The sequence below is a fragment of the Thioalkalivibrio sp. ALJ21 genome (assembly GCF_000378605.1).
Lineage (GTDB): Bacteria > Pseudomonadota > Gammaproteobacteria > Ectothiorhodospirales > Ectothiorhodospiraceae > Thioalkalivibrio.
In genome coordinates this window covers 342336-457678 of sequence record NZ_KB905155.1, presented here as the reverse complement: position 1 = coordinate 457678, position 115343 = coordinate 342336, and the positions used below count along the sequence as shown (strand labels likewise).

The window sequence follows — 115343 nt, the reverse complement described above, 5'->3', positions numbered from 1 at the left end:
AGTGGCTCTCCTCCGCAATAGTGCGAAAGCGCGTCCAAGTCGCCCGGCGCATGGCCCAGCATCGCGAGGGCTTCGTCCGTTTCAAGGCCCCAGTGATCGAACGCCTGCATCACCATTCGCGCCAGGGCGCTTCGGTCATGGGCCGATACCTCTGAGTATGCTGAATCCGTCATGCAGCCTCCGACTCCTTCTGCAGCCCATCTCGCCTGTTACGAAAACACCCCGTACTCGATCCGGTGGAGAACCGTTTCGACCATCTCTGCCCCCTCATCCGAGTCCAGCAGATCGATTGGCGCCGACTCAAGAACCCGGTTCCTTGCCCGCATCCAGCGTTGCGCTTTTTCCGGATTCTCAAAGATCGCCGCTGCCTTCTCCCGGATGCGGGCGACGCGTGCCTCAAACTCGCTTTTCTCTGCCACGGCTCCGTTCCTATGCTCGTGATGACTCGGGTTTCCTTGAAGGTAGCACCAACCAGTAGGCATACGCTCCCAACGATCCGCCCACCGGAGCCACCTGGCGCCTCCGCCGCGGCTTGGCTCCGATGCCTCCACGTGCACCTTCTCCTTTACGAATACACGCCATGCTCGATCCGGCCCAGGATGGCCTCGACCCTGTCGGCGCCCTCCTCCGTCTCCAGAAGATTGATCGGTGCATCGCCGAGCACAAGGTTCTCTGTGCACATCCAGTCATCGACGATTTCCTGGGTGTCGAAAACCGATGCGGCTTTCTCGCGGATCCGGGTGATGCGCGCTTCAACTTCGCTCTGCTTGGCCATCGCTACCACCTGCCTGAGTACCCGTTCCGGGCTTATTCACCAAGGTAGCACTACCCCACGGCCTGAAGCCCTTCAGGCGATCGCTTCGATCAATCCGGGGTCGTCTTCGGTTGGGCGGTTCACGCGCGTTGAAACGGGGTGATAGACCAAGGCATCCGGGTTCAGACGGACGGTCCCGGCTCGGATCGCCTCACGCTCCGTCTGTTCGGGATCGAGCCAGTCCCAGCGACACTCGGCATCCAGTACCAGCGGCTTGCGGTCGTGAATGTGTGCCAGACGCTCTGACGCGGGTTCGGTGATGATCGCGCAGCAGGCGCCACCGTCGCTTGTTGGCTCCCAGATGCCCGCCATCATCAGGATGTCCTGCGGTGCGTCCTCGGCAAGGGTGATGTAGTACGGCTGCTTGCCGTCATTGGTCTTGCGCCACTCGTACCAACCATCGGCCAGCACGATGCAGCGCCGGCGGGCGAATGCGGACCGAAAGTAAGGACTCGTGGCGATCTTTTCGGCGCGGGCGTTGATCGGGCGAGGGCCAGCCTCCACCCATTTCGGCCGAAAGCCCCAGAACATCGGCTGGAAGGCAGCGGGTGTTTCGTCGCCGGCGCGGAATGCTGCTTCGAGGTCCGTGCCGGGTGCAACGTTGTACCGAGGCGCATCGAAAGCTTTGTCGACCGGAACCTGGAAGTACCGCCTACCGAGTTCACTCGTCGCGCTGTAGCGCGTCATACGTCCGCACATCAAGTCGCTTCCTATCGAAAGGGCATGCCCTTTGGCATTGCCTCTTTGCATCCGACCGTCTTCCTTAATGCCGCTATTCGTTCAAACTGACTGGCACTAGGAACAGTTTTCCGTGAAGCGGAGAACATTCACCTATGGCATTTGATCTCGTACGCAAGCGTAACCCTCACCGGCCGAGGGACTTCGCAGCTTTGGGCATCCCAAGCGTTTCCTTGACCAGACTCGCCCTTGACGGCAAGCCGTGTCGCTCGCCTCAAGCATGACCGCGAGGAGGCAGCCCCATTGTCATTACTACATCAGGATGTTTGATGTCCCCCTCAACTACGAGTTCGGCTAACGCTGCCCGAGGAAGAGCGGCTCGACGACATCGTTTGGGGGGCACTGCGGCAAAACGGCAGCACAGCACTGGTGCCCGCGAAGCACGTCAGTAACGTTCGGTATCCCGCACTGTACGAACCGTATCAACGGCGGTTTCCCGCATGGCCGGCAAGCTCTGTCGCAAGTCGGCACGTGAACGAAATCTCGGGGGATCCCCGGCAGGTTGAACCACGCGCGCGACGGGCCGACCTCGACGCAGGATGCATACCTCCTCGCCCCGCTCCACTTCTTTCAGAATGCTGGACAGCTGTTCTCGCGCGTCGCGGACGTCAATCTCTTTCATGTGGCTCCAGACCCTAGGTGTTAGATAACGGATGATTCTATATCGCACGAGCAGGTTCCCCTGTTTCGTGCCCGGGAGTAGCTGAATACCGTGTACGGTGGGCCCACGCAGGACGAATAGCATGGCGAGTACGATCCATTCGAACGCGTGCACCACACCCGAGATCCAGCGAGCGCTGCAGAAGCGCGGCCGAGCGTGAACGAGCCCGAACTGGCCCGGCGCTACGGGATTACCCGCGTAACCGAGCGTAAGCGGCGCTACCGCCGGGACGTGGAAGCCGGTCCCATTGCCCGAAGCGACTGCATACCACTCTGATGATCCGGCCCAAACAGCCCCAGACCAACGGTATGGCCGAACGCTCCAACGGGCGCATCGCCGACCTGCTGCGCACCCGCCACTTCGACTCCGGTCTGCACCTGGACGACGCCCTCTGCGGCACTACCAGAGGCTGTACAACCATCACATCCGGTAGAAGGCGCTTGGGCATCGGACACCGGTGGAAACCCTCAAGGCCTGCCAGCATGAACGTCCCGATTTATTTCCAATAACGTGTATATGACCACGCGAGACCTGACACTTACTCCTCCCCAACAGCAAATTGCACTCCGAAAATGCCGAGGGGATGATCGAAGCACCGAGGCATGAACCGATGGTCGTTCCGCTTGCGCACGAAGCGCTCCAGCCTTCGAAATCTCATTCCACTCCCGCGCCTAAAACGACCTGTGACATCCAAGTCCCGATCCGCTAACGTCCGCCAGTGAGCAATGCATGGAATCCCGAAGGCTCGATATCATCGTGCCCCAAGCCATCCCGTAACAGAGAGGACGCATGGACGCGCCTTTTCCTAGCAGCGACTTTAGACCACCAACTCATCAAGCCTATCTTGGGGCGTACCTACCCGGCACAGGAGGCGATCACACCATCCCGGGAGGGTCCCGTTGATTTCGTCTCCAGACCCGTGGGCTCAGTACCGAGCCATCGAATCGCCCCCCGAGCACATCGACGGCAGGGCCCAGTTGGCCGGGTATGTACTCTTCCCAATCCCAGCCACCGCCACCGGGCAAGTCGCTCACGGGGCGGTCGTGGCGCAAGCCATCGAGCGCATACTTCATCGCTTCGGGGATCGCCTCACACTGACGTACCACGACCTTCTGCGCAGCTTGTGCGACGACATCCGGGAGCTCCACGAACGGTATGTGTCCCATGACCCACGCTGCCCCTATCACGGCTTTGGGCCGTCAGGCACCGTATTCGCGGCCCTACACGATCGTGTCGATCAACCGCCGGGCGTGGATGCGCTAAGGCTCTGGCTCTTCGCTGCGCTCTACACCTATGGCGCATCTCCCGAAGTACGCGGTGTCCAGCGGTATATTGAGCGCTTATCAAACTACATCAGTTCGATCAATGAACCGATTCCGGCGGTTGACCAATTTGAAGAAGCGCTAGCGGGCGACAGCAAGATTACCCGAGAAACCGCCAACCTCCTGGCGGATACGGCAGGTTTTACGAGAAACCCTGCCCGCTCGCTCGCCATCCGATCACTTGAGGCGATCTCGCCTCGAAACCGGGCGACGCGCCCCGATCAAAAGCCCTCGCAAGCCAACCGAGCGCCGGATCGCCCCACGAACACACTGCAGCAAGACGACTTTCAGCCAGCGGATCACCAGCCCGACGCTCTCGTTACGAGAGAATTGGCTGCACCCGACAGCCGCTTACGGTTCGGTGCTTATCTGGTACCTGATACCGAGGCTAGTCTCTCCGCAGACGAGGCGCGGCTGCTGTTTGCGGAGCTCACCAACAACCTCAGTCGCAGAGTCATAGATCAGGATGGCCTCATCGACCTCGTCCTCGCGCTAATGTTGACCACGGCGCGAAGTGCGTCGACGGTGATACGCGCACTGCAGAACTTCCGGGTGGATCAAGACGGCCAACAGTATGATGACAGCATCCACCTCCAACTCACCGGCTACTATTGGATATCCTTAAGGGACCGTGAGATCGAGTACTCACAAGCAGACTGCGAGGGGGACTGGCAAGCGGCTCATCAGGATCAACTATTTTTGCCTTACCCTGCAGCCCTACAGACGAGCATACCGGCCTTCCTGCACTCGCCCGCCATTCCCTCGGCCATCAAGAAAACGGACTTCGAGAAGCGGCTCAGGCACCACGCTCAAGTCGTTCCGCGATTAAGTCAGGTTCGCCTACAACGCGTACTTCCGGTACTGCTCTACCAGGTCACCGGGCACCCCAGGACGGCCCAAATCGTTGTCGGTACAAATGGTTTTGCGTCCGCCGCGCCCCTGAGCTATTACGCACCTCGACTCAGCACAGTGGCGTCGCAATACAAGGACGCGCTGGACCTTGCGGATATCACGGTCCACGTCGATCATCAGTATGACGGGACCCGTGTGGGCGCCCCACGGGGCGCGCTGAACATCGAATCACTCCGAGACCTCATGTCGCAGGCCCAGCGCCGGGTCGTGAATGGCCGCCCAAAGCGCTGGTCCCTGCAGGGTGCGCTTAAATGGCACGGCGACCTCATGCGTCACACCGCGCTAATGTTCGCGGCCGCAACCGCCCACCGCATGGGATTCAGCCTTTCCCTGTTCTCCCTCGCTCATCTCGTCGAGTTTTCGGATTCCGGCCCGGGCATCGCGTACCTGTCGGATAAACGACGTCGGGGCGACGACCGGATAGTCGTTCTTCCACAATCGGTCCTCGCTCAGATCCAGTCCATGGCAGCGTTAATGAGACGGATTAGGGATGAGCTACGGGTACATCTATCTGAGCAGGCACGTTCAGCTATCCAGCATCTTGAACGGGCCCTTTCCGGCGATGCGCCGCTATTTTTCTCGCTCGATCCAATCGATTTCAGTCCCCGGACGCTACGCCCGGAGGACTTGGTCGCACACACGCAGATCCCTGTCGATATTCACCGCCTACGCCACTGGTTCGCCACTCGAATCGAGGAACTCGGCGCACCGGGCTGTGACATCCAGCAGCACATGGGGCACCGTCATCTCGGCGAGCCCTATGACGTGACTGATCCCGATTCTCCATACTCGCTGGCCCAGCGGCTCGCGCCTTTTATCGAGAGTTATTTAGAGGACCTGAACCTCTGCCCAGTAGCCGGCTACGATGAAGAACGCCCGTCGGACCGCGATAACCCATATTCCACGGTCGCGCAGCTCGCTCGCGAGTGCGCCTCCAAGGAGCACGCCCCGGACCCTCGCACCTCCGACACGAATGACGAGGATCCCGACAACAACGTCCCGGTATCGGTCATCCAGCCCACGCACCTGGAGGCATATCGCCTCACACGATCGCTCGAAACGGTGCTCCTGCGACTGGTCGAGGATCTCGGGCCGCTTTCGGGGCTGGATGATGCGGCAGCAAGCCAGATCCATCAGGCCGCGCTCGTGCTCAGTGTGATATGGGGTGTGAGCACAGACCCCGTACGGATCAAGAAACTCCTCTCGGAGGGTGAATTGCGCCGTGTACCGAATGCCACCCATGTGGCGGCTCTTTTCCTACCCCGGTCGGACCATATCCATGGCATCCAACTCTTGTCTGCGGCCCAAGCCACTGCGTTCCGCGTTGCTCACGAAGGGGGCGTCCTACATCCATCCGGCGAAGTCGCGTTAAAGGCTCTCCTTACTCACCCCCCAGCCCGGAAAGTCCTTGGGCGAGGAATCACACTGAAAGGTGTATGCCGCACCGTGAGCATGGCACGCAGACTCACGACACCAGCCACACGGGCCGCGTGGGAGCGCGGAGACCTCGAAGCGACCGGCCCACGCTGCGACCGACTACTCGCCTTGGTGACGGGGCGTCGCGTGGCTCCTCAGGCCGCATCTGGGCCGACAGAAGCCGCATCCACTACCGAGACAAGGATGCAGACCCAGTCTGTTGCGTTGAGCCACTATGAGGCGATGCGAAAAGCCATCGGTCGCTGGCGCTCGGATTGCGTGCCCCACCGCGCAACAGCCGTCATCAACGCAGCAGACCGCCTCGCTTCCGAATCCCTTGCAGGGTCGGTGCCTTTACTTCTCGCCCGCGCAATCCGTCATCACATGACGGCCCCCAAGCACAGGAAAAAGATTCGCCCATCCACAACGTACCAATACGTGACACAGCTGACCCACGCGGTGGAACTCGCTCTCTCCGGCCACGCGGGCGAAGACCCGCGGGAGGCCGCCGAGCTGATCCTCAGCGAAATCTGTGCCGACCCAAAGAAGCAAAAGCCCGTCGCATGGGTTTTGAGGCACAACCGCGACCACCCGGAAGACATACCGCGGGAAGTTCACGCTCAGTTGACCGAAGCAGACGAGTTAGGGGTTGCGTTTCCTCGTGCGGGCGACCCCATCACAGGCGGCGAGTCAGAATGGCTCCTGCGATTCCTCGCCCCCAATCCATCCCCACAGCTACCCGCTCGACCTAGCCCGCCTGATCGGGTTATCCATTACGCCCTCCTCCTCCAATTTTTGTACAAACTGCGAACCGGGGAACTGCCGACCCTGACCGCCGACGCCCATCTCATCGGCCACCATCGCTCCGCTCTCTGGATACATCCTCGACGTCAAGCACGGCTAAAGTCCTTGGCCTCTAAACGACTCGTTACCACAATCCAAGAGCGCGAAGCGCGCAGAGAAATAACCCGGACGCACGAGTGCATCCACGTCACCAAGAAAACACAATCGCTTGCTGCACAGGACCTCTTACCGGTTCCCCCTCATGGGAACTCCTTGGACTGGCAACGGAACTATCACGCGCATTTCGCTGAAGCCGTCCAACAATTATTCCAATCCGACTGTTTAGCCCCATTCCGACTGCACAGTTATCGGCATGCCTACGCGACGCAGGCAGGCTACGACGTCCATTGCGACCATTTTCCTAGCTTAACGCTGGATCTACCTTACAAAACATCACCGACCGCTACAGTGACCCGTCTGTCACTTCGCGCACGCTACCGATACATTTCCCGTCAACTGGGGCATGGACACCCCTCCACCACCCTCATGCACTACGACCATTCCATCCCCCTGATGACCGACGTGTCCCATGGGTGGACCGGGCCAACCCGCCGCTGTCTCGCCGCCTTGGTCAAACGAAGCCCGGGTGCGCTCTCACAAGCCGCCTTGCGCAAGCGCCGTGCTCATCAGCCTGAGGATGCCGCGATCATCGATACCCTTGCCTTGGCACCCTTAGATGCTGATCACCGCGTGAGTGACTACCCGGCCCCAACCGATGGAGACCCTTCACACATAGGCCTATCTACTACCCCATCGCCAGATCCAAACCAGGCCGACGAACGCCTCGTCCAGTATCTCACTACAGCGATAAGCATCCGAGAAGGCTGGTCAATCGAAGAGATCGCGCGCGCGCAAGATCGTACCATCGGCCAGATATCGCATGACCGGAGCTACCTTCAATGGCTCGAACAGCTGTTGACACTCCAATTTCTTAGAGGCGCCCCACAGAAGCGGAGGAGTCGAACCGAACCACTCATCGACCTCGCCCGCCCCATCGCACAACTACCACGCAAAGACCTACATGCGCTGGGACTCGAGCTGATCGCCATTTCATCCCATGCGCAGGCCGCCGATATCGTCCGAAAATACCTTCCCACCGCTCAGACAATACCGCCTATTGGACGCACCAGACATCATCTCCTAATTCTTGCCATACAGGCTTATTTGACCGATGGCTAACTAAGAGTCTGGCGAAAGAGAGATCTCGTATTCGAACTCCCGGTGATACCAGACAAGGCAAGATATTCAGCGGGTAGTGGTTTGGCACGCAAGTGGGTGATTCAGGACAGGGGATTGTCGAGCATCCGTCTCACAACCAATCGACATCGGAGAGCCGTCCATTGTCGTTTCTCCCTGGCGCTTCGACTGCTTTCCCAGAAAGCATCCACCGAAACCTCGCGCCCTATTCGCACGCAAAAACGACCCAAGCACGAGGGTGTATATTGGTACTGTCATTCCAAGGCTTAAAGGAGCGCATACATGGATGTATCTTCCAGACACACGATCGAAGTCCTACTCGAGGCAGTCGAGAAACGAACCGCCGATTCGCTAGGCGCACAGTTCCTACACGATCTCCAGCCGATACAGGTCCCTGTTGGCGAGGAGCCCGCTGAAATAAGGATCAAGCGCGATGGCGATCATATCGCGATTATCTTTCATTTCCGCGATCGCTCCCATGTTGATAATTTTAAAAAGCAGCTCTCCCTGCAAAGCGCATTGCTGCGAAACCAACTGGCGTCTGCAAGTTCGTCAAAAAAGAAACAGATCAGGAGATCTCTGAAAAACATGACCATTGATGGTCTTTCGCCCGGCAAGGATTACATAATGGACCAACCCTTTTCCCCAAAGCCCCAAAACGCACGAAAAAGCGTAAATGTCGAAGACCCCAAGATTCGCTTCAGCATCAAGGCAAATCTGATACCCAGCAGCCGAATGCTGCCACTTGCCAGTGCGCGCAATATTCGTACGACTGTGACAGGCCTGCAGGCGGAACTGCCCTTCGGCATCGCGCCAAATGGCCGTAGGACGCTGGAATGGCTCATGCCGGCGGAAGAGATACAGGTACTTGAGTCCGTCAGGGATGCGCTAAACGATGTACTGATTGACCTGCGTAAGGAGCAGACCCAGCCACCGGACCACTAGTAGTGGCGTTGAACGGACGGGTTCTACCCCATTTAAACCGAAGCCTGAGGGAGGACCCGCCACTCTAAAGGTTGAGGATCCGAAAGTACGATTCAAGATCAGTGCTAGTCTTTTCCCCAGACGATCGCTTCCCCTTCCCCACGCTCGAAGCATCGATACAGAGGTAGAAGGATGCGCGGCCGAACTGCCTTTCGGTGTTTCACAAGGTGGAGGAAAGAAACTGGATTGGCTACAGCCGAGAGATGAGGTGCAGGTGCTAGAGGCTCTCCTGGCGGCGCTTGATCTGCGTCTGCAGGAACTTAGGCGTGATCTCGCAACAGCTGGTTTTGAAGACGACGGATAACCATGTAGGGATCGGCGATTACGTCATTCTTGCGGGAGACGGGTGGACCTTCATCAAAATGGTTTACCGCGATGACGTGGTTGGTAGCGATCAGCATTGCTTGACAGCTCGGCGCCCTGATCGGGGTCATGCAAGCGTTTCTGGCAAAGAGTAACTCGTGCTGCGTCCACCGCCCGGGTTCTTCTTCAACGCGCCCCGACCCACCAGGTCCGCAATATCCCGCTGCGCCGTGTCCTGCGAACACTTGGCCATCCGGGCCCAACGTGAAGAGGTCATCCCACCTTCGAATCCGTCCAGCAGGCGATTGAGAACCTTGATCTGTCGGGCATTCAGCGGCTCCGTGGCGAAGCGCTCCCAGAATTGGGCCTTGAACAGCACGTGCTCGAGTGCATCCTGAGCGCTGTCCAGCGAACGCTGCAGGCAGCCCAGGAACCATTCCAGCCACAGGGTGATGTCCAGGTCCCCCTGTTTCTGAGTCCGCTCCAGAATCGCGTAATAGTCACTGCGTTCCCGAAGGATCTGCCCGGACATGCTGTAGAAACGTTCCGCAGAACCATCCGCTCGTGCCAGCACCATATCGGCGATCGCCCGCGCGATACGCCCGTTCCCATCCGCGAACGGGTGAATCGTCACGAACCAGAGGTGGGCCAGCCCCGCCACCAATAGCGGATCCAACGGGCCGGGCGCCTTGAACCAGCCGAGGAAGGCGTCGACCTCCCCCGGGATGCGTTCGGCCGGTGGCGCGGAGAAGTGCACCGTCTCCCGGCCAACGGGGCCCGACACCACATCCATCGGCCCTTGATCGTCATCCCGCCAGCGCGCGACGGGAATCCGCGTCATTCCGCTGCGCCCCGTCGGAAACAGGGCCGCATGCCAGTCGAACAGCCGATCCACTGTCAGTTCACGGTCAAAGGCCTTCGTCGCATCCAGCATCAGTTCGACCATGCCGTCGACATCCCGCCCTGAAGCGACCAGTCCCCCGGCCTCCAGCCCGAGGCGACGTGCCAGGGAAGAGCGCACCTGATCGAGGGGGAGCCGTTCGCCCTCGATCGCGCCGGAATCCACGATATCCTCCGACAGCATCCGAAGCGACGCTTCCTCGCGCAGCGCGAAACCCAACCCTTGCATCCGCCCGAGCAACCGACCCTGCTCGCGCGCGGCCGCGGCCACCATCGGCGCGATATGTTCCGCGTCCCACTGCCAGTGGGGCCAACCGGTCAACTCCCAGATATATAGCACGCCAATCTCCGCATAATATGCGGAGATTATGCGGATCTTTCTCCGCATTTCCAAGCGTATGCGGAGTGCGGCGGATGCCGAGCGCATCTGACGCTGTAGGTCTTCTCGGACGGCCAGAGTAATTGTCGCTAGATGGATGCCCGCGCCCAATGGGCACCGCACGGCGAGTGATCAGGGCACAACGAGTGCCATGCGCCTTTGCAGCTCGAGGGCGTTTTCGGATGCAATCCTGCGAAACGTGGAACGGATGCGGGTGTCATCCGACACGGTTTGCCAGTACCCGATCGCGGCGTGACAAGTGGTGACCCACGCACCATGTTCACGGGGTAATGGCAGGGCGGGCTCGAACGTCACGCGCGGCAGTTCACCACCCGGGAGCGGCGCGTAGGCCATCGGGAGCATGTCGTAGACCGGGCACAGGACAAGCCGGCCGCCCTCCGGTCGAAAGGCGAGATTGCCCAGGTGCATGTCGTTATTGGCAATCAGTCTTCCGAACCAGGTGATGTGACGGATGGCTGCAACCGCCTCCGGCGCCAGCAGACGCTTGTCGGCGAGACCCTTGGCAAGGGTGTCCCATGCCGAAGGCGCATGGCCAAGCAAGGCCGCGTTCACGGTCTCCAGCGTCACCACCGGGCTGCGGCCGAACAGTCCGTTACGATCGAAGCGCTCGACCTCCAGGAACGTGCGGCCCTGTTGCTGGAGGATTCGGCTGGGCGGACTCTGCACGCCGGGGAGCGCCGCGACCGCCTCCAGAGCCAGATGCTCCGCCACCAGCAGATCGGACCAGCGCTGCACGGTTGCGGACTCGTCCGCACCCGAAAACTTCACGATGACGTGGGGACTACGACTGCCCTGCAGGTCCCGAAGGGCGGTGAACTTCGGGAACTCACCCGCAGCACTGGAACCCGCAAGGCCCAGCGAGATGGCCTCCTCCGCCGCTTTCACATACATCCCTTCGATCTCGTCCAGCCCGAGAATCGGAGGGGGATCCAGGCGGGCCTTCTGCCAGCCCTTGAATGCGGCATCACCAACGACCAGGTTGCCGGGGAGATCGGACCCCACACGACTCAGAACCCAGAGGATATCGTCGTCACTCCAGGTATCCGGATTGGGTGACACCTCGAGCGTGTCTTGCAAGCGATGCGCCAGCTGGCGCCCGAGGTAGCCCTGGGGGCGCATATCGTACAAAGGGTATGGCAGACCGGCCCACCATCCTTCGGGGGTCTCGTCGTCATCTTCCAAAGGCCAATCCGAGCCACCGAAGTCGGCATGGCAGCCCTGCGGCTGGATGGGCGAGAGCTCCGTGAGCTCGTGCGGCTGGCCGGCTTCATCAATCACACGGATGGGAGTGGGCGCGAAGTCGCCTCGCAGCGCTCTGCGCAGAGCGTAGCGAGTACGCCGGGCCCGCCCGGCCGCAAGCACGGGCTCGGGCGTCTCCTGCAGCAGTCGGTGAAGGGTGGGGACCGACAGCCCCAGCTCGCGGGCAAGATCGGCTGCACGCACCGGGGCGAGTCTGGCAAGCGCCAAGCCGAGCTGCTGATGCGCTGCCTCTCGCTTGCTCCTCATCCGAACCTTCCAATTGAAATGATTATTGAGAAGATACTACATCATTAAAGGTCTGATATATAACCCTTCGATTTCTATCCCAAGCATTTGGTGAAACGATTCTATGGACGAACCAGATCCTGGACGGGACAGGTCTCGGCTCGCCCAGTTTGTGACCGGATTTGTGACAAAAACGGGGCGATACAATCTCGGGACTCAAGACTCGATCCCGGGAACGCACCATGACCGACTCCCCCACCCTGTCGATGTACTCCGCCCTGCAGCGGGCCTTCGATCATTTCAACGAACGGCTGTTCGACAACGAATTGCCGCCCTGCCTAATCACGCTGCGCAGCTCCCGTCGGCAGCGAGGCTACCACCACGCCGAGCGCTTCATCTCCGGCGACGGCACGATCATCCACGAGTTGGGTGTTCATCCGGGGTACTTCACCCTGAATCCGCTGGAGGTCGCGCTGTCCACGCTGGTACACGAAATGGTGCATCACTGGCAGGAGTGCTTCGGCCGCCCGAGCCGTTCGAACCACCACAATCGGGAGTGGGCCGGCAAGATGGAAGCGATCGGTCTGGTGCCGAGCGATACCGGCCTGCCGGATGGCAAACAGACCGGCCGCCGGGTCACGCACTACATCCAGCCGGACGGGCCCTTCGCCCGAGCCTGTGCGGACCTGCTGGCCACCGGGTTCGAACTGCCCTGGTTCGACCGGCATGCCCCCACCGATCCCGAATCGGTTGCCCAGGTGCAGGAGGCCCTGGCCGAACAGGGTCTGGCCGTGGCCAGCGCTCCCGCGCCGGCCGAGACGATCGCGATGCCCGACGATGCCGAAAAACCGGCAGTGTTTACGCCACCCGCACCGCGCCCGGATCCCCGTGTGCGCATGAACTGCCCGACCTGCGAGGCGCGGGTCTGGGCGCGACCGGAAACCGAGGTTATCTGTGGATCGTGCATGGAGCCGATGAGCCATCTCTCCGACGAAGCAGGCTGACCCGGCTGGCGCCGGATCAACGAACGGGCATGCCGAGAATGGCCGCGACTACCCGCTCCTCCGCCGAGCTGTGAAGCGGGAGGGTGGCAAACGCTTCCAGCACCTCGGGTCCCAGTTCGGCCTCCGCCTCAATGAGCTCCTTGCGCAGGTCCCGCAGGCGCAGAAAACCCCTGCGCTGCTGGGTCAGGCGGCGATACCAGTAAGGACGGATGAACTCCAGCCAGCGATTGGCCAGTGCCTCCCAATCCGGCTCGCCGCCCGTCAGCGTCTCCGGCTTTCGCGCCAGCAGATTGCGCAGATCGAGGTAGGCGTCGAGTCGTGTCTGCTCCCTCTGGCGAGCCGCCTCCAAGCAAAAGCCCTTGAGCACCTCGGCCATCTCCTGCAGGGCCCGTTGCTTGCGCAGCGGCAACTGCGCCCGCTCGGCCTCCGGGAGGCGCTCGGAAAAGTGCGCAAGCCGTCTCGCGGCCGGCTCGTCGATTTCACCGTTGGGTGGATCGGGCGCCAGTCGCTCGCGAAGCGCGGCGGCCACCTTGTCCAGTGAGGTCGTGGCTTCGGAATCCGGGCCGGAGAAGAAAAACCAGCGCGGTGCGCGGTCCGCGCTGCCGGCCAGACAAAAGAAGGCCCAGACGGTGTCGCTGGCCACCACACTGACTCTTGAGAGCACTCGCACGGACCGCTGACGGTAATACTCATAGATGTCGGGCTCGACCAGCGCACCCGCGCCTTCCACCAGTCCGCGCACTGCGGCAAAGGCATCATGCGGTTCGGCTTCCTCGATAGAGCGAGCGGTACGCTCGTATTCGCGGATCAGGGTGTCAGCGTCAACGCTATCCCGTGACCGTTGCTGCAGGTCTTCCGGCAACGGGAGATTGGTCCCGAGAAGTTCCGTCACCGCATCGGCCCGGTCCAGGAAGCGAGCATCGGCACTGAGAGCGAACTCCTCGGCATCCCGAGGCCACCAGACTTCGACCTCGGCATGGGGGCTGTCGAGACGATCGACGCGGCCCGTTCGCTGTTCGGCTACGCGTATCACCGAGGGCATATCGAGATGGACCAGCGCCGAGGCCGCCTGCAGGTTCACCCCCTCGGACAGACTATCCGAACACAGCGCCACGCCGGCCTGCTCGTCGTCACCCGGCCGAAATGCACGGAGCACCGCCTGGCGGCTTCGCTCGTCGCTGCCCGTGGCCTGCCAGATCTCGACGCCCGGCAGCCGCTCTTCGAGCTGGGCGCTCAGGGCCGCGATGGTAATCAGACGGCTGTCGAAAGCCAGCACCCGTTCGTGGCGCGCCGCCAGTCTGGCCAGATGGGCGACCTTGGCGTGCTCCCGCGCCGGACTCATGGCGCGCACCTCGTCCAAGACCTGCGAGAGGATCCGGTGATCGTGCGCGTGGGCTGATGCCCAGGCGTCCGCATCGGTAAGCCAAGCAGGCAAGGGCACGCCCAGCCGGTTCTCGGGCACACGCCCGGGTTGCTTGAGCTTGCCCAGGACATCTCCTGTATCGGCGGACTTGGCGTAATGCTCCAACCCGAACTCGGCCCGAGCCACCGTCGTTCCGCACAGGTGCTCGACCAATGCCGCACGCGAAGACCGCAGGGCCGCCATGACCCGGTAGCGGACCAGCTTGTGCGCCCCGAGCAGCAGGTTGTCACGATACTGATCCTCGGTGAGCCCCTGCTGCCGTTGTACGGCGCTCAGCTCCAGGACCACCGGAATCTGGACCACGCCAAAGAGCTGATCGAGAAGCCCCCGGATCCGACTGGCGCGTTCACGGTCGGTAGCCGGTTCCCCCAGGGAATAGCTGTACGAGCGGTGCTCCGGATACCGGCAGGGCCGTCCCGAGTGATCCCGATAGGCCTCGGGCTCGCGATCAATCAGCGCATTGAACATGCGCTTGGTACGGCGAATGGTGAATGTACGGATCTCGTCCCGCAGCCGGGCGGCCTCATCGTCGCCCAGTCCGTGCCAGCGACCGGGACGATTGACCCTTTCCAGGGCTTTCAGCGTGCTCGGCTGCAGGTTGTCGGCGCCGAGGAGATCCGCGATCCGGACCAGGTCATCGACATTCCGGTTGATCGGCGTAGCGGTAAACAGCAGCACGTCATCGGCAAGATGGTTGGTAAACAGCCGCCGTGTCCGGCGCGAGCGGCGATTGTGGAAGTTGTGGCACTCGTCCACGGCCAGCAGGCGCGCCCGCCTCAGGGCATCATCCAGCTGCCATGCCTTGCGGCTGCCGTGACTGAGCAGGCCAACCGAAAAGACATCCAGCGCGGTGTCGGCCCGGGAGGCCTCCCGCTCCCACTCCTCCACGACCGTCGAGGGTGCAATCATGACCGAGCGGGGCATCCCGCCCGCCCCCTGGATCCGCGCCTGCTGCGCCCGCAGGAGATGCGCACCCATGCGCGTCTTGCCGGAACCCGTCGCATCCGCAATCAGCACCGCACCCTGACGATCCAGCAGATACAGCGCCTGTGCGATCCCCTGACGCTGGGCCGGCCACAGCGCACGGAAGGCCTCGCGGTCGACCTGCTGCAGAAAACCCTTCGCCCAGTCACCCTCCAGCAGCTCCCCGCAGGCGCGGGCTAGCGCATCACGCCACCCGACGACATGCAGCAGACGCTCGAGCAGCACCAGAAGCGCATCGGTGTAGTCATGCCCAAGCGACCAGAACTGCTCGGCCAGCGCCGCCGCCTCGCGGTAACGTCTCGGTTCACCCGTTGCAGTGAACCGCGCATTCGCCTCGTGCTGACGCTCCAGCCCGTTCTTGCTGAAGTTGCTCGAGCCCAGCGTTACCGCCCTCGCCCCGAGATAGATCTTGGCGTGCAGCGGCCGCTGCGTGTCGGGCCAGTACCGCGCCTCGACGGCGCCCTCCCGGAGCCGCTCCCGAAAATGAATCAGCCGGGCTGACAGGCGCAGGGAGATCCCTCGATCCAGCCAGTACTGCTCGACCTCTTCGGGAAAACTCGACGCCTTAAGACTGCGGTGACCACCCTCCCCTGCACTCGGCTCGTTACCAAAAAGAACGCGAAGCGGCCGAACCTCCCCCAGATCCGCCTCCAGACGGATGAGCTCTTCCAGTGCCCCGTAGCCCGCCACCACCAATGGCGAATCCGCAGACACCAGGTCCGCAATCACCCGCTCGCGCACCGTCCGCCCGTCGACATTGAGCGGGAAACGATCCGGCGGTGGCCAAAGGACCTCCACATCCACCTCTCGCGACTGATCCGGGAAGTCGCTGAAGAGGTCAGCGGTGCTACTGGCAACGGGGAAGGGATCTTTTGCGCTCATGACCACCTCGGGGACAACTCCAAGACTAGCGCACGTGACACGCATCAGGCATGCGCTAGAAGGTCACTCAGACGCGCCAAGCCTGTGCCAGCTTCCGTGACAGTAAAAGCCCTTGCCCCCTCGTCTGTGACACTCCCATTCGCGACAAAAGCGGGGCGATACAATCCCGGAACTCAGCGCTCGATCCGAGAACACGCAATGACCGACTCCCCCACCCTGTCGATGTATTCCGTCCTGCAGCGGCCTTCGATCATTTCAACGAACAGCTGTTCGACAACGAACGGCTGCCTGTCTGATCACGCTGCGCGGCCCCCGCCGGCAGCGGGGCTACTGTCCACATCCCCGGATTAGATCCACGCCACAGACCCGCGCCGTGGCCCGAACAGTCTGGCCATGGTCGACCACCAAACGGATCCTCCGCTCTCGACCACGGGGGCCCATTAAGGCATTTTGATGAAGGTTCACGGGGCGTCCTCCTTGGAATCGCTCAGTCGGCAAACTCAGCATCCTTCGGAGTCGTCCCGTAGACCTATTGGGAGATCACATCTAGTTCCAGCCGCTAGCGGGCACTCGTACCCCCCTGTCGGCTCCCCAGCAGGGGACTTATTTTTGGTGCCTCGCGGCCTCCCAGACCCGCTTATCCACCACGAACGTCCGCCACATCCGAAACTCGAGTTGACAGTTCTACGCCCGAGCCTCACGCAAAATGTCGCGCGCAGTCGCGATGAAGTCGAGATTGTGAGGACGCTCCCGGTCTGCACGGCGCATCGTGATGGCAAGGTTGCTCCACAGACCGTCGTGACCAAGCCGGACACGACGGGTCGCGACACGCTCACTCTCTCCCCCGTTGAGCCCCGCCTCCAGCTCGGGCAGGGCCCAATCCGGCAAAACCGCCACACCACGGCGGCTCGCTACCAGTTGCAGCAGCATCGCACTAACCTCGGTCGTCCGGCGCGGGACCGTCACCCCGGCCGGGTGCAGAAAGCGCCGATAGATATCCAGACGCTCCTCGCTGACCGGGTAGGTGATCAGCGTCTCCCCGCGCAGATCCTCAGGCAACACGCAGGGCCGCTCGGCCAACCGGTGGCCGGCCGGCACCACGAGCAGGTTCTCGTACTCCATCAGGTGTACCGACTCGAGTTCGGGATCATCCACAGGGTCGACCGCAACGGCGACATCCACGTCACCGTTGCGCAGGGCGTCCAGTGCCGTGAATCCATGGCTAAGGGTAAGATCCAGCTCCACCTCCGGCCAGTGCCGTCGAAAGGCACCTACCGCCGGCATCAGCCACTGAAAGCAGCTGTGGCACTCCAGCACCAGAAACAGTCGGCCACGTCCGCCGTCGCGGATCTGCACGACATCACGCTGCGCGGCGGTGATCTCGGGCAACACCCGGTCAGCCGCCTGCAGTAGCCGTTCTCCGGCAGCCGATAACCGCACCGGACGCGTTCGGCGTTCGAAGAGGGTCACACCCAGTCGGTCTTCAAGCTGGCGCAACTGATGCGACAGTGCCGACTGAGTTACGCAAAGGCTATCAGCCGCGGCAGTCACACTCCCCAACCGCACGATCTCGCAAACCGCCCGCAGATGCCGGAGCTCGAGTACTCCCGACAGATCATGAGCGGAATTCATGGTGTCCGTGAAGAAATATCGTTTTACTCATGTATCAAGCATGACGAGACTGGACGCCGTGTTCAACCCGGAGTCTATAGATCCATGATCACCACCCATAATCTTGGCTTTCCCCGCATTGGCGCCCGTCGCGAGCTGAAGACGGCTCTTGAGCGTTACTGGAGCGGCAACATCAGCCGCGATCAACTGGAAACCTCGGGCCGCGAGTTACGGCAGCGTCATTGGGCCTGGCAACGCGAAGCTGGCATCCAACAGGTCCCGGTCGGCGACTTCAGTTTCTACGACCACGTGCTGGACATGATGCTGACGCTGGGCGTTCTGCCGGAGCGCTTCCATGCCGCAGCGACCGAGCACCCGCTGGACCTTGCTTTCTACATGGCTCGCGGTCGTTCCCACAACGATGCGTTGCCCGATGTGCCGGCGCTGGAGATGACCAAGTGGTTCGACACCAACTACCACTACCTGGTCCCGGAGCTGACCCTCGAACAAACCTTTGCGGCCATTCCGGACAGACTACGAACGGAGATCCGGGAGGCGCGCGAGATGGGTCTGCAGCCCAAGCCTGTCCTGCTGGGGCCGGTCAGCTTTCTGTACCTGGCGAAGATGAAGGATGACGGGGAGCCACTGGAACTGCTTGACCGGCTCCTCCCAGCCTATCAGGAACTCCTGGAGTGGATCAGCGCAGAGGGAGCTTCTTGGGTTCAGATCGACGAGCCCATCCTCACACTGGATCTGCCCGTCGAGTGGCAGTCGGCGCTAAGGGCGGCTTACGACCGTCTCCACCGCGGCGGGCCACGCCTCTTGCTCACGACCTATTTCGGTGGCCTTGGCAGCCAGCGCGACCTGGCACTGGAACTACCGGTAGCGGGGCTCCACGTGGATGCCGTGCGCGGCGCGATGGAGGTCTCGACCCTCGTGGCCCGGCTGCCGCAGGACAAGATTCTGTCGTTGGGAATCATCGACGGACGCAACATATGGGCCACCAATCTGGAGGCCGGCCTGGACACTCTGGAGCCCGCCGTCAGCAGCCTCGGCATTTCTCGCCTGTGGCTCGCGCCCTCCTGCTCGATGCTGCACGTGCCCGTTGACGTGGAACAGGAAACCGGCATGGACACGGAGGTACGCAGCTGGCTGGCCTTCGCGCGCCAGAAACTGGCGGAGCTGGCGATCCTCCAGCGCGGCTTGACCGAGGGACGCGCGGCCGTCGCCAAAGAGCTGGAACACAGTCGGCGCGTGCACAGCAACCGCCAGAACGCCGTTCGTACTTGCATTCCGCAGGTTCGGGAACGGGTGGCGGGACTGTCCCCGGATGACGCCCGCCGTGCCCTGGCCTATGAACAGCGTGCACCGTTGCAACAACGCTCACTCGACCTCCCATTATTCCCGACCACCAGCATCGGTTCGTTCCCACAAACGCAGACCATTCGCCGGGTGCGCCGTGACTACCGCCGGGGTGAGCTAACCCGGGATGATTACCTGCGCACCATGCGCCAGGAGATCGCTCGCGTAATCCGCTTCCAGGAAGACATCGGCATGGACGTGCTGGTGCACGGTGAGCCCGAACGCAACGACATGGTGGAGTATTTCGGCGAGCAACTCGACGGGTATGCCTTTACCCGGCACGGCTGGGTTCAGAGCTACGGATCGCGCTGCGTGAAACCCCCCATCATCTACGGCGATGTGCAGCGGCCCAGTCCGATGACCGTCGACTGGACACGTTACGCCCAGTCCCTCACAAGCAAGCCGGTCAAGGCCATGCTCACGGGGCCGGTGACCATGCTGCAATGGGCCTTCGAGCGCGATGACCAGTCACGCGAGGCCACTGCCCTGCAGATCGCCCTGGCGCTGCGCGACGAGATCACCGACCTCGAGGCCGCCGGAATTGGCGTGATCCAGGTCGACGAGCCGGCGCTTCGGGAAGGGCTTCCCCTTCGACGAGGCGAATGGAATCGCTACCTGGAATGGGCTGCGCGCGCCTTTCGCGTCGCCACCTCCGGTGTGGCCGACGTGACCCAGATCCATACCCACATGTGCTACTCGGAGTTCAACGACATCATCGAGGCCATCGCATCCCTGGATGCCGATGTCATCACCATCGAGACTGCCCGCTCGGACATGGAACTGCTGGATGCCTTCGAGCGATCCACCTACCCCAACGAGATCGGGCCGGGTGTCTATGACATCCACTCTCCACGCCTCCCCAGGGTACAGGAGATGGTGACCCTTCTGGAAAAGGCGGCACGCGGGATCCCGGTCGAGCGGCTGTGGGTCAATCCCGACTGCGGACTCAAGACCCGCAGCTGGGACGAGGTCCGTCCAGCGCTGGAGGCAATGGTTGAGGCCGCGCGCGCCATGCGTGACCAGCACCCCGCAACCGAGAAGAAGTCACAGGCCAAAGCTTGACATGCAAATGCCCTTGCGTATGGTTCGCATTTAGCTACACAGCCCGGACAGCTGTGTGTCGCCAAGACGAAAGGTGGGCTTTCAGCCTTTGGTCTCTCCAACCTCCGTTAAGCATTACCGCCGGATGGGTCATCCGGCGGTTTTTTTATGCCACTCGGGCACGAATGCATCCCAAATTCGCTCGACGATCGTCCCGACTATGCGTCGCACGGCGTGCATTCCCTAGGTGTGATCTCTCAATAGGTTGTCGCGCACGGTGTTGGTCCACTGGAACTCGGGCATTTGCCGGGGCTTTCGGCCACCGATGACCGTGGCTACGTGGTGGCACCGAAGCAACCCAAGCCGTCGAATTGCACAGTGCTGCCTGGCGTCCGCTAGGTGCGGTCCCACTTGCCCATGACCTCCGCGCTGAAGGTGACTACCGGGGTCACAGCTTGACCCGTAGTGGATGCCCAGCGACCTTTAGCAATACCGCCGCTACGAGTGCACCTTCTTCTCAGAACCCGCGTGCCGCCCTGCCAGCGCTGCGTTCACCACACAGATAGCCATCATCCACCTGTGCGATCCGGTCGAACATATTGCGTCCCCCCTCGCGACATGTGACGCACCCTGACCTGGGATCGCAGCAGCGAGATGGCCAGACATAAGATCTTCATCGCCGAAACGGATGTGAAGGTGTACTTCTATGACCCGCAGAGTCCTTGGCAACGCGGTACCAACGAGAATTCCAACCGCCTGCAGCGCGAGTACTTCCCCAAGGAGACGGAACTGGCCGGCTTCTCACAGACCGGCCTGGATGAACTCGCCCTCCGTCTGAATCGGCGACCGCGGAAAACCTTGGTCTCCCCGGCGGATAAACTCACGGTCACTGTTGCGTCGGCCGGCTGAGCGCACCTCCGCCTTGTTGGCCCGGGAACTGAAGTGATGCATCCCTCCATCAGGGCCTTGATGGAGAAGGCTTCGGTGCAGCGGGTCTGCGATCTGCTGGAGGAAAACCGGGCCGGCTATTACGCGGCGCGGGCGCGGGCCGAACGCCCAAGCGTGCCCTGCGCCGCTGGCGCTCACCTCGAGCGGGTGTTCGCGGCTTCCGGGCGAACCTACGGCAGCCGGCGTCTGGCAAAAGCCTTACAGGCGGATGGCACAGCCGTGGGCCGTTACCGGGTGCGGACGCTGATGCGCGAGCGCGGCCTGCGGCCCGTCTGGCGGCGGCGCTTCGTGGCCACTACGCAACGCGACGACCGGGTCCCGGTCGCCGAGAACCATCTCAACCGCAAGTTCACCCCGGCCGGACCGAACCAGGCGTGGGCGTCCGACATTACCTATATCCCGACCGCCACCGGCTGGAGCTACCTGGCGGTCATCCTCGACCTGTACTCGCGCAAGGTCATCGGTTGGGCCCTCGATCGGCAGATGCCGGCGAGCCAGACCTGCGAGGCCCTGCGCATGGCGCTGGAGCAGCGCCAACCGGAGCCGGGACTGCTGCTGCACTCCGACCAGGGCTGCCAATACACCAGCGCCGCCTGGCGGCGGCTACTGGCCCAGCACCAGATCCAGGCGAGCATGAGCCGCCGGGGTAACTGCTGGGACAATGCCGTCATCGAGTGCTTCTTCCTGGGCCTCAAGACGGAACGCGTCTGGCAGCGCCGATACGCGAACCACGGCGAGGCGCGGCGGGATTTCGCGGACGACATCGCTCGGTTCTACAACACCGTTCGCATCCACTCGACGCTGGGCTACCTGCCTTCCAGCGACTATGAGCATCCAACGGCAGCCAATCCACCTAACGCGGTATCCGGAATGACTTAACCACCAAATCCAACACCGGGGCTGCCCCTGATGCGACTCGCAACGCTCATCGAGATCCTACCTACGTCCCCCCGATTGTTTCCCAAGGTCGCCTCTTCTTCCTTGATTCCTCCGATATACGTCTATGGTTTCAAGAAAGTCTATGGTTTCAAGAAAGTCTATGGTTTCAAGAAAGTGTATCCTTTTCGTTGCAGATACGAAATATGAGCATTACCGCTGACTACGACGTCCTCTTCCGACGCGTCGTACAGGTCGTCATGCAGGCTAATTTGTCTACCTTCCAAGGTATTATTGCAAACCAAGAACCGGACATTCTGCATCTTTAGATTGTCGATGTTCGCTCGAAGATCATCGTCATCTTTCGCCTTGTTAAGGAGGCTTAGTCCGTCTCCACTCAGAACGACTTTTACCTGAATATTGTCGACACCTAATGCATTGACGTGGTTCTGTATGTTCCGCAGGACCATCGTATGCCGGTCACTGTCATCATAGTTCACGTCGTAGACCGCCTTATCTTCTCCATAGTCGTAAGTAACGGCAGACGCATTCCCCGAAAATATCAACGCCGTAGTAATCAACAGCAATGGAATAAAGAATATTGTTCTCATGCCTGTCTCCTAACTTATTTAGGTGTAAACGGAACTGGAGGTTCCCATTGTCGCCACTAAAGGGCCACTCCTCACTAGCTGGAGGACCGTTAGAAGAATAGACTGGAACTGGAGGATGTTTATTCCGGCTTATGAGTACCGACATCATTCGATAAGCGTAGGCTTTGTGGCCGCACCCCTGCTCCCGCATCAGGCGCCAGACCCGGCAGCGGCCCACGGTCACGCCTTCCGGGCGCAGCGAAAGACCCCATGCCAACGCCGGGGCAACCCTGATGCGATTCGCTGCGCTCACCCGCATCCTACGATGGGACCTGGCGCCCGCTGGCGGGCGCGGCACGCCAGGGCCGAGGCCGCGCGCGCCAAGTGTAGTGGTCAAGTGATTTCTGACACCTCGATGGGTGTTTCGGCTGTCCCTTTTTTCGCTCGTAGGCGTTGGGCGACAGGTATCCCAAAGTCGAGTACCTTCGGCGCTCGTTGTACCGGTCTCCGGTCGGCGTTCGGAAGACGTAGAGGTCCAGCACGCCGCGGCGGTAGCCGCCGTTGAACCGTTCGATGAAGCCGTTCTGCATGGGCTGGCCTGGCTGGATGAAGCTCAGTTCCACGCTCCTCTGCTCGGCCCAGTCGGCGATCGCGGCCGAAACGAACTCGGGACCATTGTCGAGGCGGAGTTGCTGGGGATAGCCCCGCCAGGCCGCAATACGCTCTAGCACCCGGATCACACGGGGTGCGGGCAGATTCAGATCGGTCTCCACCGCCAGCGCTTCCCGGTTGAAGTCATCCACGACGCTGAAGGTGCGAAAGCGCCGTCCGTCCCACAGCGCATCCGACATAAAGTCCGCTGACCAGCGCGCGTTCGGAGCTTCGGTCGATGCCAGAGGTCGTGGCTCCCGTGGTGGCAAGCGGCGCTTGCCCTTACGCCGCAGGTTCAGCTTCAGGGCGCAGTACACGCGCCAGACCCGCTTGTGGTTCCAGGGCATGCCCCAACGTCGGATCAGCTTGAACAGCTTGCCAAAGCCCCGCTCCGGATCGCGTTCCACCCGCTCCTGCAGTAGCGCGACCACCGCATCGTCCCGGTCCGGTTGCTTGCGATACCACACCACCGACCGCGCAACCCCGGCCACCTGACAGGCCCTGCGCTGACTCTGCCCATGCTCCCGCGTCAACGCAGTGACCACACAGCGCTTCTCGTCCGGGCTCGGAGCTTTTTTGGGCAATCACGTCCTTCAGGGCCGTGTTCTCCAGGGCCAGCTCGGCGTACATCCGCTTGAGCCGGTTGTTCTCGTCCTCCAGCTCCTTCAGCCGTCGAACGTCGGCCGCTTCCATGCCCCCGTATTTCGACTTCCACTGGTAGTAGCTCGCTTCCGAGACCCCGATCTCCCGACAGACGTCCTTCACCTTCCGGCCGCCTTCGACCTGCTTCAGCGTCTGGACAATATGGCTTTCCGTAAACCGACTCTCGCGCATCTCGGCCTCCTTGGGCTCTAGTGTGCCCGGAGACCTCCAGTTTTCAATGGGCCAAATTTACGGGAGGGCGACAATCAGCGGGCCGTGTCCTGCCCCATCAGATACTCGGCCAAGACCCGGTAGGCCGGCAGCGAGGTTGCATCGTTAGCCGCGTTGGTCGCCAACGGGTGGGAGGCCAAGCGCACAATTACCATCTCTGCGGACGGGTCGATCCAGATCGTCTGGCCGTGTACGCCGCGAGCGGCAAAGACGCCATGGTCGTCGTGACTTATCCACCACATGCTACGATAACTCCAACCATCAAGGCCTCCGAAGCCGGCCTTAGAGAAGGCTGCCTTGTCACCGCCCTCGCGGATGCGTTTTATGGCCTCCTCGGGCAGCACCTGCTCGTCTCCGAGGCGCCCCCCATCGAGAATCAGCTGGCCCAAACGGCCCAAGTCTCGCAGGGTGGCGTTGAAGCCACCGCCTGCGAACGGCGTACCGATCGAATCTACGGTGAAAAAGGCCTCTCGCTCCGCCCCTATCCGCGACCAAACCCGCTCAGCCAGCCAATCGGCGACACTCTTTCCGGTGGCCCGAGAGATGATCCATCCCAAAGCATCGGAGTTGATGGTGCGATAGCCGAAGGCCTCTCCGTGCTCACCAGCCTTCTCTACAGTCTCAAGGAACGCGAAGTAACCGCGAGGCCCATCGTAATCTGCTGGCGGCGGCAGCGGGCTGCCAGCTTGAGCATAAGCCCATACGTCGGCCTCGGGGTCAGAGTAATCCTCTGAAAAGTCGAGCGCGGTGGTCATATCAAGCACCTGGCGCAGAGTGGCGTCGCCAAAGGCGCTGTCAGCGAGCTCCGGCACCAGTTCACCAACGCGAGCCTGTTCATCCAGTGTGCCCTCAGCCACTAGCGTCTCGCCAATCAACCCTGTGAGCGACTTGGTAACCGACATCACCCCATGCAGGGTGTGTTCATCCAGACAGCCGGCGTAGCGCTCGTACACCACCCGACCTTGGTGAAGCACTAGCAGACCGTCGGCGTGATTCACGTCGAAGGCTTCACTCCACGTCATCAACTCTGAACCGTCGGAGGGCTGGAATGTCAGGTCATCAATCGCGGGGTCGGATGCATAGGGCAAGGCCCGAGCACCCTCGGGCCCAGACCGCACACCGACGGTGGGCATCAACTCACGGAAGTGGCAGACCGTCCACTTGAGCTTATCGCCGACGAAGTAATCGTCATCGGTGAAACGGATAGTGCGATCCTCCGGTGGCGGGAAGCCCTGCATCCAATCCATTGGTGCTACCGTTTCGACACCGGCGGCTGAAGTCGGTGGCGCCAACGCTGCCCCGATCACGAGCAGGGTCGGGATAAGTGCTGCGTTCGTGGTTCTGATCATGATGTGCTCCGATTGGCGTTGGATGGCCACGGCGCACCGGCAATCGCCCGTCCGATCAGTTGCCAGGTAGGCGCGCGGAAGGGACACCGTGCAGTATGATGGCTTCGCAACGCAGATTGTGACGGATACCACGCCAATTTCATCGGGTTAATCCAGTTCCTGTACCCCTCCACCCGAAACGGTAAGGATCTGACCGCTGATCCAGCTGGAAGCCCGAGAGCACAGGAATAGTGCCGCATTGGCAATATCCTCAGGCTCGCCGAGTCGTTTTAGGGGAGTACGGGCAAGCATGCGCTGCTCAATCTCGTCGTTGAGCACCGACATCAGCGCCCTGGTGCGAGTGGCTCCCGGCGCGATGCCGTTGATGCGGATGTTTTTTGGGCCAAGATCAAAGGCGATGTTACGCACCAAGTGGCTGGCGGCGGCCTTCGAGGAGCCATACGCTGCCATGTGTTGGTTCCTATTCTCGGCCGACATCGAGGTAATGGCGAGAATCGCGCCACCGCCGACCCTCTCCATCTCAGGCGCGGCCAGCTGGGCAAGGCGAAACAGCGGAAACACGTTCAGGTCATAGGCGCGACGAAAGTCCTCCATAGGCATGTCGAAGGGCTTGGGTCCACCGCCGCCGGCGTTGCTGACCAAGAGCGTTAGCTTGCCGAAGGCCTCTACCGGTTTGGCCACCGCTGCGGCAAGATCCTCTTCTCTGGTAACGTCACATGCCATGCTGGTCGCACGACCACCTTCGGCCTCGATACCTTCGGCTACCGCAGCGGCCGCAGCGGCATCCAGATCGCTGACGACTACTGCAGCTCCGGCCCGGGCGAAACTTTCGGCTATGGCTCGGCCGATTCCGGCGCCGGCCCCTGTAACAAGGGCGGCTTGACCGCTCAACGCGAAAAGCTGGGGATCGTACATAAAAACCTCCGATATAGCGATGAGGGGGAAGTTACCAAGTCAAGCTTGCTTGGCTCTGGCTCATCATCTACCCCTCTCTACGAGTCGAATCTGAGAGCAGATTAACTTCTTGTAGTGGTCGGGTGATTTCCTGCTCTCAAGAATTGTTGGGGCTGCCCACTTACGCTCGCATGCGTTGAGCGACAGTTAGCTCAGGTTCGCGCGCCTTCGGCGCTCGTTGTAGTAGCCAACGGTGTAAACCGTGATGCTTCGGTGAGGCTCTCCCTGGTTAGCCTGATACTTCCTTCAAGCCCGCGCGGGTCCGTATGTAGGTGATGTCCGCCACACAGGCCGCGTTCGGGCACGCGGCTGGAACTGCTTGTCCAGGTATTTCGCCACCACATCCTCCGGCTCGTCCCGCTGCGCCGTGACCCCGAACCCCCGCTTTCAGACCCGGCACAGCCCATCCTCCCCCATCAGATGGCGGACCCGATAGCAGCCGACCTCAACATCGTCCATCCGCAGCTCCGACTGCACACGGCTTCTGCCAACGGGCCACCCACACTGTTCGCACGTCTTTTTGCCCCAGTGCAAGGCCGGCGCGGTCGCCGGCCGCACGTCTGCAATGCCCAGTAGCCCGACCGGTTCATCTCCAGCAAACCGCAGAACCGCTGCTCCGAGGCCTTTTTTGGAATGACCTTGCCCTCACAGCCGGCGGTTCTCTTCCTCCAACTCCCAGATCCGGCGCTGCACCGGCGTCAGGGGCCGGCCATCGCCGGCCTCCGCGGGCCTTCCAAGTCCGATGGTAGGACTCAACTGCCCTAGGGCCCAGCCTCAACGACCCGTTCCGCCTTACGACCCTCCGTGTGGATGACGACCACCGGACGGACAGGCAAGTCGGCTAATAAACGGTAAAGCCGGATACGCAACCGCTCGGCTCTCCGCATGTCCCTTGCGGGCAACCGAATCTCCAGAAGGAGGTACGGCCCAACCTTCGTATAGCGTGCCTGCCGGGCCGGCACTGCCGCCTCATTCAGAGCCGTGATCACCCGGGCTCTCAGCTCAGCCGGCGGGGCAGCCAGAACCAGCTCGCGTACAGCTTCCAAGGTCATCTTCAGCGGTACACCAATGAAGTATCCAGCCACCAGGAGCACCATGACCGGATCCGCATAGACGGCATACTCCGAAAATGCGGTGCGCTCCAGCAACACCGCCAGGCCGAAGCCCGCAAGGACGGCCGCACTCAAAAGCGTATCCATCAGCCACTGGCGGCGCTCGGCAGAGACCAACCCGCCGGGGGTACGAACCTGCACCCAGCGCAGATAACCCCACACGACCACACAGGCCACTGCGCTAATGGCCGCGAATAACATGGCCATGCCCGTCTCCACTACGCGACCGCCGGTCAACAGCGCGTGCAAGGCCAATGCAATCGACAACAGGGAAACCAGCGCAATAGTCAGCCCCTTCACGGTAATAACCAGTGGTTCAATCGCGGCACGACCGAAGGGGAAACGCTGGTTTGCTGGCCGCCGCACAACCCGTGCGGCGTACACCGAGAGCAGCGACAGCACCAGACTTACAAGGGAGTACGCCCCGTCGAACAGGATCACCAGGGAGTTAACCCACAAGCCCCAAACGATACCCCCAAGGGCAAACATGCCGGCCATGGTGGCAGACAGATACAGCGCCGTTTTTTCCCGCGCCCAGAACGAACTCATGATGACCTCCCATTGAATTGCTGGCTATTCTAGGGAGCCCAATTCAATAATGTGAGTCGCTGAGCGACGGGTTTTCCGTCACCATGAGGCTATGAAAGACAGCCAGATCGAAACGTTTCTCGCCGTGGTAGAACAGGGCAGCGTCGCGGCCGCCGCACGCACCCTCGACCGCAGCCGCACCACGGTGAGCACCGCCTTAAGCGCGTTAGAAGACGAACTGGGGGTGGTGCTGTTCGAGCGCAGCGGCAATCAACTCCACCTCACCCCGGTGGGCGGCAGCATCGTGACCGACTGCCAGCGCCTGCAGCAAGTGGCCGGGCAGATCCACGCCCGTTGCCGGCACCACATGAGCGGTGCCGAATCGGCGCTGCGCATCGCCCGCGACGACGCCATCCCTGAGGCTACGTGGCGGGACCTGCTGCGTCGCCTGAAGAACGCATTTCCGCATACCAGCGTATCCGTTTATCTGGCTCCACCCCGGGAGCTGCCGGAGCTTGTGGAACGCCAGGCCGTGGATGTGGCCTACGGCTTAATGCCCCAGTTGCTCACCGTGGGCTACCAGTGGTTTCGAGAGCTCGCAGACGTGCGCATGCTTACGGTCACCGCCACCGACCATCCACTGGCAGCCCTCCCCCGGGTCACGCAGGACGACCTCGTCGGACATACGGAGATTGTCATGGCCTATTTGGACAGGGACGGCCTGATCCCAGAGTCTCCCGACACTGACAACTACCTCGCCTTCACGCAGTACGAACTGATCCGCGACGCAGTGATCGAGGGTTCCGGCTGGGCCGATTTACCCTTTCCGCTCATCAGCAGCGCCCTGCGCCAGGAACAACTTCGCACAATCCCTCATCCGGCCGCTAAGTGGTGGAAGACCTTCTGCGTACTGGAATCCGAACAGGCCCACGGAGGTCCCGTGGTGACCTGGCTGGCCAATGAGCTGGAAACCTACCTGACCCGAATCAACTGAGAGCACGAATTCAACGGTGTCGTATTGCCCTGATCTTCTCCTGCGCCCCTGTGGCTCCGGTACCTGTTCGATCAACTCCGTTCTCACGTTGAAGAAGAGGCGGTCGGCCACCGCATAGCCCCAGCACTAAATTCGCCGGCTCGAAATGCAGCGGACGCCATACTGCGACAGAAGATGCCGCCAGACGTCACTGGTACACTGACCGGGTCGGTCGGCTTGAACCAGAGCCCCGGCTCGTGTTCCTGACTGTGCAGCCCCATCCCACAACAGCGCCGCCTGGACGCGGCGGCTGCCGTACGACTACCCCCGACTGATCGAGCGCCACCATGACCCGCTGTGCTAGCACACAAGGCCGGCGCGGCCGCCAACCGCACGTCGGTGCCACGTCGCAGCCCGACCGGCTCACCTCCGGTAGATCGCAGACCCACTTCAGTTAAGTTTTCTCGCTCAGAGCACTGATGCAGCGCTGCATTACTTCAGTTCCCTGGAGTGGAAGGGGATTGCGCGTCTTCTAGGGTCTACCTGCCCCCCTAGCCGGCGGTTCTCTGACTCCAGCCCCGGGGCCACCGCTGATCCGGCGTCAGGGGCCGACCATCGACGGCGCCCCGGATGGATCTACCTTGGGTTGCTCGACCCAGCGACGAGCCGTCGTTTCGCCGACCCCGGGCCCCCTGACGTCTCCCCGATCAGTTCCACGTCATTCCACCGCTCGAGGTGCCCACGACAGTTGATCAACACACCCGGAAGCGTCAGAAGTCGCTTCCACTCACTGGAGGTGCACCGCCTCGAAGCGAGCACGTGCCTCACCATCACCGTCGATGAGCGTCAACATTTCGCCGTCGATTTGCCAGCTGGCGACGTCGCCAAGAGCATCGAGAAATTTTCTCTCGAACTCCATGATGGCGGCGGGGCAGGCCATCATGGTGGTGGCCACCTGGCCAAAGCTTAGCTGGTCACGGTCAAGTTCATACCCACCCATCATGCGGTTGCAACCGGTGGCGCCTGCCAGGCGAGCATCTTCAGCGTGCAGCACCAAGTGTGCCTCGCGTGCCTCTTCTGTAGCCACCGCCTCATCCTCTCCCAAGGTCACCAGCTTCCAGTAAGTATTCTCCAGACGCTCCGTGTCGCCGCTCCCATCTGTCGGTGCATCAAGCCCAGCACACCCACCCAAGAGCAAGATGCCAGCCAAAAGACCTACGAGACTCCAGTTCTGTTTCACCGCAACCAGTCCATTACCATTCACGAGCTCTATGAGACCACACAGAGGCACAAGGTTCCACATGGGCGATGGCATCAGCGTAAGCATGCGCAGTGCCCCTCCCAGAATGAAAGCCGTGGCGCGCGCCCATAACGTTCAGAGCCACACTATTGGCCGGGGACTCGTCATACGACTCGGGAAGGCCTGCCCTTGGCCCTGCGCGAACCATCTACCCGCGAGTGGCCAATAAAAGGCAAGGGTTCTAAGTGACCCACCCGGGCAACGTGACACTTACCAAATCCGCCGCACGTATTTAGTTCGGGCCGTTCTCGCAAGGACCTCGCTTATAGCATCGACCTCGAGAGAGCCCTGCAGAAAAGCGCCATTTGCTTTTTCGGAACCCCGGGCCTATGGTTGGCCTTAAGGTTCCACCTACCGCGAAATATGTCGCTCTACTAACCGATCATTCAGGCTTGGTAGCACCGATGGAAACGTACCTTATCGTCCAGTTCCGTCCTTCCCTGACCTTTCCGGTCTAAGCCGGACGCGGCATCGCGTCCGGCTATCCGATCTCCCAACCGAAGCTGTCGTCTGACTTTTCATATAAAAGTCGGGCCGGGCTCGTTATGTCTGCACAATCTGCGGAAATGGAGCACGAAGTGTATCAAGCATCTTCCCAATGGTATCCGCACAACCCGCTCGGATCCGGTCGCGCAACACAGGAACAGCGTTCACTGCGGGCGGAACTCAGAAATCTCGGAGAATCCCACGCCAATCTCGTCACGGCTTCGCACGGACAACGTGCGAATCGCGCCAGCGTAAGGATGCTCAATCTCACAGACATAAGGACGGCGCACCCTGGGCCTTTGCATCCTGCGCGTATCGCCCGAACGAGTAGCCAAATCTCTAAGTTCCGGCGTCTTTGGGGCACGCCCCAAACGCCCGAGGAGGCGGATCTCGATCCAGTCCGCCTCGTACAAGGCTACTTTACTAACCGCGTTTTCGGTCCTAGCTCCGGGCACACACCGGCACGATCAAGCGACCGAAACACTCTCGTCGTGCCGTCCTAGCAATGCCCCCGAGGCGCACCCGAACACTGACAACATCACTCTACAGGAAAGAATCATGAGCAAAGAAAAACCGAAGAAGAAGGCCCAAAAGAGTCTCAAGGAACGACGGCAGGAAAAACGGGAACGGAAAGATGAGCCATCCAAATCCTGACTGACCCGGACAATGGGAACCGCGCCGGGTCGCGCTTGCACTATGAACTCCACCGGTGAGGCGCAAGGACGCGCCATATCACCCGCCTGCAAGGGGCCATACCGGCCTCACCCCCCTGCCGCAGGCCAGTCCGCTTCCCTAGATTCGCACTGTGTGATTCCAGACCCTGACAGGGTAACGCGCCACCGTTGCGCCCTTGTCTCAGGATCACCCGGACCCGCGCACACCACGAGCAAGGTGTAGATATGCTGCCGCTCGATGTCATGGGCCTGAACTCCGTCCTGCATCGCTTCACCAATCTTTCCGGAGTACAACCGCTTCTGTCCACCTTCGACTAGCTCGCACAGGGGTCCTAGGTCCAGCCCCACCACCTCCTGGACGTGGCCCTGGTTCAATGCCTTCGGTTCCAACATCAGACGTGCCCTGTAGAGGACCGTTTGCATCTCCTCACCAATCTGCCCCCTGCCCGCATTGCGCCTGACCTTGCTTGGTAGGCCCGCCTGAGGCAAGTAATCAAACCAAGTCAACTGTGCACCCATCCTCTCGTCGGTCAGCGGCTTCAGAATTTGCGTCCTCGCCAGAGGTCTTCCTTTGAGAAGCCACCCCGTGATCCTGTTGACCATTTCGTCATGAAGATAATCTCGAAGCGCGTGAATCAGCGCAATCATGATCAGCAGCGTAATTGTCAGCCTGTGCACTGCCCTTATCGTGTGGAATATAAGCACAGTAAATAAAGTCATTATCACCATCGTGTAGAGCGCCTTCACTGCCCTGTATGTGGCGCGCCACAAATCGGTGGTTCGGGTCTTCGTGACGACAGAGTGCTCCAGCAATTTGTGGTACAGCGCCATCCGGTGCCACACTTGCGTCGGTGAGCCCCGGAAATCCGCCAAATATCCCTGCCGCTCTCTGTATTGACGCTCCGCAGCCAGATAGGCTCGGACGCGTCCGCTGTATGGTTCTCCCAAATTGGAAAACTGGGGCTTGCTCGCGCATTCCAAGAAAAACTGTTCCGAGTACCATGAGAAATATATGTCCATTCGTCTGAAGTATGACAGCTGCGCTTTACTCTCAGGGGGAAACTGTCGCAATCTGCGCGCTAAGTTCTCGCTCAGCTTAAGTGCGCGTTTCACAATCTCCTCGGAATTATCGCTGTCTTCGAATCGCTGACGAAGGTGATCTATGGAAGCTTGGTAACGGGACAGCCAAGTGCCACATAAAACTTCGTAGTGCGGCGACAGCAGAGAAATTGATGTATCCGCTAGGCTTGCCTTATCTTCAGCAGGCAGGCCTAGCATCCGAAATCCATGACGCCAGCGGTCCGGTACCGCCTTCGTCCCGCCAAGAGCGCGTTCGAGAGTCCCGCGATCATGAGGCGTAAACAGGTAAAGGGTAACCTCGTGTTCGCCCCCCTTCTGCAGGACTCTCTCGAGCTGCAGCCCATGCTTTCCTTTTCGTCTCAGCGTGAACAACTAAAAAACCCTCGCGATGACGGTGCGCCTCCGCAGAAGCGCGGCATACACTCCTGAATAATCCGTACAGCTCCCCAATCTGGGGCTCGGGTGTCCGATTTGGCGAAGCGGCGCCCTCGCGCCGACCCGACATCTCGAAGCATGAGAAACCTCATCCTCCGTCCGATGCACCTAATCTTCACCTATTCCTAGGCTCCCATACCCGCAAGAAGGCCTCTTAAGCTCCCGGACGAATAGTCGAATGTCTATTGTGTCGACAGATTGAACTCACCATTCGCGTGTCCACGCGCAAGTTAAGGCCAAAATCTCGCGGTCAGCGGTCAGCGGTCAGCGGTCAGCGGGCATCGGCACCCTCAGCATCAAAGACGTGCGCTGTGTGTCCTTCCCAGCCAGCCCCTCCCATGGCCTTGAACAGAGTGGCCGTTGCGGTCAGGCGGTCCCGAGCGGCCTCAACTGCCGTCAGCTCCGCCTCAAGCAGAGCCCGTTCGGCGTCGAGCAGCTCGAACCGCCCGGTCAGCCCCTCGTCATACTGTAGCTGGGACATGTCACGGGTATCCTCGATGGCCTCGAGCTGGCGCCCCACGGCTTCTATGCGGTCACTGCTCATGTCGTAGGCGATCAGGGCGTCGCGGACCTCGCGAAACGCGGTGGTTACGGTAATGTTGTACTGGGTCTCCGCCTGCGCCCGTAGAGATTCCGCCGTCTCCACCTGCGCTCGACTGCGCCCAAAGTCGAACAACGGCCCACCGACCGATGCGCCCAGCCCCCAAGTCTCGGAGGGTCCGGTGAATAGGTCGCCGGTGGCCGTGGCGGCGGTGCCGAGAACGGCCGAGAGCCTGACCTGCGGAAGCCGGTTCGCCTCGGCGATGCCGATTTCGGCGGTGGATGCCATCAACCCCGCTTCGGCGGCGCGGATGTCCGGTCGACGGCGGAGGATGTCGGCGGGCGTGTCTTCGGGCATGGCATCCGGTAGGCCCAACTCGCGCAGACGGCCTTCGCCGAAGTCCAGCTCGCCGAGCAGCTCGCCCGGCTGCGCACCCACCAGCACGGCGAGCGCGCTCTCCAGGGTCATGACCTGTTCACGCATCGGCGGCAGGCTGGCGCGGGTGGCCTCCAGATCCGATCGGGCCTGGCGCACAGCCAGCGCATCGGCACTGCCCTCCTCGTAGCGCGCCTCCTCAATGTACAGAGACCGCTGCCGTGAGCGGACCGTCTCCTCGGTCAGGACGAGCTGTTCCTCCGCGGCACGCAGGCTGATGTAGGTGGTCACTACGTCGGTAGCGACGTTCAGACGCACGGCATCGCGGCTGAAAGCGGACTCCAGCAGCATGGCCTCGGCGGCCTCCCGCTGGCTGGCGAGCCGGCCCCAGAGGTCCAACTCGTAACCGAGCATGCCCGAGACCGAAAACAGGTTGCCGGTGCCTGCAGTGCCCGGGAGCGGTGAGGTCGCCTCGGGCTGGCGTTCCCGCGCGGCTTCTGCCTGGGCATCCACCGTCGGCATGCGTTCGGCATCCGCCAAGCCAAGGCGGGCGTGGGCCTCCATCACCCGCTCGGCCTGCAACCGCACATCCAGGTTCTCTCCCAGGGCACGCTCCACCAGGTCGTCCAGTTCCGGATCGTCAAAGTGCGTCCACCACTCCTGCCAGTCGGCATCTTCGGCGGTGTCGAACAATTCGTGCTCCGGCCACTCATCGGGCAGGTCGGTTTCCGGCCGCTCGTACTCGGGTCCCACGGCGCAGCCCGTGATCAGGATCGTGGTGGCAGCCAGACTCAGTAGCTTACGCATGGGCTGCCTCCTTGCGTCGCCCGCGCCGCCCCTTCTGCCATGTGGCCAGGTCCTCCAGCAGTTTGTAGAACAGCGGCACGAACAGCAGCGCCAGGGTGCTGGCGGCGATCATGCCGCCCACCACCACGGTGCCAATCTCTTGGCGGCTGACTGCCCCGGCACCGGTGGCAAACACCAGCGGCAGGGTGCCGATGATGAACGTCAGCGCGGTCATCATGATGGCGCGGAAGCGCTGGCGGGCGGCCGCGAGTGCGGCGTCCAGAGACGACATGCCCTGGCTTCGGTTCTGGGCCGCGAACTCCACGATGAGAATGGCGTTCTTTGCCGCCAGACCGATTAGCACCAGCAGCCCGATCTGGAAGTAGATGTCGTTGGGAAAACCCCGCAGCGCCGAGGCAAGCGCCGCCCCGAACACAGCGAACGGAACTGCGGATGCGACGGCAATTGGCAGAGTCAGACGCTCATACTGGGCCACCAAAATGAGGAAGACCATGATCAGCCCCAAGGCGAAGGCAATGCCGCCGGCAGCCTCCGCCGCCTGGAGCTGGTAAGCCTCTCCGGTCCAACCGAGCAACTCATTGTCCGACAGCACCTCCGCTTCCACCGCCTGCATGGCGGCCAGGGCATCGCCGGTCGTATAACCCGGCGCCGGATCCGCCATGATCTTCGCCGCCGGATAGACGTTGAAGCGATCAATAATGTCGGGCCCGGTAGTGCGCTCCAGCGTCACCAGCGAGCTCAGCGGCAGCATGTCACCATCGTCATTACGTACGAAGACCCGCCGGAGGTCGTCCGGGTGACTGCGGTAGGCGCTCTGGGCCTGCATGTTCACCTGCCAGTTACGCCCCTCAAAGGTGAAATCGTTGACGTAGTCGGCCCCAAACGTGCTCTGCAGGGCGCCGAACACCTGGTCGATGGGCACGCCCGCGGCGCGCGCCTTCTCCCGGTCAACCTCGGCGTGGTACCGCGGAATACTCGTATCCAAGGTAACGTTCACGTTGGCCAACTCCGGGCGTTCGTTGGCGGCGGCGACGAAGCGCTCGCCAATTGCTTGGATTTCTTCCGGTGACTCGTCACCACGCACTTGCAGAAATCCTTCTACGCCACCCGTCAGTGACAGGCCCTGGATGGGAGGCGGTACAAAGGCGAGGATATTGCCCTCCTGCATCTGCGCCCCCATGCCCATGAACCGGTTTGCGAGGCCCTGAGCATCTTGTCCCTCGCCGGTGCGCTCGCTCCAATCCGCTAGCGTGAGAAATCCGACACCCGCATTGGGGCGCAAAGCGCCGGCGATCATGTCGAAGCCGGCAAAACTCACCACCTCGTCCACCTCATCCATGCCGACCAGCCGGTCGGTCACGGCGTCCCGGAAGGCCTCGGTACGCCCCAGTGACGCGCCGGCGGGCAGCATGGGAGCCACCAGCACGAAACCCTGATCCTCCTGTGGCACGAGGCCATCAGCCATGCGCGAGAGGGTGAAAAGAGCCACCCCGATCACGGCAACGAAAGCCAGTACGCCCACAACGGCATGACGCAGGAAGAAGTGCACGACACGGACGAACCCATTGGTTAAACGGTCGAACCCGGTATTGAACCAACGCAGCGGCGCCACCGGCTCCTTGAGCGGTTTGTCCAGCAAAATGGCGCACATGGCGGGGGTTAGGGTAAGGGCAACGACGGCAGAGATCACCACCGCGACCGCAATGGTGATAGCGAACTGCTGGTACAGCTCACCGGTCAAGCCACCGAGAAAAGCCACGGGCGCGAACACCGCCACCAGCACCAGGGTGGAAGCCACCACTGCCCCGGAGACCTGCTTCATGGTCTCCACGGACGCGTGGTAGGCCGACAAGGCCTTCTCCTTGATGAGCCGCTCGACGTTCTCCATGACGATTATGGCGTTATCCACCACCACGCCAATGGCCAGGATGAGCCCAAACAGCGTCAGCAGGTTGACCGAAAACCCAAGTGCCTGCATGCCTGCGAACGTGCCGATTAGGGAGACGGGTATCGCCGCCAGCGGGATAAGCGTGCTACGCAGGTGCTGCAGGAATAGAAACGTCACCGCCATCACTAGCAGCAGCGCGATGACCAGGGTTATCAACACCTCCTGGATGGAGGCCTCAATGAAATCGGTGGTGTCGTAAGGGACCTCGTACTCAAGGCCCTCGGGGAACCGCGGTTCCATCTCCTCCAGCACGTCACGGACCCGCGCCGCCGTATCCACCGCGTTGGCTCCCGGTTGCAGATACACGCCAATGGGAACAGTGGGCTGGCTGTTGTAGGTGGCGGAGAAATCGTAGCTCTGAGCGCCAAGCTGAACATTGGCCACCTGCCCCAAGCGCAGAGACTGCCCGTCGGCGTCGCTGCGAATGATGACGTCCTCGAAATCTTCAGGGTCGGTCAGCCTGCCTGGCGTGCTGACGCTGAAGGTAAAGGCTTGATCGCCCTCAGCGGGCTGAGCGCCAATGCGACCCGCAGCGAACTGCGCGTTTTGCTCCCGCAGGGCCGAGGCAATGTCCGACGAGGTAAGCTGGTACTGCGCCATGCGCTCCGGATCAAGCCACACGCGCATGGAATAGTCTTGGGCACCGAACAGCGACGCGTTCCCCACACCCGGGAGACGGACCAGTTCGTCGATAACGTTGAGCAGCGCATAGTTGCTGATGTCCACGTCATCCATGCTGCCGTCCTTGGAGAATAGTGCTAGGACCTGCAGGATATCCGTGGAGCGGGCTTCAACTCGCACGCCCTGTTGCTGCACTTCTTCTGGCAGACGTGCCAGCGCGCGCTGGACCCGGTTGTTGACGTTGATCGCCGCCTGGTCTGGGTCGGTACCCATGTCAAAGGTCACTACCAGCTGGATCGTGCCGGCGTCGGTGCTACTCGATTCCATGTAGATCATGTCGTCGACGCCGTTGATCTCCTGCTCCAGAGGCGCAGCCACGGACTCGGCGATCACTTCGGCACTAGCGCCCGGGTAACTGGCCTCGACCACGATTTCCGGCGGCACCACGTCCGGGTACTGTTCCACGGGCAGCGTGGCCAATGCCGCGCCGCCCATGATGAGTATGATGATGGAGACCACCGAGGCGAACAGCGGCCGGTCGATGAAGAAGCGGAACATCAGGTGCCCTCCTCATCGGTTATATCCACCGGTGCGCCGTCGCCGACAGAGGCGTGGCCGTTGATGATGACCCGGTCACCGTCGTCGAGACCGCTCAGCACGACCTGGTCACCGTCGACTACTCGCCCGAGCTCCACGGCGCGGGCACTGGCGTTGCCGTCGTCGTCCACCACATAGAGCAGGGGTCCGTCGGAACCTTCGCTGATGACCGTCTCCGGTACGCGGAACACGTCGTCCAGGGTCTCCAGAACCACGCGGATCCGCACGAACTGGCCGGGGATTATGGCGCCGTCCGGGTTGTCGAACACCGCTCGGGCGGTCACCGAACCGGTCCCGTGGTCGATGGTGCTGGCGGTGAAGTCCACTACTCCGTTCTGATCGTACTCACCCCCCTCGGGCAGCAGCAGCGCCACCTCACGGCGGTAGTCCTGGTCGTCACCGTCGGCGGCGCGGGCGCGCCGCGCGGTGCGCTGGATAGCGGCATCGTCCTCTGGGAGGGCAAAGCGCACATGCACCGGGTCGTGTTGCACAATTGTAGTAAGCTGCGTGCCTGGATCCAGCAAGCTGCCTTCCGGCACCGCTTCCAGGCTTGTGACACCGGAGACCGGTGCCTCCACCGTTGCGTAATCCAGTTGCAGGCGCGCTTGGGTGACATGCGCCTCCGCCAACGATACGCCAGCTCGTGCGAGTGTCACGGCGGATCGAGCTGAGTCGCGCTCCCGCTCGCTGATGGCATCACGTTCATACAGCCGCTCAATCCGGCGCCACTCACGCTCGGCTTCTTCCAGGTCGGCCCGGGCAGATTCCCGCTGAGCTGCTGCCTCCTCTAGCCGCGCTTCGAACGGCTCCGGGTCTATGCGGAATAGAGCGTCGCCCCGTTCAACCAACTGTCCCTCCTGGTACAGCCGCTGTTCGAGAATGCCCTCGACCCGGGCGCGAACCTCCACCTCTCGTGCCCCGTGGACGCGACCGGCGTAGTCCTGATGCACATCCACCGTCACTGGAGACACGGCGACGACGGTCACAGGCTGACGTGGCTGATCCGATTCGCCGGGACCCAGTTCGTCCCCAGAACAACCGCCCAGCAACAAAGCAGCAAACATTGGTACGCCAACGGCCACGATACGCCGGCCGTGGTTCTTTATTCGGAAGGTGGCCATCGCTGGCTTCTCCAGTTGTGTTCAGTCTTAGATGTGATGTGACCGCCGACCTGTCAGGGTCAGAGAGTGTCCGGCTCAGAATCGGGTATAAGCATGCCGTGGAGCATGATGTCGACGATTAAGTCCGTCCGCCCAACTAAGGAAGACGTTTCGCCCGTGAGCCTGTGGGCGATAACCGTTCCGTACATGGCGTACGAGAAGAATCGGCCAGCTTCGGCGGAGTCTATTTGTCGGAAGCGGCCGTGCTCCCTGAGCTGATCCATCAACACACTCCAGTCAGGCCGGTTACGCTCCCAGTGGACGAAGTACACCGGCTTTCCTCGATCCCTGAACTCGGCACGCTCCTGGATGAATAACTCGATGACTTCCGGGTGTTCATCGAAAAACTCCAGGTAAGACCGCACTGCAAGCCGCATCTTCTCTACCGGATCCCGACCCCTCTGTGCCGCAACCGACGCACGGGTGTTGATCGTTTCAACCGCGCGTTCCACGCAAGCGACGAAAAGATCTTCCTTCGTCGGGAAGTAGCGGTAGATGGTCCCTTTGCCAACGCCGATGGCATCCGCGATATGCTGAATATCCGAGCATCGATACCCGTGCTCGGCAAAGTGCGGCCCGGCAGCGCCTAGGATCTGCTCCCGCCGCTCCTCCGCCGAGAGCCGCGTGCGCTTCGTCGTAACCTGCTGGTCATGCTGTGTCATTAACTAACGGCCTACCCTGTTTCTCCACTGTACGTAAGCGGAATACGATCACTGTGACTTCGCTTGGGGTCGAGCCGTGGAGGACCGATCCCAAGCGATGCTGACGGACGCGTCAGTCCGTACGATGGCAACAAACAGGACCCGAGTCAACTCCACGGGGCCGCCGATAAGCATATATTGCGGGACTGCGTCTCTCCAGGATCGGGGCTGCGGCGCCCCAGCTCCGACAAAACCCCAAGGGCACGGATGCAACCAGCTCAGAGGAACTTCGTGCCCAGTGCCGGTCCACCGGCCCACAGCGACTCGCCCAGCGGCTTTTAAAGATTCACGGGCAAAGCTACGCGTTGTGCCGAACATCCTTCGCACCTTAACGCAGAAACCCCGACGCAAAATGCATCCGACCAAAAATGCATCCGACCATAGGAGCCCATGCCACACCAACAACGACTTCCGCTCCCGCTCCGAAGTCATCCACAACTTCGGCAACACCACAAGTTCTTTGCAACGTGCTCGAAACGTGTGCGACGCCCGCCTTGCTTCCATGCGCCATTTCGATAGCCCCAGAAAGGGTGGCGCTTCCTCTTGCAAGCTAGGCCTCCTCTTCTGCGTTACAGCCATGGAGACCTGGGAGGCATCGATATAGCAGGAATATGACTTCTGCGAGCCCGGCACAGCACCCAGCCATTGAAAGCGCCAGGAGGTCGAAAGGGCCCGTAAGGCCTGTGCCACACGCCGTGACAGGCGGCAGGCTTTAGAGGCCTTTTGTGACATCTCTAACCGGGCGCAATAGGGTTAATCCGTCAGATACGCACGGGCTTTTCGCGTTTAGTTTTCAGAGCGTTATGTTTTTTCCGTGTTCATTAATGCCGATCTATGCAGGCTTTGGCCTACCAGTGACGTGTAGGCTAATTCTGTCTACGAACCAGGTGGTCGGAGGTTCGAATCCTTCCGGGCGCGCCATATTCCCGAGAGAGGGCACTCACACCAGGGTGCCCTTTTTCATTAGTAGAAAGCCCCAAAGGATTCGAACCTCCGGACAGACACGTCGGTTCGATCCCGAGCGCAGCGAGGAACGTGTCGGCCACGGGCCGACACCCGGAAGGGCCAGGCGCGTAGCGCCGCCGCTATCCTTCCGGGCGCGCCATATTCCCGAGAGAGGGCATCCAGATGCGGGTGCCCTTTTTCATGTGTAGAACGCCCCAAAAAACCGAGCCGGCGTATGAACGCGGCGGCCCGGACCGACCAAACAAACAGCCCCTCATGTACCAGACCACTGCCCCCGCTCCCGACTCCATCCCCGGCCTCCGTCCCTGCTGGATGGATGCGCTGATCACACCAAAGGCCTCCACCCGCCTGCGGCACGTCGCCCTGGGCCTGGTGCTGGCGATCGCCCTGCTGGCCGCGGAGTTTGAAGCCGCAGCGACGGGCTGGATCCTGCTTGGCCTGCTGGGCTCGGTCGTTGTGCTGGCCCTCTCGGTCGATCCGCGCTGGCTTTACCGCATGGCCTATCCGGGCGTGGTCGTACTGGCGGTTGCCGTCGCCGTACCCACCGCCTACGTCGCCTACATCCTGGGCCTGGCGGGGGCCGTCGCACCCGCGATTGTGTTCGCCCTGATCGCCCTGGCGGCCACTCTGCTGGGCCCCGAGGAAGGCAGCCGCTGGCTGGAGGACCGTAGCCGCGAAGAGGACCGCCTGCGCCGCGGTTGAGACAACCGCCACCGTCCACCCGCGCGTCCTCGAACCCACCATCCCTGCGTGGCAGCCGGCCTCTTGCGGCCAACCCCCTGTGAACTTAGCGTGTTGGCATCCACCGACACGGAATTCGCCATGCGCCAGATGTCCCCCCGGGAATTGCAGGATCACCTCGCCGAGACGGACCAGCCACCGGTGCTGCTGGATGTACGCGAGCCCTGGGAGTACCAGCGCTGCCGCATCGACGGCTCGAAGCTAATCCCGATGGGCGAGATTCCGGCGGCATACCAGGAGCTGAACCCGGACGACGAGATCGTGGTCATCTGTCACCACGGGGTGCGCAGCCAGCAGGTGTGCTGGTTTCTGCAGCGGGCCGGGTTCGGCAAGGTGATCAATCTGGCCGGCGGCATCGACGCTTGGGCGCGGGACGTCGACCCCCATATGGCGACCTACTGATACCCCCTGTGCGCGGGCTCCCGGCCCTGTCGGTCATCGTCCCGGCCTGGAACGAGGCGCAGTGGCTTCCGCACACCCTGGCGGCGCTGCAGCAGGCCCTCGCCAACGTGGACCGCAAAACCGAGATCATCGTCGTCGACAATGCCTCTACGGATTCCACTCCGCAGATCGCGCAGCAGGGCGGTTGCCGGGTCGTGTTCGAGCCGGAGCGGCGCATCAGCCGTGCCCGCAACGCGGGTGCCCGGGCCGCCTGTGGCGATTACCTGCTGTTCGTCGATGCCGATACCTGGCCGGACGCCGAGCTGATCCGCGCGACATTCGACGCCCTGGACAGCGGCGAGGTCTGCGGCGGCGGAGCCCGCGTCGCGTTCGATCACCTGACCCATCGCATCTACCGCTGGGGTGCGGCGGCCTGGAACACCCTTTCGGCTCGGCTGGGACTCGCCGCCGGCTGCTACGTGTTCTGCACACGCGAGGCCTTCGAGGCAGTCGGCGGTTTCAGCGAGCGGGTCTATGCGGGCGAGGAGGTGTTCCTGTCGCGCGCGGTGGCCCGCTGGGGCCGCCACCACGGGCAGCGGTTCCGGATGCTGGAGACACCCGTGAGGACCTCGGGTCGCAAGGCGGACTGGTTCAACCCCGCCCAGCACATCCTTGTGGTGCTGCAGGCCCTGCTGCTGCCCTGGAGCCTGCGCTCGCGCCGGCTGGCCTGGTTCTGGTACACGCGCCCGAAGGGATGATGAGCGCCCGTTGCGCGCTACTGGCGACGGGCGGCGTCGAGACGCGCCATTAACGTGAGCAGGCGCATGATGTCCGGGGGTGCGGTATCGCCGCGATACTCGCGGTACAGCGTGTCCACGTTGACCGCGATCCGCTCGGCATCCCCCCAGTTGGCGTAGTCGCCCAGCGCGATATCGAACGCGGCCTCCTCCGCCGGCATTCCTGCTTCGAAACGCGCCCGCGCCTGCGCATCGATATACACCAGATAGTCGCGCACGCGCCGGGCACCGGCCTTGTCGGTGATGGGCCCGTGGCCGGGCACGATCAGCTCGACATCCATCGCCAGGATCCGGTCGATCGCGGCGATCCAGTTGCCCACCGGGCCGGCCCACATGATGGGTGTCCCTTCGATGAACAGGATGTCGCCGGTGTATACGACCCGGTCAGCTGGCACATGGACCAGCACATCCCCCTGCGTGTGAGCGGGACCCACCTCGATCAGCTCCACGGCCTTGTCGCCCACCGTCAGGTCCAGCCGCCCGGAAAAGGTGCGCGTCGGGAGGGTCAACTCCACCCCACCGAAATCGAACGCACCAAAGGAGCGCTGCAGGTACTGCCCTACCTCGCCCATCGCGCCGCTTTGCGCCATCAGGCCGGCCAGCATCGCCGGCGGCAGCTCCGGCATCTCGTCGGCACTCGCCTGTGAAGCAATGATCTCGGCCTGATGCACCAGGCGGTTGCCAAAGGTGTGGTCACCATTGGCGTGCGTATTGACCAGGAGATTGATATCCCCCGCGCCGATCCCGGTCGCGGCATCCATTTGCGCGAGCATCTCGGCCGTCAGGCGCTCGTCGAACAAGGTATCGACCAGCAGGGCCTCCTCGCCATCGCGGATCAACCCGGCATTGCTCCAGCCCCAGCCGCCATCGGGTTGCAGATAGGCCCAGGCGCCGTTCCCCAGGTCATGCAATCCCTTGCGGTAGGTTGTCGCCCCGCGCTTCCCCTGCGCCGTGTGGTCATGACTGCACGCCATGCATCGCTCCCGATCGGAAACGGCCAAGCCTGCCGCATGGCCCGCGCGAGAGCAAAACCAGTGCATCCACACTGGCCGCACAGGAAGCGAGTGGATCTCCCATTGGGGTCTGGCTCCGGTATACTGCGCGGTCTTTCGCTTCCCTCGAACACGACGCCCGAGCCGCCATGAACCCGCGCCTGGACCGGCTACAGCCCTATCCGTTTGAACGCCTGCGCCGGCTGTTCGCGGACCTGGAACAACCCGCTGACCGGGAGCCGATCGCCCTGTCGATCGGCGAGCCGCGTCATGCGCTCCCGGAGTTTGTCGAACCGGCACTGCACAACGCCCTCCAGGGCTACAACCACTACCCCACCACCCGCGGCGAACCCGCGCTGCGCGAGACCATCGCCGCGTGGCTGCAGCGCCGATTCCGGCTGGACGGGGTGGACGCCAACCGGCAGGTCCTGCCCGTCAGCGGTACCCGCGAGGCCCTGTTCGCGATCGCCCAGGCCGTCGTCACCGAGAAGCCCGGGGCACACGTGCTGATGCCGAACCCCTTCTATCAGATCTACGAAGGCGCGGCCCTGCTGGCCGGGGCGGAACCGGCTTTCTACGACCTGGCGCCGGAGAACGGCTATCTGCCGGATTTCTCCGCGATCGATGCCACGACCTGGGATGCGGTACAGCTGGTCTACATCTGCAACCCCGGCAACCCGGCCGGGGCCTGTATGTCCGAGTCCGCGATGCAGGAGCTGATCGGCCTTGCCGACCGGCACGACTTCGTGATCGCGGCGGACGAGTGCTACTCCGAGATCTACCACCCGGATGCGGAGCCACCGGCCGGCCTGCTCGGGGCGGCGGCGCGCATGGGGCGTACCGGCTTCGAGCGCTGCGTTGTGTTCCACAGCCTGTCCAAACGCTCCAACCTGCCGGGGCTGCGCTCGGGGTTTGTAGCCGGCGATGCCGACCTGCTCGACTGCTTCGCGCTGTACCGCACCTATCACGGCTGCACCCTGCCCCCACCCACGCAGGCGGTCAGTCTCGCGGCCTGGGCGGATGAGGCCCATGTCGCCGATAATCGCGCGCTGTACGCCGAAAAGTTCGCCTCGGTCGTGCCGATCCTGCAGCAGGTCATGGATGTTGAGCCGCCCGCCGCAGGGTTCTACCTGTGGCCGCGCGTGCCGGATGGCGACGACGAGACCTTCGCCCGTCGCCTGTATGCCGAAGCCGGCGTCACGGTGCTGGCCGGGCGCTACCTCTCCCGCACCGACCCCGAGACCGGGCACAATCCCGGGGCCGGACACGTGCGCATGGCACTGGTCGCCGAACCGGCGGCCTGCATCGAGGCAGCCGAACGTATCGCCGAAATCTACAAATACGAATCTTCATATAGTTAAAAGGACAGTTTCATGTCAGACATCAAGAGCATCATCGAGACCGCCTTCGAAAGCCGCGCCGAGATCAACCCGCGCAACGTGGAAACCAACGTGCGTGATGCCGTGAACGAGGCCATGGAGATGCTCGACAGCGGCCAGGCCCGCGTTGCCGAAAAGAAGGGCGGCGACTGGGTCGTCAACGAGTGGCTGAAGAAGGCCGTGCTGCTGTCGTTCCGCATCGCCGAGAACGAGTTCATCAAGGGCGGCTTCACCAACTACTACGACAAGGTCCCGTCCAAGTACGCCGACACCTCCAGCCGCGACTTCCGCGAGGGCGGCGTGCGCGTGGTGCCGCCGGCCACCGCCCGCCGCGGCAGCTACATCGCTCCCAACGTGGTGCTGATGCCCTCCTACGTGAACATCGGCGCCTACGTCGACGAAGGCACGATGGTCGATACCTGGGCCACCGTCGGTTCCTGCGCGCAGATCGGCAAGAACGTGCACCTGTCCGGCGGCGTCGGCATCGGTGGCGTGCTGGAGCCACTGCAGGCCGCCCCGACCATCATCGAAGACAACTGCTTTATCGGTGCACGCTCCGAGGTGGTCGAGGGCGTGATCGTCGAGGAAGGCGCGGTGATCTCCATGGGCGTGTACCTCGGCCAGTCCACCCGCATCTACGACCGCGAGAACGATGAGATCCTGTACGGTCGCGTGCCGGCCGGCGCGGTCGTGGTGCCGGGCAACCTGCCGTCGAAGGATGGCAAGTACTCGCTGTACTGCGCGGTCATCGTGAAGCGTGTGGACGAGAAGACCAAGGCCAAGGTCGGCCTGAACGCCCTGCTGCGCGATGTCTGAGGTCACGCTCTACGGGATCGCCAACTGCGACACCGTACGCAGGGCACGCCGGGCGCTGGATGCGGCCGGCGTCGACTTCCGCTTTGTGGACTTTCGCAAGGACGGGCTCGAGGAGGCGCAGTTGCGCCGCTGGGTGGATGCCGTTGGCTGGGAGGCCCTCGTCAACCGCCGTGGCACCACCTGGCGCCAGCTCCCCGAGGATACGCGTGAGGCCATCGACCAGGAGCGTGCGATTGCCCTGATGCTCGAACATCCGACGCTGATCAAGCGCCCGGTCATCGAGCGTGGCGACGACGTATACGTTGGCTGGGATGCGACGACCGCGAGTGAGCTTGGGGCTGGCTAACTTTTTCTAGCGGGCTCCGGCGTTCGTCGCTCTAGCCGGCGTGGTTATGGCTGGGCCCTGGTTCGCCCTTCGGTGTTTACGGTGGCTTCGGCTGGCCGCCTGCCATGCGCTGTCTCGCCAGCGCGCCGCGCCCGTTTTTGATCAACAACTGGCTTCTTTGCTCGTGCAAAGAAGTACCCAAGAAACACGCCCGACTGCCGCGACCCCGGCCCGAGGACCCTGGAGCAAGGTTCCCGGGCGGAATCCGGGTGCGCCTCGACGGGTGCTTTCTTGGGCAAGCACGAAAGTACCTCGCGGCGCGCTCGCGAGTGAGCGCTTGGCAGGCGGCCGGACGAAGGCGCCGTAAACACCAGACGACGAACCAGACCCCACCACAACGAAGGTGGCAAGGGACAGGCCCCGGGTGTCAGGCGGGTTGCTGGCGGAAGCCGGCTACCTCGGCCTGGAGGCGTTCGGCGAGGCCTTCCAGGGCCTCGACGGCCTCCTGCATCTCGCGGGCGCCTTCGGCGCTGCGTACTGCGATGTCGTTGATGTGGTGGATGTTGCGGTTGATCTCCTCGGCGACCTGACTCTGCTGCTCGGTCGCCGAGGCGACCTGGCGCGTCATGTCGTCGATGGTGGTCACGGAGTCGTGGATGTATTCCAGCGTCTCCTCCGCCTCGCCGGCCTTGCTGACCGAGGACTCGGCCTGCTGCTGACTGACCTCCATCGCCTGCACGGCCTTGCCGGCCGCACCCTGCAGGCGCTGAATGATCTCGCGGATCTCGCCGGTGGAGTCATTGGTACGCTGGGCCAGATGGCGCACCTCGTCGGCGACTACGGCAAAGCCACGCCCCGCCTCACCAGCCCTGGCCGCCTCGATCGCGGCGTTGAGGGCCAGCAGGTTGGTCTTCTCGGCAATCTCCTCGATCACCTCGAGGATGGAGCCGATATTGTCGGAGTCACCCTTGAGCTCGTCGATCACCGTACTGGCCTTGCGGATCTCGCTGGCCAGGGCGTTGATCGACCCCTGGGTCGCCTGGACCACATTGCGCCCGCCCTCGGCCGCGCGAGTGGCCTGCCCGGCGCTCTCCGCCGTGCTCTGGGTGTTGTTGGCCACCTCCTGCACGGTCGCGGACATCTGGTTCATTGCGGTGACCACCTGCTCGACATCCGAGCGCTGATCATCGGTCTCGCGACTCAACTCGTTGCTGCGACCCTCCAGCTGGCGCGCCGAGGCGGCGATCCCGTCGGCTGCATCCGCCACCTGCGTGATCAGGCCCGACAGACGCTCCATGACCGCGTTGAACGCGGTACTGGTGCGGCCAATCTCGTCGTCGGTCGCGACCTCGACCCGATGGCCAAGATCCGCCTGACCGGAGGCGATCGCCTCCAGCCCCGATGCCAGCCGTTCCAGCGGCCGCACGAGCATGTTGGCCGCAAACCAGCCGATCGCCAGCGCAATCAGAAAGGCCACCACCCACAGGCCCCAGAGGAGCCACCACAACTGATCGACCAGCGCTGCGTCGACATTCGCCGCCAGGTCGCCCTTCATGGTGTGGAAGGTCACCCCACCCATGATCGAGAGCGGGATGGTACTGACGAGAATCACAAGGATCACAAGCTTGAGGCGCAGTCCGCCGATCTTCAGAAGCCGGTTCATGGGGTCCCTCCTTTCCCCGCTATAACGGCCAGAGTGGCCGCTTCTTGATAGCACGCCCATCTTCGCGCAGGCGCCTTCAAGAGCAGGTGATCCGGATCAAGTCGACCGCAGGTTCGCGAACACAAAAAAGCCCGCGTCCCCATGGAGGACGCGGGCGGGTGCGGTCAGGACGGCCGGGGATCTAGCGGCCGCGCGCAGCCCGATTGCCCTGGGCCGCACGACCCTGGCCAGCGCCGCGGTTACCACCAGGCTTGCCGCCACGGCCCTGGCGCGGCTTGCCATTGCGCGCACCACCGCCCGGCTTGCCGCCACGGCGCTGGCCATTGCCATCGTTGGCCGCCGGCTTCGGGGCCGCGAAGCCCTCGGTTTGGATGCGTTCGATCGGACGCTGGATCAGGCGCTCGATGCCCTTCAGGAGCTTCATCTCTTCGCCATCCACCAGCGACAGTGCGGCACCGGCGGCGCCGGCACGACCGGTACGGCCAATGCGGTGCACGTAGTCTTCCGGCACATTCGGCAGCTCGAAGTTGACCACCTGCGGCAGCTGGTCGATATCCAGGCCGCGCGCCGCGATGTCGGTCGCGACGAGCACCGGCACGGCCCCGGTCTTGAACTGCTTGAGCGCCTTGGTGCGGGCCGCCTGGCTCTTGTTGCCATGGATCGCCTCGGAGGGCACGCCGTCCTGCGTCAGTTTCTGTGCGAGGCGATTGGCACCATGCTTGGTACGGGTGAATACCAGCACCTGGCCCCAGTCGTTGGTGCGGATCAGATGGCTCAACAGCTCGCGCTTGCGGCTGCTCTCCACCAGATGCACCGTCTGCTGCACGGTCTCGGCGGCGGTATTGCGCGGAGCCACGTCGACCTCGGCCGGCTTGTTCAGCAGGCTCGAGGCAAGTGTGCGGATCTCGCCGGAGAAGGTCGCCGAGAACATCAGGTTCTGGCGCTTTTTCGGCATCAGGCCAATCAGCCGACGAATGTCGCGGATGAAGCCCATGTCCAGCATGCGATCGGCCTCGTCCAGCACCAGGATCTCGATACCGGAGAGGTCAATCGTCTTCTGGTTGGCATGGTCCAGCAGGCGACCCGGGGTGGCCACGACGATATCCATCGGGCCACGCAGCGCCTTGATCTGCGGGTTCATGTTCACACCGCCGAAGATGGTCATCGACTTCAGCGACAGATGACGGCCGTAGGTACGGACTGAATCATGGACCTGAGCGGCCAGCTCGCGCGTCGGCGTCAGGATCAGGGCCCGCGGGCGCCCCGGCTTGCGCTCGGGCGCCGGGCCATCGGTCAGTCGCTGCAGGATCGGCAGGGTAAAGCCGGCGGTCTTGCCGGTCCCGGTCTGGGCGGCGGCCAGCAGGTCCCCGCCTTTCAGGACTTCGGGGATCGCCTGGGCCTGGATCGGGGTCGGCGTCTTGTATCCGGCCTGGTCCAGCGCACGCAAAAGGGATTCGGCCAACCCAAGGTCGGCAAAAGAAGAAACAGAAGACATGCATTACTCCAACGGCTACCCGCCGCTCGCAATCGAGGGGCACCCATCGGGGTATGACGAAATCGGGGGGACGGGAACCGAAAGGGTTCCGGATCAGTGAACGGACGCTGACGGGCGGGGCGTTCGGTGAGGCCACTATACCGGGTCAGAAGGTGAAAGCAAGTGATTCTCCGCGGATTTTCTCTGAATACCCAATTCCCACGGTAAAGAATCTGGGCTGATTCCAAAAACGATCGTATAATGCGGGGATTATAAGAATAAACGCGCCAGGGATGGCCGGGTGACGCAGATCCAGCGATACGGATCCGTTGCACCCAGGGTCAGACGCGCGTGCCTCACGGCAACGGCATACATCCAGTAGTTCGATCGTCCGTTGCCGACTGTGGAGGGGCACGATGATGCAGTACGTCCGGGGCAACCGCCCGAGCGATGGGTCGCCACGCCCGACCCCGAGCGTGCTCATGAGTCGTGTCGCTCAGGGGCCTCGATGAACGCCCTTCCCCGCTCCCCGGCTCCACCTCATATGCCCTTGATGTGGCTGGCACTGCTGGCGCTGTTCATGCTGCCCGTACTGCTCTGGATGGTCGGCATCCCCGTCCCGCCGCTGGTCCCGCTCGAGCATATGACCGCATTCCACACCGCGACCGAACTGTTCGCGGTGGTCGTGGCGATCGGGGTGTTCGCGGTCGCCTATCATGTGCGCGACCGGCGTCGGGTAATGGCCACACTGGTCCTTGCCACTGGGTTTCTCGCTGTAGGCCTGCTGGATTTCCTGCACCTGATGACCTATCCGCAGATGCCGGATTTCGTCACGCCCAATTCCTCGCAACAAACCATCTTCTTCTGGCTGGCCGCGCGGCTCGTCGCCGCAACGGCGCTCCTGCTGTATGTGGCACTCCCCTTGATCCCGAGAAGCCGGGGACCCGCTCCCAGAGGAATGCTGGTGGGTGCATTGGTGCTGGTCGCGGTGCTTGCCTGGGTGGGGTTATGGCACGAACAGCGCATCCCGGCGCTCTTCATCCCGGGCGAGGGACTAACGCCATTCAAGATCGCGCTGGAGGGCGTGGTGGTGGCCCTGCACGCCGCCACCCTGCTGGTCCTGCTGCTGCGTCCGCAGCTCATGCAGCGCCCGGGGATGCCGCTGGTGGCCGCCGCGCTGATGGTCCTGATGGCCAGCGAGGTATTCTTTACCCTGTACGACAACCTGTCCGACGGCTTCTTTGTACTCGGCCACGTCTACAAGGTGGCGGCCTATGCGCTGATCTACTGGGCCGTTTTCATCGAAAGCGTACGCGCCCCCATGGCACAACTCCGAGCCGCCCACCGGGATGTCGAGCTGCGCCAGCAACGCTACGAGCAACTGATCGACACCGCGCCGGACGGGGTACTGGTGACCGACGGCGACGGCACCATCCTGATGGCGAATCGCAACCTCGAACGGCTGTTCGGTTACCCGCGACGGCATCTGATTGGCCAGCCCGTGGAGACCCTGATCCCGGAGCGCCTGCGCGCACACCACCAATCGGTCCGCTTGCAGCAGGGTGACAATATCTCGGAGCGCACCATGGGCCAGGTACCCGATCTGCGTGGACGCCGACTCGACGGTACCGAGTTTCCGGTCGACGTCAGCCTGAATGCCTTCGAGGACCAGGGCGGGCGGCGCATCACCGCGTTTATCCGCGACATTTCGGACCGCCAGCGCCGCGAGGCCCGCATCCAGCACCAGGCGACCCACGACAGCCTGACCGGCCTGCCCAACCGTTGGCTCCTGCACGATCGGCTTGCCCAGAGCATTGCCCATGCCAGCCGCCACGATCATCGCATTGCGGTGATGCTGCTCGATCTCGACCACTTCAAGATGATCAACGACACCTTCGGACACCACGAGGGTGACGAACTGCTGCGCGAAGTGGCTCAACGCCTGAAGGACGCAGCGGGCACCGACGCCACAATCGGGCGTTTTGGCGGCGACGAGTTCATGATCCTGCTCCCCGAGATTACGGATGAGCTGCAGATCGGCGAACTGGCCCAGGAGATCCTGGCGCAGTTCGACCGGCCGTTTCACACCGGCCCCACGCGCCAGTTCAGCTCGAGTGCCAGTCTCGGCATCGCGCTGTTCCCGCAGGATGCGCGGGACGCGAACACCCTGGTGCGCTATGCCGACATGGCGATGTACGAGGCGAAGCGGTCCGGGCGCAACACGTACGCGTTCTATTCCGAACACCTGGATGCCCAGGTACGTGCGGAACAGCAGCTCCAGGAGCGACTGAAACACGCGCTGGAGCACGACCAGCTGGAACTCTATTTCCAGCCGTTAATCGATGCCCACACCGGGGCCGTCACCGCCGCCGAGGCCCTGCTCCGCTGGAACGATCCGGAACTGGGTGCCGTACCACCATCGCGCTTTATCCCCAGCGCCGAGGCCAACGGGTTGATTCTGCCGCTCGGCGACTGGGTGATCCGTCGCGCCTGCCAGCAACTGGCCGACTGGGCACAACAGGGTGTCGACACGTCCATTTGCATCAACGTCTCGGCGCTTCAGTTCCGCCAGCCGGATCTGGTCTCCCGACTTGCAGCGGCGCTAAAGGAGGCCGGAGCTTCGCCCGGACGCCTCGAGATCGAGGTGACCGAGACCGTAGCGATGGCCGATGTCGACCTCACACGCGAGCACCTCTCCGGGCTCAAGGCGCTCGGTGTGCGCGTATCGCTGGATGATTTCGGCACCGGGTATTCCTCGCTCGCCTATCTGAAGTCGCTGCCGATCGACAAGATCAAGATCGACCGCTCGTTTATCGCCGAGATCGGACACGACCGCGACGCCGAGATGATCCTGCGCTCGGTGATGGGGCTCGGCCACAGCCTGCACCTGAAGCTGGTGGCCGAGGGCGTCGAGACAGCCGAGCAGCTCGCCTTTCTGCGCAGAGAAGGCTGCGACCTGTACCAGGGCTGGTTCTACTCGCCCGCGCTTTCGGTGGAGGAGTTCCGTGCCACGGTCCACTCGAAACTGGATGCCTGAAACCCGCCCTGCTAGCTGCACTTTGAACATGCATTAGCATTCACTGTTTGACAGTCAGCTAACACTCCCATTGAATCAGCAACATAACGCCTGGAATGAACGGGTCATAAAAAGAAGGAAGGGGGACGCCAGCTCGGCCGAGCCCCCTCGCGACACAGGGAGTGGGCGTGGCAGGGAGATTTCACAAAGGGCCGGCATCCGGGCCAGGCGGCAGCGCGCCGCCGGAGCTGCGCAGCCGTTCCACCTGGGTGATTGGACTCGGGTTTACCATCGTGCTCGTGTTGATGGCCGCGCTGATCGCGCTGGGCCTGAATCGTATGGCTCAGGTGCACGACCGCCTCGAGCTGATCGTCCACGAACACAACGTGAAGACCGAGCTGCTGGGCAACATGCGCAACGCCGCCCGCGAACGCTCGGTAACCCTGCTCCAGCTGTCGATCACCACCGACCCGTTCGACCTCGATGAAGGGATCATGACCTTTCGTGGCCATGCCTCGAAGTTCATGTACAACCGCCAGCAGCTGGATGCGATGCCGATGACGGCCGCCGAGCAGCGGCTGCTGGACGAATCCCGCGGACTGACCGAGCGCGCGGTTCAGGTCCAGGAACGCGTGCTCGACCACATCCTGGACGGCGAGACCGACGAGGCGACGAGCTGGCTGCTCGCGGAGGCTATCCCGAAACAGGGGCGCGTGCTGGAACACCTGGACGCGATGATCAACCTTCAGCAGGAGGCCGGACTGACAGCCGTGCGCGACACCGCGCGTCAATACCGTACCGCGGTCGTCCTGATGCTGGTGCTCGGCGGCGCCGCCCTACTGATGGGTGTGCTGATCACGCTGGGTGTCCTGCGTCATACGCGGCGGATCGAATCCGCACTGCACGAAGAAAAGGAACGCGCCCAGGTCACATTGCACGCCATTGGCGATGGCGTGATCACCACGGACCTCGAGGGCCGGGTCGACTACCTCAACCCGGTCGCCGAACACCTGACGGGATGGGACCAGGCGTCCGCCTACAACCAACCCCTCGCAAGCGTGTTCCACATCATCCGGGAGTCCACCGGCGAGCGGCTCCACCATCCGCTGACCGAACGCATGCCGGACGGCACGGCCTGTACGCTGGATCAAGAGGCCATCCTGATCTCGGCCGAGGGTCGCGAACACGCGATCGAAGAGGTCTCGGCCCCCATCCGTGACCGCGACGGCACCACCATCGGCGCGGCCCTGGTGTTCCGCGATGTCTCCAAGGCGCGCGAGATGGCCCGCGAGCTGTCCTGGGCCGCCACACACGATTGCCTGACCTCGCTGGCCAACCGTGCGGAGTTCGAGCGGCGCCTGAGCCAGCTGGTGGCCACGGCCCAGCAGGAAAACCGCGAACACGCCCTGCTCTACATGGACCTGGACCAGTTCAAGCTGGTCAACGACACCTGCGGACACGGGGCAGGCGACGACCTGTTGTGCCAGCTGACCTCGCAGCTGCACAGCCAGCTGCGCGAGAGCGACACCCTGGCACGCCTGGGAGGCGACGAGTTTGGCGTGCTGCTGTCGAACTGCCCGCTGGTGCAGGCGGAACGCATCGCGGAGACCCTGCGCACAACCGTCGACAACTACCGGTTCGAGTGGCAGGGACGGATCTTCCGCGTCGGGATCAGCATCGGGGTCGTCCCGGTGTTCGGGCACGTGAAAGACACGGTGCAGTACATGAGCGAGGCCGACGCCGCCTGCTATCTGGCCAAGGAACAGGGACGCAACCGCATCCATGTCTCGCGGAGCGGGGATGCCGAGCTGTCGCATTGCCAGGGCGAGATGAACTGCGTCCAGCGCATTACCCATGCCCTGCAGCACAACCGGTTCTGGCTACACGGACAAAAGATCGTCCCGGTCTCCGGTGACGAACCGACACACACCGAGGTCCTGCTGCGCATGGTCGAGGAGGACGGCACGGTCGTCCTGCCGTCCACCTTCATCCCCGCCGCAGAGCGCTACGGGCAGATGCCCGCGATCGATCGCTGGGTCATCAAGCGGGTTTTTCAGCACGCCGCCACTGACACCGATACCGAAGGCCACTTCGCCGTGAACCTGTCCGGCCAGTCCCTCTGCGACCGAGGCATGCTGGACTACATCATTGACCAGATCGGACAAAGCGGCGTCGAACCCAGCCGAATCTGTTTCGAGATTACCGAGACCGCCGCGATCGCCAACCTGAGCCAGGCCAGCCGCTTCATCCGCGAGTTGCGCGGCATAGGCTGCCACTTCTCCCTGGACGACTTCGGGACGGGTATGGCCTCGTTCGGCTATCTCAAGACACTAAAGGTCGACTACCTGAAGATCGATGGCAGCTTCGTGCGTGACATGGCGGAGGACCGGGTCAGCCGCGCGATGGTCGAGAGCATTCACCACATCGGACGGGTGATCGGGGTCCAGACGGTCGCGGAGTGTGTCTCGCACGAGAGCCTGATGGACGCCCTGCGGCTGGTGGGTGTGGACTATGCCCAGGGCTTCGGACTCCATGTGCCGGAGCCCCTGGAACCGTGTCCTGTTCCGGTCGCGGAAAGCCGGCGTTCCGGATCGGTCGCCGGCTGAATACCGTGGAACACCGGTGCGGCCGGGAACGAACCCCGACCGCCCGGTTAACCCCTGGTCAGTAGCCCATGTTCGCGTGGACGTCCGGCGGGGCCTCGTGCGTCAGCAGCGACCAGGTCAGATGCGCCATGACCTCGGGCGCCACCACGGTGTGGCGATTACCCCCACGCTGCATCCCCTCGCGAAGGCGCTGGCGTACCTCGGCCTGCCCCGTCAGGTCATAGACCACATCCACCTGATCGCCACGGGCCAGGATTTCCTCGACCGATTCCACCGGAATCCCGCGCGCCTGCGCCAATTTGCGGCCATCGGTGTCGCCCTGTTCCGATACCGCGCAAATCTCCATTCCCGGCGTATCGCTATCCAGCAGCAGTTCCAGAAAACGGCCCCCCACGCGGCCCAGCCCAACAATCGCGATCTGAATCGCCATCACTCCCTCCTGTGTTTTCGTTATATCCGGCATGCATCGTTCGGCATGCCCATCCGAGTATAGGGGACATCCTCGCTTTCGCACGCCCGAGAGAAGCGGGCGGAGACATGGGGAAGATCGGGCCTTTTGGGCCCCCGGGTTCGAGCCCCCTACACTCGGCGAATTCACTGCAATGGAGTACACCGCATGAGTCAGTTGCATCTCCCGATCCGCGTGGATCGCCGCGAACAGGGCAAGATCATCCAGCGCCTCGAGCGCCTGGAGGGCGTGGAGCTGGAGTTCGTCGATCTCGATGTCGGCGACTACGAACTCCCCAATGGGGTCGTCGTGGAGCGCAAGTCCGCCACCGACATGGTCCTGAGCGTCGTGGACCAGACCCTGTGGGAGAACGCCGCCAAGCTGAAGGCAACGCATGAAAAGGTGATCTACGTGGTCGAGGGGGATCTCTACGAGCCCCGCTTCCACCAGCAGGCGCTGGACATCCATCGCGCCCTGACGCACCTGACGATCGCGCTCGGGATCAGTGTGCTGCCGTCCAATGACGAAGACACCAGCGGCATGCTGATCTACCTGCTGGGCATGAACGCCCAGGTGGACCCCGACCCAATCGCGCGGCCCGCCAAGCCCGAAAAGCGCCGTGCAGCGGCGGAGTTCATTGTCAGCGGCCTGCCCGGTGTGGAACCCGATCTGGCCCGGGACCTGCTGCGCCAGTTCGGCAGCGTGCGCGATGTGCTGAATACGGATGCGGAGCAGCTAGCCGAGGTCGATGGCATGGACCTGGAACGCGCCCAGCGCATCGAGTCCGTCGTGACCCATGGGAGCCGCAAGGGTTAGGAAACACTGATCAGTGTTTCCTTGATCCCGCAGGGTGCGAGGATTCACGTGTCTCGCCCCCCGCCTGACGTTACAATGCGCGCTGTAGCCCATGCGCAGGCCCCGGGGCCACGCGCGGCGGCGCTCGCCAGACCACCGGAAGGCGGGACCGCAATTCACTGATTTCAGGGAGAAACCCATGACGTTTGTCGTTCTCGAGAACTGCATCAAGTGCAAGTACACCGATTGCGTCGAGGTCTGCCCGGTCGACTGCTTCCACGAAGGCCCCAACTTCCTCGCGATCGACCCTGACGAGTGCATCGACTGCACGCTCTGCGAGCCGGAGTGCCCGGCCGAGGCCATTGTGCCGGAGGACGACGTCCCGGAGGACCAGCTCGAGTTTATCGAGCTGAATGCCGAACTCTCGCGCACCTGGCCGGTGATCACCGCGCGCAAGGATCCGCCGGAAGACGCCGAGGAGTGGGACGGCGTCGAGGGCAAGCTGAAGCATCTGGAACGCTAATCCGCATCAAAGGGGCTGCCAGGCAGCCCCACAATCTCGCTGCATCCACCTGCCAGGCGCCCCCTCTGCATCTCCCGATGCGCTGCAACGGCCTCCTTCCCGACCGCCACCACCCCCTCTACCCTGCAAGTCCGCCCGCGGCCACCTCAGCTGGCGTACCTGGTGTCTCCTCGGTGATTCACTGACGCGAAAAAAAATTCTGTAGTTAACTCAAAGGGTTAGACACCACACGGCCGCTCCCGAGCGAGCGCACTGTATCGCGGATGGCACAGATTGCGTCCAATCGCGATACCCCTCCACGTAATAAGTCATTGTTTTACCAGACAACTCTTCCACTGGCCCAACTCCTGCTAGTTGGGTTGTTGCGTAGCACGGGCCACGTGTACCGGGGGCTACGACAACCGTCTATTGCTAGCTAGCCAATGGAGACAAAGCCATGAACTTCAAAAAGACCCTGATTGCTTCCGCTATCGCCCTGGCCTTCGGCCTGAGCTCGGGCCTGGCCCTGGCCAACCCGACCAATACCGCCGATGGCGAAGTCGGTGATCAAACCGCCACCGCCACCTCCTCGGCCGATGGCGGCGGCGCCTCGGCGAACGAGTATTCCCAGGCGGTCGCGATTAATGACTCCGACCTGTCCAACAGCTCGGACAACAGCACCAACGTCTCGGACTCCGGCAATGACAGCTCGGATAACAGCCTGAATATCTCCGACTCCGGGAACGACAGCTCCGACAACAGCACGAACATCGCCGACTCGGGCAACACCACCGTCTCGGATTCCGGCAATGACAATTCGGACAACAGCCTGAATATCTCGGACTCCGGGAACGACAGCTCCGATAACAGTACCAACATCGCTGATTCGGGCAATGACAGTTCCGACAACAGCCTGAACATTTCGGATTCGGGTAACGACAACTCGGATAACAGCTCGGCCAATGCGGACGACAACAGCGCGGCGGCCAACAACGGCTCCACCGCCTCGGTGACCCGTGACCAGAGCGACAACTCCGACAACAGCCTGGCAATCATGGATTCCGGCAACAGCACCGCGACGGACAGCTTCAACACGACGCTGCAGGTGAACGCCGTGGTCAGCCAGAACGAGCTGTCGGGTACCGTGACCGGGAACTACGTCGACATCGCGGGTCATGCCAACCAGGAGAGCCACAACTACATCGGCTCGGATTCCTTCGTGGCTCCGGCGGGGATTACCCAGGTCTCGCAGAACAGCGGCGCGAACAGCCTGACCCAGCAGCAGGTCTCGGTGCAGGCACATCTGAACCTGGGCAACTAACCGACACCGCGTGTCGGAACGGCATGCGGCGGGGACCATCCCCGCCGCATTCTCCCTGCCATGCAAGAGGGTCCGGTCATGTGTAATCCGTCAGCCCACCGGGGCGGCATCGTTTCTGCTGCCTTTCTGTCCGCCGGCATGCTGCTGGTGACAGCCATCGCCCATGCCGACGTCTCGCCGGCCGGCGATACACTGCTGCTCGGCTCGGGTCCCGACGCCTATGAGGTGGTCGATCTGGCCACCCTGGACGCGCAACGGGCACGCCAGGGCGTAACCAATATCCAGCTCGGTCAGATCCATTCGCGCATCGACCTTGCGAACAACCACGCCGTGAACTCCACAACCGGCAAGAACTTCGTGGCGGCCGGTGCCTTCGACAACGCCCGAGGGATCTCCACGGTCATTCAGAACAGCGGCAATAACGTCGCCATACAGGAATCGATGATCGTGAATATCACGATCAACCCCTGAGGAATCACCGATGCCCATCCGCCGATGGTTCCTCTGCGCAGTCATCACCACCACTCTGATGTTTTCACCCACCCTGTCTGCATGGGCCAGTGGGGCCCAGTTCCCGGGCATGATCGGCAGCATGAATGTGCCAGTGGAGAGCCTGAAAGACCTGCGCTTTCGCTCCATCGTCCCACAGCGTTACGACTTCAGCTGCGGCTCCGCCGCCCTGGCCACCCTGCTCACGTATCACTACGACCGCCCCACCACCGAGGTCGAGACCTTTGACAGCATGTTCCGCCACGGCGACCAGGACCTGATCCGCGAGCAGGGCTTCTCCATGCTCGACATGAAGCACTACCTGGAGGGCCAGAAGGGCCTGCCCGCCGACGGCTTTCGCATCGGGCTGGACGACCTCGAGAACCTCGGGGTGCCGGCGATCGCGATGATCGAGACCCGCGGCTATCGCCACTTCGTGGTGATCAAGGGGATCGAAGGCGGGCGGATACTGGTCGGAGATCCCGCGCTAGGGGTCAAGAGCTATACCCGCCACGAGTTCCAGCGGGTCTGGGTCAACGACATCCTGTTCATCATCCGCGAGGACGTGGACCTCGCCCGGCATCACTTCAATGCCTCGGAAACCTGGGCCGCCGTGACCCGCGCGCCGATCGAATCGGGTGTCGTGCGCAGCGATCTGGCGAGCTTCACCCTGCATCTGCCCCGCGCGAGCGACTGGTGAGCGCCATGATGAAACGCCTGCCCTGCTGCATCCTGGCCGCTATGCTGGCCAGTGCGACATGCGCCACCACGGCTCACGCCCTGGATGTCCTGCCACCGCTTGGTGACGAGCGCGTGGTACCGGATTCGGTACTGGAGACCCAGCGCGGCGGCTTCTTCGGGCGCGATGGTCTGGAGATATCGATCGGACTGGAACAGATCACCTCACTCAATGGCGAGGTAATCAACCACTCCACCCTGCGCCCCCTGAGCGATATTGCCAGCGGCTCCCACTGGCCCGGCACCGACCTGCGTTCGGTCGTCATCCAGACCGGGGGCGCGATGCCGGCGGAAAGCTGGACCTCGGGCATGGGCTGGGTCACTGCGATTCAGAACGAACTCGACGGACAGGACATCCGCCACCAGACCATCCTGCAACTGGAGCTTGGCAATCTGCAGATGCCGCGCGGGGACCTGGGCCGGGCACTGGAACAGCACATGCTCGAGCGTGGCGGAGGCTTCTGAACCCTCCGCCACGGCAACGCCCCTCAAAAACGGATCGGCACCCGCAGGGTGGCCTGCACATCCGGTGCGGCCTCGGTCGCCCCGACACCAAGCGAGAAATTCACACTGGTGCGGTCCGTCAGCCGGTGCGAGATCCCCCACAGCACGGTCCCGACCTGGCGCCGCCCGAATACGGGCTCCAGCCCGCTCTCGTTCTCCACCCGTGTCCGGAATACCGTGCTGTGATCGTAGCCAAAGCTCATCGAGGTGCGGTCGTTCAGGCTGATCGCCATCCCCAGACTCATCCCGACCGCGTCGCCGGGATTGACCTTGCCATAGCCATCGCCCACATCGCGCTCGATGTTCCAGAGATAGCTGACGTTCGCGAATATGACCGCCGGGTCGGTCGGGTAGATCATCGTCACGCTGGGCTGGATGCTCCAGAACCCGGAACCCGTGGGCTGCTCGAGGAAGATCTCGCCCAGGCGATTGCCCTCGTCGTCCAGGATCTCGCGGCGGGCGACATCGAAGGGCCCCTTCCCGGTCGTGCTCTTCGCCTTGAGGTTGCCGATAAAGAACGGCCGGCCTCGATCCGCCATGTTGAACTGATAGGACACGCCGAACTCGATATCGCCCAGTCCCTGACCGGTGGAGCCGGTCACCCGCTCCAGCGCGGTCGCCTCGAGGATATCCCGCCGACGCACCTGCTGCTCGCGGTAGACATAGGGGATCTTCATGCCGACCTCGAGGCGCTCGGTCAGGCCGTAGCGAAAGCTCACCGCCGCGGTCAGCGTATCGCGCTCCGTCTCGCTGACATCAATCAGCCCGATCGCCAGGGCCGGGATGATGGTGAATCCCTCGATCGACACATCCAGCGAGCTGCTGTGCACGTACGACAAGGAGGGCTCCACCACCCACTGCCCCTTCGGTGTGAGCACACCACGCTCCTCGAAGACCGTCACCTCGGGGCCCGAGTCCGCCGGGGCGTCCCCGACCGCCTCGCGAGCCTCCTGGCCCACGGCCGGCCCGGCCAGCCCAATACACAGCGGCACCACCCCTAAAAAACCACTTCTCCTGACCCATCGCTTTTCCACCGTCGTTCTCCATGGCCCCAGGGGCCGAACTGTTACGCAAGGGCCACCCTCTTCCCCGTCACAAGATTCAGGGCGCACTGGAACGCAGCCCGTACTTGTCGAGCAGGCGGTAGAGCGTCATCCGGCCCACCCCCAACTGGCGCGCGGCACGCGAGACATTGTTGTCGCACTGGCCCAGCACCTTGATCAGCAATTCCCTTTCGGCGGTCGAGCGCGCCTGGGCCAGCGTTAGCGGCTTCTCGGCATTGCCCGAACCGGCCAGCCCCAGATCCTCCGGCCGAATCAGGCGGCCCTCCGCCATCGTGACCGCCCGCCGCACCCGGTTCACCAGCTCGCGTACGTTGCCGGGCCAGGCATGGGCGTACATCGCCTGCCACGCGGCCTGGGTAAAGCCGCGCAGTCGCGGGTTCTGGCTGCGGAACTGCTCGAAATAGAAGCGCGCGAGTTCTTTCAAATCCGTGCCCCGCTCACGCAACGGGGGCACATCCAGCTGGATGACATTCAGGCGGTAGTAGAGGTCCTCGCGGAAACGACCGGTCTCGACGGCCTCGTCCAGCGCGACATGGGTCGCCGCGAGCACCCGTACATCCACCTTGATGGGTTGCAACCCACCGAGCCGCACCAGCGTTCCCTCTTGCAGAAAACGCAGCAGATTGACCTGTAGCTCCAGACTGAGATCGCCAATCTCGTCCAGCAACAGCGTGCCGCCATGCGCGAGTTCGAACTGCCCGACCTTGCGTCGGCCCGCCCCGGTAAAGGCACCCGCCTCGTGGCCAAACAGTTCCGACTGGATCAGTTGCGCCGGCAAAGCCCCGCAGTTTACGGCGACAAACGGCCCGTTCGCGCGCCGTGAATGACGGTGCACCGCCAGTGCAGCCAGCTCCTTGCCGGTCCCGCTCTCGCCCTGAAAGAGCACCGGTGCCTCGGAGCCCGCGACCCGCTCGATCTGACGGGCCAGTCCCTGCATCACCGGGCTATGACCGACGATGGGGATATGGTCCGACTCGACACCCCGGGTGGGGCGCGCAGGCCGCGCCTCCAGCGCCGCCATCCCGCATGCCCGGCCCAGCGTGATTTCAAGGCGGGCCTGGTCGAACGGCAGGGTGTGGAAGTCGTAACAGGACTCGCGGATCAGCTCGCGAACATCGTCTTGCAGTAATAGATCCGGGTGCACCAGCGCAATCCACTTCACGTGCTGATGGGTGTGTACAAACTCGGTCACCCAGTTCGGGACAGGGCTGCCCAGATCGACAAGCCCAACACGAATCTTGCTGAGCGCGCCCTCGGCCAGGCCACCCGCCCCCGGGACGCGCCACAGCCTCCAGGCATCGGAGAAGCTCGGCATTGATTCCCCCGCTCCTCCGCCACCGTCCACCCATGCCACTTCGCGCACCATCGCAGTGGCACACGCACGCTGCAGTGCATAACGCGATTCGTCGGAATCCCCCCGGGGCAGGAAAGTCCCACCATCCACCGACCGCAAAAAGGAACCATTCAACCTTCGCGATCCGGCCATGCCCGTCCCTATTGTTCTGATCCAGCTCTACTGGCCAACTCGATTCAACCGATCCATCGCTGCAAGTTCAGCGATGTCTCTGCCGGAATATAGGGGAAAAGGACGACCGCAACATTAAACAACGAGCGCGAAATTAACCACCAAAAAGAATTACAATTTATTTTAATGAAGAGTATTAATATTCCCGAAACCATCTCCGATAGAAAATAAAAAAGGCCGCTCGAAAGCGGCCCTTTCTGTGATGCATTTAAAATCCCTGACCGTACGATACGGGGACACTACGTCTCAGACACGAGACAGATCTGCAATTTCATCAACCCACCTCACCATAGCCAGGTCTCCGGCTGCTCGATCGCACGGTCCTCATTGTTCGCCAGCAGACCCTTGATACACCGAACCAAAAGCCAGACGATCATGAACAGCAAGACCAGGAATCCAATACCGATCGGGGTCAAAACAGCCCCTACGATGACGCCGAGCAAGCCAATCCAGAATGTACGAATCTGGTAGGTAAAATGCGTATCGCTGACCGTGTCCCCGTCGTGGCGCTTGATGTAAGCAATAATCAAACCGGCGATCGCGGTGAGCGCGGTCAGAAAACTGACCAGATACAGTACGTACACCACGGTCACCATCGTGCGCTCCTTGCGCGGACCCGGTACCGGACGGCTCACTTCGCTGGGTTCGACTTCCGGTCGTGTTCCTTCGCTCACCTTGCACCTCCTGTCGGCATGGTTATGCTCATTGCGTACCTGTTCGGCGAGACTAGCACTTCTGCTACTGCCCCAGTGAGAAGGGGCTCAATCCCTCTACACTGGGCCCGCCAAGACAATCAGCACGATCCCGAGCAGGGCGAACACGAATCCTGCCAGTTGCACACGGGACATACGCTCGGCCTGAAATAGACGGGCCATCAGCGCGGTCGGCGCGGGCGACAGCGCCCCGGCCACCGCAATGATCGACAGCAGCCCCATCCGAACGGCCACGACAAAGGCCAGCGTTGCCGCGGCCTGGAAGAGGCCGGCCAGCGCCAATAGCACAAAGGTGGAGCGGCTCATGCCGCGCTCCGGCCGCAGGATCAGCATGACCAGCGCCAGCGTCATGGCCCCGACCGCCGAGGTGGCCACCACCGGCCACAACGGCGAGCCGGTTTGGGCCTGATCGAGAAACACGAAGACCAGGCCGAAACAGACCCCCGCGATCACGGCGTCCAGCAGACCCTTGACCGGATGCGCGCCCCGCGCCAGGGCAATCAGGCCACGAACGGGTTGATCCAGACGCCGCGGACTGGCCTTGCGTGCCCCACCCGAGATCATGCCGATCGCCACTACGATGGCCGCAATACCCAACAGTGCCAGCGCCCCCGGCCGTTCACCGACGGCCAGGCCCACAGCTAACGGGACCAGGGCGGAGATGACGCCGGTAATCGCCGCCACCAGGCCCATCGACCCCTCTGCCAGGCCGCGATAGTAGGCGAGAAGGCCGAGCGCCAGCGCCAGCCCGGAGGCACCACCCCAGATCAGCGCCTGCGGGCCCGGGAGCCCCGCAAAGGGAACGGCGATCAGCAGCAGTGCGCCGGTGGCCAGGAACTGCGAGTAGCAGGCCACCACCAGCGCCGGGATCCGGCGCGAAGCCAGGCCACCAAAGAAATCCCCGGCGCCGAATCCAAGCGCCGTCAGGAGCCCGAGAAAAAAGGCCATCAGCGACGCCGCCGCGAAACCGGCGCTCGCCGCTTCAGGGGCTTATTCACCCGCCTGTTCGAGCAGCTCCTTCAGCCGATCCTCGTTCGCGGCCGTGTGGATGCCGGTGACGTTGCCCTCGCCGTCCAGCAGGATCACGGTGACCTCTTCCGGCGTGTGCGGCATGAAGCCTGCGTCCTGTTCGGACTGGGTCACCACGGTCGGGTACTCGCGCGCCTGCATGCGCGGCAGCACGACGTTCTCCATCACGTGCGGCGGCATCTGGTGGATATCCGCGATGTAGATCACACCGATCTCGTTGCGCTCTTCCTCGGTCATCTCGCCGAGCACCGCGTTGGCGATATCGGCCGGCGCCATCTCCACGGTCTTGAGGATCACCCGCGCATCGCCGGGAATCTGCAGCGGGTTGCCGTGCTGGTCGTTCAGCGTGCGCTCGGGGAAGGCCTCGCCCTCGACCACTTCGTCGGCCGAGGCGTTGGCACCGCCGTCGCAGGCCGCTAGGAACAGGGTGGAAGTCGCCAAGAGCGCGGCGAGCAGGAGTACGGACAGTCGGTTCATGGGGGTTCCTCCAGGGCTGTGAATCAATGCGCGCCGTGAACGCTCGGACGCTCGCGGCAAACGCCGCCGATGGTAACGCATCCCTTGCCCCAGTAGACTGCGGGACGAGTTTCCTAGGGCCACTCGATGCTTCAGCCACTGATCAAACTGCTGCGGCCGCACCAGTACATCAAGAACGGGTTTGTCCTGCTGGGCGTCGTGTTTGCCCACGAGTGGGAGCCGGCGATGCTGCTGGCTGCGGGGGTCGCCTTTGTCGCGTTCTGTGCGATCGCGAGTGCGGTGTATGTGCTGAACGACATCGTCGATGTCGAGGCCGACCGCCAGCACCCGGTCAAGCGCAACCGACCCATCGCCAGCGGCGCGATCCCGGTCGGGACCGCATGGGCGATCTTCGCCACACTGGTGGTGGTCGCCCTCGTGCTGGCGGCCATGGTCAGCACCGGCGTGACCGCCCTTGTGCTCACCTACCTGGTGCTGAACGTCGCCTACTCCTGGTGGCTGAAGCATGTCGTCATCCTGGATGTGTTCAGCATCTCGGCGGGCTTCATGCTGCGCATCCTGGCCGGCACGCTCGGCCTCGGGATCGAACCCTCGCAGTGGCTGCTGCTGTGCGGCCTGATGCTCACGCTGTTTCTCGGCTTCGCCAAGCGCCGCGCCGAACTGGCGGATACCGCGATCGAACGCTCCCCCGAGCGCGAAGGCCCACGCCGCGTACTCAATGACTACAGTGTGGGCCTGGTGGACCAGTTCATCGCGATCAGCGCGGCCTGCACAGTCCTGTCATACGGGCTTTATACGGTCAGTGCACAGACCATCGACCTGCACGGCACCGACGGGCTGATCTACACCCTGCCGCTCGTAATCTACGGCATCTTCCGCTACCTGTTCCTGCTGCACGCCCGAGGCGGGGGCAACGACACCTCGCGCGACCTGGTCACCGACCCGCACCTGCTCGCGACGGTCGCCGTCTGGCTGGGCGTCACCATCGCTGTACTCGCATGAGCGCAGTGCTGCTGTCCGGCTGGCGCATGCGGGCCGTGATGTTCTCCGTAATCGCGGCGGTCGTGCTGTATTTGGGCGTCGCACTGTGGGCGGGGGCCACCGAGGTCTGGCATGCCCTCACCCTCGTGGGGATCGGGGGGCTGCTGCTGGCATTGTCGCTCTCATTGGTGAACTACTCGTTGCGTTTCACGCGCTGGCAGCTCTACCTGCGCCGCCTCGGCCACCATGTGCCCCTGCGCGGGAGCGCGCACATCTACCTGGCGGGGTTCGCCCTGACCACCACCCCCGGGAAGGCAGGCGAGGCCCTGCGCGGGGTGCTCCTGAAGCGGCGCCATATTCCCTATCCCGACAGCTTCGCGGCCTTTGTCAGCGAGCGCCTGTCGGATCTGATCGCGGTCGTGCTGCTGTCGATGCTCGGCTTCACCCTGGTGGCCCAGGGCGGCTGGCTGATCCTCGCCGGGGCCAGTGCGGTGGCGCTCGCACTGGTCATCCTGTCGTGGCGCCGACCGCTGGCGCGGCTGCAGGCGTGGACGGACCGGCCCGGCCAGCGCCTGTTGCGGACCGTTCATCACCTGGCGACCGTCCTCCTGCAGGCCCGTCGCTGCCATCGCCCGAGCCTGCTGGCCGGGGCGACTATCCTGAGCGTGATCGCCTGGAGCGCGGAGGCGCTCGCCTTCTGGTGGATCCTCAACGCGATGGGCTTCGAGGCCAGCTTTGCCTTCGCCGCGTTCGTATTCGCGCTGGCGATGCTGGCCGGGGCGCTGAGCTTCCTGCCCGGCGGGCTCGGCGGCACCGAGGCCGTGATGGTCGGCCTGTTGCTGCTGCATGACATGCCCGCCGCCGACGCGGTCGCCGCCACCATGCTGATCCGCTTCACCACCCTGTGGTTTGCGGTCATCCTGGGCCTGATCGCCCTGGGCACCAACCCCGAGGCCCGCGGCCGCGAACACCCAGCAGAGCATCATGCGTAACCGATCTCCTGTAGGAGGCCAGCCCTCTGGCCGATCACCCATGACGAATCGGCCAGAGGGCTGGCCTCCTACAGGGCCACGCAATCACGGGTATCTTGAGGACGCGCCATGACCACGAGCTGGAACCGCATCCCGCGTGTCGCGCACGCCGCCGAGGTCACGCTGAACCGGCGCGGCCAGCCCCTGCCCGGGGCTTCACACCCACTGCTGGCCTACGGCCTCGGCCGCAGCTACGGCGACGTCTGCCTGAATCCCGGCGGGAGCCTGCTGCATACTCGCGACCTTGATCGCTTCATCGCCTTCGATCCCGATACGGGCCGCATCACCGCCGAGGCCGGCCTGACCCTCGACGACTTGCTGCGCTTCGCGGTCCCGCGCGGCTGGTTCGTGCCGGTGGTACCCGGCACACGCTTTGTCACACTCGGAGGCGCCGTGGCCAACGACGTGCACGGCAAAAATCACCACCATGCCGGCAGCTTTGGCGAGCATGTCCGCGCCCTGACCCTGCGCCGCTCCAACGGCGAATGCCTCGAAGTGACCCCCGACGGCACTCCGGACTGGTTCGCCGCGACCGTCGGCGGGCTCGGGCTGACCGGCCTGATCGAGACGGTCACGCTGCAACTCATTCCCGTGCGCACCCCCTGGATGCGCGCCTGGTCGCAGCGCTTCGACAGCCTGGACGAGTTCTGGGAACTGGACGCCCGGGCCGAGCGCGAATGGCCCTACACCGTCGCCTGGATCGACTGCCTGAACCCGGGCCCGCGCGGCGAGATCGGGCGCGGCATCTACAGCGGGGCACGCCATGCGACCACCGCACCGGCGCGCAACCAATACCGGGAGCCCCGCCGTGCCATCCCGCTGGACCCACCGGTTTCACTGGTCAACCGGGTGACCCTGCGGCTGTTCAACCAGCTCTATTACCGCCAGTCCGTACACCCGACCGCCCGCGCCGTCCATCACCTGCCCTGGCTTTTTCCGCTGGACGCGATCCGCCACTGGAACCGCATCTACGGGTACAAGGGCTTTTACCAGTACCAGTGCGTGCTGCCCCCGCATGCGCAAAAAGACGGCATGCAGGCGTTGCTCGACGCCGTGGCCGCCAGCGGCCAGGGCTCGTTCCTCGCCGTGCTCAAGCGCTTCGGGGATCGCGCGGGGCCGGGCATGCTGTCATTCCCCCGTCCTGGGGCGACCCTGGCGCTGGACTTCCCCGAACGCGGCAACGAGACCGAGCACCTGTTCCGGCGGCTGGACCGCATCGTGCAGGAAGCCGGCGGTGCGCTGTATCCGGCCAAGGATGCGCGCATGTCACCCGAGCTGTTCCGCAGCGGCTTTCCCCGCTGGGAGGAGTTCGCTAGCTTTGTCGACTCCGAATTCTCCTCCGGCTTCTGGCGCAGGGTAACCAAATGAACCGTTTGCAATCCGTCGTGATCCTCGGCGCCACCTCGGCGATCGCCACCGCTGTCGCGCGCGAACTCGCCGAGCACGGGGCCCGACTGTTTCTGATCGCGCGCGACGGCGAGCGGCTGGAGACCCTGCTGCAGGATCTGCGCGTGCGCGGCGACGATGCCTCCGGCACGCGCATCCTCGGCACGACGGCCGACCTGGCGGACATCGACGCCCACGCGGACGTATGGGCACAGGCCCAGGAGGCGCTGGGCAACAACATCGATGCGGTGCTGCTGGCCTGGGGCACGCTGCCGGATCAGGAGGCCTGCAACGCGTCGGTCGCGACCACGCTGGAGGCGATCCATGTGAACGGCACCAGCGGCATCGCCTTCCTGGCCCGCATCGCACCCGACTTCGAGCAGCGCGGACGTGGCGTGATCGCCGCCATCGGCTCGGTCGCCGGCGACCGCGGGCGCCAGAGCAACTACGTCTACGGCACCGCCAAGGGCATGCTGGCCACCTATCTCCAGGGACTGCGCAACCGGCTGTTCTTCAGCGGCGTGGATGTGGTCACGATCAAGCCGGGTTTCGTGCGTACCCCGATGACCGAGGGCTTCAACCGCGCCGGCGCGCTGTGGGCGGAACCCGAGACGGTCGCGCGCGGGATCGTCAAGGCCATGCGCCGCGGCAGCGATGTCGCCTACCTGCCCTGGATCTGGTGGGGCATCATGACCGTGATCCGCCTGATCCCCGAGTACCTGTTCAAACGCCTGAAGCTGTAATGACGGCGCCGCAACGCATCGTGCTGTTCGACTTCGACGGGACCCTGACCCGACACGACACCCTGTTCCCGTTCCTGCGCTTCGCGCTGGGCACGCCGCGCTTTCTCGCGTCCCTGCCCGGGTGCCTGCCGACACTGGCGGGCTTCGCGCGCGGCCGTATCGCCAACCAGGTCGCCAAGGAGGCCGTGCTCCAGCGGATGATCGGCGGCGCATCCCTGGACGATCTGCAGGCCCGAGGCCGCGCCTTCGCCGATCACGTGCTGGACCGCCTGTTGCGCCCGGCCGGCATGGAGCGACTGCACCACCACCAGGCGGCCGGCGACACCTGCGTGCTGGTCTCGGCCTCGCTGGATCTGTGGCTGCGCCCCTGGGCCGAGCGCCATGGCCTGACCGACGTGATCTGCTCGCGCCTGGCGGTCGACGATCACGGCTACGTCAGCGGGCATCTGGAGGGCACCAACTGCCAGGGCGCGGCCAAACCCGCCGCGATCGCCAGCTGGCTGGGCCGCTTCGACCCGGATACCCCTGTGGATCTCTACGCCGCCTACGGCGACAGCGCGGGGGACGAGCCCATGCTGCAGATGGTCACCACGGGCTATCGCCTCCGGGGCGGCCGGTTCGAGCCGGTCCAGGCGGGCACGTCGTCGGCATGAGTGCCGATCGGCTGCCTCCCCGCGCGCCCTGGCTCGCGCGCCACTACGGTGCGGCGCTGCTGACCGCCCTGGCCGCCAAGATCCTGATCGCCTGGACCCTGCCGATCACGGGCGACGAGGCGTACTTCCTGATCTGGGGGCAGAACCCCGATCTCGGCTACTACGACCACCCCCCGATGGTGGGCTGGTGGCTGACCCTGGTGCTGGCAATCTCGGACCACCCGCTCGCGATCCGGGCGCTGGGGATCGCCGTATCCATGACCCCCGCCCTGCTGATCCTTGCGCTGTGGCATCGCCAGGACCCGGTTCGGGCACGGCTGGTTTCGCTGATCGCCCTGTTCGTGCCGCTGCTGTTCATCGCGGTGCTGACCGCCACGGACACCCCGCTGCTCCTGTTCGGCCTGCTGGCCACCGGCCTGACCTGGCACGCGCTGCGCACCGGGCGTCCCGGCTGGTTCCTGCTGGCCGGGATCGCGCTCGGGCTGGCCTTCCTGTCGAAGTACTTCGCGGTGCTGCTCGGGATCGCGCTGGGGCTGCATATCCTGCTGTTCGCGCCGCGCCACTGGGGCGGACTGCTGCTGATCATCCTCGGTGTGATGCCGGCGGTGGCCCTGAACCTGTACTGGAACTGGGACAACTGCTGGTACAACGTGATGTTCAACATCGTGAACCGGCATGGCGGCGACGGGATCGATCCGACCAACCTGCTCGCCTACGCGGCGATGCTCGCCTATGTGTTCACCCCCTGGCTGCTGTGGTTCATCGCCCGCGAGTTCCGCGCGCTGGGGCCCGGCATCCGCGAACATCGCTTCGGGGTCTTCCTGAGCGCCGGACTGATCCCGCTCGCGGTGTTCGCCCTGCTGGCGCCGTTCAAGAGTATCGGCCTGCACTGGCTGGCGGTGTTCGTGCCCTTCCTGCTGCTGCCTGCCCTGTTCCTGAGCACCCGCTCGCTGAACATCAGCGCCTGGCTCTCGGCCATCCTGGCCGGCGTGCATGCAGCCGTGCTCCTGACCATCGCGCTGATGCCCGTGGAATGGCTGGAGGACCACGGCCGCTACACCGATGCGGTCTACTACCTTGACCCGGAATCCGTGGCCGAGGCCGTGAACGAATACGAGCCGGACTGGCACGTGTTTACGCGCAGCTATTCACGCTCCGCGGTCCTTGCCTACTACGCCGGACGCGAGGTCGGGGTATTCGGCTCCGGCTCGCACTACGGACGCCAGGACGACCTGCTGACCGACTTCCGCGCCCTCGACGGGGAGAACCTGCTGTACGTCGCAACCCGCGGCGAGGTCGACCCGGACGACCTGGAACCCTTCTTCGACGAGGTCGTGATCCGCCGCCAGCCGATCCGCGGGGTCGACTGGGAGCTCGCCGAGGGTCGCGGCTTTCGCTATGACGCCTATCGCGAGCAGGTCCTGAGCGAGATCCTGGCCGACTACTACGCCATCCCCGGCTGGCTCCCCGAAGGCCGCTGCGACTTCACCGATCGCTACAGCCAGTAACGCCGCGAACGTCGGTGCGGTATTACGGTCACACAGGCACGCCGATGCGCTTGAACCCGCCGCCATGCGCGTTCAAGCTGACGCGTTTGCCAATGCAATGACGGAGATCCCTACATGAAGCCTTACCTGGCATTCGCTGGTGCGCTGCTGCTGGCCATCCCGGGCCTGACCCTGGCCCAGGCCCAGACCGACCCGCAGATGGAAGAGCAGATGCAACAGCAGGAGCCGGAGACCACGACCTACCAGGACTGGGAGGTCGCCTGCATCGAGACTCAGGGTGGCGAACGCTGCCGCATGCAGCAGACGCTGCAGATCCAGGACGAGCAGGCGCAGGGTGCCTACCTGCAGGCCTCGCTGTTCCGCGATGGCGACAGCTACATCATCGAGATCCTGCTGCCACTGGGCGTGGACCTGCGCCCCGGCATCCTGATGCAGGTCGACGAGGACGGCGAGGAGATCGAGGCCCCCTACATCGCCTGCGTGGAGCAGGGCTGCGTGGCGGGCCATGAGCTCAGCGAGAGCCAGTTCAGCGCGATGCGTGGTGGTAGTGCGCTGACGGTCGGCTTCTGGCCGCTGCATGGCGACCAGCCGCTGGCCTTTGACGTCTCGCTGATGGGCTTCACTGACGCCAGCGAGCGGCTCTAGGCTTTCGCTTGGCTGCGCCACACGGGCCGGTACAATGACCCGTGTGGCGAAGCACAGGGACGCAACGAGCCGGGGCGGTCTCAACCGCGCACGGGCACGCTGGCGGCGGGCAGCCTGGACTGTCCTGGCCGCCGCCGTACTGTGGTGGATCCTGGCCGGGCTGGAAGCCCTGCTGGAACCCCTGGCACTGCTCGCGGTTCTGCTGGCCGGGGCCGCCAGCCTCGTACTGCCCACCGGCCGCCCCCTCGGCGTCCGTTTCCGGGCCATACCGGGTCTGATCGGCTATTTCCTGCGAGCCTCCTTCCTCGGCGGTATCGACATCGCCCGACGCGCACTGGACCCCAAGCTGCCTATCGCTCCGGACTTCATCGAGTACCGGGCCGACCTCCCACATGGACCACCTTTGACCCTGTTCATGGCCGTGCTCAGCCTCCTCCCGGGGACCCTCAGCGTTCGCCTCGAGGGGCGCCTGCTGACCGTGCACGTGCTGGATCGCCACAGCCAACCTGAAATGGCCCTGCGTGAGCTTGAGAAACGCATCCATGCCGCCTTCGAAGACCCACGCCGGCAATCAGAGGAGACACAATGACTGTCTTCTACCTGGGTGCCGCACTCTTTCTGCTGGCGACGATCCTGCTCGGCCTGATCCGTGTGCTACGTGGCCCAGGCTCCGGCGACCGCATGCTGGCCGCCCAGCTGTTCGGCACCACCGGCGTCACCATCCTGCTGCTGCTGTCACTGACGCTCGAGACCCCGGCACTGGTCGACGTCGCGCTGGTCTTCGCGTTGCTGGCGGTAGTGGCTGCAGTCGCGTTCGTCCGCCAGCACGGCCTGCCGGAACCGTCGGGCACGCCCATCCATCAGCGCCACGGCCAGAAAAAGGAGCCGGACGATGATCGCTAACACCCTGACCGTGATCCTGATCCTCGCCGGACTGGTGTTCTTCGCGGCCGGCACAGCCGGGCTGCTGCGCTTCCCGGATGTCTACTCCCGCCTGCACGCGCTGACCAAGGCGGACAATGTCGGGCTGGGCCTGGTCATCCTCGGCCTGATGCTGCAGGCCGGCGGGCCGGCGGACATCCTCAAGCTGTTCCTGATCTGGGTACTGGTCCTGGCGGCCGGCACCACGGCCGCGCACATGGTGGCGCAACGTACCTGGACCCACGGGGAATTCGAGTCCGACCGATGAGCGACCTGCTCCTCGTCGTCTTCGACCTGGTCCTGCTGGTCGGACTCCTCGGGGTCGCCTGGCGCTGCCTGGCGAGTACCGACCTGTTCCGGGCGGTGGTGCTCTTCATCACCTTCGGGCTATTGCTCGCGCTGGCCTGGGTGCGTCTGGAGGCCCCGGACATCGCCCTGGCCGAGGCCGCGATTGGCGCCGGGATCACCGGTGCCCTCTTGCTGGTCACGCTGGAACGGCTGCGCAGCATCGCGGTCGAACGCCGGCGCGGGCGCCCTGACGAGCCACCCGACCCGGCCGGCGCCGACGCCCTGCTGCACGCCCTGCATGACCCCCCGCCGCCACGACGGACCTTTGTCCCGGCACTGACCTTCGCCCTGGTGGTTGGCGGGCTGATGGTCACCGCCCTGTGGCATCAGCCGGACGCCGTGGGCCTGGAGCCCGTGGTCGACGAACACATGGGCGTCTCGGGCGTGGATCACCCGATCACCGCCGTGTTGCTGAATTTCCGCGCCTACGACACCTTCCTGGAGCTGGCGATTGTGCTGATTGCACTGCTCGGGGCCTGGTCGCTGGGACGCTACGACCGCCTGCCGGCACGCCCGGCGCCCGGCCCGATCCTGCCCGGCACCCTCCGGCTCCTGGTACCGGTCGCGATCGTTACGGGCGTCTATATCCTCTGGGCGGGCAGCCATGCCCCGGGCGGGGCGTTTCAGGCGGGGGCCATCCTGGGGGCCGCGGGCATCCTGCTTGTACTGGCGCGGCCGCGCGACCTGCCGATGGCGCCGAGTACGCCGCTGCGGCTCGGACTGGCCGCGGGCGTGGGCCTGTTCCTGGCGATCGGCATCATCGGCCTGTTCATTGGCCCGGGCCTGCTCGGCTATCCGCCCGAATGGGCCTATCCGCTGATCATCGTGATCGAGGTCGCGGCCACGCTGTCGATCGCGCTCACCCTGGTGGCGCTGTTCATTGCCGGGCGGCCTGCTGGAGACGATCACTGATGGCCGGAGACGCTTGCTGATGGAATGGCTCGCCCAGCAACTGGCCCCGGGCCTGATCTACCCGACGGCCGGCGCGATCCTGTTCGCACTCGGCCTGTACGGGCTGATCCGCCGCCATCACCTTGTGCTGCGGGTTCTCGCGTTGAACATCATGGGTTCCGGCGTCTTCATGGTGCTGCTGGGCATTGCGGCCCGCGGCGAGGGTCCACCAGACCCGGTTGCGCAGGCGCTGACGCTGACCGGCATCGTGGTCGCGGTCAGTGCGACGGCATTTGCCCTGGCATTGGTCGTGCGCCTGGCACGGATCACGGGCCAGGCGATGATGCTGCCGGGCCCGCCGGACGATGACGCGCCGGTGGATGACATCTCGCGCGAGGAGCATGCCCCGTCCACGGAGTACGAGCGGGAGCGTCGCGAATGAGCGAGACACCCGCCGCAATGCTCCCGCTGGCGATCAGCGGCCTGGTGGCCCTGTCACTGGCGCTGGCCATCCTCGCCACGATCTGGCCGCGCCAGGCGCACCGGATTGGGGGTTATGGCGCGGTTCTAATGGCCGCAGCCGTGGTGGCGCTGAGCGCCCTGTTCCTGGCTGCAGGACCCGAGCCGGAGAACGCGGCCACACGCGTGGCGCTGGGCGGCTGGGAGGCGCCGCTGGGCGTGATGCTGCACCTGGACGGGCTGTCGATGACGCTGCTGGTCCTTACCAGCGTGGTGGGGATGGCGACCAGCCTGTACAGCCTCGGGTACGTGCACGACCCGATCGAGCGCCGCCAGTTCTGGCCCCTGTGGCTGTGGCTGTGGGCCGGGCTGAACATGCTGTTGCTGTCCGGCGATGCCTTCAACCTGTATATCTCGCTGGAGGTGGTGTCGCTGTCGGCGGTGGCGCTGGTGGCGTTCACAGGGACCGCCGCCGCCGTCTCCGGGGCGATGCGCTACCTGCTGATCAACATCCTCGGCTCGCTCAGCTTCCTGATGGGGGTCGTGCTCCTGTTCGGGGAACACGGGGTGCTGGACCTGGTGCTGCTGGAGGCCCGTACGGAGATCGGCCCCACCGAGCGCATGGCCGCGGTACTGATGACCGCCGGGCTGATGCTTAAGGCGGCGCTGTTCCCTCTGCATGTCTGGCTCGCCCCCGCACACGGCTCTGCCCCGGCCCCCGTCAGCGCGGTGCTCTCCGGCCTGGTGGTCACCGGCTCGTTCTACCTGATCCTGCGCCTGTGGATGGGGCCCTTTGCCCCGCTGGCCACGCCGGCGTTCGGCATCCTGGTGGGGCTGCTTGGCGTGGCCGCGCTGATCTGGGGCTCGGCCCAGGCCCTGCGCTCCGGGCGCCTGAAATCCATCGTTGCCTACTCCACCGTGGCCCAGTTTGGCTACCTGCTGATCGCCTTCCCGCTGATGCTGGTGGACTCCGAGGCGTGGAAGGTGGTGGTGTTCTTTGCGGTCGTCCATGCCCTGGCCAAGGCCTCCGTCTTTCTCGCGGCCGGCACGCTCCAGCACGCGGCCGGGCATGACCGCATCGCCGAGATGGGCGGAATCCTGCGCGCCCGCGGGCGGACGGTGTTCGCGCTCGGACTGGCCGGGGTCAGCCTGATGGGGCTGCCCTTCACCGGCGGCTTCATCGCCAAGTACCTGCTGCTGGAGGCGGGTCTGGCCACGATCCTGGCAGGCAGCCTGATCGGCGTGCTGTGGGTGATCGCGATTGCCGGGGGCGGGCTGCTCGCCGCCGGGTACGTGCTGCGCATGGTGGCCCCGGCCTTTCACCGCGGACCCCGGGACGCCGGCGAGGCCGTCTCGCCCTGGATGGACTGGGTGCCGCTGGGGCTGGCCGTGGTCGCGGCCGCTGCCGGGTTCGCCGGCACCCTGACCCTGCACACCCTGACCCTGACGCCGGGGGCACCATGAGCGACGGCGGCTGGCTGCTCCTCGCGATTCTGATGAGTTCACTGGGCCCGGGCCTGGCGATCTTCTTCCTGCCCGAACGGCGCTATGGCCTGCGAACCCTGCTGAACCTTGGTGGTGCCGGGACCAAGCTGGTACTGGTCGGCTGGCTTCTGGTGAGCGTCCTGCGTGGCGACGAGTACCGCCTGGTCCTTCCGCTCTTGCCAGGGATCGATTTTGTGCTTGCGGCGGACGCCCTGTCGCTGCTGTTCGCCACGCTGTCGGCGGTCCTGTGGTTCGTCACCACCGTGTACGCCATCGGCTATCTGGAAGGTTCGCCCCGTCGGAGCCGCTTTTTCGGGTTCTTTTCCCTTTGTGTCAGCGCCACCGTCGGGATCGCGCTGTCGGGCAACCTGATTACGCTGCTGATCTTCTACGAGCTGCTGACGCTGGCCACCTGGCCACTGGTGGTACACCGGGGCACGCCCGCCGCCCTGCGCGCCGGACGGCTGTATCTGGGCTATACGCTGACCAGTGGGCTGGTGCTGTTTACCGCGATCGTCTGGCTGACCTTGCTGGCCGGGGCCGAATCCTTCGTGCCGGGCGGCTACCTCGGCGAACTCGCGAGCACGCACGAGACTACCCTCAAGGTCCTGTTCGTGATGCTGATGATCGGGTTCGGGGTCAAGGCAGCTCTGGTGCCGCTGCACTCCTGGCTGCCGATTGCGATGGTCGCGCCCGCCCCCGTCAGTGCCCTGCTGCACGCGGTCGCGGTGGTCAAGGCCGGGGCCTTCGGGATCGTGCGGGTGGTGAACGACGTCTTTGGTGCCGAGGTCGCGATCGAACTCGGGCTCGCCGCGGGGCTGGTGGTGGTCGCCGCAATCACCATCCTGTACGGCTCGATCCAGGCCCTGCGCACGGACGACCTGAAGCAGCGGCTGGCTTTTTCCACCGTCAGCCAGGTCTCGTACATCGTGCTGGGGGTCGCGCTGGCCGGGCCGCTTGGGGTCATCGGCGGGCTGGTGCACCTGGTGCATCAGGGGATCACCAAGATCACGTTGTTCTTCTGTGCCGGCAACTTCGCCGAGACCCTCGGCATCCACAAGATCAGCGAGCTGGACGGCGTGGGCCGCCGCATGCCGCTGACCATGCTGGCCTTTACCCTGGGTGCCCTGGGCATGATCGGCCTGCCGCCGCTCGCCGGCTTCGTGACCAAGTGGCATCTGGGCCTCGGGGCGCTGGAGGCCCAGTTCCACTGGGTACTGGCGGTGCTGATCGCCAGCAGTCTGCTCAACGCCGCGTACTTCCTGCCGCCGGTCATCCGCGGCTGGCTCGGCGAGCGCCGCACCCCCTGGCACGAGCACATGGTCGAACATAGCGGCCCCACGCGCTTCGAGACGCACTGGATGCTGCTCGTCCCGACGTTATTCGTCGCAGCGCTGAGCCTGCTCGGCGGTCTCCTGGCCGGGATGAGCCTGAGCCCGCTCGACTGGGTGACCCTGATCGTGGAACGCGACTATTCGATCCCGGGGTTCGCGCCATGAACGCCCTGATCTGGCTCGCGATTCCTCTGGTCCCGTTGCTGCTGGCGGTACTGATCGGCCTGCGGCCGCACCGAACCCGCTTCAACCGCTGGCTCCCGTGGGCGGCTTTGCCCGGTCTTGCGGGCGCGGCCGTTGGGGGTGATGTCGAGCCGGCCGCCCTGGACTGGCTGATGCTGAACACCCTGCTGGGGCTGGATCCCCTGGGGCAGGCCTTTCTGGCACTCACCTCGGGGCTGTGGCTGGCCGCCGGCCTGTTCGCCCTGAGCGACCGCCAGGATGACCCGTTGCGCCACCGCTTCTACGTGTTCTGGCTGCTCGCGCTGTCCGGAAACCTGGGCCTGATTCTCGCGCAGGACGCCCTGAGCTTTTATCTGTTCTTCTCGCTGATGAGCCTGGCCGCCTATGGGCTGGTGGTGCATTTCAATACCGCGGAGGCCTGGCGGGCCGGGCGCATCTATCTGATCCTGGCCGTCGTTGGCGAGATCCTGTTGTTTGCCGGCTTCGTAATGGCGATCCACCAGGCGGGTGGCGATACGCGGCTGACCGCGATCGCCGAGGCGCGGCCCGAGGGCTGGGGACTTGCATTGCTGGTGCTCGGGTTCGGTATCAAGGCCGGCATGCTTCCCCTGCATTTCTGGCTGCCACTGGCGCACCCGGCGGCACCGGTCGCAGCCAGCGCCGTCCTGTCGGGCGCCATGATCAAGGCGGGCCTGCTGGGCTGGCTGCGGGTATTGCCACTGGACGAGACCGGCCACGTGCTGCTCGGCGAGACCCTCGTGCTGCTGGGTCTGTCAGCGGCCTTCCTCGCCGCAATCGCCGGGGTCCTGCAGTCGCGTCCCAAGACCATCCTCGCGTACTCCAGTATCAGCCAGATGGGACTGATGACGGCCGGGGCTGGGCTGGCGCTGGTCCTGCCCGACCTGCGGGCCTGGCTGCTGATGGCCGTTACGCTCTACGCCGTGCACCATGGCTTTGCCAAGGGTGCATTGTTTCTGGCCGCCGGGATGACCGCCCAGCGCCCCGCGGCTGGTGCAGCCCGCCTGGCGTTCTTCCTGTTCGCGTTGCTGCCGGCTCTCGCCCTGGCCGGGATGCCAATGACCAGCGGAGCACTGGCCAAGAATACCCTGAAGGAACCGCTGTACGACGCCGATCTGGCCGGCTGGATGGCTCATACGGAGTTCGCCCTGACACTGGCGGCTGCCGGCACGACGCTCCTGATGCTGCGCTTCCTCTGGCGCTGGTATCAGGCACAGCGAGACACACAGGCGCCGCCCCGCGCGGACTCCCGCCGCTGGTGGGCCTGGGGTGGCCTGGCGTGCATGTCGCTGGTCTTCCCCTTGCTGGGGGTGGCAGTCGCCCCACCGGAGCAGGTTCCGGCCTGGGTCGTGCTGACGGGTCTGAGCCTTGTCTGGCCGATCGCTATCGGCCTGTTCCTGGGCCTGCTGGCCTGGCGATGGGCGCGGGATCACGAGCGACCATTGCTTCGGGAAGGCGATCTCGTTGTGCCTCTGGAGTGGCTCGTGCACACCGGCCAGCGCCTGTGGCACCGCCGCCCTGCATGGACCGGCGTCGGGCGCCACCCGGCGCGCCTGCGCTGGGTACGCTACCGGTTGCGAGAACGGCTGGAACTGGCCGAGCGCGTGCTCACACGCTGGGAGACCATCGGCCTGCTGTTCGCAGCCGCGATGCTGGGCCTGTACCTGACCCTCTGGGCCGGTTGAGGAAACAGTGATCCACAGATCAGTGTTTCCTTAAGGCAGGCGCAAAAAAGGCAGGCGCAAAAAAGGCCGGCCCGAAAGGGCCGGCCTGATGGGCTAGGGTCAGTCAATCAGTGCTGATCGAGGAAATCGACGGTGAAGTCCACCACGTCGTCGGCGAAGAAGTCGCGGAAGAAGTGATCCGCGCCATCGACGGTGTTCACGGTGATGTGCTCCTTGTCCTCGACCGCATCCATCCGCTCCGGCAGATCCGCCACCACGTCATCCTCGGACCCGATCACCACCAGCGTCGGGGTCTGAATGCCGTCGATCACGCTGGGCGTGTTGTGGACCGGAGCCGGATCGTAATAGCTCAGGAACGCATGGGGCGCGACATCCAGCTCGCCACACTGCAGGAAACGCACGCCTTCGAGCATGGAGCCGTCGCCACGATCGTGCTTTTCCTGGGCGCGGGCCAGTACCTCACCCAGTGGTTCGCCGGCCTGCTCTTCGTAATCCGCGGCGACCTTGTCCGCATCGAAGGTAGACGGGGCGACCAGGACCATCGCGCGGATGTCGTCCGGATCATGTTCGGTCAGATAGCGCGCTACCTGGTTGCCGCCACGCGAGTGCCCGAACAGCGTGACCGGCCCATAGCCTTCACCCTGCAGCCATTCCTGCCAGGCGGCGACCTCCTTCAGGTGCTCGTCCACGCCATGATGGATCGGCGCATCGCACTCGAACATGCCCTCGCGCTCGTCGATCCCGTAGCTCAGGTTGATGGACAGCGTGTTGTGGCCGCGGTCGGCCAGTTGATCCTGAACCGCCTGCATGACCTCCATGCGGCCATGGGCCAGCGTGCCGTGCAGCATCAGCACCACACCGTCTTCAGGAGAGGCGCCGGCCCCCTCCTGGAAATGACCGATCAGGGTCAGGTCGTCATGCTCCAGCGTGACCTTGTCGGCCGCAAACGCCGGGGCTGAAGCCAGGGCAGCGGCCGCACAGGCCGTCGTGATCCATGAATACCGCATCGCAATCTCCTTGGGTCGGGGTTGGAATCATTCTAGTAATCCCGCGAATGACTAGACCGTCACGCAGCAGGAAAAATTCCCGACCCGCACTCTGTTTATTGCATCCGCCTTCACCGCGTCCTGCCCATTCAGCGTTTGCCGGACCAAGAGACAACACGAAGTGACACGGACATTTCCTGCGCCGCCCACGGCCTGTAACCTGAAGGGTCCATCACCCACTCCGGACGCCCCTGACCAAACCATGAGTGCCGCACAGCCCCTGCCCCCGGATTCCACTGCGCTGGATGCGCTGGCGGCTGCGATCGCGGTTCTGCAGCAAGAGCTGCCCGCGGATCGGCTGATCCTGGAGGCCCACGAGCGCCGCACCTACGAATGTGACGGGCTGTCCGCCTATCGCCAGACCCCCGGTGCCGTCGCGCTGCCCCACACGCGAGAGGAACTGCTTACCTGCCTGCGGGTGTGCCGCGAGCACCAGGTCCCGATCGTGCCCCGCGGGGCGGGCACCGGACTCTCGGGCGGGGCCCTGCCCAGTGCCACCGGATTGCTGCTGTCCCTCGCCCGCTTCAACCGCATCCTGGAGATCGACGCCGACAACCGCTGTGCGGTCGTGCAGCCCGGCGTACGCAATCTCGCCATCTCCGAGGCGGCTGCCCCCCAGGGCCTCTACTATGCCCCGGACCCTTCGTCCCAGATCGCCTGCTCCATTGGCGGCAATGTTGCCGAGAACGCCGGCGGCGTGCACTGCCTGAAATACGGCCTCACCGTGCACAACGTGCTGGGACTGGAAATGGTCACGCTGGATGGCGAGACCATCCGCCTGGGCGGCAAGACCCTGGACACCGCGGGCCCCGACCTGCTGGCGCTGATGATCGGCTCCGAGGGGATGCTCGGCATCGTCACCGAGGTCACCGTGCGCCTGCTGCCCCGTGCGGAACGCACCCAGGTTCTGCTGGCGAGCTTCGACGATGTGGAGGCCGCCGGGCGCGCAGTGGCCGGGATTATCGCGGCCGGATTGATCCCGGCCGGCCTCGAGATGATGGACAATGCCGCGATACGCGCAGCCGAGGATTTCGTGCATGCCGGCTACCCGGTGGATGCCGCCGCGATCCTGCTGTGCGAGCTCGACGGCACCAACGCCGAGGTCTCGGAGGACATCATGGTGGTGCGCCGCAAGCTGCTCGAGCTGGGCGCCACCGAGGTGCGCACCGCACGCGACGCCCAGGAGCAGGCCCTGTTCTGGGCCGGGCGCAAGGCCGCCTTTCCGGCCGCCGGCCGAATCTCGCCGGACTACTACTGCATGGACGGGACCATCCCCCGGCACCAGCTCGGTACCGTGCTCGAGCGCATCAATGCGCTGTCGCGCGAACATGGCCTGGGCGTGTGCAACGTCTTTCATGCCGGCGACGGCAACCTGCACCCGCTGATCCTCTACGACGCCAACCAGCCCGGCCAGCTGGAAACCGCCGAGGCCTTCGGGCAGCAGATCCTGGAGCTGTGCGTGGCGGTCGGCGGGACCGTGACCGGCGAACACGGCGTGGGCGTCGAGAAGCTCGACGGCATGTGCGTGCAGTTCGCGCCCCTCGAACTCGAACAGTTCCACCGGCTGCGGCAGGCCTTCGACCCGCTCGGCCTGCTGAACCCCGGCAAGGCCGTGCCCACACTGGCACGCTGCGCCGAGTTCGGTCGCCAGCACGTCCATGGCGGCCAGCTCCCGCACCCCGACCTGCCTCGACTGTAAGGCGCCGCCGATCCCGCGGCGCATCCACAAAATCTGGAATTGCTGCAGTCCGGATGACACTCTAATAAGATGCAGCGACAGTCCAAAGTAACGGGCTATCGCCAAGAAGCCCGTGCGCGATCGAATGAAACGTTCCCACGACCGGTGCGACGCCGCCCACGACTCGTTCACCCAGGGCGTCGACAACACGCTGCGGCTCCTGCACTTGCTGGCCCCACTCGACACCTGGATGCTGACGCGGGTGGAAGGCAACGAACAGATCGTGGTTCGCGCGGACGACCACGGTTACGGCATCGAGGCCGGCACGGTTTTCGACTGGAGCAATTCCTTTTGCATCCGCATGCTCGAGGGCCGCGCCCCGCGTATTGCACCGGACGCCGCCAGCGAACCCTCGTATGCCGAGGCCCTGGAAGCGCTCGCCGCCGCCGGTAACGAGGTCCCAATCAGCAGTTATATCGGCTACCCCATCCGCGACGTCGACCACCAGCTGTATGGCGTCCTGTGTGCGATCCATCCGGAAACCATCGCCATCTCGCCGGAGGAACACGACGCGCCGATCCAGGCCGCGGTGGGCACCCTCGAGTCCCTGATTCATATGCGCCATCAGGTCGACAGCCTGGAGCGCGAGCAGGAAACGCTAAGGCTTGAGGCCCACACCGACACCCTCACCGGCGTTTACAACCGCCGTGGTTGGTCGCTCGCCCTCGCCTCAGAGGAGGATCGTTGTGCACGGCACGGTCTGCCGGCTGGCGTCGTCATGGTCGACCTGAATGGACTGAAGCTTCTCAACGACAGCGAGGGGCACGACGCCGGTGATCGGCTGATCGCAACCGCCGGTCGTGTCCTGCGCGAGACCGTGCGTGACATCGACACAGTCGCCCGCCTCGGCGGCGACGAATTCGCGATCCTCTTCCCCGAGACACCCATCGACTACATTCCGGATATCATCCGGCGCCTCCGCGAAGCCCTCTCCCAGGCCGGGGTTTCCGCCGCACTGGGGGCATGCTCGCGCGATACACGTGGCGATCTGCAAGCCACCCAGGCCCATGCCGACAAGGCCATGTACGAAGACAAGCGCAGCCAGCGCAACGCCCACTGACAGAACGTGGTGGAACCCGTCCAGGATTCGGGGAAACGGTCCGGAACGACGCTGCCCGGCCCGTGTCGATGGTTTACCATGCTCTTTTAGACTCCGCGCGTTCGGGCGCCCCAGCGAATCTTCGAGGCCGTTTCATGAGCAAGACCGTCACGCTGACCGACAACACCACCGGCAAGAGCATCGAGCTGCCGATCCAGGAAGGGGCCCACGGGCCCAACTGCATCGACATCCGTGCGCTGTACAAGGAACTCGGCTACTTCACCTACGACCCGGGGTTCATGTCCACGGCCAGTTGCCGTTCGGACGTGACCTTCATCGACGGGGACGAAGGCACCCTGCTCTACCGTGGTTACCCAATCGAACAGCTGGCGGAGGAGAGTACCTATCTTGAGGTCTGCTACCTGCTACTGAACGGCGAACTGCCCTCCTCCGACGACCTGCACGACTTCTCGCGAATCATCAAGGAACACTCGATGCTGCACGAGGCGGTGCGCCGCTTCTTCGACGGCTTCCGTCACGATGCGCATCCGATGGCGATCATGGTTGGCGTAGTGGGCGCGCTGTCGGCCTTCTATCACGACAACGTCGACGTGCATAACCCGGAGCACCGCAGCATCGCTGCGCACCGGCTGATCTCCAAGATGCCGACCATCGCCGCCTGGTCGTACAAGTACGCACACGGCCAGCCGTTCATGTATCCGGACAACAACTTGTCCTACACGGCCAATTTCCTGTCGATGATGTTTGGCGTGCCCAGCGAGCCCTACCAGCCGAACCCGGTGTTCGTGCGCGCGCTGGACCTGATCCTGATCCTGCACGCCGACCACGAGCAGAACGCCTCGACCTCCACCGTGCGCCTGTCCGGCTCTTCCGAGGCGAACCCGTTTGCCGCGATCTCCGCCGGCATCGCCTCGCTGTGGGGCCCGCTGCACGGCGGTGCGAACGAAAAGGTCGTGCGCATGCTCGAGGAGATCGTGAACTCGGACAAGAGCGTGCAGGACTTCGTCGCCCGCGCGAAGGACAAGAACGACCCGTTCCGCCTGATGGGCTTCGGCCACCGCGTGTACAAGAACTACGATCCGCGCGCCAAGATCATCCGCAAGATGTGCCACGAACTGCTGGCCGAGATGGGCGACATGGGCGCCGACAACCAGCCGCTGTTCGACGTCGCGATGGAACTGGAGCGTATCGCGATGGAGGACGACTACTTCATCGAGCGCAAGCTCTATCCGAACGTGGATTTCTACTCCGGCATCATCCTGCGCGCGATGGGCATCCCGCTGAACATGTTCACCGTGATCTTTGCCCTCGCCCGTACGGTCGGCTGGATCTCGCACTGGAACGAGATGATGCAGGACCCGGAATCGCGCATTGGGCGCCCGCGCCAGCTCTATACCGGGCACCCCTCTCGCCAGTACACCTCAATCGAGGAACGCTAGGCCGGCTCCGCAGGTTCCCCTCCTTGCCGTTCGACTGCGCCAGTGCTATCTACTGGTTAAATGAAGGACGCAAGGGAGGGAACGTCCATGAACCTTGATCGCTTTTTCCTGGTCTTCGCCGGGATCGTCGTCCTGATCAGTGCCTTGCTGACCTGGGCCGCCAGTGGATGGTGGCTGCTACTGACGATCTTTATCGGCGTCCACCTGATCCAGTCTGCCTTTACCGGATTCTGCCCTTTGGCCATGGTGCTGAAGAGCCTGGGCATGAAACCCGGCGAGATCTTCCACTGAACCGACCTGCTTCGACACGTGCACGGGCCCATTGATCGATGGGCCCTTGTATTTCTGTGTCCGCGGGCACATATTAGAGTTGTCTAATAGATAACCCGGGAGACCCCCATGAGCATCGATCGCATTGTCCTTGCCTTTGCCGGCACCGTCGTCATCATCAGTGCCATCCTGGCCTGGGTATTCAGCCCCTGGTGGCTGCTGCTGACCCTGTTCGTCGGCTTCAACCTGCTGCAGTCGGCCTTCACCGGCTTCTGCCCGCTGGCCATGATCCTGAAGGCCATGGGCGTCAAGCCCGGCGAGGCCTTCAACTAGACCCGCCATCTGGCAAGGCCCGGGCCGCTCGGCCCGGGCCTTCTTGCGTCAAGGGAACACCGAACCGTGTTTCCAGAAGGACCTGCAAAACACCCTGCCCTGGCGCACAATGGAGGGACACCCAAACCTGCCGCCCGCGATGCTCTCGCTGATCCCGCGTCTGTTCCAGCGCGCCCCCGAACCCGACACCGAGGCCCGCCAGTGGGTCCGCGCCGTAACCCTGTGGGCGCGACGCCAACCCGTCTGGGCGCGCCCGCTCGGCCAGGCCCACCTGGTCCTGCCGATTCGCGAGCATTTCCCCGGGCAGGCCGATACCCGCCACGGGATGGCGCAGATCGTGTTCGACGCCGTATGCAGCCATTCCGGCTTTGCCGACGGCCCGTTTCGGCTCGCGCAACCGGACGACCTCCTGGACGACCCGGTACCGATGGGGTCCTGGGACCACACACCCCGGCCCGAATCCATCCCGATTCCGTACGACCCCCGGCTGGTCGGCGAGAACGAGGCCCTGATCGGGCACTTTGCCCGCGAGATCGCGCTGAGACTGCTCCCCACCTCGGAAGAACCTGCCCCCTCGCAGGCCGGCAACGAGGGGCATGTGGCCGAACTGCTGGCCACACAGATGGGATTCGGCGTGATGCTCGCCAACACGGCCTTCCACGTGCGGGTTGGTGGCTGTGGCTCGTGCAGTGCCCCGAGCGCAGAACGCCAGGCATCGCTCGGGCGCGACGATCTCGTCTATGCGCTGGCCTTGTTCTGTCACCATCAGGGCATTGCCCCGAGCCGGGCGCGAACCTTCCTCAACAAGCCGCTGCGACCGGTATTCCGTCAGGCCACACGCGGCCTGGCGCAGCAGTCTCGCGCATCAGCCTGATCCGGTCTTCGGCGAGCGCCTCCATGTCCACGGCACGACCAGCAGGCTCTCCAGGGGACCCTTGCGGAACAGCCGGCGCCAGCCCACCGCAAACAGCATGAACAGCCCGGTGAAGGCCCCCGCCACCAGCAGCGCGGGCCCGACCTCCTGTTTGAAGACCAGTTCGTCGCGCCACAGGGCGATCACGACCAGGTGCAGCACGTAGAAGGTAAGCGCCAGCTGGCCCGTTGCGACCAGCGGCCACAGCGCACGCCCGAGACGATCCGCCGCCACCAGACTCACGGCAAGCACGGCCACGGCCACTCCAGTCGCATTCAAGAGCCAAAGCGGACGCTGGCTGTGGGCCTTCATGTCGGCCAGATCGGCCCAGCGCAGCCCCACGCCCGGCTCGCCCCACCACGCAAAGAGCCCCACATGCAGGCCCCAGGCCACCCCTGCGACCAGAACCCCGACCAGCAGCATCCGCAAACGCAGCACGTCGCTGCGCAGATCGCAGCGACCCAGCCACAGACCCACCAGGAAGGGCACGATCCAGGTCACCAGCGGATAGGGGCCCGAAAACAGCAGGGCGTGCAGTATCACGCCCGGCGGGTTGTTGGGTCCTATGCCGACCCGCTGGAACGTATCGGGATCCAGCATCTGACCATACAGATACAGCGGAGGGCCCAGGGTGAAGGCCACCAGGCCGATCAGGAGGAGAACGAAGGTATGCAACCGTACCAGCCCGATCGAGAGCACAAAGAACAGCGCGTACGTCTGCAGAATCACGTTCAGCTCATCCTGCATGGCCTGCAGGGCCAGGCCCAGCGGGAACAGCAACAGCGCCCGCCACAGGAGCTGACCGGCCAGGCCCTCGGCCGCGACACGCCGCGAGGCCGCCAGAAACGAGATCCCGACCCCGGCTACCAGCATGAACAACACCGACGCCCGCCCGTGCGGCAACGCATACCACTGCCCCGCGACGGACTCCAGGCGCGTGGGCCCTACATGCACCATCAGCATGCCGATCATGGCCAGCGCACGAGCCACATCGACCCCTTCCAGGCGCCTGCCCTCCCTGGGCCTAATGTGCTCCACCCTGTTTCCTCCGCGCGCTGTGGACGATTGCACTCACAGCACGACCGTGCCCGATCCACGCGCAAACATCACGTATCACGCACGGGTTTCGCCAACTGTGTTCGCCCCGTGGACAACCTGTTGAGAGATCACACCTAGCGCCATTGCGGAACACCCGATCAATGACTAGATAACAGATGGGATCCAAACAAAGGAGTACCGCCATGCGTATCACCAAGTTCACCCCTCTGTTCCTCGCCGGCGCCCTGGTATTCGCCGCAAGCCCGGCGCAAAGCAGCGAGGGCACCTTCAATACCCCGACGCTCCTCCCCGAACTGGCCGTAAAAGCGGTCGAGGCAGCCGTGGAGGCCTGTCGTGATCGGGATACCCAGGTCGCGGTGGCCGTTGTGGATCGTCACGGTGTAACCCAGGCCGTGAAACGCGACCGCTTCGCCGGTGCCCATACCGTCGATACCGCCGTGTCGAAGGCCTGGACAGCGGTCAGCTTCCGTACCGACACCCTGGAGCTGCGCGAAATGACCATGCCGGGCGAGCTCGGCTACGGCATTCAGCACCTGCCGAATGTGACCATCCTGGGCGGTGGTGTGCAGATCACCGATAACGGGAGCATCATCGGTGGCATTGGCGTCTCCGGTGCCCCAAGTGGTGAAGTCGACCACGAGTGCGCCGAGGCCGGCATCGAGGCCATTGCCGACGACCTGTTCTAGGCCCGCAACGAACAAGGCCCTTCCCGCTCGGGAAGGGCCTTCTACTGTCCGGACCTTGGTAGCAGCCAAGACCGGTGGTGCTAGCGGGCTTCCATCCGGTACAGCCCGCCGTCGGACTCGTCAGTCAGCACGTAGATATGTCCGTTCGGGCTCTCGCGCACATCGCGGATGCGCCCGATCTTTCCATGCAGCAGCTCCTCCATGTGCACGACCTCGTCGTCCTCGATCACGATGCGCAGGATACGCTCGGCGCGCAGGCCGCCGGCCAGCAGATTACCCTCCCAGGCCTCGAAGCGATCCGAGGTGACCAGCGCCAGACCCGAGGGCGCCAGCGTGGGCAGGAACTCATAGACCGGGGGGATCACATCGTCCGCTTGACGGGCATCGCCAAATGGGCGCTCGGTCGGATATTCCCGTCCGCGGGTGACACCGGGCCAGCCGTAGTTACCACCAGCCTCCATCCGATTGAGCTCGTCCCCGCCACGTGGGCCATGGTCGGTCAGCCAGATCGTGTCATCGGCGGGATCGACCACCAGCCCCTGCGAGTTGCGCAGGCCGTAGGCATAGATGTGCGGCTGGGCGTCGTCACGGTCGGCAAACGGGTTGTCTGCCGGGGCCTCGCCGTCCTCGGTCAGGCGCAACAGCTTGCCGGTGTGGCTGGACAGGTCCTGGGCTGGCTCCTCCTGGCGGCGGTCGCCGATGGTCATCAGCAGGGTGCCATCGGAGAGCCAGGCGAGGCGAGAACCAAAGTGTCCATGATTGCTGCCCCCACGATCCTGCTCGAAGAGCTTCTCGAAGTCGTGCAGCTCGCCATCCTCCAACAGGCCACGCCCCAGCGCGGTGTAGGACTGGTCTTCGTCACCAGAGGAGTAGGTCAGGTATACCCAGCCGTTGTCACGAAAATCCGGATGAAGCGACACATCCAGCAGCCCGCCCTGGTCACGGGCCACTACATCCGGAACACCTGCCACCTCGCGGACTTCGCCGTTCCTGCGGATGTGCTTCAGCGCGCCGGTACGCTCGGTGACCAGATAGCCGCCACCGGGCAGGAACGCGACCGACCACGGGTGTTCCAGATCGCCCGCAACCCGCACCAGATCGAACTGTTCGTATTCGGTGCTGATGCCGGACTCGACCGTCTCGCCGGCCTGGGCACCACCGGCCAGCAGCGCCGTGGCGGCCGCAGTACCAACCAGACTGCGCCAGACAGGACCGTAATTTGCCATGACAACCTCCCGTTCTTTCCGTGAAACCACAGCCATGCGACCGACAGGGTTTCCCGGTGTTCCCGCAATCGGCTTGCCCGTCGGCCCAATCTCGGCGGAGAAGGGGCGGCTTCAGGCCTCCGGGCGCAGGTGCGGGAACAGCAGCACGTCGCGGATCGAGGCGCTGTCGGTCAGCAGCATCACCAGGCGGTCGATGCCGATGCCCTCGCCGGCGGTGGGCGGCAGGCCGTATTCCAGGGCGCGGATGTAGTCGGCGTCATAGTGCATCGCCTCGTCGTCGCCGGCGTCCTTCTCCGCGACCTGGGCCTGGAAGCGTTCGGCCTGGTCCTCGGGGTCATTCAGCTCGGAGAAGCCGTTGGCGATCTCGCGTCCGCCGACGAACAGCTCGAAGCGGTCGGTCACGAACGGGTCGATGTCGTTGCGCCGCGCCAGCGGCGAGACCTCGGTCGGATAGGCGGTGATGAAGGTCGGGTGGCGCAGCTTGTTCTCGGCGGTGTATTCGAAGATCTCGGTCCACAGCTTGCCGAGGCCGAAGGTCGGCTTGATCGGGATCTCCAGGCGCTCGCAGTGGGCGCGCACCTTGTCGATGTCCGCCAGGTCCTCGCTGCTGATCTCTGCGTTGTGCTCGAGGATCGCCTCGCGCACCGTCATGCGGGTGAACGGCTGGCCGAAGTCGTAGGTCTCGCCCTGGTACTCGATGGTGGTCGTGCCCAGCACGTCCTCGCACAGCCCGCGCAGCAGCGTCTCGGTGCGGTCCATCAGCGCGTGGTAGTCCACGAACGCCTCGTAGAACTCGAGCATGGTGAACTCGGGGTTGTGCCGGGTGGACAGCCCCTCGTTGCGGAAATTGCGGTTGATCTCGAAGACCTTCTCGAAGCCGCCCACCACCAGGCGTTTCAGGTACAGCTCCGGCGCGATCCGCAGATACAGCGGCATGTCCAGCGCATTGTGGTGGGTGGCGAACGGCCGCGCGGTCGCGCCGCCGGGGATCACCTGCATCATCGGGGTCTCCACCTCGATGAAATCCTCGCGTTCGAAGTACTCGCGTATGTAGCGCACGATCCGGGTGCGGGTGCGGAACAGCTCGCGGCTGTCCGGGCTGGTGATCAGGTCCACGTAGCGCTGGCGGTAGCGCTGTTCCTGGTCGGTCAGGCCGTGGAACTTCTCCGGCAGCGGACGCAAGCTCTTGGTCAGCAGGCGCAGTTCATCCAGCTGGACCGTCAGCTCGCCGGTCTTGGTCTTGAACAGCGTCCCCTGCCCGCCGACGATGTCGCCCAGGTCCCAGTGCTTGAAGGCCGCGTAGACGCCCTCCGGCAGGCTGTCGCGCTGGGCGAACAGCTGGATGTCCCCGGACTGGTCGCGCAGGCGGACGAAGCTCGCCTTGCCCATTACGCGCTTGCCGATCATGCGCCCGGCCACGGTCACGCGGATCCCCTGACCCGCCAGCGCCTCGCCTTCGGTGTCGTCATGCGCGGCGTGCAGATCGGCCGCCAGGGCATCACGGCGGAAGTCGTTGGGGAAGGCCGGGCCGGCCTCGCGCAGCTCGTTCAGCTTGGCGCGACGCTGGGCGATCAGCTTGTTCTCGTCGGTAATCTCGGTCATCGGGAATCCCGGTAAAAGAAAGCGTTACAGCCCACTCTTAAGGCTGGCTTCAATGAACTGGTCCAGGCCGCCGTCGAGCACGGCCTGGGTATTGCCAACCTCCACGCCGGTGCGCAGATCCTTGATCCGCGACTGGTCGAGCACGTAGGAGCGGATCTGGCTGCCCCAGCCGATGTCGGACTTGGCGTCCTCGGCCGCCTGCTTCTCGGCATTGCGCTTCTGGATCTCCATCTCGTAGAGCTTGGCCTTCAGCTGCTTCATCGCCGTATCGCGGTTCTTGTGCTGCGAACGGTCGTTCTGGCAGGCCACCACGATGCCGGAGGGCTCGTGGGTAATGCGGATCGCGGACTCGGTGCGGTTGACGTGCTGCCCGCCCGCCCCGGAGGCGCGGTAGGTATCCACGCGCAGATCGGCCGGGTTGATCTCGATCTCGAAGCTGTCGTCCACCTCCGGCGAGGCGAACACCGAGGCGAACGAGGTATGCCGGCGGTTGCCCGAGTCGAACGGCGACTTGCGCACCAGGCGGTGCACACCGGTCTCGGTGCGCAACCAGCCAAAGGCGTATTCGCCCTCGATGCGCACGGTCGCGCTCTTGATGCCGGCGACCTCGCCCTCGGACAGTTCGATGATCTCGCTCTTGAAGCCGTGGGCCTCGGCCCAGCGCAGGTACATGCGCAGCAGGATGTTGGCCCAGTCCTGGGCCTCGGTCCCGCCGGAACCGGCCTGGATGTCGAGATAGGCGTTGGCCTCGTCCATCTCGCCGGAGAACATGCGCCGGAACTCCAGCGCCTCGACCCTTGCGGTCAGGGCGGCGACGTCGGCCTCCACCGCGGATGCCGTCTCGGCATCGTCATCGGCCTCGGCCATCTCCAGCAGGTCGCGGCTGTCGTCCAGCTGCGTGCCAATCTCGCGGATGTTGACGACGATGTTCTCGAGCTGGGCGCGTTCCTTGCCCAGCGCCTGCGCACGATCCGGGTCGTTCCAGATGTCCGGGTTTTCCAGTTCGCGCTGGACCTCTTCTAGGCGTTCTTCCTTGACCGGGTAGTCAAAGATACCCCCTAAGGCCTTCCAGGCGGCCTTTCAGGTCATCAATCTGGGTATACAGCGGATTCAGTTCCATGATGCGTCGATTTCCGGTGTGCGGGTGGGCAGAAAAGCCGCGCAGTATAACACCCCTGACCCGGCGTCTGGCGCACTCGGGACCAACCGGACAAGCTGGGTCAGAGGGTTCGCGCGCGCCGCCAGAAGGCCAGGCTGTCCCGGCGCTCCAGTATCCTGGGCGGCTCGGTGCGCGCGAGCGGATCGTGAAACTCCAGCGCCTCCAGGCGCCCCCTCCGGAGCAGGGGCAGCAGGGGCTGCACGACGTCATCGGCCAGCGACTGCATGACCTCCGCATGGCGTTCGAGGTCGCGTGCGCCTGCCAGGGCATCCAGCACCACGACGGTATCGCGCGCCATCTCCGCAGCAGATGCCGGGTCGGGGGACCAGTCGAGCGCCGTCCAGTCCGCCAGAAAATGCGCGACAGGCCCGCCGCCACAGACCGCGCGCACGGCCGTGGCACCCTCCGGACGCCCCGGTGACCAGAACCACAGCCCGTGAACGGGTGTCCGCCCGGACTGCTCGCGCGCCTGGTTCACCGGATGCTGGAACCAGGTCATCTGCAGGGCATTGTTGAGGACCTGCAGACGGCGCGCGACGTCGCTGTCCATCGCACCCCGGCTCATCGAGCGACCCCAGCCCGTTGAGGGCGGCTCGCCCGCGCCATCCCCCTCGCCCTCCATTTCCAGGAGCCACAGTCCACCCGAAGACAGCCGCAGCGTGGCCCCCGCCGCCTCCAGATCCGGACGGGCCGCCTCCCACAGCGCCTTGCGCTCTTCCTGATGGACCTCGAAGACCGGATCCGCGACCAGGTCCTTCATCCCCGGCGTCAGCCGAACGGGCCAGACCAGCCAGAGGCGCGGGCCTGCATCCGGCTGCACGAAGCCCAGCCTCCGAGCGAGCTGGACCTCCCAGCCCTGACGGGCGCTGGCCGGCGCGGACGCCAGCGGGCGTGCCCGGCCCAGCCAGCGGGCAAGGTGACGGATACCCGGAGGATCCTCGCCGTCCTTCGGCAAGCCCGCCTCGGCACGCCGAAACAACCCGGGCAGCAGGAGCGTCACCCTCGCCATCTTGGGTACCCCCTCGTCGCGGCCGTTCCTCCCCTGCAAAGGCGCATCTCGATCCCCTGTGGCTTGATCCACGGTCATGCTACCACCGAGGCAGGCGTCGCCCGAGGAACAGCAAGCCCTTGATTGTGGTCTACCGTATTAAGCAGCCCAAATCTCCAGGTGCGCCATGGACGAGCACAAATCCCTTGCAGTCACGACCATCGGCGGGTGGACCACCTCCGTCCTGGGCCTAGTCCTGCTGGGCCTTGCGGGCACGGCTGGCGCACAGGGCGCGGCCGGTCCCGCCGAGGCCCCGGATAACGGGCCCGACAACGGCTTCGAGATGGATGACTACCCAGAAGGCTCGCAGATCGACTGGCAGTCCTGGGACAGCGATCTGTTCGCGGAGTCGAAGGAGCGCGAACGGCCGATCTTCTTCTATTTCCACGGTCAGTGGTGCACCTGGTGCCGCGACTTCCAGGACGAATCGCTGGAGAACCCCGACGTGGTCGACACGATCGACCGGCACTACATTCCGGTTCTGGTCGACCTCGACGAGCGCGCTGACCTGTTTCGCCGCTACGGCGGTCGTGGCCTGCCGTTCGTGGTGATCGTGAACCACGAGGACGAAATGCTGACCCGCTTTACCGGGCATGTGAATCCGCGCGACCTGCAGGGCATCCTGGAGGCCCAGCGTGACATGTTCTCGGTCACCGGCCGCGAGATCACCCCGGACGACGCCGCGATCAACGACCTCGATCGCTTCCGCGAGATGCTCGACGAGGTCTACGACAGCTCCGCTCACCGCCTGAGCGGGAGCGCGGCGTTCGGCACCCTGAGCAAGCGCCCGCAGCCCTGGACCTATCGCTTCCTGCTCGACGAGGAGGACTGGGAAGACCGCATGCCCGCGATGCTCGACCAGATCGCCGCCGACCTGTACGACGGCGTGGAGGGCGGATTCTTCTTCTTCCACGACTGGGACCAGCGCGATCCGGTCCTGGCCCTCGAGACCTCCAAGCGACTGGACCAGAACGCCGCGTTCCTCTGGCTGTACGCCGAGGCTTACGAGCGCTTCGGCAAGGAACATCACGCCGAATTCGCCCGCGGCATCCGCGACTACCTGCGCGACCAGCTCTGGGACGAGGACCAGTCCCGCTTCGGCAACAGCCAGTACGCGGATCGCGACTACTACCAACTCGACCCGGAAGAACGGCTGGAGACCGATCCCCCGCGGGTGGACCGCAACACCTATGCGGACAGCTCCGGCCAGGCGATTGCCGCCCTGGCCAACATGGCCCGGGTCATGGAGGACGAAGACACCCTGGAGTGGGCGCGCGAGGCCATGCAGGCCCTGGACCGGTACCTGGGCACAGAGGCCGGCTTCCTGCACGGCATCACCGCCGACGGGCGCCCGGCGATGGAGGGATACCTGCCCGCACAGATCTGGCCGGAGATCGCCCGCCTCGAATTGGCCCGCGCGATCGAGGCGCTGGAGGGCGAGAAGCCCGATCTGCCCGATCCGGTCGCCGCACTGGACCGCCTGGAGCCGTTCTTTGACGAGGAGCTCGAGGCGCACGCCGAGCGTGTCGGATCGGACCTTGAACCGTGGTCAGAGACGCGCAGTCAGGCTGCACTGGCCTGGTGGCTGCACCGTCTGCCGGAAGAGGTCGTAGAAGAATCCCACATCGATCCGGAGAAGGTTCGCGCGCGGCTGCACATCGAACCCGGCGCCGATCCCGACGACGTGGCCATCGGCTTCCAGGCCCTGCGCGCCGGCATCCCGGGACTGGACGACTGACTCAGTCGCCCCCGTCGAGCGGGTGAATCCGCACATCGCTCTCGTCGAGCATCTGCGTACCCCGCTCCGGGGGGGGCACATCGGCGTAAGGATCGCCGTTCCAGTGCCCCTGCTGCCAGCTCCAGCCAAACAGGGCCAGATTCGCCAGCAGCAACAGCGCGACGAACCAGCGCATCACGAGCCCCCCTCCGCGCGTGCAATCTGCCACAGGCCTTCCAGCACGAGGTTCTCGCGCAGGGTGACGAATTCGGTGAGCTGCCCAGCGAGCCAGGATGCATCCCCACCGTGTAGCCAGCAGACGGTGTCATTGCCCAGGTGGGTGCGGGCCTCGACGATCAGGCGGTCGACCGCGCCGGAAAGGCCGAGCATCAGGCCACGTTCCAGGCCCGGTTCGCTGCCAAGCCCCGGCGTCGAGTCGAGGATCTCGGGCCAGTCACCCGGATCACGCGGAGCGACGCGGTCGGCCAGCCGGGCCTGCAGCGAATCCCAGCCCAGCTGTCGCCCCGGCAGCAAGTACCCGCCCCGATGCCGACCCTTGGCATCCAGCAGGTCGACCGTAATCGCGGTTCCCGCATCCACCAGCACGCAGGGCCCCGGCCCTTCCGCCCGGGCCGCCACCAGTGCACAGAATCGATCCACACCCAGCTGGCCTTCGGCATAATCACTGCGCACGCCATAGCGCCCGCCCCAGTGCGTTCCCACCCAGTGGATGGGTACCGCCGCCCCCACCGCGTCTTCCAGCGCCGCCTGGCGCTCCGGGCTGCCGACACGGGCGGCCCAGATCGCCAGACCAGCGTCTTTCAGCGCCTGAGCACAATCCTCGATCGCGAGGCTTGTGCCCTCATCCAGCACATGACCGGCCGCGTCGCGGCGCTGCCACTTGATTCGGGTACTGCCGATGTCGATCAGCGCGCAGTCAGGCATGCCCAGCCCTCCGGATGGATACTTCCCCCGCGTCGAGATCATGCAGGACGCCCGTCTCATCCTCGACGCGCAGACGCCCCGAATCCAGGCAAATGCCCCGGGCAATGCCCGACAGGCCCGTATCCGGTACCTGGATGGGGCGGCCGGCCAGCACATCGAGGCGGTCGAGATCGTCCGCCAGCGCCGCCAGCCCCTGTGCCATCAGCAGCGAATGCAGGCGCATCTGCCAGCCTGTCACCTCGGCCGCCAGCGCCAGCCAGTCGGGCCCCTGCCCGTCTGACAGGGCTTCCAGGTCGGTCACCTCGCGATCCAGGCCGAGCGCTCCGGAACCCCGGCGATTGAGCCCGACCCCCACCACCAGGCGCCCGGGCCGATCCGACCGGGGAAGCCGCTGCTCGACCAGGATACCGCCCAGCTTCGCATCGCCCACCACCACGTCGTTCGGCCATTTGAGACCAGGGCCCTCCACACCGAGCGCCTCGAGCGCGCGGATGACCCCGATCCCCACCCCGACTGGATAGGCCGCAGGCACCGGCTGGTTGGCGGCAATCGGCCAGGAGAGCGAGAGGGCCAGGCCGGCATCCGGGGGCGCCACCCAGGTCCGGCCCCGCCGCCCCCGCCCAGCCAGCTGCTCGCGCGCCAGACACACCCTGGGGCCGGCATGCATCTGCGCGGGGTCGAGCAGTCGTGCATTGGTGGAATCCACCCGTTCCAGCACCTCCACCAGCGGCAGTCCCAGCGCGGTTCCCGCCAGGGCCTCGCGCAGCAGCCCTTCCAGTTGCGCAGTTTCCGGCGCCATAATGGGATCGGTCGTCTGGGGAGCGTTCATTCGGACGTGGGCGACAAGGGGGGATTCGGTTGCGCAATCGTGCATATGGTAAGCGTTTCGCGGGCGGACTGCCGGCGTTGCTGCTGGCCGCCGGCGTCCTCGCCTTGCCCGCCCAGGCCGAGCTGTACACCTACTACGACGCCACGGGTGCCCGCGTGATTACGGACCAGCGCCCCGAGGGCATCGAGTACGAGACCGTGCCTTCGCCCCAGCGTCCCGGCACCTCTGCCAGCCAGAGCGGAACGGCTTCAGGGGGTAGCTGGTCGCCCAGCGAGATCTTCGTGTTCGAGGGCCCGGACGGCCAGCGTCTGGTCACCAACCAGCGCCAGCAAAACGCCAACATGAACCTGATCGCCACCTACGGCCGCCCGACAGCCCGGGCGCGCTGCGGCGAACGGGCCCGCCAGGCCCTGGCCAGCGGCGGTGGCGAGTTCGCCGAGCTGATCCGCGCCGCCGCGGGTCACAACGGTGTCGACCCGGCCCTGGTACAGTCCGTGATTCACGTCGAGTCCTGCTTCGACCCCGAGGCCGTCTCGCGGGTGGGTGCGCACGGCCTGATGCAGCTGATGCCGGCCACCGCCGCCGACCTGGGCGTGACCGACCGCTTCGACCCGGCCCAGAACATCCACGGGGGCACTCGCTACCTGGCCGAGATGCTGCAGCGTTTCGACGGGGATCTGGACCTGGCCCTGGCCGCCTACAACGCCGGCCCGGGGGCCGTGGAACGCCACGGCGGCGTGCCGCCCTTCCCCGAGACCCAAACCTACATCCAGCGGGTACGGGCCCAGTACGGCTCGGGTAACGGGATTCGCTAGAAAGACGCCCTGCGTAGCAGACTAGTGGTGGAGAATCAGCGCCGCTCGCGCCCGCAGTTCCAGCACTGGGTGAACTGCGGCTCGATCCGCTCGCCGCAGCGCGAGCACTTCCATTCCTTCCCGTCGTGCTCCGGCTCGCCTTCCAGGTACTCCACGATCAGCTCGCGGGCCTGCTCGGCCTGGGCCTCGTGCACCACCATCACCCGTCCCCAGCACTCGGTCGGCGGGATCTCGCCGGCGGCGCCGTAAAGCCCGGCCTGGGCGACATAGGCGGGGATGCCGGCCTCCTGCAGGAGGTTCTCGATGAACCCGGCCATCACCGGGTCGGCGGCGGTGTAAACGGTGCGCATGACCCGACCCTAGCAGTCAGGACGTCCTATTGCACCGTGCCCTGGTTGGCCGCCTGGAAGTATTCCATCGCCTTCTGAATGGCGTAGAACGGGGCCTCGTCCAGGGCCTCGCGGGTGTGCGGCTCGTGGATATCGGCGTGGTACTTGCGCATCGCGAGCACATGGATCGGCAGCTCGCGCGCAAACATCGGGTTGTCGAAGTTGAAGAACTGCCCCAGGCCCAGCACGAGGTTCTTGCGCTCCTCGGCCTCCAGTGCCTCCGGGTTGACTGCGACATCCGGCAGCTGGCCAGCCTGACCGGTCACGGTCACGACGATCTCGCGGTCGCCGTCAGCCGCGGTCGGGCGTTCCTCGTCACCGTTGACCAGCTTCAGGTCTTCCGACAGGTCCAGGTAGCCCTTCGCCAGGATGTGGCCATGCGGCTGGAATACCTTGCTGGACATGTTCACCGCCCACAGCTCCAGGGTCTCCTTCAACTGTTGCGCCGTCTGCGTCTCGCCAAGGGCAAACAGCTGCTGGGCATAGAGGATGTCCCATACCCAGACCTGGCCGTACTCCGGCAGCTCCTCGTCCCCGCCCGCGGTCACGGACACGCGCTGAATTTCGGGCTCGTCCGCGGTGCGGGCATGCAAGGTGATCGTAAAACTGGCCAAGGCGCTCTCTCCTGCCAACGATGGACCGGCCATCGCGTAAATGCATCAGCGCCCCAGTATAACGAACACCCCGCACAGCACTCGGTTCTTCCACGCCGGTCGGGGCCTTGCCGCCAACGGCCATCGCACCTGTTAGCTGGCCATGCGCGGGCGTTCGGCGCCCACGGGTTGTCCCAGCCGGGCCTCCAGCTCTGCCGCGCGCCGAGCCAGGGACCCCGATACCGCGAATCCGGCCAGCACGCCGTCGGCGTGAAACTCCAGCTGGCGACCCGAAGGGGTAGATTCGGTCTCGACCCACGTGCCCCGAGTGACGTCGCGCGGCGGACACACGTTCAGGGGCAGACTCGCCGTCTTCACCTGGACCGTACCGGACCCGGGCACGTACTCCGTCACTTCTCCACCGAGGGTTCGAGCCAGCACCGCCGCCTGGTCACGCAGCGTCTCCACGTACGGGCGCAACCGGCCGGCAAACTCACAGCCGTCGCCGAGGGCAAAGATCGACGCATCGGAGGTGGCCAGTTGTGCATTCACGCGGATTCCGAGGCCGCAGTCCAGACCCGCGGCCCGGGCGATATCATTCTGGCCCTCCAAGCCCAGCGCGGACAGCACCACCTCGGCCTGGACCGATTCGCCATCCTGCAGCTCGATGGTCGTCCCCCACTCCCCCTGGTTCAGGCGGGCGATATTCGCGCCCAGACGCAAATCGACACCGCTCTTCTCCAGGGCTGCAGCGAGGTCCTGACTCATGGGCGACGGCAACAGTCCCGCGAGAGGCTGTTCGGCACACTCGATCAGTGCGACCGGGAAACCTCCCCTGGCCAGGTCATCGGCCAGCTCGCAGCCCACCAGACCCGCCCCAATGATGGCCACCGGTGTCTCGGCCGGGCTCTTTCCCGGCGCTTCCAGTGCCTCGCGCAGCAGACAGTAGTCATCCAGGGTATTCACGGACAGCGGGGCCGCCGCATCGCCCGGAAAATCGATGCGGCGCGGCCGGGCACCGGTGGCCAGCACCAGCTGGCCATAGGGTATGCCCCCGCGTGCCGTGATCACGCGCTGGCGGTCACGATCGATACCCAGCACGCGCAGAAACGGCATCAGCTCCACACCCAGACGCCCCGCGCGCTGCTGCCCGCCCTCTTCGACCAGCTCGTCGAGGGCCGTCTCGCGGCCAAACGCGTTCGACAGCCGCGGCTTGGTGTAATAGTCGCCACTGTCCGCGGTAATCATGCGGATGGTGCGGCGCGGGTCCTGCTCCCGCAGGCGCTCGGCCAGGGCCCAGCCGGACATGCCGGCACCCACGATCACCACCGCGTCGGGGTCGTCACCGCGCGGGCCACTCCAGGCACTTGCGGCGGAGACCGCATCGGTGGACTCGGCCCGCGGCTCGAAGGGACTGAAGTCCGCCTTGGTCACGTTGCAGTCCGGGCAGTACCAGTCGTCGGGGATGTCCTCGAAGCGGGTGCCCGGCGCGAGGCCGGAGTCGGGGTCGCCCTTCGCCTCGTCGTAGATATAGCCGCAGACCTTGCAGATATAGCGTTTGTAGTCGTCGGTTTCGGTAGTCATCACGCGGCCTCCAGGGTGTCCAGAATCGCCTGCAGCTTCGGATCCAGCTCCGCGCCAATGGTGTCGAGCTCGGGACTCGCCCAGGGCGCGAACACATCGCGCGCCGAACGCGTGCTAACACGCAGGACATCGCCATCACCCGACACATGGATGCGCAGCGGGATGTCGATGCCGGCCGGCTTGCAGGCCTGCCATACGCGCACCGCGTAGCTCGGGTGAAAGACCTCCAGAATCTGATCGGTCGGGACCTCGATCCCGATCTTCGCGGCGTTGGCCTGGCCGTTGATGTGCGAGACCAGTTTCAGACCCTGGGCTTCGATCGCCTGCTTCAGCCGTTCCACGGCGGTCTCGGGGTCCAGTCGGGTGGTGGTTTCCAACATGGGGATTCCTTGCGTTCGGGGCGCGGTCCCGGCTTCACCGGGGCCGCGCGGGTTCGAGAGGCACCGGTTCAGTGGGCGTGGATCCGCGCAAGCTCCTTGCGCAGGTGCTTGATCGCGGGCGTCACAATGGCGACGAAGTACGACTCGCGCAGCTTGCGCTGGGCCGCCGCGTCCGCCTTGTAGCCCCGCGCGCCGCAGTGCAGCAGGGCCGACTGCGAGGCACGCAGCGACAGCTCGGAGCCCGTCAGTCGCATCTGCAGCACATCGGCAAAGAAGCGCTCGGAGTCATCGAACGGTGTCTCCGACAGCGCGTAACAGGCACTGCGGGCGTCCGCCAGGGCCTCCTCCAGCTCGCCGACCTGGTCATCCAGATAGCCATTCACGTGCGCGAGGGTCTCGTTGGACTCGCGCATGGTCTCGATGCAGCCATCGATCAGGCCCAGCCCCATGCCCATCTGCAGCAGCACAAAACCGGGGCGAATGCGGCGGATGTACTCCGGCAGCGGGTCCGCAAGGATATGGGCATCCGGCACGAACACCCGGTCGAAGTGGCAACCGAAGGTGCGCGAGCCCTCCAGTGCGGTGAACTCCGGGCAGGCCGTCAGGCTGAAACCGGGATCGGCACAGTTGATCAGCGCCATCAACGGACGCGGGTTGGCATCGGTGGTACGGAAGATCGCGCCGAAATAATGGTCCTCGCCCAGGTTGGACACCCAGGGCAGCGCGCCGGAGACGATATAGCCGCCATCGACACGCTCGGCATTCAGCTTCAACTCCTCGATGTTGGCGAACCACTTCATCGGATTCGACAGAGCGGTCGCGCCCAGCGCCTCGGCATTGGCCAGCTTCGGCAGGGCCTCGCGCTTGAGCACGTCGGAGTCACTGTTCTCCGCGTACCAGGCGCAGGCGTTCTGGCACCAGGCCACAAAGCCTGTGGTCATGCACTCGGCCGAGATCACCTCGGTCGCGCGGATCGCGCCGGCGAGGTCGGTAGTACCGGTCGCATTCTGGCTGGCCAGGTGGCGATTGAATGCGCCGAGGCGCCCGGCCTCGCGCAGGAAATTCTCGGGGTAGACGCCCTCGCGGTCGATACGGGCGGTTAGCGGCGCCAATGCGCGTTCCACCAGGGCCTTCAGCGGGGCATCGGCGTCCGCCGGCCCTGCGGCCGGCGACACCCCCGTCTGTTCGTCAGTACGGGTTTGCAACATGGGTTCTCTCTCCCGTTCGGGATGGCAGTTGGTTCAGGCCAGCTCGACGCTGACACCAACCGGGTTGCGCATGGTGTTGGCCACGGGCGACCAGAAGTCGGCATGGGCCACCAGCTCTTTCAGTTGCTCCTCGCTGGCATCGCCCTCCAGGTGGGCCTTCACTCGGATATCGGTGAAGCCGAGCCGCTTGTTGACGTCGGTATCGCCCACCCCCCAGACGGCGGTCACGTTGATGTCGCCCTCCAGCGTCAGCTCCAGCTTGGTCAGCGTGATGCCGCGGTCGATGGCGTTGGCGTGCATGCCGACCGACAGGCAGGCGCCCAGGCTGGCCAGCACGGCCTCGGAGGGGTTGGGGGCGGTGTCGTCGCCCAGCAGGTGCGGCGGCTCGTCGATTACATGCGCATCCAGATCACGCACATAGGTCAGGTTGCGGAACTTGCCCTCGCAGACCGTGGTGGCCTTCAGGGTGACGATGCTCTCCGGGTTGGCCTTGCCCTTGGCGGCCAGATCGTTGAGACCGTTCTGGTCGATCGGCTCCAGCGCGTTCATGGACAGGGTGGTGGTGGCTTCGGCAGTGGACATGGTGTAGCTCCTCTCGATGGTTGGCGGTTACGGCCACCGCTTGGGTGACCATCCCGGATTGCCCCGGGTCGACCAGCACAGTGCAGAAGCTGTGCCAATCGCCGAAAAACGGCTTCATGAAGCGATTTCCGCCTGAACGCGACAAATTGACCAGTCACCCGGACCGGACGATGTGTCCGCTTTGTCGGCCAAGCCGGACACTTTGTCGTCTTTGTCCGCGACGTACCGGACGCCCGAGGCTGCTCGACACCAACAGATATCCCAGCCCTGCCGCGATTCAAGACCTGCGGAACGGCTCCACGTCGCCATTTATCGGAGGGACCGTGAACCCTGTGGGGCTCACATCGCGAGGTTTGGCACGCGCCTTGTAAGGACCCCTGTGAACGCGCCGTCCACCGGGCGGCACATGAACGCAGGCTTACGAGGGAAATGCCATGGGCGCCGCCATCTCCATCGACTACATCACCCACCACTATCCGGGTCAGGAAGACCCGACCCTGAAGGACATCGAGGTCACCGTCGCACCGGGCGAAACGGTCGCCCTGATCGGCCAGAGTGGCTGCGGCAAATCCACCCTGCTGCATATGCTCGCCGGGCTGCTGCTGCCCAGCGATGGCTGCGTGCGCATCAACGGCCAGCAGGTGATCAAGCCGAGCCCGCGCTGGAACATGATGTTCCAGAAGCCCTCGCTCTATCCCTGGATGACCGTGCGCAAGAACGCCTCGCTGGGGCTGATCTTCCAGGGTCGCCGGAAAGGTCTGAAAGACCGCATCGATCAACTCCTGGACACGGTGGGCCTGGCGGACAAGGCCGAGGTGAACGTGCAGTCGCTCTCGGGGGGGCAGCAGCAGCGCGTCGCCCTGGCCCGCAGCCTGGCGACGGACCCGGAACTGCTGTTGCTGGACGAGCCGTTCTCCGCGCTGGACGCCTTTACCCGTGTCGCCCTGCAGGACGAAGTCACTCGCCTGGCACGCGAACGCGGCATCTCCGTGGTGTTTGTTACCCACGACATCGACGAAGCCGTCGCCATGGCCGACCGCGTGCTGGTGATGGGCTCCAACCCCGGCACGATCACCGCCGAGCTGAAGGTGGAACTCCCCTACCCCCGTGATCGCGCCAGCCACCGTTTCGTCGATCTCAAGAGCGAGCTCATGGAGTTCTTTGGTGCCACCCGCCACCCGGGCGGCTCCGGGGTGCAACCCCGCGCCGAAGCAGAACCCGAAAGCGAGTCCAGTCGTCGTCAGGCGCGGATCCGCGCGGCCTGAGAAGCCGCAACCAACCGTTACCCGTCGTCACCGTCATCGCGAAAAAAGGAACCACCATCATGTGCAACTGCGACCACCACCACGACATCGACCGCGAGCTCGACCAGCTACTGTCGACCAACTTCTCGCGGCGCAACTTCCTGCGCACCGCCGCGGTCGGCGGGCTGGCCGGCACCGGTCTCGCCCTGCCGGGATCATTGTTCGGCGCCGAGCCGGACGGCCTGGAAGAACCTGAAGGGATCACCCGTGACTTCGACGGCGTGGTGCGAATCGGCTACATCCCGATCACCGATGCCGCCGCGCTGCTGGTGGCCCACTCCGAGGGCTATTTCGAGGACGAGGGCCTGGAGGTCGCCGATCCGACATTGATCCGGGGCTGGTCGCCGCTAATCGAATCCTTCGCCGCCAACCGCTTCAATCTCGTGCATCTGTTGAAGCCCATCCCCCTGTGGATGCGCTATCAGAACGATTTCCCGGTCAAGATCATGTCCTGGGCCCATATCAACGGATCGGCCGTGGTCACCGGGCGCCACGTAGAGGTCAAGGACTTCTCGGACCTCGGCGGCAAGAGCGTGGCCGTGCCCTACTGGTACTCCATGCACAACGTGGTGATGCAGATGGCCCTGCGCGACGCCGGGCTGACTCCGGTGATCCGTGACCAGGGAGCGGCGCTCGAGTCGCACGAGGTCAACCTGATGCTGATGCCGCCGCCGGACATGCCGCCGGCCCTGGCCGCGCGCTCCATCGATGCGTTCATCGTGGCCGAGCCCTTCAACGCGGCGGGCGAGATGCTGGCCCACGGCAACCTGCTGCGCTTTACCGGCGATATCTGGAAGAACCATCCCTGCTGCGTGATCTGCATGAACGAGCGCCTGACCGACCGCGAGCCGGAATGGACGCAGAAGGTCATGAACGCCGTGGTCCGCGCGCAGGGCACCATCCAGGAGGACAAGAAGGCGGTCGCCACCCTGCTCTCGCGTGACGGCAAGGGCTACCTGCCGATGCCGGCCGGCGTGGTGGAACGGGCCATGACCAACTACACCAACGACTCTACCTACGCCGACAGCGGCGCGATCCGCAACGCCGACTGGGGTAACGGTCGCATCGACTTCTCGCCCTGGCCCTATCCGTCCGCCACGAAGTATCTGGTCAGCGCGATGAACGAGACCCTGGTCGGTGGCGACACCACCTTCCTTCAGGACCTGGATCCCGACTTCGTGACCGACGACCTGGTGAACTACGAGTTCGTGAAAAAGGCGATGGAGAAGCACACCGCCTGGCACGACGCGCCCGGCGTGGACCTCGATTCGCCGTTCGCGCGCGAGGAGGTGATCGCGCTATGAACCGCGAAGCCACAATGAACGAGCTGAACCCGGCCCTGGAACGGATGATCCCGTTCCTGCGGCTGGCGGATCAGGTCCGGCGCCGGGTGCAGTACCCGACGGTGGGCATCGCCGGGCTCTTCGCCCTGTGGTGGTGGGGCGGCTGGCTGATCGCCAATAACGAGGACACGATGGCGTTCGCCAGCTTCGCCCCCGGGCCGACCCTTGCGGCATTCTGGGACCTGGTCAGCTCCGGCAACGTCTGGAAACCGATCGAGTCCAGCCTGTACCGCGTGGGCTGGGGCCTGTTCTATGCCATCGCGATCGGCGTGCCGATGGGCGTAATGATCGGCTACTTCCTGACGCTGAAGCAGATCACCCATGTGCCGTTCCAGTTCCTGCGCATGATCTCGCCGCTGGCCTGGATGCCGATTGCGGTGCTGGCCTTCGCCACCTGGGACGGGGCGATCATTTTCCTGATCGCGATCGCCGCGATTTGGCCGATCACCTATGCCACGGCCCATGGCGTCCAGCGCATCGACCCGATGTGGCTGAAGGTGGGCTCCAACCTCGGGGCCAACCCGATCCACACCCTGCGCTACATCGTGATGCCCGCGATCGCCCAGGATGTGTTTGCCGGCATCCGCCTGGCGGTAGGTGTGGCCTGGATCGTGCTGGTTCCCGCCGAGTACCTCGGTGTCACCTCCGGGCTGGGCTATGCGATCAACGATGCCCGCGACACGCTGGAGTACGACAAGCTGGCGGCCTTCGTGCTGGTGATTGGCATCATCGGCTACATGCTCGACGCGATCTGCGTGCGCCTGATCAAGCGCAGCAGCTACCACGCCGAGAGCTAGATTTAGCAAGTCGCAAGCCTCGCCGCGGTGCAATACACGCCCCGCGGCGAGGCAGACAGCACCACAACAGACCACAAAACCGCCTGCCAGCCCGCCTTACGACAGGAAATACGGGCTGGCAGGCTTTCTGCATATACCCAGCCATGGCACTGCACTCGCTTTCCGAACCGGCTGCACCCGACCTGGCCACCCGTGAACAGGAGATCACCCTGTTGCTGGAGGTGGCCAAACTGATGGGCCGCTCGGGTGATCCCGACGCCGCGATCTACCGCATCCTCGGGATGATGTCGCAATTGCTGGGGCTGAATCGGGGACGCGTGCTGCTGCCGGACCCGGACACCGGCAAGCTCCGGATCCGTCACGCCTACGGGCTCACCGACGCCGAGCGCGAGCGTGGCCGCTACAGTCTTGGCGAGGGCGTGACCGGGCGCGTGATGAAGACGGGCCAGATCGCGCTGATCCAGGATATCGACAACGAGCCGGAGTACCTGGCCCGTGCGATCGACCGCGCCACCCTGCCACAGGAAACGGTCGCCTATATCGCCGTGCCGATCGTGCAGGACGAACACGCGATCGGCGTCCTCGGCGTGCACCGCCTGCGTCGGCGCTCGCGGCAGTTCCAGGACGACCTGAACGTCCTGCGCGTGATCGCCAGCATGATCGGCCAGGTCCTGCGCATCAACCAGCTGATCGCCGAACGCACCGCCGAACTGGTATCGGAAAACCGCTACCTGAAAAGCGCGCTGGATACCCAGGGCGGGCAGTACGGAATCCTCGGCGAGAGCCCCGCTCTCAAGCACGTACTCAAGCAGGTGCACCGCATTGCGGATACCCAGGCCACGGTGCTGATAACCGGGGACTCGGGGACCGGTAAGGAGAAGGTCGCGCGCATGATCCACCGGATCAGCCAGCGCACCGCCCGCCCCTTCATCTCGCTCAACTGCGCGGCCATCCCGGCCGATCTGCTGGAGTCGGAGCTGTTCGGTCATGAAAAAGGCGCGTTCACCGGAGCCAGCAGTGCCAAGACCGGGAAGATCGCCCTGGCCGATGGCGGCACGCTGTTCCTCGACGAGATCGGCGACATGCCGGAGGCGCTGCAGTCGAAGATCCTGCGCGTCCTGCAGGAGCGCGTGGTCCAGCCAATCGGGGGCAATCGTGACATCCCGGTGGACGTGCGCATCGTGGCCGCCACCCACAAAAACCTGCAGGCGGCCGTCAACGCGGGGGAATTCCGGCTCGACCTGTTCTACCGTCTGAACGTGATCCCGCTCCACATGCCCGCCCTGCGCGACCGTGCCAGCGACATCCGACTGCTGACCCGGCACTTCCTTGACCGCTTCACCCATCTGCACGGCTGGAACGTTGTGCTGGACGAACGCGTTCTGGAACGACTGGAGGCCTTCGACTGGCCGGGCAACATCCGCCAGCTGGAGAACGTGCTCGAACGGGCCGTCCTGCTCTCGAGTGACGGGCGCATCACCACCGCGCTGATCGACGAGATCCTGCACGAGGAATCACGCATCAGCCCTCACGAACCCTCCCGAACCACGAGTGAGTCGTTTGCCCAGGCAGTGGTCAATCCTGCCGCGATCGCGCCCAACGATGACGCACAACGCACCAGCGTGGTGCGCCCCTACCAGCGTGTCCACGCATCAGAGGCCGAACGTCTGCTGCGTGCCATCGAGCAGTCCAGCGGCAACAAAACGCGAGCCGCACTCGGTCTGGGGCTGACGCCCCGCCAGTTGCGCTATCGGCTGAAAAAGCTCGGCATAGAAGTCACTTAGAAGCAATCAAGCCGTTTAATAACGACACTTTGTCCACTCTGTCCAGAGTGTCGACCAAGTGTCGCCGGACACCTCGCCGCCAACTCCCAAAGCTCGTCATTTCCTTTCTTGGCATGGCTTCTGCAACCCCTTGGGCATGGGCGACACAACCGCCCCGTTTTGAATCCGTCCACCCAGGAGAACATCGCCATGCCGACCAAGAGCCTAAGCGACCCGTTTGATGCCAACGTGGATCTGCGCCACGACAGTGCCTGCCGCCACGGCCATCACGGCCCAGGTCAGTGCAGCTGCTTCGACACCGCCGACCCCAACCTCGAACGCCGAATGGACAACGGCGAATTCGCCACGACCGAGCCGCGCCATGCGGAGCACAAGGCCCAGGACACGCTGGACGAAGAGGCCCTGATCGACCGCGCGGTCGAAAGCGCGGTGGTGCGCGGCATGTTCGGCCACAACGAGATCAACCGCCGGCGCTTCCTGCAGATGCTGGGTGGCGGCACCCTGGCCGCGGCACTGGGCTCGGTCATGCCTCTGGACAAGGTGAAGGCCGCCATCAAGGACGGCGGGCCGCTGGAGAAGACCAAGCTGCGCGTCGGCTTCGTGCCGATCACCTGCGCCACGCCGATCATCATGGCCCACCCGATGGGCTTCTACGAGCGCCACGGCCTTGACGTGGACGTAATCAAGACCGCCGGCTGGGCCGTCGCCCGTGACATGTCGCTGTCGGGTGAATACGACGCCTCCCACATGCTCTCGCCGATGCCACTGTCGATGACCCTGGGCTCGGGCTCCTCGCGCGAGCACTACATCATGCCGGCGGTGGAGAACATCAACGGCCAGGCCATCACCCTGCACAACAAGCACAAGGACAAGCGGGACCCGAAGGACTGGAAGGGCTTCACCTTCGCCGTGCCCTTCGAGTACTCGATGCACAACTTCCTGCTGCGCTACCTGGTCGCCGAGCACGGGCTGGACCCCGATCGCGATATCAGCATCCGCGTCGTCCCGCCGCCGGAGATGGTGGCCAACCTGCGCGCCGAGAACGTCGACGGCTACCTGGCCCCCGACCCCTTCAACCAGCGCGCGGTCTGGGACGAGATCGGCTTCATTCACATGCTGACCAAGGATATCTGGGATGGGCACCCGTGCTGCGCCTTCGCCTGTTCAGCCGCCTGGGCCGAGGAGCACCCGAATACCTTCGGGGCGCTGTTCCGTTCGCTGATCGAAGCCACGCAGTACAGTTCGGACATCGATAACCGGGCCGAGATCGCCGAGGCCATTTCGCCGCGCGCTTACCTCAATCAGCCGCAGTCGGTGGTCGAACAGGTCCTCACCGGTCGCTACGCCGACGGCCTGGGGAACGTGCAGAACGACCCGCACCGGATCGACTTCGATCCGTTCCCCTGGCACTCGATGGCGAGCTGGATCCTCACTCAGATGAAGCGCTGGGGCTATGTCGATCGGGACTTCGACTACAACCAGCTGTCCGAAGACGTCTTCCTGGCCAGCGAATGCGCCGAGGTGATGACCGAGCTGGGCTACGAGGCACCCAGCGACACGTACAAGAACTTCGAGATCATGGGCAAGGTGTTCGACTACACCGACCCGGAAGGCTATCTCGACAGCTTCGAAATCCGCAGGAGCTAAGCCATGTTGAGCAATCTCAACTTCCGGGCGACCGTCCTCTCGCTGGTGATGCTCGTGGCCTTCCTGGGCGTGTGGCAGCTCGCCACAGCCCCGGAGGTCCTCGCGCCTCAGCAAGGCGAGCTGAGCGAATACGAACAGCTGATGGGAGGTGGCACCGACCGCAGTTCCAGCAGCGGCATCCCCGCCCCGACGCAGGTGTTCAGCCACGCCTTCAATGAACTGAGCAACCCGTTCTACGACGCAGGCCCGAACGACAAGGGCATCGGAATCCAGCTGGCCTACTCGATCTACCGCGTCCTGCTGGGCTTTGCCCTGGCCGCGCTGATCGCCATCCCGCTCGGATTCGTGATCGGCATGTCGCCGCTATTGAACAAGGCGTTCGATCCCTACATCCAGATCCTCAAGCCAATCTCGCCCCTGGCCTGGATGCCGCTCGCCCTGTTCGTGATCCGCGATTCGAACATCTCGGCGATCTTCGTGATCTTCATCTGTTCGATCTGGCCGATGCTGGTGAACACGGCCTACGGCGTGGCCTCGGTGCGCAATGACTGGCTGAACGTGGCCAAGACCCATGAGCTGTCCAAGGTGCGCACGGCGTTCACCGTGATCCTGCCCGCCGCGGCACCGACCATCCTGACCGGGATGCGCATCTCCATCGGCATCGCCTGGCTGGTCATCGTCGCCGCCGAGATGCTCGTGGGCGGCACCGGCATTGGCTACTACATCTGGAACGAGTGGAACAACCTCGATCTCGCCAGCGTGATCTTCGCGATCATCATGATCGGCATTGTCGGCTTCCTGCTGGATGCCTCCCTCGCCCAGGCCACCAAACTCGTGCGCTACGCCGACTGAGTCGGCGCAACCCAACCAGGAGTACAACCATGAGCAAGGGATTCCTCGAAATCGAGAACCTGAGCCAGCGCTTCCCGCAGCCCGACTCGGACGACCTGATGACGGTCTTCGAGGGAGTGGACCTGGAGATCCAGAAAGGCGAGTTCGTCTGTCTGATCGGCCACTCCGGCTGCGGCAAATCCACCATCCTGAACGTGCTCGCCGGCCTGGCCACGCCGACCGACGGCAACGTGATCATGGACAACAAGGAGATCAAGGGCCCGAGCCTCGAGCAGGGCGTGATCTTCCAGAACCACAGCCTGCTGCCTTGGCTGTCGGCGCGAGACAACGTGATGTTTGCGGTACGCGCCCGCTGGCCCAACTGGAGCAAGCAGAAGCGTCTGGACCATGCCGAGAAGTATCTGAAGATGGTCGGGCTGGATCATGCGATGGACCGCAAGCCCTCGCAGCTCTCCGGGGGCATGCGCCAGCGTGTCGGCATTGCCCGCGCCTTTGCGATCGAACCGAAACTTCTGCTGATGGACGAGCCGTTCGGGGCACTGGACGCCTTGACCCGCGGCGTGATCCAGGAAGAGCTCCTTAAGATCTGGTCGGAGACCCACCAGACCGTGTTCATGATCACGCACGACGTGGACGAGGCGATCCTGCTGGCCGACCGCGTGCTGCTGATGACCAACGGCCCGCATGCGAAGGTCGCGGAGTCGGTGAAGATCGACATTCCGCGCCCCCGCGAACGCGCCACGCTCCACCAGCACGAGTCCTACTACAAGATCCGCAACCACCTGGTGGACTTCCTGGTGCACCGCGCGAAGGACATGTCCCAGGAGGCTCAGCAGGAAGCCGCCCAGGGGCTGGATCCGCGCCACCAGCCGCGCCATGTGAATCCGGCGAAACCCTCGGAGTCCGCCGCGCCACAGGAGCGGGCCGCGATCCGGGCCGTTTGAACACCCTTATCCACCAACACGACCAAGAGGACTAACTCGATGAGTCTCAGCAAGACCGCCATGACCACCACCATCCTCGAGGCCAAGGAGAACCGCGGTAGCACCTGGGCCGCAATCGCCGAGGCCACCGGCCTGCATGAGGTTTATGTGACCTCCGCCTGCTATGGCATGAACCACCTCGAGGCGGACCAGGCCGAGAAACTGGCGAGCTTCCTCGGCCTCGGGCCCGAGGTTGCTCAGGCGCTGCAGGCCTTCCCGCACAAGCACTGGGACAAGACCATCCCGACCGATCCGGTGATCTACCGCTTCTACGAGGCGATCAACGTGTACGGCGACACCATGAAGGCGCTAATCCACGAGAAATTCGGCGACGGAATCATGAGCGCGATCGATTTCACCATGGATATCGACAAGGTCAAGGACCCGAAGGGCGACCGCGTGAAGATCACCTGGAACGGCAAGTTCCTGCCCTACAAGAGCTGGTAGGGCACCTGCACCAAGCCGCAAACGAAAAAAGGCCTGCATTAGCAGGCCTTTTTTCTGGGAATGTGGTGGAGCGGAGGAGGATCGAACTCCCGACCTTCGCATTGCGAACGCGACGCTCTCCCAGCTGAGCTACCGCCCCAATCAAGGCGCGCATTCTAGCAACTCCCGACGAGCGCGGGAAGAGACAGACGCGCGATCTCTGCCCTGTCGCCCCTGCCCGGGCTGACCAGGCGACGTGACTGAACCCATCCCGGGTGTCAGCACGGGCCCGGAACCGGGCGGAAAACGCGATGCCTAGCACCTTTTTCAGCCGTTGCGCGACCACAGGTGCCATTTTCGTGGTGCAGGTCACGTCAGACACGCTTAGACTTGCTCTAGTCTTAACGTATGTTAGAAGTACGTCGGAAATCCGTCGTAGCTACCGTCTCTTCAAGGAGGCGTCTCTGCCGCATGGTCTGCCGAGATATTCACAATTTTCATTTGCAGTCAGATCCCGCATGAGTCTCTCTGTCCGCATATTGGGCGCTAGTGGCGGCATCGGCCCCAACCGTCGCACGACATCGATTCTGATCGACGAAGATATCCTGATCGACGCCGGCAGTGGGGTCGGCGACCTGACCTTGGACGAATTACAAAAAATCCGTCACGTATTTCTGACCCATTCGCACCTCGACCACATCGGTTTTCTGCCGATGCTCGCGGACATGGTGTATTCACCGAATGCGCCCCCCATCCAGATCCACGCGCTACCGGCCACCCTGAAGGCCCTGCGCGAGCATGTGTTCAACTGGGTCATCTGGCCCGACTTCACCTGTCTCCCGTCTCCCGAGCAACCGCTGCTGCAGTTTCGACCGATCCGGCCGGATCAGCAGGTCACCATCGGTTTGCGCGAGATCCGTACCCTGCCCGCCTTGCACACGGTACCCGCCATCGGCTACGGCGTGATGCACAGCGACGGCATGGGCTTTGCCTTCACTGGGGACACGTCGTCGTCCGAGGCCCTGTGGGCGGCCTTGAACGCGCTGCCCTACCTGGATCTGCTGATGATCGAGTCGGGGCTGCCGGACGAAATGGACGGCATGGCCGATCTCGCCAAGCATTACACCCCGCACCGCCTCGCGGATGACCTGGATGCGCTCCATCACCAGCCACGGATCGCCATCACGCACTTGAAACCCGGGCACGAACTGGCCATCCGCCACCAACTCCAGCAGTCGCGGCATGCCAGCCGTATGGTCCTGCTCGAGGGCTCCGAACGGTTCGAACTGCACGCCCAGAACAGGGCCCTCAAGGCCGGGTAGGCTCCCAGCCCCGGCGCCCGTCGGCATCGGCCCATTCCTTCGCCGTCACACAGCTGTAACATCCCTGTTATCTAATGCAGGGCATCCTGAACTCGGGAATGGGTCATGGCTGTGAAAATACTGCTGGTCGAGGATGACACCGCAATCCGCGAAATGCTCCAGCTGCCGCTGCACAAGGCCGGATACGCGGTGCGCGAGGCGGGCGATGTGCGCACAGCCAAGGCGTTGCTTCTGGAAGATCCCCCCGATCTGATCCTGCTCGACTGGATGCTGCCGGACACCAGCGGTCTCGACTGGGCGCGCACGCTGAAGGCCAGCCCGATCACCAAGGACATCCCGATCATCATGCTGACGGCCCGCGGCGAAGAAGAAGACCGCGTGCGCGGGCTGGATGTGGGTGCCGACGACTACGTGACCAAACCGTTCTCGCCACGCGAACTGGTTGCGCGCATCAAGGCGGTGCTACGGCGTACCGCGCCGATCACCAGCGAAGAGCCGGTGGAGGTCGAGGGTCTGCGCCTGGACCCGGTCTCGCACCGCGTGAGCGGGAACGGCGAGGCACTGTCGATGGGCCCGACCGAATACAACCTCCTGCACTTCTTCATGACCCACCAGGACCGCGTATTCACCCGCGGCCAGTTGCTCGATCAGGTCTGGGGCACCAATGTGTACGTCGAGGAACGCACTGTGGACGTGCATATCCGGCGCCTGCGCAAGGCGCTGGCGCTGACCGGGCATGACCACCTCGTGCAAACCGTACGCGGATCGGGGTACCGTTTCTCGCAGACTCCCTGACCGCGGCCGGCGCCGCGGCCTCCCATCACCCCACTCGGTCGTCCGATGCAATCACGCAACCCCTGGCCCGGTGTCATCGCGGGAACCCTGCTGGTCGGTGTCCCGATCGCGCTGCTCGGCTGGAGCATGGGGCAGTTCTGGGCCACGATTGCGTTCCTGCTGGGGGCGGCGCTGTTCTGGAACCTCTCGCACCTGTTGTTGCTGGAACGCTGGCTGCGTCAGGGCGGCCGCAGCGAACCACCGGATGTGCGCGGGCTTTGGGGGCTGGCCTTCGACCATCTTTACCGCCGCCGTCGGCGCCACGAACATCGCGTGCACCGGCTGCGCCAGTACCTCGAGCGCTATCGCGACTCGGCCCGGGCGATGCCGGACGCGGTCGTGGTTCTGAATGACGATCTGCGCATCGAATGGCTGAACGAGATGGCCACCCAGCTGCTGGGACTGAACTGGCCGGAGGACGAGGGCCAGCGCATTACCCACCTGCTGCGCAATCCGGCCTTCATCGCATTTATGGAGAGCGCGCGCACTACGCCGGGCAGCGTGACCACGCCCTCCCCGCTGCACGACGACCAGCAGCTGGAGTTCCGTCTGGTGCCCTATGGCGATGCGCAATTCCTGCTGCTGGCGCGGGACACCACGCACCTGCACCGGCTGGAAGTGATGCGGCGCGACTTCATTGCGAATGTTTCGCACGAACTGCGCACGCCGTTGACCGTACTCTACGGGGTGGTGGAGACGCTGGAAGACGAGCTGGCCGACCAGCCGGACAAGGCACGCTCGGTCCAGCTGCTGCGCGAGCAGTCCGAACGCATGAAGCTGCTGGTCGACGACCTGCTGACCCTCTCCCGCCTGGAGACCGGCAGCCCGCAGGGCCCGCCACAATGGGTCGACGTCGGCACGCTGCTGCAGACGCTGAAGGGCGAGGCGGACCTGCTCTCCGGCGATCAGCGCCACCGCATCGAGATTCACACCCAGGCCGGGCTCGAGTTGCGAGGCGCCGAGAACGAACTACGCTCGGCCTTCGCCAATCTGTTGTTCAATGCGATCAAGTACACCCCGGCCGGGACCCGTATCGAGGTTCGCTGGCAATCCGACCCGGACGGGGCCCGCCTGAGTGTGGTCGACGAGGGGCCGGGGATCGCCCGCCATCACCTGCACCGCCTGACCGAGCGCTTCTACCGGGTGGATGCCGGCCGTGACCAGCGCCGCGGCGGGACCGGGCTCGGACTGGCCATCGTCAAGCATGTCCTCGCGCGTCATGGCGGACACCTGGAGATCGACAGCCAGGTCGGACGCGGCACACGCTTCACCTGCCTGTTCCCCCTCTCGATCACCCGCACCAAACCCATCGAGTCAGCAAAAAACTGACGCCGTGCGATGTCACACGGCTGTCATGTCCCCGTCACAGGAGCGTCAACCCGGCTGCGCATAATCCCCCACCAAGGTCGCTTGAAGCGTCCTTGCAAGAATTCCATTCAAGGGGAGATTCCCATGTTGTTGAAGCGCAGCATTCTGGCCCTGGCCACCGCCACTGCAATGGCCGTTACGCCGTTTACCGTCTCCGCCGAAGTCGATGCCGACATCCCGGCCTACGAGGCGGTCTCCGGGATTTCCGGCAACCTGTCGAGCATCGGCTCCGACACCCTGAACAATCTGATGACGCTGTGGGCCGAGGAGTTCCAGAACTTCTACCCGAACGTCAATGTCCAGATTCAGGGCGCCGGCACCTCCACCGCGCCGCCGGCCCTGACCGAAGGCACCGCCGACTTCGGCCCGATGTCGCGCATGCCGCGCGACAGCGAGCACGCCGAGTTCGAAGAGCGCCACGGCTACGAAATGACCGCCGTCCCGGTCGCGATCGACACCATCGCGGTGTACGTAAACCGCGACAACCCGATCGAGGGCCTCACCATCGAACAGGTCGATTCGATCTTCTCGTCCACCCGCCGCTGCGGTGGGGCCGAGGACATCACCCGCTGGGGTCAAGTCGGCCTGGATGGTTCCTGGGAAAGCCGCGACATTACGCTCTACAGCCGTAACGCGGTTTCCGGCACCTATGGCTTCTTCCGCCAGCACGCCCTGTGCGACGGGGACTTCAAGGATTCGGTCAACGAACAGCCCGGCTCCGCCTCCGTGGTCCAGGGTGTTTCCGAGTCGCTGAACGGTATCGGCTACTCCGGCATCGGCTACATGACCTCGGGCGTGCGCGCTGTCCCGCTGGGCGAGAATGAGGGCGAGTACTACGAGCCGAACGCGGACAACGCCTCCTCCGGCGACTACCCGCTGGCCCGCTTCCTGTACGTGATGGTCAACAAGCACCCGGAAGACGGTCTGACCCCGCGCGCGGCCGAGTTCCTGAAGATGGTGCTGTCGAAGGAAGGCCAGGAAGTCGTGGTGCGTGACGGGTTCATCCCGCTGCCGGCCGCCGTGGCCGAACGCGAGCGCAAGAACCTCGGTCTGGAATAACCCAGGCCTCGCGCCGGCCATCTCCGGATGGCCCGAACCGGGTCCCTCGCGGGGCCCGGTTTTTTTGTGCCCGCCTCTTGCTGCCCGCCCGATCGACCCGCAATACAGCG

At 64.3% G+C, this 115343-nt stretch carries 99 protein-coding genes, 1 tRNA gene and 2 pseudogenes (1 of these 102 only partly in view); 57 read left to right on the top strand and 45 right to left on the bottom strand.

Translation table 11 applies throughout. The features are described 5' to 3' along the window. The 5 genes from F579_RS0102145 to F579_RS0102125 all read right to left on the bottom strand — a co-directional run. On the bottom strand, positions 1 to 116 hold the 5' portion of the coding sequence (locus F579_RS0102145) for an MbcA/ParS/Xre antitoxin family protein (protein ID WP_019024489.1). The gene continues 217 nt to the left of window position 1, outside the view; the window shows 116 of its 333 coding nt (coding positions 1-116); it begins with the start codon at positions 114 to 116; the stop codon falls past the left edge of the window. A 93-nt stretch (positions 117 to 209) separates the two neighbouring features. Beyond that, positions 210 to 419 carry an MbcA/ParS/Xre antitoxin family protein gene (locus tag F579_RS0102140; protein WP_019024490.1) on the bottom strand — a complete coding sequence of 70 codons (210 nt, stop codon included), beginning with the start codon at positions 417 to 419 and terminating at the stop codon, positions 210 to 212. 146 nt (positions 420 to 565) lie between these two features. Next, positions 566 to 775 carry an MbcA/ParS/Xre antitoxin family protein gene (locus F579_RS0102135; protein ID WP_018174084.1) on the bottom strand — a complete coding sequence of 70 codons (210 nt, stop codon included), beginning with the start codon at positions 773 to 775 and terminating at the stop codon, positions 566 to 568. A gap of 72 nt (positions 776 to 847) precedes the next feature. Next, positions 848 to 1501 carry an SOS response-associated peptidase gene (locus F579_RS0102130; protein WP_026301056.1) on the bottom strand — a complete coding sequence of 218 codons (654 nt, stop codon included), beginning with the start codon at positions 1499 to 1501 and terminating at the stop codon, positions 848 to 850. A 436-nt stretch (positions 1502 to 1937) separates the two neighbouring features. Next, entirely contained in the window at positions 1938 to 2174 is a 237-nt protein-coding gene (locus F579_RS0102125) for a type II toxin-antitoxin system Phd/YefM family antitoxin (protein ID WP_026301057.1), read from the bottom strand. Between the two features lie 1082 nt (positions 2175 to 3256). Here F579_RS0102125 and F579_RS0102120 point away from each other — a divergent pair. Both F579_RS0102120 and F579_RS0102115 read left to right on the top strand, forming a co-directional pair. Beyond that, positions 3257 to 7885: a site-specific integrase gene (locus F579_RS0102120; protein WP_231365781.1), complete on the top strand. Its 4629-nt coding sequence runs from the start codon at positions 3257 to 3259 to the stop codon at positions 7883 to 7885. 300 nt (positions 7886 to 8185) lie between these two features. Beyond that, on the top strand, positions 8186 to 8848 hold the full coding sequence (locus F579_RS0102115; RefSeq protein WP_019024494.1) for a hypothetical protein: 663 nt from the start codon (positions 8186 to 8188) through the stop codon (positions 8846 to 8848). A 469-nt stretch (positions 8849 to 9317) separates the two neighbouring features. Here F579_RS0102115 and F579_RS0102105 read toward each other — a convergent pair whose 3' ends face one another. Both F579_RS0102105 and yjjJ read right to left on the bottom strand, forming a co-directional pair. Next, the gene (locus F579_RS0102105; RefSeq protein ID WP_019024495.1) at positions 9318 to 10430 is read right to left on the bottom strand and encodes a Fic family protein; all 1113 of its coding nucleotides are present in this window, start codon (positions 10428 to 10430) and stop codon (positions 9318 to 9320) included. A gap of 171 nt (positions 10431 to 10601) precedes the next feature. Next, positions 10602 to 11996 carry a type II toxin-antitoxin system HipA family toxin YjjJ gene (gene yjjJ / locus F579_RS14585; protein ID WP_026301058.1) on the bottom strand — a complete coding sequence of 465 codons (1395 nt, stop codon included), beginning with the start codon at positions 11994 to 11996 and terminating at the stop codon, positions 10602 to 10604. 221 nt (positions 11997 to 12217) lie between these two features. Between yjjJ and F579_RS0102095 the strand changes: the two genes are divergently transcribed. After that, positions 12218 to 12979 carry a SprT-like domain-containing protein gene (locus tag F579_RS0102095; protein ID WP_019024498.1) on the top strand — a complete coding sequence of 254 codons (762 nt, stop codon included), beginning with the start codon at positions 12218 to 12220 and terminating at the stop codon, positions 12977 to 12979. A 16-nt stretch (positions 12980 to 12995) separates the two neighbouring features. Here F579_RS0102095 and F579_RS0102090 read toward each other — a convergent pair whose 3' ends face one another. Both F579_RS0102090 and F579_RS0102085 read right to left on the bottom strand, forming a co-directional pair. Then, a complete protein-coding gene (locus tag F579_RS0102090) occupies positions 12996 to 16268 on the bottom strand; it encodes a helicase-related protein (RefSeq protein WP_019024499.1) in 3273 nt (1090 codons plus the stop codon). A 684-nt stretch (positions 16269 to 16952) separates the two neighbouring features. Beyond that, the gene (locus F579_RS0102085; RefSeq protein ID WP_018875087.1) at positions 16953 to 17900 is read right to left on the bottom strand and encodes a LysR family transcriptional regulator; all 948 of its coding nucleotides are present in this window, start codon (positions 17898 to 17900) and stop codon (positions 16953 to 16955) included. Positions 17901 to 17984: 84 nt separating this feature from the next. Here F579_RS0102085 and metE point away from each other — a divergent pair, with 84 nt between their 5' ends. The 3 genes and pseudogenes from metE to F579_RS14575 all read left to right on the top strand — a co-directional run bounded on the left by metE (position 17985) and on the right by F579_RS14575 (position 22109). Beyond that, positions 17985 to 20303, top strand: coding sequence for a 5-methyltetrahydropteroyltriglutamate--homocysteine S-methyltransferase (gene metE, locus F579_RS0102080; protein WP_018174095.1), 2319 nt, complete (start codon positions 17985 to 17987; stop codon positions 20301 to 20303). Positions 20304 to 20906: 603 nt separating this feature from the next. Then, a pseudogene (locus F579_RS0102075) lies at positions 20907 to 21191 on the top strand (IS30 family transposase); the annotation flags it as partial. Between the two features lie 36 nt (positions 21192 to 21227). Next, positions 21228 to 22109: an IS3 family transposase gene (locus F579_RS14575; RefSeq protein WP_019024500.1), complete on the top strand. Its 882-nt coding sequence runs from the start codon at positions 21228 to 21230 to the stop codon at positions 22107 to 22109. Positions 22110 to 22267: 158 nt separating this feature from the next. On the opposite strand, the gene F579_RS0102065 is transcribed toward F579_RS14575, so the two are convergent. The 5 genes and pseudogenes from F579_RS0102065 to F579_RS0102040 form a co-directional block, all read right to left on the bottom strand. Continuing rightward, positions 22268 to 22717: a DsrE family protein gene (locus tag F579_RS0102065; RefSeq protein WP_018174404.1), complete on the bottom strand. Its 450-nt coding sequence runs from the start codon at positions 22715 to 22717 to the stop codon at positions 22268 to 22270. 407 nt (positions 22718 to 23124) lie between these two features. Further along, a pseudogene (locus tag F579_RS0102060) lies at positions 23125 to 24181 on the bottom strand (IS3 family transposase); the annotation flags it as partial. 74 nt (positions 24182 to 24255) lie between these two features. Next, positions 24256 to 25569 carry a serine hydrolase gene (locus F579_RS0102050; RefSeq protein ID WP_018875090.1) on the bottom strand — a complete coding sequence of 438 codons (1314 nt, stop codon included), beginning with the start codon at positions 25567 to 25569 and terminating at the stop codon, positions 24256 to 24258. A gap of 147 nt (positions 25570 to 25716) precedes the next feature. Beyond that, complete coding sequence (hdhA, locus tag F579_RS0102045) at positions 25717 to 26484, bottom strand: 7-alpha-hydroxysteroid dehydrogenase (RefSeq protein ID WP_018174400.1); 768 nt, start codon at positions 26482 to 26484, stop codon at positions 25717 to 25719. A gap of 800 nt (positions 26485 to 27284) precedes the next feature. Further along, positions 27285 to 28184, bottom strand: a complete 900-nt coding sequence (locus tag F579_RS0102040) for a cation diffusion facilitator family transporter (RefSeq protein WP_018174399.1) — start codon at positions 28182 to 28184, stop codon at positions 27285 to 27287. Positions 28185 to 28275: 91 nt separating this feature from the next. On the opposite strand from F579_RS0102040, the gene F579_RS0102035 reads away from it, so the two are divergent. Beyond that, entirely contained in the window at positions 28276 to 29157 is an 882-nt protein-coding gene (locus F579_RS0102035; RefSeq protein WP_018174398.1) for a LysR family transcriptional regulator, read from the top strand. Between the two features lie 766 nt (positions 29158 to 29923). On the opposite strand, the gene F579_RS0102030 is transcribed toward F579_RS0102035, so the two are convergent. The 6 genes from F579_RS0102030 to F579_RS0102005 form a co-directional block, all read right to left on the bottom strand. Next, entirely contained in the window at positions 29924 to 30463 is a 540-nt protein-coding gene (locus tag F579_RS0102030) for an META domain-containing protein (protein ID WP_018174397.1), read from the bottom strand. 1220 nt (positions 30464 to 31683) lie between these two features. Then, the gene (locus F579_RS0102025; RefSeq protein WP_231362975.1) at positions 31684 to 33048 is read right to left on the bottom strand and encodes a hypothetical protein; all 1365 of its coding nucleotides are present in this window, start codon (positions 33046 to 33048) and stop codon (positions 31684 to 31686) included. 334 nt (positions 33049 to 33382) lie between these two features. Next, positions 33383 to 34834: an efflux transporter outer membrane subunit gene (locus F579_RS0102020; RefSeq protein WP_018174395.1), complete on the bottom strand. Its 1452-nt coding sequence runs from the start codon at positions 34832 to 34834 to the stop codon at positions 33383 to 33385. Further along, positions 34827 to 37961 (bottom strand): efflux RND transporter permease subunit, encoded by a 3135-nt coding sequence (locus tag F579_RS0102015; RefSeq protein ID WP_018174394.1) that lies wholly within the window; start codon positions 37959 to 37961, stop codon positions 34827 to 34829. Before F579_RS0102015 ends, F579_RS0102020 begins: the two co-directional genes overlap by 8 nt. Next, positions 37961 to 39121, bottom strand: coding sequence for an efflux RND transporter periplasmic adaptor subunit (locus F579_RS0102010; RefSeq protein WP_018174393.1), 1161 nt, complete (start codon positions 39119 to 39121; stop codon positions 37961 to 37963). Before F579_RS0102010 ends, F579_RS0102015 begins: the two co-directional genes overlap by 1 nt. 59 nt (positions 39122 to 39180) lie before the next feature. Continuing rightward, positions 39181 to 39822, bottom strand: coding sequence for a TetR/AcrR family transcriptional regulator (locus tag F579_RS0102005; protein ID WP_018174392.1), 642 nt, complete (start codon positions 39820 to 39822; stop codon positions 39181 to 39183). 1317 nt (positions 39823 to 41139) lie between these two features. Between F579_RS0102005 and F579_RS0102000 the strand changes: the two genes are divergently transcribed. From F579_RS0102000 to F579_RS0101990, 3 genes are all read left to right on the top strand, one after another. Beyond that, positions 41140 to 41529, top strand: coding sequence for a hypothetical protein (locus F579_RS0102000; protein WP_019025559.1), 390 nt, complete (start codon positions 41140 to 41142; stop codon positions 41527 to 41529). Between the two features lie 120 nt (positions 41530 to 41649). Continuing rightward, positions 41650 to 41970, top strand: a complete 321-nt coding sequence (locus F579_RS0101995; protein WP_019024503.1) for a rhodanese-like domain-containing protein — start codon at positions 41650 to 41652, stop codon at positions 41968 to 41970. Between the two features lie 8 nt (positions 41971 to 41978). Continuing rightward, the gene (locus F579_RS0101990; RefSeq protein WP_019024504.1) at positions 41979 to 42707 is read left to right on the top strand and encodes a glycosyltransferase; all 729 of its coding nucleotides are present in this window, start codon (positions 41979 to 41981) and stop codon (positions 42705 to 42707) included. A gap of 17 nt (positions 42708 to 42724) precedes the next feature. On the opposite strand, the gene F579_RS0101985 is transcribed toward F579_RS0101990, so the two are convergent. Further along, positions 42725 to 43648, bottom strand: a complete 924-nt coding sequence (locus F579_RS0101985; RefSeq protein WP_026301059.1) for an MBL fold metallo-hydrolase — start codon at positions 43646 to 43648, stop codon at positions 42725 to 42727. Between the two features lie 239 nt (positions 43649 to 43887). On the opposite strand from F579_RS0101985, the gene dapC reads away from it, so the two are divergent. The 3 genes from dapC to F579_RS0101970 are packed head-to-tail and all read left to right on the top strand — an operon-like array spanning position 43888 to position 46279. Continuing rightward, complete coding sequence (gene dapC / locus F579_RS0101980) at positions 43888 to 45099, top strand: succinyldiaminopimelate transaminase (protein WP_019024506.1); 1212 nt, start codon at positions 43888 to 43890, stop codon at positions 45097 to 45099. A gap of 12 nt (positions 45100 to 45111) precedes the next feature. Further along, positions 45112 to 45933: a 2,3,4,5-tetrahydropyridine-2,6-dicarboxylate N-succinyltransferase gene (gene dapD, locus F579_RS0101975; RefSeq protein ID WP_017925459.1), complete on the top strand. Its 822-nt coding sequence runs from the start codon at positions 45112 to 45114 to the stop codon at positions 45931 to 45933. Then, positions 45926 to 46279: an ArsC family reductase gene (locus F579_RS0101970; RefSeq protein WP_019024507.1), complete on the top strand. Its 354-nt coding sequence runs from the start codon at positions 45926 to 45928 to the stop codon at positions 46277 to 46279. The genes dapD and F579_RS0101970 overlap by 8 nt, the downstream gene beginning before the upstream one ends. A gap of 406 nt (positions 46280 to 46685) precedes the next feature. Here the strand turns inward: F579_RS0101970 and F579_RS0101965 are convergent, their stop codons facing one another. Both F579_RS0101965 and F579_RS0101960 read right to left on the bottom strand, forming a co-directional pair. After that, entirely contained in the window at positions 46686 to 47921 is a 1236-nt protein-coding gene (locus tag F579_RS0101965) for a methyl-accepting chemotaxis protein (RefSeq protein WP_019024508.1), read from the bottom strand. 181 nt (positions 47922 to 48102) lie between these two features. Continuing rightward, positions 48103 to 49416, bottom strand: coding sequence for a DEAD/DEAH box helicase (locus F579_RS0101960; protein ID WP_038029299.1), 1314 nt, complete (start codon positions 49414 to 49416; stop codon positions 48103 to 48105). 487 nt (positions 49417 to 49903) lie between these two features. Between F579_RS0101960 and F579_RS0101955 the strand changes: the two genes are divergently transcribed. Both F579_RS0101955 and F579_RS0101950 read left to right on the top strand, forming a co-directional pair. After that, the gene (locus F579_RS0101955; protein WP_026301061.1) at positions 49904 to 52432 is read left to right on the top strand and encodes an EAL domain-containing protein; all 2529 of its coding nucleotides are present in this window, start codon (positions 49904 to 49906) and stop codon (positions 52430 to 52432) included. Positions 52433 to 52680: 248 nt separating this feature from the next. Next, positions 52681 to 55017 carry an EAL domain-containing protein gene (locus tag F579_RS0101950; RefSeq protein WP_019024511.1) on the top strand — a complete coding sequence of 779 codons (2337 nt, stop codon included), beginning with the start codon at positions 52681 to 52683 and terminating at the stop codon, positions 55015 to 55017. A gap of 58 nt (positions 55018 to 55075) precedes the next feature. Here F579_RS0101950 and F579_RS0101945 read toward each other — a convergent pair whose 3' ends face one another. Then, on the bottom strand, positions 55076 to 55447 hold the full coding sequence (locus F579_RS0101945) for a hypothetical protein (protein ID WP_019024512.1): 372 nt from the start codon (positions 55445 to 55447) through the stop codon (positions 55076 to 55078). A 186-nt stretch (positions 55448 to 55633) separates the two neighbouring features. Between F579_RS0101945 and F579_RS0101940 the strand changes: the two genes are divergently transcribed. From F579_RS0101940 to F579_RS0101915, 6 genes are all read left to right on the top strand, one after another. After that, on the top strand, positions 55634 to 56281 hold the full coding sequence (locus tag F579_RS0101940; RefSeq protein ID WP_019024513.1) for an ERCC4 domain-containing protein: 648 nt from the start codon (positions 55634 to 55636) through the stop codon (positions 56279 to 56281). Positions 56282 to 56459: 178 nt separating this feature from the next. Next, positions 56460 to 56783 carry a ferredoxin FdxA gene (gene fdxA, locus F579_RS0101935; RefSeq protein WP_019024514.1) on the top strand — a complete coding sequence of 108 codons (324 nt, stop codon included), beginning with the start codon at positions 56460 to 56462 and terminating at the stop codon, positions 56781 to 56783. 436 nt (positions 56784 to 57219) lie between these two features. Next, positions 57220 to 58083 carry a hypothetical protein gene (locus tag F579_RS0101930; RefSeq protein WP_019024515.1) on the top strand — a complete coding sequence of 288 codons (864 nt, stop codon included), beginning with the start codon at positions 57220 to 57222 and terminating at the stop codon, positions 58081 to 58083. A gap of 138 nt (positions 58084 to 58221) precedes the next feature. Continuing rightward, positions 58222 to 58554: a hypothetical protein gene (locus tag F579_RS0101925; protein ID WP_019024516.1), complete on the top strand. Its 333-nt coding sequence runs from the start codon at positions 58222 to 58224 to the stop codon at positions 58552 to 58554. A 10-nt stretch (positions 58555 to 58564) separates the two neighbouring features. Further along, positions 58565 to 59272, top strand: a complete 708-nt coding sequence (locus F579_RS0101920; protein ID WP_019024517.1) for a C39 family peptidase — start codon at positions 58565 to 58567, stop codon at positions 59270 to 59272. Further along, positions 59269 to 59775, top strand: a complete 507-nt coding sequence (locus tag F579_RS0101915) for a hypothetical protein (protein WP_019024518.1) — start codon at positions 59269 to 59271, stop codon at positions 59773 to 59775. The genes F579_RS0101920 and F579_RS0101915 overlap by 4 nt, the downstream gene beginning before the upstream one ends. A gap of 23 nt (positions 59776 to 59798) precedes the next feature. Here the strand turns inward: F579_RS0101915 and F579_RS0101910 are convergent, their stop codons facing one another. The 5 genes from F579_RS0101910 to F579_RS0101890 form a co-directional block, all read right to left on the bottom strand. Next, entirely contained in the window at positions 59799 to 60788 is a 990-nt protein-coding gene (locus F579_RS0101910; protein WP_026301062.1) for a transporter, read from the bottom strand. 127 nt (positions 60789 to 60915) lie between these two features. After that, positions 60916 to 62346, bottom strand: a complete 1431-nt coding sequence (locus tag F579_RS0101905) for a sigma-54 dependent transcriptional regulator (RefSeq protein ID WP_026301063.1) — start codon at positions 62344 to 62346, stop codon at positions 60916 to 60918. Between the two features lie 341 nt (positions 62347 to 62687). Beyond that, on the bottom strand, positions 62688 to 63077 hold the full coding sequence (locus F579_RS0101900) for a DUF4870 domain-containing protein (protein WP_026301064.1): 390 nt from the start codon (positions 63075 to 63077) through the stop codon (positions 62688 to 62690). Positions 63078 to 63173: 96 nt separating this feature from the next. Next, positions 63174 to 64064 (bottom strand): DMT family transporter, encoded by an 891-nt coding sequence (locus tag F579_RS0101895; protein WP_019024522.1) that lies wholly within the window; start codon positions 64062 to 64064, stop codon positions 63174 to 63176. A 42-nt stretch (positions 64065 to 64106) separates the two neighbouring features. After that, the gene (locus F579_RS0101890) at positions 64107 to 64622 is read right to left on the bottom strand and encodes a hypothetical protein (protein WP_019024523.1); all 516 of its coding nucleotides are present in this window, start codon (positions 64620 to 64622) and stop codon (positions 64107 to 64109) included. 126 nt (positions 64623 to 64748) lie between these two features. Here F579_RS0101890 and F579_RS0101885 point away from each other — a divergent pair, with 126 nt between their 5' ends. From F579_RS0101885 to F579_RS0101815, 15 genes are all read left to right on the top strand, one after another. Further along, a complete protein-coding gene (locus F579_RS0101885) occupies positions 64749 to 65624 on the top strand; it encodes a decaprenyl-phosphate phosphoribosyltransferase (RefSeq protein ID WP_019024524.1) in 876 nt (291 codons plus the stop codon). Beyond that, positions 65621 to 66595, top strand: a complete 975-nt coding sequence (locus tag F579_RS0101880; protein ID WP_026301065.1) for a lysylphosphatidylglycerol synthase transmembrane domain-containing protein — start codon at positions 65621 to 65623, stop codon at positions 66593 to 66595. Before F579_RS0101885 ends, F579_RS0101880 begins: the two co-directional genes overlap by 4 nt. A gap of 108 nt (positions 66596 to 66703) precedes the next feature. Further along, a complete protein-coding gene (locus tag F579_RS0101875; RefSeq protein ID WP_019024526.1) occupies positions 66704 to 68002 on the top strand; it encodes an FAD-binding oxidoreductase in 1299 nt (432 codons plus the stop codon). After that, entirely contained in the window at positions 67999 to 68763 is a 765-nt protein-coding gene (locus tag F579_RS0101870) for an SDR family oxidoreductase (RefSeq protein ID WP_019024527.1), read from the top strand. The genes F579_RS0101875 and F579_RS0101870 overlap by 4 nt, the downstream gene beginning before the upstream one ends. Beyond that, the gene (locus tag F579_RS0101865; protein WP_019024528.1) at positions 68763 to 69416 is read left to right on the top strand and encodes an HAD family hydrolase; all 654 of its coding nucleotides are present in this window, start codon (positions 68763 to 68765) and stop codon (positions 69414 to 69416) included. Before F579_RS0101870 ends, F579_RS0101865 begins: the two co-directional genes overlap by 1 nt. Then, complete coding sequence (locus F579_RS0101860) at positions 69413 to 70924, top strand: glycosyltransferase family 39 protein (protein WP_019024529.1); 1512 nt, start codon at positions 69413 to 69415, stop codon at positions 70922 to 70924. Before F579_RS0101865 ends, F579_RS0101860 begins: the two co-directional genes overlap by 4 nt. A gap of 114 nt (positions 70925 to 71038) precedes the next feature. After that, positions 71039 to 71569, top strand: a complete 531-nt coding sequence (locus F579_RS0101855; RefSeq protein ID WP_019024530.1) for an invasion-associated locus B family protein — start codon at positions 71039 to 71041, stop codon at positions 71567 to 71569. A 34-nt stretch (positions 71570 to 71603) separates the two neighbouring features. Beyond that, entirely contained in the window at positions 71604 to 72158 is a 555-nt protein-coding gene (locus F579_RS0101850; RefSeq protein WP_019024531.1) for a Na+/H+ antiporter subunit E, read from the top strand. Beyond that, the gene (locus F579_RS0101845; RefSeq protein ID WP_018139076.1) at positions 72155 to 72472 is read left to right on the top strand and encodes a monovalent cation/H+ antiporter complex subunit F; all 318 of its coding nucleotides are present in this window, start codon (positions 72155 to 72157) and stop codon (positions 72470 to 72472) included. Before F579_RS0101850 ends, F579_RS0101845 begins: the two co-directional genes overlap by 4 nt. Then, a complete protein-coding gene (locus F579_RS0101840) occupies positions 72462 to 72758 on the top strand; it encodes a monovalent cation/H(+) antiporter subunit G (protein ID WP_012982413.1) in 297 nt (98 codons plus the stop codon). The genes F579_RS0101845 and F579_RS0101840 overlap by 11 nt, the downstream gene beginning before the upstream one ends. After that, on the top strand, positions 72755 to 73750 hold the full coding sequence (locus tag F579_RS0101835; RefSeq protein ID WP_019024532.1) for a hydrogenase subunit MbhD domain-containing protein: 996 nt from the start codon (positions 72755 to 72757) through the stop codon (positions 73748 to 73750). Before F579_RS0101840 ends, F579_RS0101835 begins: the two co-directional genes overlap by 4 nt. Positions 73751 to 73769: 19 nt before the next feature. After that, a complete protein-coding gene (locus F579_RS0101830) occupies positions 73770 to 74171 on the top strand; it encodes a cation:proton antiporter subunit C (RefSeq protein ID WP_019024533.1) in 402 nt (133 codons plus the stop codon). Then, complete coding sequence (locus F579_RS0101825; protein ID WP_019024534.1) at positions 74168 to 75652, top strand: complex I subunit 5 family protein; 1485 nt, start codon at positions 74168 to 74170, stop codon at positions 75650 to 75652. Before F579_RS0101830 ends, F579_RS0101825 begins: the two co-directional genes overlap by 4 nt. After that, positions 75649 to 77172 (top strand): complex I subunit 5 family protein, encoded by a 1524-nt coding sequence (locus F579_RS0101820; RefSeq protein ID WP_019024535.1) that lies wholly within the window; start codon positions 75649 to 75651, stop codon positions 77170 to 77172. Before F579_RS0101825 ends, F579_RS0101820 begins: the two co-directional genes overlap by 4 nt. Beyond that, positions 77169 to 78893 (top strand): complex I subunit 5 family protein, encoded by a 1725-nt coding sequence (locus F579_RS0101815; protein ID WP_019024536.1) that lies wholly within the window; start codon positions 77169 to 77171, stop codon positions 78891 to 78893. Before F579_RS0101820 ends, F579_RS0101815 begins: the two co-directional genes overlap by 4 nt. 107 nt (positions 78894 to 79000) lie before the next feature. On the opposite strand, the gene F579_RS0101810 is transcribed toward F579_RS0101815, so the two are convergent. Then, a complete protein-coding gene (locus F579_RS0101810; RefSeq protein WP_019024537.1) occupies positions 79001 to 79900 on the bottom strand; it encodes an alpha/beta hydrolase in 900 nt (299 codons plus the stop codon). A 241-nt stretch (positions 79901 to 80141) separates the two neighbouring features. Here F579_RS0101810 and F579_RS0101805 point away from each other — a divergent pair, with 241 nt between their 5' ends. The 6 genes from F579_RS0101805 (at position 80142) to F579_RS0101780 (ending at position 85653) form a co-directional block, all read left to right on the top strand. Then, positions 80142 to 81638: an FAD-linked oxidase C-terminal domain-containing protein gene (locus F579_RS0101805; protein WP_019024538.1), complete on the top strand. Its 1497-nt coding sequence runs from the start codon at positions 80142 to 80144 to the stop codon at positions 81636 to 81638. A 124-nt stretch (positions 81639 to 81762) separates the two neighbouring features. Further along, on the top strand, positions 81763 to 82737 hold the full coding sequence (locus F579_RS0101800) for a sensor domain-containing diguanylate cyclase (RefSeq protein WP_019024539.1): 975 nt from the start codon (positions 81763 to 81765) through the stop codon (positions 82735 to 82737). Between the two features lie 134 nt (positions 82738 to 82871). Next, complete coding sequence (locus F579_RS0101795) at positions 82872 to 84176, top strand: citrate synthase (protein ID WP_019024540.1); 1305 nt, start codon at positions 82872 to 82874, stop codon at positions 84174 to 84176. A gap of 87 nt (positions 84177 to 84263) precedes the next feature. Then, positions 84264 to 84467: a DUF2892 domain-containing protein gene (locus tag F579_RS0101790; protein ID WP_019024541.1), complete on the top strand. Its 204-nt coding sequence runs from the start codon at positions 84264 to 84266 to the stop codon at positions 84465 to 84467. Positions 84468 to 84575: 108 nt separating this feature from the next. Then, complete coding sequence (locus F579_RS0101785) at positions 84576 to 84779, top strand: DUF2892 domain-containing protein (RefSeq protein ID WP_012982402.1); 204 nt, start codon at positions 84576 to 84578, stop codon at positions 84777 to 84779. A 139-nt stretch (positions 84780 to 84918) separates the two neighbouring features. After that, positions 84919 to 85653 (top strand): hypothetical protein, encoded by a 735-nt coding sequence (locus tag F579_RS0101780; RefSeq protein ID WP_019024542.1) that lies wholly within the window; start codon positions 84919 to 84921, stop codon positions 85651 to 85653. Here the strand turns inward: F579_RS0101780 and F579_RS0101775 are convergent. Further along, a complete protein-coding gene (locus F579_RS0101775) occupies positions 85645 to 86697 on the bottom strand; it encodes a DUF418 domain-containing protein (RefSeq protein ID WP_026301066.1) in 1053 nt (350 codons plus the stop codon). The two genes, F579_RS0101780 and F579_RS0101775, sit on opposite strands and share 9 nt — an antisense overlap. Before the next feature lie 236 nt (positions 86698 to 86933). On the opposite strand from F579_RS0101775, the gene F579_RS0101770 reads away from it, so the two are divergent. Continuing rightward, the gene (locus F579_RS0101770; RefSeq protein ID WP_019024544.1) at positions 86934 to 87437 is read left to right on the top strand and encodes a heme-binding protein; all 504 of its coding nucleotides are present in this window, start codon (positions 86934 to 86936) and stop codon (positions 87435 to 87437) included. Between the two features lie 80 nt (positions 87438 to 87517). Here the strand turns inward: F579_RS0101770 and F579_RS0101765 are convergent, their stop codons facing one another. From F579_RS0101765 to F579_RS0101750, 4 genes are all read right to left on the bottom strand, one after another. Then, a complete protein-coding gene (locus F579_RS0101765) occupies positions 87518 to 88663 on the bottom strand; it encodes a PQQ-dependent sugar dehydrogenase (protein WP_019024545.1) in 1146 nt (381 codons plus the stop codon). Positions 88664 to 88774: 111 nt separating this feature from the next. After that, entirely contained in the window at positions 88775 to 90265 is a 1491-nt protein-coding gene (lysS, locus tag F579_RS0101760) for a lysine--tRNA ligase (protein ID WP_019024546.1), read from the bottom strand. Between the two features lie 24 nt (positions 90266 to 90289). Then, a protein-coding gene (prfB, locus tag F579_RS0101755; RefSeq protein WP_155984977.1) for a peptide chain release factor 2 occupies positions 90290 to 91385 on the bottom strand; the annotation gives its coding sequence in 2 pieces (ribosomal slippage) (positions 90290 to 91312 and positions 91314 to 91385; 1095 coding nt in all). 100 nt (positions 91386 to 91485) lie between these two features. Further along, positions 91486 to 92433 (bottom strand): hypothetical protein, encoded by a 948-nt coding sequence (locus F579_RS0101750; protein ID WP_019024548.1) that lies wholly within the window; start codon positions 92431 to 92433, stop codon positions 91486 to 91488. 166 nt (positions 92434 to 92599) lie between these two features. Here F579_RS0101750 and F579_RS0101745 point away from each other — a divergent pair, with 166 nt between their 5' ends. After that, entirely contained in the window at positions 92600 to 94210 is a 1611-nt protein-coding gene (locus tag F579_RS0101745) for a DUF255 domain-containing protein (RefSeq protein WP_019024549.1), read from the top strand. A gap of 1 nt (position 94211) precedes the next feature. Here F579_RS0101745 and F579_RS15335 read toward each other — a convergent pair whose 3' ends face one another. The 3 genes from F579_RS15335 to F579_RS0101730 are packed head-to-tail and all read right to left on the bottom strand — an operon-like array spanning position 94212 to position 95933. Then, positions 94212 to 94385, bottom strand: coding sequence for a hypothetical protein (locus tag F579_RS15335; RefSeq protein WP_019024550.1), 174 nt, complete (start codon positions 94383 to 94385; stop codon positions 94212 to 94214). Beyond that, positions 94385 to 95134 (bottom strand): type III pantothenate kinase, encoded by a 750-nt coding sequence (locus F579_RS0101735; protein WP_019024551.1) that lies wholly within the window; start codon positions 95132 to 95134, stop codon positions 94385 to 94387. Before F579_RS0101735 ends, F579_RS15335 begins: the two co-directional genes overlap by 1 nt. Beyond that, entirely contained in the window at positions 95127 to 95933 is an 807-nt protein-coding gene (locus F579_RS0101730; RefSeq protein ID WP_019024552.1) for a biotin--[acetyl-CoA-carboxylase] ligase, read from the bottom strand. The genes F579_RS0101735 and F579_RS0101730 overlap by 8 nt, the downstream gene beginning before the upstream one ends. Before the next feature lie 59 nt (positions 95934 to 95992). Between F579_RS0101730 and F579_RS0101725 the strand changes: the two genes are divergently transcribed. Continuing rightward, the gene (locus F579_RS0101725) at positions 95993 to 96778 is read left to right on the top strand and encodes a lytic transglycosylase domain-containing protein (RefSeq protein ID WP_019024553.1); all 786 of its coding nucleotides are present in this window, start codon (positions 95993 to 95995) and stop codon (positions 96776 to 96778) included. Positions 96779 to 96813: 35 nt separating this feature from the next. Here F579_RS0101725 and F579_RS0101720 read toward each other — a convergent pair whose 3' ends face one another. The 6 genes from F579_RS0101720 to F579_RS0101695 form a co-directional block, all read right to left on the bottom strand. Continuing rightward, a complete protein-coding gene (locus tag F579_RS0101720; protein ID WP_019024554.1) occupies positions 96814 to 97128 on the bottom strand; it encodes a DUF2007 domain-containing protein in 315 nt (104 codons plus the stop codon). 26 nt (positions 97129 to 97154) lie between these two features. Continuing rightward, the gene (locus tag F579_RS0101715) at positions 97155 to 97781 is read right to left on the bottom strand and encodes a hypothetical protein (protein WP_019024555.1); all 627 of its coding nucleotides are present in this window, start codon (positions 97779 to 97781) and stop codon (positions 97155 to 97157) included. Between the two features lie 132 nt (positions 97782 to 97913). After that, positions 97914 to 99344, bottom strand: coding sequence for an FAD-dependent oxidoreductase (locus F579_RS0101710; protein WP_019024556.1), 1431 nt, complete (start codon positions 99342 to 99344; stop codon positions 97914 to 97916). Beyond that, positions 99344 to 99724 (bottom strand): DUF302 domain-containing protein, encoded by a 381-nt coding sequence (locus F579_RS0101705; protein ID WP_019024557.1) that lies wholly within the window; start codon positions 99722 to 99724, stop codon positions 99344 to 99346. Before F579_RS0101705 ends, F579_RS0101710 begins: the two co-directional genes overlap by 1 nt. A gap of 68 nt (positions 99725 to 99792) precedes the next feature. Beyond that, complete coding sequence (locus tag F579_RS0101700) at positions 99793 to 100932, bottom strand: acyl-CoA dehydrogenase family protein (RefSeq protein WP_019024558.1); 1140 nt, start codon at positions 100930 to 100932, stop codon at positions 99793 to 99795. Positions 100933 to 100965: 33 nt separating this feature from the next. Next, the gene (locus F579_RS0101695) at positions 100966 to 101514 is read right to left on the bottom strand and encodes an OsmC family protein (RefSeq protein WP_012982379.1); all 549 of its coding nucleotides are present in this window, start codon (positions 101512 to 101514) and stop codon (positions 100966 to 100968) included. A 434-nt stretch (positions 101515 to 101948) separates the two neighbouring features. On the opposite strand from F579_RS0101695, the gene F579_RS0101690 reads away from it, so the two are divergent. The 8 genes from F579_RS0101690 to cynS all read left to right on the top strand — a co-directional run bounded on the left by F579_RS0101690 (position 101949) and on the right by cynS (position 110671). Further along, on the top strand, positions 101949 to 102779 hold the full coding sequence (locus F579_RS0101690) for an ABC transporter ATP-binding protein (RefSeq protein WP_019024559.1): 831 nt from the start codon (positions 101949 to 101951) through the stop codon (positions 102777 to 102779). A 59-nt stretch (positions 102780 to 102838) separates the two neighbouring features. After that, positions 102839 to 104122 carry an ABC transporter substrate-binding protein gene (locus F579_RS0101685; protein WP_019024560.1) on the top strand — a complete coding sequence of 428 codons (1284 nt, stop codon included), beginning with the start codon at positions 102839 to 102841 and terminating at the stop codon, positions 104120 to 104122. Then, complete coding sequence (locus F579_RS0101680; protein WP_019024561.1) at positions 104119 to 104958, top strand: ABC transporter permease; 840 nt, start codon at positions 104119 to 104121, stop codon at positions 104956 to 104958. Before F579_RS0101685 ends, F579_RS0101680 begins: the two co-directional genes overlap by 4 nt. Positions 104959 to 105101: 143 nt before the next feature. Next, positions 105102 to 106742: a sigma-54-dependent Fis family transcriptional regulator gene (locus F579_RS0101675; protein ID WP_019024562.1), complete on the top strand. Its 1641-nt coding sequence runs from the start codon at positions 105102 to 105104 to the stop codon at positions 106740 to 106742. 189 nt (positions 106743 to 106931) lie between these two features. Beyond that, a complete protein-coding gene (locus tag F579_RS0101670; protein ID WP_019024563.1) occupies positions 106932 to 108389 on the top strand; it encodes an ABC transporter substrate-binding protein in 1458 nt (485 codons plus the stop codon). Between the two features lie 3 nt (positions 108390 to 108392). Beyond that, the gene (gene ntrB / locus F579_RS0101665; RefSeq protein ID WP_019024564.1) at positions 108393 to 109241 is read left to right on the top strand and encodes a nitrate ABC transporter permease; all 849 of its coding nucleotides are present in this window, start codon (positions 108393 to 108395) and stop codon (positions 109239 to 109241) included. Positions 109242 to 109270: 29 nt separating this feature from the next. Then, on the top strand, positions 109271 to 110185 hold the full coding sequence (locus F579_RS0101660; RefSeq protein WP_019024565.1) for an ABC transporter ATP-binding protein: 915 nt from the start codon (positions 109271 to 109273) through the stop codon (positions 110183 to 110185). A gap of 39 nt (positions 110186 to 110224) precedes the next feature. Next, positions 110225 to 110671, top strand: coding sequence for a cyanase (gene cynS, locus F579_RS0101655; protein ID WP_019024566.1), 447 nt, complete (start codon positions 110225 to 110227; stop codon positions 110669 to 110671). A gap of 63 nt (positions 110672 to 110734) precedes the next feature. On the opposite strand, the gene F579_RS0101650 is transcribed toward cynS, so the two are convergent. Then, positions 110735 to 110810: transfer RNA gene (locus F579_RS0101650), tRNA-Ala, on the bottom strand. A gap of 358 nt (positions 110811 to 111168) precedes the next feature. Here F579_RS0101650 and F579_RS0101645 point away from each other — a divergent pair. The 4 genes from F579_RS0101645 to F579_RS0101630 all read left to right on the top strand — a co-directional run bounded on the left by F579_RS0101645 (position 111169) and on the right by F579_RS0101630 (position 115233). Continuing rightward, the gene (locus tag F579_RS0101645) at positions 111169 to 111972 is read left to right on the top strand and encodes a 3',5'-cyclic-nucleotide phosphodiesterase (RefSeq protein ID WP_038029285.1); all 804 of its coding nucleotides are present in this window, start codon (positions 111169 to 111171) and stop codon (positions 111970 to 111972) included. 105 nt (positions 111973 to 112077) lie between these two features. Then, on the top strand, positions 112078 to 112767 hold the full coding sequence (phoB, locus tag F579_RS0101640) for a phosphate regulon transcriptional regulator PhoB (RefSeq protein WP_019024568.1): 690 nt from the start codon (positions 112078 to 112080) through the stop codon (positions 112765 to 112767). A 45-nt stretch (positions 112768 to 112812) separates the two neighbouring features. Next, positions 112813 to 114135: a phosphate regulon sensor histidine kinase PhoR gene (phoR, locus tag F579_RS0101635; protein WP_019024569.1), complete on the top strand. Its 1323-nt coding sequence runs from the start codon at positions 112813 to 112815 to the stop codon at positions 114133 to 114135. Between the two features lie 123 nt (positions 114136 to 114258). Then, the gene (locus tag F579_RS0101630; RefSeq protein ID WP_019024570.1) at positions 114259 to 115233 is read left to right on the top strand and encodes a PstS family phosphate ABC transporter substrate-binding protein; all 975 of its coding nucleotides are present in this window, start codon (positions 114259 to 114261) and stop codon (positions 115231 to 115233) included. The last annotated feature ends 110 nt before the right edge of the window (positions 115234 to 115343 follow it).

Coding starts and splice junctions, on each gene's coding strand:
- F579_RS0101825 (WP_019024534.1), top strand. CDS start 74,168: ATGAGCGAGACACCCGCCGCAATGCTCCCGCTGGCGATCAGCGGCCTG.
- F579_RS0101735 (WP_019024551.1), bottom strand. CDS start 95,134: ATGCCTGACTGCGCGCTGATCGACATCGGCAGTACCCGAATCAAGTGG.
- F579_RS0101850 (WP_019024531.1), top strand. CDS start 71,604: ATGACCCGTGTGGCGAAGCACAGGGACGCAACGAGCCGGGGCGGTCTC.
- F579_RS0101860 (WP_019024529.1), top strand. CDS start 69,413: ATGAGTGCCGATCGGCTGCCTCCCCGCGCGCCCTGGCTCGCGCGCCAC.
- F579_RS0102130 (WP_026301056.1), bottom strand. CDS start 1,501: ATGACGCGCTACAGCGCGACGAGTGAACTCGGTAGGCGGTACTTCCAG.
- F579_RS0101690 (WP_019024559.1), top strand. CDS start 101,949: ATGGGCGCCGCCATCTCCATCGACTACATCACCCACCACTATCCGGGT.
- F579_RS14575 (WP_019024500.1), top strand. CDS start 21,228: ATGCATCCCTCCATCAGGGCCTTGATGGAGAAGGCTTCGGTGCAGCGG.
- dapC (WP_019024506.1), top strand. CDS start 43,888: ATGAACCCGCGCCTGGACCGGCTACAGCCCTATCCGTTTGAACGCCTG.
- F579_RS0101815 (WP_019024536.1), top strand. CDS start 77,169: ATGAACGCCCTGATCTGGCTCGCGATTCCTCTGGTCCCGTTGCTGCTG.
- F579_RS15335 (WP_019024550.1), bottom strand. CDS start 94,385: ATGCGCTGGTTCGTCGCGCTGTTGCTGCTGGCGAATCTGGCCCTGTTT.
- F579_RS0101855 (WP_019024530.1), top strand. CDS start 71,039: ATGAAGCCTTACCTGGCATTCGCTGGTGCGCTGCTGCTGGCCATCCCG.
- fdxA (WP_019024514.1), top strand. CDS start 56,460: ATGACGTTTGTCGTTCTCGAGAACTGCATCAAGTGCAAGTACACCGAT.
- metE (WP_018174095.1), top strand. CDS start 17,985: ATGATCACCACCCATAATCTTGGCTTTCCCCGCATTGGCGCCCGTCGC.
- F579_RS0101885 (WP_019024524.1), top strand. CDS start 64,749: ATGCTTCAGCCACTGATCAAACTGCTGCGGCCGCACCAGTACATCAAG.
- F579_RS0101730 (WP_019024552.1), bottom strand. CDS start 95,933: ATGGCGCCGGAAACTGCGCAACTGGAAGGGCTGCTGCGCGAGGCCCTG.
- F579_RS0101770 (WP_019024544.1), top strand. CDS start 86,934: ATGCGTATCACCAAGTTCACCCCTCTGTTCCTCGCCGGCGCCCTGGTA.
- F579_RS0101750 (WP_019024548.1), bottom strand. CDS start 92,433: ATGGCGAGGGTGACGCTCCTGCTGCCCGGGTTGTTTCGGCGTGCCGAG.
- ntrB (WP_019024564.1), top strand. CDS start 108,393: ATGTTGAGCAATCTCAACTTCCGGGCGACCGTCCTCTCGCTGGTGATG.
- F579_RS0102065 (WP_018174404.1), bottom strand. CDS start 22,717: ATGAGAACAATATTCTTTATTCCATTGCTGTTGATTACTACGGCGTTG.
- F579_RS0101890 (WP_019024523.1), bottom strand. CDS start 64,622: ATGAACCGACTGTCCGTACTCCTGCTCGCCGCGCTCTTGGCGACTTCC.
- F579_RS0101930 (WP_019024515.1), top strand. CDS start 57,220: ATGAACTTCAAAAAGACCCTGATTGCTTCCGCTATCGCCCTGGCCTTC.
- F579_RS0101895 (WP_019024522.1), bottom strand. CDS start 64,064: ATGGCCTTTTTTCTCGGGCTCCTGACGGCGCTTGGATTCGGCGCCGGG.
- F579_RS0101970 (WP_019024507.1), top strand. CDS start 45,926: ATGTCTGAGGTCACGCTCTACGGGATCGCCAACTGCGACACCGTACGC.
- F579_RS0101880 (WP_026301065.1), top strand. CDS start 65,621: ATGAGCGCAGTGCTGCTGTCCGGCTGGCGCATGCGGGCCGTGATGTTC.
- F579_RS0101875 (WP_019024526.1), top strand. CDS start 66,704: ATGACCACGAGCTGGAACCGCATCCCGCGTGTCGCGCACGCCGCCGAG.
- F579_RS0101800 (WP_019024539.1), top strand. CDS start 81,763: ATGAAACGTTCCCACGACCGGTGCGACGCCGCCCACGACTCGTTCACC.
- F579_RS0102020 (WP_018174395.1), bottom strand. CDS start 34,834: ATGCGTAAGCTACTGAGTCTGGCTGCCACCACGATCCTGATCACGGGC.
- F579_RS0101955 (WP_026301061.1), top strand. CDS start 49,904: ATGAACGCCCTTCCCCGCTCCCCGGCTCCACCTCATATGCCCTTGATG.
- F579_RS0101805 (WP_019024538.1), top strand. CDS start 80,142: ATGAGTGCCGCACAGCCCCTGCCCCCGGATTCCACTGCGCTGGATGCG.
- F579_RS0101920 (WP_019024517.1), top strand. CDS start 58,565: ATGCCCATCCGCCGATGGTTCCTCTGCGCAGTCATCACCACCACTCTG.
- F579_RS0101670 (WP_019024563.1), top strand. CDS start 106,932: ATGCCGACCAAGAGCCTAAGCGACCCGTTTGATGCCAACGTGGATCTG.
- F579_RS0102115 (WP_019024494.1), top strand. CDS start 8,186: ATGGATGTATCTTCCAGACACACGATCGAAGTCCTACTCGAGGCAGTC.
- F579_RS0101720 (WP_019024554.1), bottom strand. CDS start 97,128: ATGCGCACCGTTTACACCGCCGCCGACCCGGTGATGGCCGGGTTCATC.
- hdhA (WP_018174400.1), bottom strand. CDS start 26,484: ATGTACGATCCCCAGCTTTTCGCGTTGAGCGGTCAAGCCGCCCTTGTT.
- F579_RS0102050 (WP_018875090.1), bottom strand. CDS start 25,569: ATGATCAGAACCACGAACGCAGCACTTATCCCGACCCTGCTCGTGATC.
- F579_RS0101765 (WP_019024545.1), bottom strand. CDS start 88,663: ATGGCAAATTACGGTCCTGTCTGGCGCAGTCTGGTTGGTACTGCGGCC.
- F579_RS0101870 (WP_019024527.1), top strand. CDS start 67,999: ATGAACCGTTTGCAATCCGTCGTGATCCTCGGCGCCACCTCGGCGATC.
- F579_RS0101945 (WP_019024512.1), bottom strand. CDS start 55,447: ATGGCGATTCAGATCGCGATTGTTGGGCTGGGCCGCGTGGGGGGCCGT.
- F579_RS0101810 (WP_019024537.1), bottom strand. CDS start 79,900: ATGCGGTATTCATGGATCACGACGGCCTGTGCGGCCGCTGCCCTGGCT.
- F579_RS0102090 (WP_019024499.1), bottom strand. CDS start 16,268: ATGAGCGCAAAAGATCCCTTCCCCGTTGCCAGTAGCACCGCTGACCTC.
- F579_RS0101745 (WP_019024549.1), top strand. CDS start 92,600: ATGGACGAGCACAAATCCCTTGCAGTCACGACCATCGGCGGGTGGACC.
- yjjJ (WP_026301058.1), bottom strand. CDS start 11,996: ATGAGGAGCAAGCGAGAGGCAGCGCATCAGCAGCTCGGCTTGGCGCTT.
- phoR (WP_019024569.1), top strand. CDS start 112,813: ATGCAATCACGCAACCCCTGGCCCGGTGTCATCGCGGGAACCCTGCTG.
- F579_RS0101940 (WP_019024513.1), top strand. CDS start 55,634: ATGAGTCAGTTGCATCTCCCGATCCGCGTGGATCGCCGCGAACAGGGC.
- F579_RS0101710 (WP_019024556.1), bottom strand. CDS start 99,344: ATGACTACCGAAACCGACGACTACAAACGCTATATCTGCAAGGTCTGC.
- F579_RS0101790 (WP_019024541.1), top strand. CDS start 84,264: ATGAACCTTGATCGCTTTTTCCTGGTCTTCGCCGGGATCGTCGTCCTG.
- F579_RS0102095 (WP_019024498.1), top strand. CDS start 12,218: ATGACCGACTCCCCCACCCTGTCGATGTACTCCGCCCTGCAGCGGGCC.
- F579_RS0101645 (WP_038029285.1), top strand. CDS start 111,169: ATGAGTCTCTCTGTCCGCATATTGGGCGCTAGTGGCGGCATCGGCCCC.
- F579_RS0102035 (WP_018174398.1), top strand. CDS start 28,276: ATGAAAGACAGCCAGATCGAAACGTTTCTCGCCGTGGTAGAACAGGGC.
- F579_RS0101960 (WP_038029299.1), bottom strand. CDS start 49,416: ATGTCTTCTGTTTCTTCTTTTGCCGACCTTGGGTTGGCCGAATCCCTT.
- F579_RS0102125 (WP_026301057.1), bottom strand. CDS start 2,174: ATGAAAGAGATTGACGTCCGCGACGCGCGAGAACAGCTGTCCAGCATT.
- F579_RS0101685 (WP_019024560.1), top strand. CDS start 102,839: ATGTGCAACTGCGACCACCACCACGACATCGACCGCGAGCTCGACCAG.
- F579_RS0101675 (WP_019024562.1), top strand. CDS start 105,102: ATGGCACTGCACTCGCTTTCCGAACCGGCTGCACCCGACCTGGCCACC.
- cynS (WP_019024566.1), top strand. CDS start 110,225: ATGAGTCTCAGCAAGACCGCCATGACCACCACCATCCTCGAGGCCAAG.
- F579_RS0101795 (WP_019024540.1), top strand. CDS start 82,872: ATGAGCAAGACCGTCACGCTGACCGACAACACCACCGGCAAGAGCATC.
- F579_RS0101660 (WP_019024565.1), top strand. CDS start 109,271: ATGAGCAAGGGATTCCTCGAAATCGAGAACCTGAGCCAGCGCTTCCCG.
- F579_RS0102010 (WP_018174393.1), bottom strand. CDS start 39,121: ATGGCCACCTTCCGAATAAAGAACCACGGCCGGCGTATCGTGGCCGTT.
- F579_RS0102030 (WP_018174397.1), bottom strand. CDS start 30,463: ATGCTTACGCTGATGCCATCGCCCATGTGGAACCTTGTGCCTCTGTGT.
- F579_RS0101865 (WP_019024528.1), top strand. CDS start 68,763: ATGACGGCGCCGCAACGCATCGTGCTGTTCGACTTCGACGGGACCCTG.
- F579_RS0101630 (WP_019024570.1), top strand. CDS start 114,259: ATGTTGTTGAAGCGCAGCATTCTGGCCCTGGCCACCGCCACTGCAATG.
- lysS (WP_019024546.1), bottom strand. CDS start 90,265: ATGACCGAGATTACCGACGAGAACAAGCTGATCGCCCAGCGTCGCGCC.
- F579_RS0101785 (WP_012982402.1), top strand. CDS start 84,576: ATGAGCATCGATCGCATTGTCCTTGCCTTTGCCGGCACCGTCGTCATC.
- F579_RS0101680 (WP_019024561.1), top strand. CDS start 104,119: ATGAACCGCGAAGCCACAATGAACGAGCTGAACCCGGCCCTGGAACGG.
- F579_RS0102040 (WP_018174399.1), bottom strand. CDS start 28,184: ATGAGTTCGTTCTGGGCGCGGGAAAAAACGGCGCTGTATCTGTCTGCC.
- F579_RS0101925 (WP_019024516.1), top strand. CDS start 58,222: ATGCTGCTGGTGACAGCCATCGCCCATGCCGACGTCTCGCCGGCCGGC.
- F579_RS0102015 (WP_018174394.1), bottom strand. CDS start 37,961: ATGTTCCGCTTCTTCATCGACCGGCCGCTGTTCGCCTCGGTGGTCTCC.
- F579_RS0102135 (WP_018174084.1), bottom strand. CDS start 775: ATGGCCAAGCAGAGCGAAGTTGAAGCGCGCATCACCCGGATCCGCGAG.
- F579_RS0101995 (WP_019024503.1), top strand. CDS start 41,650: ATGCGCCAGATGTCCCCCCGGGAATTGCAGGATCACCTCGCCGAGACG.
- F579_RS0102085 (WP_018875087.1), bottom strand. CDS start 17,900: ATGAATTCCGCTCATGATCTGTCGGGAGTACTCGAGCTCCGGCATCTG.
- F579_RS0101820 (WP_019024535.1), top strand. CDS start 75,649: ATGAGCGACGGCGGCTGGCTGCTCCTCGCGATTCTGATGAGTTCACTG.
- F579_RS0101845 (WP_018139076.1), top strand. CDS start 72,155: ATGACTGTCTTCTACCTGGGTGCCGCACTCTTTCTGCTGGCGACGATC.
- F579_RS0101695 (WP_012982379.1), bottom strand. CDS start 101,514: ATGTCCACTGCCGAAGCCACCACCACCCTGTCCATGAACGCGCTGGAG.
- F579_RS0101840 (WP_012982413.1), top strand. CDS start 72,462: ATGATCGCTAACACCCTGACCGTGATCCTGATCCTCGCCGGACTGGTG.
- F579_RS0101780 (WP_019024542.1), top strand. CDS start 84,919: ATGCTCTCGCTGATCCCGCGTCTGTTCCAGCGCGCCCCCGAACCCGAC.
- F579_RS0101835 (WP_019024532.1), top strand. CDS start 72,755: ATGAGCGACCTGCTCCTCGTCGTCTTCGACCTGGTCCTGCTGGTCGGA.
- F579_RS0102000 (WP_019025559.1), top strand. CDS start 41,140: ATGGATGCGCTGATCACACCAAAGGCCTCCACCCGCCTGCGGCACGTC.
- F579_RS0102005 (WP_018174392.1), bottom strand. CDS start 39,822: ATGACACAGCATGACCAGCAGGTTACGACGAAGCGCACGCGGCTCTCG.
- F579_RS0101705 (WP_019024557.1), bottom strand. CDS start 99,724: ATGTTGGAAACCACCACCCGACTGGACCCCGAGACCGCCGTGGAACGG.
- F579_RS0101830 (WP_019024533.1), top strand. CDS start 73,770: ATGGAATGGCTCGCCCAGCAACTGGCCCCGGGCCTGATCTACCCGACG.
- F579_RS0101965 (WP_019024508.1), bottom strand. CDS start 47,921: ATGAACCGGCTTCTGAAGATCGGCGGACTGCGCCTCAAGCTTGTGATC.
- phoB (WP_019024568.1), top strand. CDS start 112,078: ATGGCTGTGAAAATACTGCTGGTCGAGGATGACACCGCAATCCGCGAA.
- F579_RS0101700 (WP_019024558.1), bottom strand. CDS start 100,932: ATGTTGCAAACCCGTACTGACGAACAGACGGGGGTGTCGCCGGCCGCA.
- dapD (WP_017925459.1), top strand. CDS start 45,112: ATGTCAGACATCAAGAGCATCATCGAGACCGCCTTCGAAAGCCGCGCC.